Genomic DNA, 112,312 nt, shown 5'->3' on the forward strand with positions numbered 1-112,312 from the left:
TGCCTGGACGTCACGGACAACAACTCCGCCAACGGCACCCGGATACAGATCTGGAGCTGCGGCGGCGGCGCCAACCAGAAGTGGAACGCGCCGGCCGCCGCGCAGGCCGGCGAACAGTGCTGGGCCACGCACTACGGCCCGCAGCCTCCCGGAGCCCTGACGGCCAGCGGCGAGGTCTTCGACAACAACGCCGACACCGCCGCGACGTCGCTCAGCCGCCAGCCGCAGCTGCCCTTCGGAAGCAGGGTCCAGGTGACCAACGTCGCGAACGGCGCGTCACTCGTGGTCCGTATCAACGACCGCGGCACGTTCACGCAGACTCCGCAGGAGCCCAAGTGCCTCGACCTGACCGACGGCGCCTTCAGCCGGCTGGGCGGAAGCCTCAACCCCGACGCGGGACACATCGTCGTCACTCAGACCGTCCTCAACTGACGCACACCCCGCCCCTGAAGAGGAGCTGCCTGTCCATGTACACCTCTCACCGCCCCAGACGGCCGGTTCCCGGACACATCCGGTTCGTCCGCCTCATAGCCGCCGCCATCGCCGCGTCGTTCGCCGTACTGCTCACCGTCACACCGGCACAGGCCGCGGACGGACAGATCACCGGCCTCGCCGGCAAATGCGTCGATGTGGCAGGCGCGAGCAGCGCAAACGGCACCGCCGTACAGCTCTACGACTGCAACGGCACGAATGCCCAGCTCTGGTCCAACCCGGGGGACGGCACCCTGCGGGCGCTCGGCAAGTGTCTGGACGTCGTCGACCGCGGCACCGCCGACGGCGCGGCGGTCCAGCTGTGGGACTGCAGCGGAGGCGCCAACCAGCAGTGGGTGGTCACCGCCGCCCACGACATCGTGAACCCGGCCGCGAACAAGTGCCTGGACGTCCGTGACAACAACTCCGCCAACGGGACCCGGCTGCAGATCTGGAGCTGCAGCGGCGGCGCGAACCAGAAGTGGAACGCGCCGGCAGGCGGGTCCGGCGGGACCACGCCTTCCGGATTCGTCGTCACGGAGGCCCAGTTCAACCAGATGTTCCCGAACCGGAACCCCTTCTACACCTACAGCGGTCTCACCGCGGCCCTGAGCGCCTACCCCGGCTTCGCGAACACCGGCAGCGACACCGTGAAGAAGCAGGAAGCCGCAGCCTTTCTGGCCAACGTCAGCCATGAGACCGGCGGCCTGGTGTACGTCGTCGAGCAGAACACCGCCAACTACCCTACGTACTGCGACTGGAGCCAGCCGTACGGCTGCCCGGCGGGGCAGGCCGCGTACTACGGACGGGGCCCGCTTCAGCTGTCCTGGAACTTCAACTACAAGGCCGCCGGTGACTCGCTCGGCATCGACCTGCTCGACAACCCCTGGCTGGTCGAGAACGATGCCTCGGTCGCCTGGAAGACCGGCCTGTGGTACTGGAACACCCAGTCCGGTCCGGGCACCATGACTCCGCACAACGCCATGGTCAACGGCGCGGGCTTCGGGCAGACCATTCGCTCGATCAACGGCTCCCTGGAGTGCGACGGCAAGAACCCGGCCCAGGTGCAGAGCCGCGTCGACGCCTACCAGAGGTTCACCCAGATTCTCGGCGTCAGTCCCGGCGGCAACCTCTACTGCTGACGCGTCCCGGCGATCTCCGCCGTGTGGGCCGAGACGCGTGGCGCCCGGCCGGTGTCCGTCGGCGGCGGAGCTGCCGGGGGTGACCAGGCCCGTCTCGTGGGCGACCACGACGGCCTGGGCGCGGTCCGGCGGGGATCAGCTCCGCGTCCGCGCCGGCCATGACGCTGCCGGCGGTCGCCACGATGGCTGTGTTCCACACGGTCGTGCTGAGCGCCCGGAGCGGCGGCGCGTGCCCAGGCCCTGTCGTCGGACCCACGTCGTCCGCCCGCCAAGGCTCGCGAGGCCGGCGGGAGTTCGACGATGGGGCCTGGGAGGCTGGAGTCGATCGGTCTCACGCCACGGCGGGTCGCGGTGTCGCCGGTGGTGTCCATGGCCGGGCTCGGTGTGGTCGGCGGGGTGCTGGGGCCACCACTGGGTGTCGCCGCATACCGGGTGGTGAGCCCGCTGACCGAGCACAGCGCCCGTCCGGCCTTCCCGGGCAGTCCGGCCCCCGCACACGGGGTGACGGCGACGCGGCGTCGGACGGGGTGTGCGTGAGGCCCTTGACGGCCCGGCGGGTGCCCGCGCCGGCGACTGCCCGTCGCCGACCGCCCCGAGAAGACCTCTCGGCCGTCACCCGCCCGGGAAACGCCCTCGGCTCCACCCGATCGGGCGGTAAGGGTGACGACCGATGTCCCGCACTCGCCGTCTAGGATCCGTCCCCGTGGCACAGGTCCCGGATGAGTTGGTCAGACTGGAACGCATCGCCGAGGAAGAGCGCGCGAAGCTCGCGGGCCTCACCGGTGACGAGTACGACGCTCAACTGCGCCGCTGGCGCACTGCGTCCGAGGCCGTACAGGCTGCCCTCACCGAGCACGCCGCAGCGACCGGGGCCGACCCGCACGAGATCGAACAGGCCGTGAAGAGGGCCGTACAGCATTCCCAGGAGGACCCGGCGATCGAGTAGCGGGGCGGGACCCGGCGGCGGTGGGCCCCGGCCGGGCTCGACCGGTTTCCCTTTCTTCACACCTTGACTTAACGCCAGGGATATTGCTTGGATCCCCATCGGTGCGTCGGGAGGGGTCCGGTGGGGAGGCTGCCGCAACGTCAGGACCTGGCCCGCCCACGCGCGTTGGGACCAGATCGACGACGGCCGCCCCGGCTTCGGGGCGGATGTACAAGCGGGTGACGTCAGCGCGCGCCCGGCGCGATTCGGAAACCCCCCGGCGGCTTCCGACCCCCACGGCACCTCCGCCGCCCGTACCGCCCCGGCGCGACAGCCCGCCGCAGTGCCAGTCCCCCTATCCCACAGACGTCAGGAGAAGCAGTGGGACGTTCTCTCACCGCGATCACCGCCGTCGCGGTCACCACACTGACCGCGCTGCTCGGCACGGGCCCGGTCGCACACGCGGACCGCGCCGGGAGCCGGTCGACCGGGGACGGCCCGGTCGTGTCCGGCACGTACTCCACCGGAGCGACACAGGCCTGGCAGCCGCTGTCGAAGGCCTGGACGGGAGGTGACCCGGGCCGCTCCGTGGATGCCACGGTAACCGTCGATGCCGGCGCGACGCGGCAGAGGTACACCGGCATCGGCTTCTCCCTGGACGAGACGAGCGTGTCCAATCTGTGGAAGCTCACTCCTGCCGAGCGTGAGCGGGCCGTCCGCCTGCTGGTGGACCCCAGGCACGGCGCCGGCCTGGACCGCTTCCGGCTCACGATCGGCAGCCCGGACGTGATCGAGCACCTGCCGTTCTGGTCGGAGGACGACCTGCCGGCCGGTGTCACCGAGGACTTCGGCCTGAAGTACTTCTCCGTCCAGCGGGACATCGACCTGCACATCATCGACACGATCAAGCTCATCCAGCGCTACAACCCGAAGGCCACCTTCTTCGCCTCCGCGTGGAGCGCACCCGCGTGGATGAAGACGAACGACCGCTTCACCGGCGAGGTCGCGCTCAAGCCCGGGAGCACCACGGACTACTACCAGGTCGGCAAGTTGCGCGACGACTGCATCGACGCGTTCGCCCGCTACTACGTCAAGTTCGTCCAGGCGTACGCCCGACACGGCATTCGCGTCGACGCCCTGACGCTGCTGAACGAGCCGGGCATGGACGTGGTCTACCCGGCCATGGACATCAGCATCGCGCAGCAGCAGAAGCTGGCGCTGGCGATCAAGCGGGAGTTCCGGGCCGCCCGCCTGAACTCCCAGCTGTACGTGCACGACTTCAACTTCTGGGACTGGAAGGACCCCAACAGCACGGCGACGAAGAACTACTACCGCATCTTCGAGGACGCGCCCGACGGTTCGGTCAGCGGCAGGCAGGTGCGCGACGCCGCCGACGCCATCGCCTTCCACCCCTACTGGGGGGACCCGCAGGTGATGCGCGAGGCGTACGAGCAGACGGGCAAGCCGGTCCAGCTCACGGAGACGAGCGACCTCTCGCCCTCGACGATCCTGGACAACTTCCGCCTCGACGCCGGCTCCTACATCCTGTGGGCCCAGACAACGGACCAGGACGGCGGGACGCTGCACTGGACGCCCTCGCGGGACAACAACATCGACTGGGACAAGGTCGGCGCCACCACCAAGTGGCCGGACCGGCTCGTCACGGTGAACACGGTCACGAAGGACTTCACCGTCCGCGACGAGCTGTACAAGATCGGGCAGTTCTCCAAGTACCTGTCCCCCGGTGACGTGCGCCTCGAGTCCAGCGCCGCACAGAACGGTGTCAGCAACGTGGTCTACCGCTCCGGCACCGGCACGTACGTCGCCGTCCTCGGCAACAGCGCCACCACCGACAGAACGGTGCGCATCGACGGCGCGGGACGGTCGTTCGCCGTGACGGTTCCGGCGGGCTCCTTCGCCACCTACCGGTGGAAGAGCCACGCTCCGGCGGGCTCCGCCACCCAGGCCCCCTGAACCGACGCCGAGAGAGGTCATGGCGCGCCCAGGTCGTCCGCCTGGGCGCGCAGGGTGAACGGGACGGCACGCCCCCGGCGTTGCGGCCGGCGGACGAACACCGTGCGCAGGACCGGCGGCTGCCGGCGGGACCGTTTCCACACCGTCGCCGGTCATGTCCCCACCCCTCGCCGAACCGCACTGACCGGAACCGAACGCGCCCCGGAATTCGGCGCGTTGCGCCACCCCGACCGACGAGCACCCCCGACCCGGCGGCGCGGACCGGCCGACGCCTCGCCTTCCCCTCCCTACCTGTCGACTCCCGTGCCCGAGTAGGGTGATCACGTACTGGTCTGATCCGTTCATCGGTGCCATGGAGTCGCTATGACAACCGCCTCACAGCCATCTCGCCCGATCGACACAGGCAAAGCGCATCCTGCGCGCGTCTACGACTGGCTGCTCGGCGGCAAGGACAACTACCCGGTCGATGAGGCGGTGGGCACACAACTGCCGCGGGAGGCGAGGGACGCGGCCCGCCAGAACCGTCAGTTCATGCACCGAGCGGCCGCCTGGCTCGCCGGGCAGGGCATCGACCAGTTCCTGGACATCGGGACGGGCATTCCGACCGAGCCCAATCTGCACCAGATCGTTCAGGGCATCCGGCCGACCGCGAAGGTCGTCTACACCGACAACGACCCGATCGTCCTCCGGCACGCGGAGGCGCTGCTGGTCAGCCACCCCGACGGAGTGACCGACTACATCGAGGCCGATGTGCGGGAGCCGGAGGGCATCGTCCGGCACGCCCGGCGGATCCTGGACTTCGACCGCCCGATCGCCCTGTCGCTCATAGCGCTGATGCATTTCATCACCGATGAGCAGGGTGCCCACGACATCGTCCGCAACCTGGTGGCCACATTGCCGTCGGGCAGTTACCTGGTGTTGTCCCACGCCGCTTCCGATCTGTATCCGGAGCTCGCCGCCCAGGTCACCGCCGAGTACGCCAGGGCCGGCATCCCCCTCGCCTTCCGGACCCGGGCGGGGGTGGAGCGGTTCTTCGACGCCATGGAGCTCGTACCGCCCGGCCTGGTGACGGCGACGGAGTGGGTCACCGCTCCCGCGACCTCGGTCCCGGAGGGCAGCGGTGTCTACGCGGGAGTCGCCCGCGTCTCCTGAGCGTCCCTCACCGAGGTGACGAGGCAGGCCGAACCCGTGCGCCGGATCGCGGCCGTGGCATCCGCCGCTGGCGAAGTCGCCCCGGTCACCGTCGAACCGCACCCACCGAAGGCGCTTCGGGAAGCCCGCGGGCCCGGTCTCCCCGGAGTGGTGTGGGGCATGCTCGACCTCCGCGCTTCGTCGCTCGACCGGGCGCCGGCGGGCACCCGAGCGCATCGGCGCCCGGCCGTTGCAGCGACCCCGTCCTCTGGTCAGCGCTCACGGCGTCCGGGGCGGCCGCCCCCGGCGCGCTCGGGACGGGTCCCGGACGGCAGGTCCGCGGTGGGCGCGCCGGGGCCGTGCCGACGCGTCCGCACGGCGACGGCGGTGAGCAGCGCGAGCACGACCGCGGTGAACCACGTCGTCGCATCGGTAAGGCTCATGGCACGGCTGGCGGCGCCGAGACCGACGGGCAACAGGGCCAGGCCGAGATAGGAGGCGAGGAACAGGCCCGCGAGCGACTCACCGCGCCGGTCCGGAGCGGCCGCGGCGGCGACATGTCCGACGGCGGACTTGAACAGCACCCCGGCCCCGGCCCCGGCGACGATCCCGGCGAGCAGGAACACCTCGAGGTTGGCGAGGTGCACGGCGACGGCGAGGACGGCCATGCCCACGGCCTGGGCCAGCAGCCCGATGTACCAGCGCGTACGGGCGCCGAGCCGTCCGGTGCCCGTCTGGGCCGCCGCGGCGGCCGCGAACACGGCGAACACGACCAGCCCGGCCAGCGCACGGGACGGGTGGTGCAGCGTCCCGCCGACGAAGCCGGGCACCACGGAGGTGAACAGGCCGAACACGGCCATGGAAGTGAATCCTGCAGCGGCGGCGGCGAGGTACCCGCGGTCTCCCTCGGCTGCCCTGACCCGCTGGGGACGGTAGGCCGGCCTGACCACCGGCTTGCGGACGGTCTCGGGGGTCAGCGCGACGGCCGCCACGCCGGTGAGCAGCAGGACGACGAAGACCGCGTACGGCAGCCGGAGCGGCGCACCCAGGTACTGAGCCAGAACGCCCGCGATGATGGGGCCGAGGCCCAGGCCGCCGATGTTGGCCGCGGTCGAGACGATCTCGAACCGCCGCGTCGACCCCGCCGGCCGGTGAGCGCCGTGCAGCTCCTGCAGATACGCGGTGGCGGTCGCCGTCAGCATGCCGACGCCGAGGCCGGTGACCAGCCGGGCGGCGAGCAGCACCGGCAGCGACGACGCGGAGAGGAACAGCGCGGCGGCGAGCAGTTCCAGGGCCAGCGCCGAGACCATGACCTTCCTGCGTCCCAGCCAGTCCGAGACGTGTCCGGCGAGCAGCAGACTGATCAGCACGCCGATGGCGTAGACGGCGAACACCACCGTGATCGTGAACGTGGAGAACCCGTCATGGGTCTGGTACAGCGGATACAACGGTGTGGGCACGGTGGAGAACGCCATGGCCGTCAGGAACACCGCGGCGATCGTCCAGAACCCGGCGTCGTACCGGCTCGCCGTGCGCGGCCGCGCACGGGCCTCGGGCGCTCCTGCGGATATGCGGGCGACAAGCGGTTCCAGGGCCGACGTCGGTGGCATCGGAGCACCCCAATCCTGTGGACGGTGGATTCCGTCGGCGGTGGATCTTGACCAGCCGCTCATCCATCACCACTCGTGCCAACGAACGGGAAGAGGCATTGTTTCCCGTTCGAGCAGGATTATCCCAGATGTCGGTTATCTGCGAAGGAGATACTCCTGGCCTCCGCGCGCTGCTCGCCGGATCGTTCTTCCGTTCCGGCGCCGCGGGTCACCAGCAGGACGTACGTGATGGTGTCCTGTCATCCCACCGGAACTCCGTCCGGCAGGCCCAGTGCGGCCGAGACCTGGCGCCAGATGGCCCTGAGGGCCGTGTCCAGGGTGACCGTCGGGTCGCGGAGCATCAGCCGGATGCCGTAGCCGTCACTCAGGGACAGGATCAGCGTGCTCAGGTCGTCCACGTCGGCCGGCCCGAACTCGCCGGACGCGATGCCGCGCCGTACCGCGTCGGCCACCCAGGCGTGCAGCTGCGCGTAGAGGTCCACGGCGAAGGCCCGGGTCGTCTCGTCGCGCAGTGCCCGGGCCCACAGCTCCTGCCACAGCCGCCAGTCCTGGTGCAGTTCGGGGTCGGTCGGCAGCAGGCTGCGCAGGATGCGGGCGAGGACGACCGCGGCCGGGGCGGTGTCCGCGTCGCGCTCGACGTCCAGGGCCGTGTGCGCGAAGGAGTGGGTCATCGCCTCGGTGAACAGCTTCTCGCGCGTGTCGAAGTGGTAGTGCAGGAGTGCCGTCGACACCCCGGCCCGCTCGGCGATCATGCGCATGCGGATCTTCTCGAAGCCGATGTCGGCGATCACTTCGCACGCTGCGGTAAGGATGCGCTCGCGTGTGTCTGCCGTGCGCACCTTGGTGGTCACGCTGCCGCTCCCCTCGTTCGTTGGCCCTGCGCCGTGGCCATCTTCCCTCACCTGTCCCTCACCGGCCTGCTGGACTACACGCAGGTCAAGCACGTCATGCTGTGACACGGGCCCGGCCGCGCACGGGAGTCGATCGACGAGCCGTTCTCCGGCTCGGCGGGATGTCCGCGCCAAGGCCCCGGTGATCACCGGGCGACCGGACGACACGTCAGGTCGAGGCCAGCAGGAAGTCCTCCCCGCTCGACGGGCGAAGGCCGTCGGCCCGGTCCGCGAAGTAGCGCTCGGTGAGCGAAGTCCCCGGCACGTGCCGGACGTCCCGGAAGCCGGCTTCGCGTGCCAGTGCCAGCGTCTCCTGCGGGGTGTAGAAGCTGATGAACGGCGTTCCGGACGCCTGCGCGCCGTCCTTGCTCGCCCGGAGGCCGGGGCGGTCCGCGTCGTCGACGAGTGCGGTCGGCAGCAGGAACGTCATGGCCAGCGTGGAACCGGCCGCAAGCCCGGCGATCCGGCGCAGGGCGGCAGCGGTGGCGTCCTTGGTGAGGTACATGGTGACGCCGGTGGAGACGACGACCGCCGGGCGACCGGGATCGAAGCCCGCCACGGACAACTGCTCCGACCAGGACGCGCCGCCCTCGAAGTCGACCGGCACGAGGTGCAGCCAGTCGGGGATGCCGTAGCCGAGTCGGACCAGGCGGTGGCGTTTCCAGGCCTGGGTGCCGGGCTGGTCGACCTCGAAGACCCGCAGCCGGGAGGCGAGCTCCGGCCTGCGCTGGGCGAAGGTGTCCAGACCGGCTCCCAGGATGACGTACTGGGTCACGCCCCGGTCGGCCTGTTCGGCGACCAGCTCCTCGATGAAACGAGCGCGGGCGACGATGGCCGCCCGGAATCCCCTGGTCGCCTGTGGGTCCATGTCCGGGCGGTCGCGCCAGTCTTCGCCGGGAGCCGCCAGCTGCAGGCCGATCTCGTCCTCGATCACATGCGGGGGCGGGTCGACCCGGAGGTGCAGCGCCCGCCAGAGGGCGGTCCGCACAGCGGTGTTGTCCGGCGCCTCGGGCTGCTCGTACGCCATGGTGGGCCCCTTCGTCGCGGTCAGTGCTTGGCGGGGGCCTGAAGGCTCCACAGACGCCCGTCGGGATCGCGGACGGTCATCTCCTTGGTGCCGTAATGCGTGTCCTCGAACGGCGTCACCACCTCGACGACGGGATCCGCACGGAACGCGTCCGCGTCCGGCACCTTCAGCACGATGCGTGTCTCGGGCTCCTGGTTTTCGGGGACCTCGGCGATGAACACAGAGGGTCCGTCGCCGTTGCGGAGCTGACCGGAGTCGTGGTCCGTCGCGAACTCCAGCTCGTAGCCCAGCGCCTGGAAGAACCTCGCCGCCTTGCCCCAGTTGTGCGTCGTCAGGAACACGGCCTCGATTCCCTCGGTCGTCATGTCAGGCCTCCTTCTCAGGCGATTGCCGGGTGGTCCCATGGGCGTCGTCCAGATAAGCGCGCAGCGCTTCGGCGGTCAGCGCCGACAACGACATTCCCGACTCGATGGCGCGGTACTTGACCTGCCTGATCAGCCCGATCGGCAGGTACACGTTGAACTGCTTGACTTCCTCATCACCCACGGGGTGATGCTAGCATCCTAGCAAGCTAACGCGGCACCGTCCCGCCTGGTGCGGTTCGGAGTTGTGGAGCACCTCAGCCGGCGAAGACCCTGCCCTGCTTCACGAGGTAGTGCGCCGGCTCGGAGCAGCCGATGGACGGCGTGATCTGCAGGCTCACGGTCACCGGCGCGGGCTCCGTGCTCGCGGTCGAGAACTGGCAGACGGCACCGCTGCCGGTCAGCGGATACCACAACCATCCGTCGACACCACCCACCGTGACCCGGTCGGACTCCTTCCAGGCACCGCCGCTGTGCGTGTAGACCTGCATCCGCACGGAGGCGGCGTACTGGTCCTCCGTAGACCGCAGCGCAGTCAGCGTGATCTTGTAGTCACCTCCCAGGACGGAGGAGGCGATCAGCCTCGTCCGCGGTGCCGCGGTGCCGGCGTTGGACGCCCCGGCGCCCGCCGCCCCGAGGGCGGCGGCCATGAGGAGCGTGCACGCGGCGGTCGCGACACCGCGTGTGTACGTGCGGACAAGATTCACGTGTTCCCCCATTGGCACAAGCTGGATCAAACGGCCAGATCGGTTCGTTCGGTGATAAAGACCAGCCACTCGGCCTCAGGGTTGTACGGGAGGTCAGGCGTGGAAGCGGGACAGACTCTGCAGTACGGCGGCCGGCTTCGTGCCGCCCTCCACCGCGATCGTGCCGTCGACGGTGATCTGGACACCGCCCGGCACGCCCTCCGCCGAGGTGAGCCGGGCGACGAGCCGGATGCGGGATCCGGCCTCCGCCGGCGCGGGGGCAACGCACCTTGTTCAGGCCGTAGTTGACCTTGGCGGTCACACCCTGCACGTCCAGCAGTTCAGTTGCGCGATCGGCGCACCGAAGGGGCCCTGGGGGATGGGCGAGGGGGAGGTTCTCGATCCCGGCGGTAGGTGTTCTCGCCGCCGGAGATGATCACGTCCTTCCTCCGGTCGACTATGCACACGTAACCCCAGTAGCCCGAGATGACATGCGGTCCGCGCACCACGACCTCGCCCGACTCGCCGACCTCGACCGGGGGTGAGGTCGGGCCGTGCGGCCCGTACGTCGCTGAAGAAGTGCGGTACGCCCGCGGCGCCCGCCTTGTCGGCGGCGCGCTCCCTGTCCAGGAACGACGCGCCGGGCGCGGCCTCGGTCATGCCGTAGCGCTGGAGGAAGGTGGGCCCGCGCTGCCGGTGGGCGGTACGGGCGATCCGCCGTAGGTGAGGAGGCGGAGCGAGGGCAGGTCGGCGCAGGTATCGGCGGCGAAGCGGGCGATGCGGCCAGGGACGCGGCTCGCCAAGGGGCGCGTCCCTCGCGTTGCCGAACCGGGCGAACCACACACGGCGACGCGTACGCCGGCGACGAGCTTGTCCCGCGGGCTGAGAACGCATCAGCCCTTGCCCCTCAGGCCCGGTTGCGCCCACTCGAGACGGAGGAACCCGGCCCACAGCCAGCGGGTCAGGTCGGGTCCATGGGCAGACCGGAGACGGTCGCACAGAGCGCCGGAGATGGCTCAACAGCTACTTGTGGGCCACCCCGTACGGCTGACAGCCTCCCGGTGCGCCACTGCGGCAACTGTGTGTCAGCACAATGTGACACCACGCAGCTGGCAGGAACGGCAGATGTGATGGCAAGGACCCGACGGATCATCACCACCGCGATCGCCGCCGCAACCATGCTGATCGCCGCGCCGACAGCCACCGCGGCAACGCCCCACGGAAAGCAGCCAGTCAAGGCTGCGGCCGACACCTGCGGCACCAGCGTCAATCCCAACACGTACATCCCGAGCAGGCGCCGCCACAACGGCCCCTCCGCGAAGATCGGCGGCGCCAAGATCCAGGTGCGTTACGGCAACAAGAAGGCCGGAGCGCCCTATTACGTGTGGGCCTCCATCACCAGCGCGAGGAAGGACGACACGATCCACCTCCAGTGGGACATCGACTACGGGTCGTGGATGGACTTCGGGACCTGCTCGGCAACCGTGCACTCCGGCAGCGCGCAGAACACCCGGGCCGTCAAGTACCGGCACGGCAACGGCTGGCACCTCGAAGCCCAGGCCTGGGGCCGGCATGCGGGCCGCAAGGGCTCCACCGCCTACTGGCCCTGACGAAGCGACGGTCCACGGGGCAACAGCCTCGGCACGGACGACGACACCGGCCGCCGGCGCGCCCACGGCCACGAGGCCGATCCCGAGGAGGGTCGCCCCGGCGTTCGCCAGGACGTCGGCCGTGGTCGGCGCCGTACTGTTCGCGGTGATCGCAGGCGAGCGGATGGCGCCCGCGGTCTGAAGCCCGATGGTCACGACCGCAGCACCGGGAACGCGCCGGCGCCGGCCAGGTGCCGGTGACGTTCCCATGGCCGTCGGTCGTCCCGGTCGCACGCCCGACGCGCGGCCCGGACGGCTGCCGGGCAGTTGCCACTCCCAGATGTCTGTGACGCCGGACAGTCGTCGACGCGGTCTCCCTCGGGCCGAGAGGCCGATGTCGGGCAGGCGACGACCGTGCGGGAAGCGATCCGCCGGCTGGTCACCGCCCGCCGGCTCCGGGAGGAGTACGACGGGGCGGCGCTGACGGTGGGAACAACGCGGCACGGAAGCCGCCCCGCCCTACCGCAGCTCACTCCGTCGGGGCGATGAACGCAGTCGATGCCGGGCGAAACCCTCTTCCTGGCGGCCCGCCACGCCGTCGAGCGTCTCAGCGGGCCTGGCGTCTCCCTCCTCGAGGAGTGGGGCAATCCCGGCCCTTTTTCCTGTGCATCACCTGTCTCTTCCCTGTGTAGCGTGCAATTGTGCACCGGGCAATGCGCAGCACTTCCCGGATTGAAGACCAGGCAAGCCCAGTAAAGGATTCCCCCGGTTCTGACAAGAATTTCCTTGAAACGCGCTGCTGCTGCACGGCAGGCCGAGGCGGTACCGAAGAATGCAGGCCATGGCTACGACAGTTCTCGGTCCGACCGTCTCCCCCCGCGCCGATCGACGCGCTCCCTGGAGATCGCCGGCGGACCAGCCGCGATATGTGCGCCCGACGCTGCTGGTCATCACCGTGCTCGCGGCCGTGCTTTACACATGGGGTATCGAGCACAGCCAATACCACACGTTTTACGCGGCTGCCGCACGCAGCATGACGGAAAGCTGGAAGGCATTCTTCTACGGCTCTTTCGACCCCGGGAACTCCATCACTCTGGACAAGTTGCCGGGATTCCTCTGGCCACAGGCACTTTCCGCCCGGGTCTTCGGGTTTCACCCCTGGGCGCTCGTCCTTCCGCAGGTGCTCGAGGGAGTGGCGAGCCTCCTGGTCCTGCACCGCGTGGTGCGTCGCTGGGCCGGTGCCAACGCGGCCCTCGTCGCCGACGCGGCGTTTCTCGTGACGCCGGTGACCGTGGGGCTCTTCCGCACCGCCGTCGAGGACCCCGCCTTCACGCTGTGCGTGCTGCTGGCGGCCGAGGCCACCCAGCGTGCCGCCGTGAGCGGCCGGCTGCGCCCCCTGGCGGTCGCCGCGGTCTGGGTCGGCGTCGGCTTCCAGGCCAAGATGCTGGAGGCGTGGGCGGTGCTGCCCGCGCTCGCCCTGGTCCACCTGATCTCGGCACCGATCACGCTGCGGAAGCGGCTTGCGCACCTCGCCCTGTCCGCCGTGGTGATGACCGCAGTCTCCGCTTCCTGGATGCTCGCCGTGACTCTGGTCCCTGCCAAGGACCGGCCGTATGTAGATGGCACCACCAACAACTCCGCGTTCAGCATGGTGGTCGGCTACAACTTCCTGAACCGCTTCTCCTCGCTCGGGATCAGCGCGGCCTCCACCGGCAGCGTGAGCGCCACACAGGTGGGCGGATTCGGCCGGAACAGCAAGGCGTCACCGTCGGTGGGCGGAGGCGGCGACGCCGTCGGCCACCGGGCCGGGCTGCCCCGTCACAGCGGGACGAGCGGGGCCCAGGGCCTGCGGTACGCCGGGGGCCGCACGTCCGGCCGGTCCGCAGGAGCCCTGGCCGACAGGGTGGGCCGGTATGGCGCCGCCGGCGGCTGGGGTGGCGGCCAGAGCGGCTGGTCGAAGATGTTCGGCACGTCGCTGGCCTCGCAGACCGGCTGGCTGTACCCCATGGGTGCCCTCGCGGGCGTCTGCGGTCTGCTCTGGCGCCGCGGCAAGCCGCGCACCGACCGGCTGCGTGCCGGATTCGTCCTGTGGAGCACCTGGCTCACCACGTACTTCCTGGTCTTCAGCGCCGGCAGCGTCGGCGGCCACACGTACTACATGGGCGTGATCGCCGTCCCCCTCGCGGCGCTCACCGGTGGCGGCGTCACTCTGCTGTGGCGCGCGTACCGGGCCGGTGGCCCCCGCATGTGGGCCCTGCCCGGCGCGGTGGCGGCGACGACGGCGTGGAGCGCGTACGTCGCCGGCCGGTTCCCGTCGTTCCTGCCGTGGCTGGCACCCGTCGTGGCGCTGCTCGGGCTCACCGCCGTCGTCCTGCTGGTGCTGGGCCGGCCCGGTCGTACCGCGTCCCGTGGCAGGCTCGCCCTGGCCGGCCTCGCCGCGTCTCTCGTGGCGGTGCTCATCGCGCCGAGCTCATGGGCGGCGCAGGTGCTCAGTCCCTCGTACCGGGACTCCGGCATGGGCGCGGTCGGTCCGTCCGGCATGCGTCCCGGCCATGGCACGCCGACGCCGGCGGGCGGTCGTACCCGGCAGGGGTTCGGGGCAGGCGGCACGCAGCACGGCGCAGCGGCCGGAGCGCTCGGGACGCGCGGCTTCGGCGGTTCCGACATGGGCGGCCGGCTCACCTCCGACCAACGCAGGTTGCTCGCCTACACGTCCGCGCACCGCGGATCGGCGACGTACGTCTTCGCCACCACGAGCTGGAGCGGCGCGGCCCCCTACATCCTCGCCACCGGTGCCCATGTGCTGCCGCTCGGCGGCTTCAGCGGCAGGGTGCCCTTCCCGAGCACGGCGCGGTTCCGGCAACTGGTCGACTCCGGCGGACTGAAGTACGTGGTGCTGGGCGGAACGGGGCGCGGCGGGGGCGGTACGTCCGGCCGATCCGGCGGGGCGACCACGACGGCGCGCATCACCCAGTGGGTCGAGTCGTCGTGCCGTCACATCCCGGCCGGCGACTATGCGGCCACTTCCGGCACCACCGGTCGTAGCGGCGCGCAGGCCACCGGGCAGGCGCTGTACCAGTGCGGTCCGAGCCGGTGATCACGCGCCCGTCCGAGGCGCCGGATCGCCGGTGTCCCGCCGGGACCGCCGCTCCGCGGGTGCCCGGCCGGCGCGCACCCAACCGAGCAGCACCACCGAGCACACGGCCGCGAACGCACACCAGGTCGATACGAACTCCAGCCGCCACAGCGCCCAGCACACCGACGCGCCCACGGCGGCCAGAACGCCCAGACCGAGCAGGCGCCGGTCACCGGACAGCAGCAAGGACCCCACCGTGGCCAGCAGATACCCCGCCACGAGAAGAGGTACGGGCGACACGTGGACGACGTAGCCGACGGTACGACCGCGGATATCGGCCGTCACCGGTTCGGTGGCGAGAGCGTGGGCGAGCAGCGCCGCGGTCACCGCTCCGGCGGCGAGCGGGACGACCAGCCGCAACCGGGCATGGGGCGGGGCCGCACACAGCACTGCGACCGGGACCCACACCGCCAGCAGCGGCAGCGCGATCACGGCCCACGCGACGGTCGCGGGCCCGCTGCCCCCGCCCGAGTCCCACACCGACGACTCGACGATCTGGTGCGCCCCGAGCAGCAAGGGCAGTGCGGCGAGCGGCAGTTCCCGGATACGGCGCACCAGCGCCACACAGGCAGCACCCACCGCAGCGACACCGCTGCCTGCCACGAGATCGGCCGTCGCGCTCCAGCACATCACGCCGCCAAGGGGTCCACCGCGGTCCACACTCCGTCCTTCTGCCGGGGGCCTGTTGATGATTAGCTTGCCCCGGCCTTCACGCCACCACCCCGCCCGGCAGTCAGGAGGACTCAGCCACATGAGCAGCGGCTACACGTACGAGTACAAGGTCGTCACCTTCCGGGAGTCGCTGATCGGCGACGCGCTGGACAGCGACAAACTGGAGAAGGTGCTGAACAGGCACGCCGAGGACAGGTGGGCCCTCAAGGCCATCACCTCCGCCGACGTCAAGGGCCGCATAGGTCCCGGAGCCGTGGAGGGCCTGCTGCTCACCTTCGAGCGCCCGCGCCAGTGACGCTCGGGGAACCGCTTTCGTGACCTCGGCGGCCGCCGGCGGCCCGCGCCCGGGCCGCCGGTCCGAGGACACACCCGGGTCCATGTGAGACCGTGGTGTGAAGAAACCCGCCTGCGGATACGGCCGACACGATGGGGCCCAGACATCCTGCCGACACATACCGGGGCGACCCGTTCGGCATCACCTCTGCCGCCGTCGCCCTCGTGGACGTGCACGGTCTGATCCGGTGCTGGAGCCGGAGGGCGGAAGAACTCCTCGGGTACCCGGCGCACAGCGTGCTGGGGCAGCCCGCGGCGTCCGTCCTCACCATCGAGGACCTGCCGGCGTCCCCACTGTCCCCGGCGCAGCGGATCGGGGAGGGCTGGCAGGGACTGATCACCGCACGTCACTGTGACGGCCACCGGGTCGAGCTGGCCCTGCGGGTGTGTCCCCTGCACGCGGAGCAGGGCTCCGGCTGGCTCGCCGTGGCCTGCGAGGTCTCCGACTCGCGCCGGTGGGAACTCGACCAGGCGGTGGTGCGCGGCCTCCTGGAGGAATCACCGATCGGCATCGCCGTCCTCGACGGCGAGCTGCGCTTCCAGTGGGTGAACCAGGTGCTGGCCGCCATGGAGGGCCTGCCGGCCGACCTCGCGGCCCCCCGGACGGCCGTGTCCGCCGGACCGGAACAGGTGCCGTCGGCCATGGACTGGCAGGCGCGCCAGGCGCTGATATCGGGCCGGGTCACTCCGACCGTTGAACACGTACCGCCCCCGCACGGCATGTCCCGCCGGAGCCCGCAGGACCACCTCAGGCTCCGCTCGTCGTTCCCGCTGCGGGACGTCGACGGCAAGACGCTCGGGGTGTGTCACACCGCCGTCGACTTCACCGCCAAGGACCGCGCCCGCGAGCGGCTCGCCCTGATCAACGAGGCGGCGCAGCGCATAGGCACCACCCTGGACCTCGACCGCACGGTGCGGGAACTGGCCGAGGTCCTGGTGCCCCGGCTCGCCGACTTCGTGGCGATCGACCTCTTCCAGGGCGTCGTCGCGGCCGCGGACCTCACCCCCGGACCGGTCACCGGCGGCACGCTCCAGCGGGCGGTGCACCTGTCCGTCCGGGAGGAGGTGCCGGAGGCGATCATTCCCGTCGGCGAGCCCGCGAGGTACCCGGCCAAGTCCCCGCAACGCCGTTGCCTGACGACGGGCCGGCCCATCCTCGATCCTGTACTGGACCGTACGACCTGGTGGCTGGGCGACGATCCGCAGCGCCTTGCCAAGATCATCAGCCTCGGTGTGCACACCCACCTGGTGGTGCCGCTGCGGGCGCGGGGCGCGACCATGGGGGTGGTCACGCTGCTGCGGTGGGAGAACCCCAGCCCGTTCGACGAGGACGACCTGCTGCTCGTGGAGGAGCTGGTGGCACGGGCCGCGATGTGCGTGGACAACGCCCGGCGGTTCGTCCGCGAGCACAACGCGGCCCTCGCCCTCCAGACCAGTCTCCTTCCCCCCGATCTGCCCGAGCACCGCGCGGTCGAGGTCGCCTATCGCTATCTGCCGACCGACGCCGAGGCCGGCGTGGGCGGCGACTGGTTCGACGTCATCCCGCTGTCCGGCGCCCGCGTCGCCCTCGTCGTGGGGGACGTCGTCGGGCACGGCATTCACGCCGCGGCCAGCATGGGCCGGCTGCGGGCCGCCGTACAGACACTCGCCGACATGGACCTGCCGCCCGACGAGCTTCTCACCCATGTCGACGATCTCGTGCTGCGCCTGGCGGACGAGGCGGAAGCGGCCGCGGACGGACCGGTGGTGATCGGCGCGAGCTGCGTCTACGCGGTCTACGACCCGATCTCGCGGAGACTCAACGTGGCACGCGCCGGACACCCCACTCCCGCCATCGCCCACCTCAGCGAGCCGGTCGAACTGCCCGACATCCCCGCCGGCCCCCCGTTGGGACTGGGCGGTCTGCCTTTCGAGTCGGCCGAGATCGAACTGGAGGAGGGCAGCGTCGTCGCCCTCTACACCGACGGCCTGATCGAGGCCTCGGACCGCGATGTCGACGTCGGCTTCGAGCGGCTCTGTTTCGCCCTGGCCCACCCGGACCGGCCGCTGGAGGAGATCTGCGACACGATGGTCCGTATCCTCCTGCCGGACCATCCGCACGACGACGTCGCCTTCCTGATCGCCCGGACGCGTGCGCTCGCTCCCGACTGCGTGGCCTCCTGGGAGGTGCCCGCCGATCCCCGGGCGGTGCACAAGGCGCGTGACAACGCCGTCCGGCAGTTGGCCGCGTGGGGTCTGGAGGACGTCGCCTTCACCACCGAGCTGATCGTGAGCGAACTGATCACCAACGCCATCACGCATGCAGGCGGGCCGATCAGCCTGCGCCTGATCCACGAGCGGACCCTCATCTGCGAGGTGTCGGACGCCAGCAACACCTCGCCCCATCTGCGCCGTGCCCGCAGCACCGACGAGGGAGGCCGCGGTCTCTTCCTGGTGGCGCAGGTCGCCCAGCGCTGGGGCACTCGGTACACCGCCATGGGGAAGACCATCTGGGCGGAGCAGCCGCTGCCGAGCGGCGTTCGGACCGATTCGCGAAACCGCCCCTAGTCTGTCCGCGCCAAGCGCGCGGCCGCCTGTTCGAGCCCCGCCCGTGCACGCGTACGGAGAGGCTCTCCGCCCGCATCACGCGCGTCCCCGCGGGAACCCGCTTTGCCCATGCGGCTCATCCAGGGCCCGTTCCGCCCGAAGCCGTTGCGGGTCGGGCGTGCCGCCGCGGAGAAATTCCTCACCCGGCTCGGCCCGGATCCAAGGTCAGTGGACTGTCCACGCTCACCGACGACGTCATGCCTCCTGCGTGCTGTCCACCGGAGAGCGGTTCGCGGGCCTGCAGGACGTCGTCGGCGTCGGCAGCGGCGACCCCGTCCGCATGACGCACCCGGTCGAAGGCCTGCTCTTCGACGAGGGCTGAACCGCACGACGAGCCGGCCCTGTCGGCAAGGCCGGCTGCCCGCAGCCCGATGTCGCGGCGCCTGCCGGCGGCGTCGTGGGAAAGGCGCGGCGGCTCTCCGCGGCACAGCTGCCGTCCTGTGACGGCTCGGCCGGTCTCGCTTCTCTGTCCGGCCGACCGCTCCCTCGCGTGCCGCCGGTAATTCCCTGGCGGGGTGGCGGCGCATTGCGGAGACTCGACGCATGGTTGACATGGGGTCGTTCCGGGAGGCGGTCACCGCATGGGCAGCCGGCGGTCCCGGCGACCAGGCGCGCGAGCTGGCGGCCCGGCTGCCCGTGCGGGCGGCCGTCCTGCTCGAAGGGCCCAGCGACGTCGCAGCGGTCGGTGCGCTGGCCGCCCGCCTCGGCCGGAACCTGGCGGCCGAAGGAGTCTGTGTCCTGCCGATGGGCGGTGCGATGAGCGTAGGGCGCTTCGCCCGCCTCCTCGGGCCGCCCGGCCTGGGCCTCCGCCTCACAGGACTGTGCGACGAAGCGGAACGCGGCTACTACGCCCGCGGCTTTGCGCGAGCCGGCGCCGCACAGCAGGAGTTCTTCGTCTGCGCGGCGGATCTGGAGGACGAACTCATCCGCGCGCTGGGCGTGACCCAGGTGGAGGAACTCGTCCGTGCCGAGGGCGATCTGCGCTCGCTGCAGACCTTCCTGCGCCAGCCCGCCCAGCAGGGCCGCACCGCGCAGGAGCAGGTGCGGCGCTTCCTCGGCACGAAGAAGGGGCGCAAGATCCACTACGGCCGCGTCCTCGTCGAGGCCCTCGATCCCGACCGCGTTCCCGCCCCGCTCGACAGCCTGCTCGCCGGCCTCTGAACAGGAGCGACGTCGGCCTCGGCCGGGGTGCGGCACGTTCCGGCAGGAGGCGAGCGGCCCCGTGGGGCGCGAACGGCACGCGGTGCCGGCCCGCCCTCCAGGCTGTCGGTCAGGGCTTCGGGTCCTGGTCGAGCTGGCGCTGCAGGCTGCTGGTGAGGTGTTCCGCCATGGCTTCCGCGGCACGGTCGGGCTTGCGGCGCAGAACCGCCCGTACGACCCGTTCGTGCTCCGCCAGCGTCGGGTCGTCGGCGCTCAGCACGCTTCTGAGTCGAAAGACGTGCAGATGGGAGTGGAGTCGCTCCACCGCGTCGGCGAGCAGCGGGCGTTGCGACGCCGCGGCGATCGCGTCATGGAAGCGCTGGTCGAGAGCCGCGAAGTCGCGGTAGTCCGCATAGCGCCCCGTCGGCCCCGGGTGGGTCTGCATCTCCTCCACGAGCCGTTCGATCGCGTCGAGTTGCTCCTCGGTGGCGTTGACGGCGGCCAGCGCGGCGGCTCTCGGCTCCAGGAGGAGCCGCATCTCGAAGAGCTCCTCGAGACCCTCGCGGGTCAGCAACTCGGTCGCCCGGTATCCGGAGAGCGACCTTTTCACCACGAGGCCGTCGGACTCCAGCCTGGCCAGCGCCTCTCGGACCGGCGTGGGCGAGACACCGAGAGCACGCGACAGCGCCTCGATCCCCACGCGTGCGCCGGGGGCGATCTCATGGTCCATGACCATGGCCTTGATCTGTTCGTACACGCTGTCCGACAGGGCCTGGCGACCGGGCCCGGCGGACTGGCTTCTTCCCTCGGACTCCGCGGCCTTGGCGGGGGAACTGTCCTGCGGTGGCATCCGCTCTCCTGCTCCTGTCGCTCCGGGACCGTCGGGACGAGATCAGTTTACCGAGGTGAGGGCGTTGCCGGACGCCGTGTCGGCCGCCCGGCGCGGGCGTCGGCGACGTCAGCGCACGCGGAGCCGGTAGACGCCCACGGCCGTGCCGCCGAAGACGGCGTTCCGTTCGTCGGTGCCGAGCCCGGCCGTCAGAGCACGTGCCGCATCGAGGACCTCCGCGTAGTCGGCGGCGAGCGTGCACACGGGCCAGTCGGAGCCGTACATCACCCGGTCCGCGCCGAAGGCATCGAGGACGGTCTCGGCGTACGGACGCAGGTCCTCGACAGTCCAGTCGTGCCAGTCGGCCTCCGTGACGAGGCCGGACAGCTTGCAGCAGGTGTTGGGTTCGGCCGCCAGGTCCCGTAGGTGCGAAGCCCACGGCTGCAGCGCGCCCGCCGCGATCCCGGGTTTGCCGATGTGGTCCAGCACGAACCTGAGGCCCGGCAGGCGGCGGGCCGCGGCGGTCGCAGCGGGCAGTTGGTGCGGGAGGACGACGAGGTCGTAGGCGAGTTGGGCGTCAGCCACCGCGGACAGGCCCCGCAGGACGTCCTCTCGCGTCAACCAGCGCGGGTCTGGTTCCGACTGCACCTGGTGCCGGATGCCCACCAGCCGGTCCCCACCGGGCAGTTCACGCAGCCGGGCCAGGCTGTCGGCGACATCGGGAGCCGTCAGGTCGGTCCATCCGACCACCCCGGCGACCAGCGGTCCGGAGGCCGCCTGCGCCAGCATCTCGGGGGTCTCCTCCGCAACCGTCACGGTCTGCACCATCACGGTCGCGTCGACTCCCGCGTGCTCGGCCGGCGGACGCAGGTCCGACAGCGCGAATCTCCTGCGCAGGGGGGCGAGTTCGGGTCCGGTGATCCATTCCTGGTCCCGGACCGTCAGGTCCCACACATGGTGGTGGGCATCGACGAGCGGCGTCGCGCTCATGCGGTTTCCTCCTCTGTCGAAACAGCCGGCGAACAGGACAGTCCGCGCCGCTCAGCACCTTCGTCGCCGCCGGCGTGCCGGCCCCGTGGACATGGCGCGGCACACCCTCCGTCCGGTCCTAGGCCATGAGGAACACCTGCTCCATCGAGGCCCACCACTCCCCAGGTGCCGCATCCTCCAGCGGCTGCCGGCAGGGGGCGGTGAGCCGCCACCAGGCCTGCGTCGCCTCGTCGGCGGCCATGCGGGCCGGGTCCCCGGCCAGATCGTCACCGTGGTACTCGAAGTACCCGAACAGCTGGTCGCCGAGCAGGTGGATCGAGTAGTTCCTGATGTGACAGTCCCGCAGCGTGTCGAGCACCGGCCGGGGCACGGCGCGGTGCAGCTCGCGGTACTTCTCCACCTGCTCCGGGCGGATCCGGACCACCTGCGCCACGCGCTTCATCCGGCGTCCTCCTCCGCGGTCACCGCCGAGAGCGCGCGGTCGTGGATGATGCGGATGATCCGGCCGCTCATGCGCTCGTAGTCGCGGTCGTTGTCGACCTCGCCACGGATGCGGTGGTCGGCCATGACGAGGACGCGGTCCGCCAGCGTGATCATCTCGGTGAGGTCGCTGCTGATCAGCAGGATCGGCAGGCCCTCGCGGGCGAGTTCCCAAAGAAGTTCGTGGAACGCGTGTTTGGTGCGCACGTCGACGCCCACGGTGGGCTCGTCGACGATCAGCAGCCGGGTGTCGGCCGCGAGCCATTTCGCCAGGCTCAGTTTCTGCTGGTTGCCTCCGGACAGTTCCCCGGCGTTCTGGTCGAGTCCCGAGACCCGGATGCCGAGGCGTTCGACCAGGTCCCGCGCCACGTTCCGCTCCTCGGCGGCAGAGATGAACCCGAGGGCCCTGGCCAGCCTCCTCCACACGGTGACCGTGATGTTCCGGTGGATGGGCTGCTCGAGGAAGACGCCCTCTTCCTTGCGGTTCTCGGTCAGGTAGCCGATGCCGAACGCGTGTAGCGCCTGGCGCGGGGAGGCGATCCGGGCCGGCTCGCCGTGCACCGTGATCTCGCCGCCGGTGATCCGGTCGAGGCCCAGCACGGCCTTGACGAGTTCGCTGCGCCCGGCGCCGACGAGGCCGTAGAGACCGACGATCTCACCGGGCCGCACCTCCAGGGAGACATCCTGGTGGCCGTCGGCGGTGGAGACGCCGTCGAGCGCGAGGACCGGTGCGGCCGTCCGGTCCGGGGTGCGGGGCCGCATCTCGGTCGCCGTGTGCGCGCGGCCCACCATCAGGTTCACGATGTCGTCGTGCGTGTGGTCGGCGAGCGGTGCGGACTCCAGCACGGACCTGCCGTCGCGCAGCACGGTGACGGTGTCGCAGATGGAGAAGACCTCTTCCAGCTTGTGGCTCACGAAGACGACGCAGGTGTCCCGGGCGGTCAGGCGCCGGACGACGTCGAAGAGGCGCTCGGCCTCCCGCGGGGACAACGAGGCTGTCGGCTCGTCGAGGAGCAGCACCTCGCTCTCGGTGTACAGCGCCTTCGCGATCTCCACCAACTGCTGCTGAGCCACGGACAGTTCGCGGACGGGGCGGCGCGGGTCGAGGTCGAGTCCCAGCTCCGCCAGACAGCGCAGGGCGGGCGCGTTCATGGCTTCCCGGTCGACGAGGCCGCGGCGCGAGGGCGGGTTCTGCAGCGTGATGTTCTCCGCCACCGAGAAGTCCGGAATGAGGTTGCGTTCCTGGTGGACGACGCCGATGCCGGCCCGGGCGGCCTCCAGCGGCGAGCGCAGGTGGATCTCCTCGCCGCGCCGGCTGAGCCGGCCGCCGTCGGGCGTGTGGACGCCGGTGAGGACCTTGATCAGGGTGGACTTTCCCGCACCGTTCTCGCCCAGCAACGCGTGCACGGATCCGGCCGTCAGGCGCAGGCCCACGCCGTCCAGGGCCCGTACGCCGGGGAAGACCTTGACGATCCCCCGGCCTCGGAGAAGGGCGTCGCTCATCGCGCACCTCCGGCGTTCGGCAGGGCGGCGTCGGCCGTCTGCACTCGGCCCGCCGGTGCCGGTGGGGTACGTCCCACGGCCTTGCCCTTCTTCTCCAGACGCCTCTGGTGGATGTGGCCGCCGACCACCGTGCCGAGCACGACCAGGCCGATGAGGAAGTTCACCCAGCTCGGGTCGAGCGAGAACTGGGCGCGCGCGGCGTCGATGAGCCGCATGACGAACGCCGCCAGCACCGTTCCGAACACCGCGACGGATCCGCCGTTGAGCGAGACGCCTCCGATGATGGGAGCGGCGAAGCTCGGCAGCAGCCAGTCCCCGCCGACGCTGCTGTTGACGCCGGGCAGCGAAGCCGTCGCGGTCGCGGCCGCGATGCCGACCAGGAGACCTGACAGGGTGTGGGCGATGACGATCTGCCGGTCGGTGGAGATGCCGGACAACCGCGCGGCCAGGGGGTTGCCGCCCGCCGCGAGCAGCCGGCGGCCGGCGGCCACCCGGTACATGAACGCGGCCAGCAGGGCCGCCGCCGCGAGCGCGGCCAGGAACACCATCGGGAGGTTCAGCGGAGCTGCCCGGCCGATGTCCTTCAGCGTCGGCGAGTAGGCGTCGACGGTGCGCGTGCCGACCAGCCGGTACTGGGCTCCCAGCAGGATGGTCATCGTCCCGAGCGTGACGATGAAGCCGTTGATCCGGGTCGCGACGATGAACACACCCGTCGCCAGACCGATCAGTGCCGCCGCAAGGACGCCCGCCACGACGGCGATCGGTGCCGGGACGCCGTCGTCGGCCATGAGAACACCCATCAGACAGGCAGTGAAGCCACCCATGGCCCCGACCGCGAGGTTGAGCTGTCCGACGCACAGAGCGGCCATCTGGGCCAGCCCGATGAGGATGGGGGTGGCCAGGTACTGCAGGAAGGTCCGTACCGACGGTCCCTGGAAGAACTCACCGGACGACGCGGCTCCCAGGGCGAGGTATCCGGCCACTGTCACGCACAGCAGCGTCATGGTCGTGGAGCGGGAGAAGCGGCGCAGGGCCGCGCGGGGGCGGGCTCCGCGATCGTGGACGATGATCATGTGGAGCGCACCACCTTGCGGTAGGACACGACGGTGCGCGCCCGGTCGGCCGACAGGGCCAGCAGGAGGACACAGCCGAGGTAGATGTTCAGGCTCTCCAGGCCGACGCCGAGCAGGTCCAGGCCCTTGCGGATGACGCCGACAAGGGAGGTGCCCAGGAGGGTGCCGAGCACGGAGACGACGCCTCCGGTGAGGAGGGTGCCGCCGAGAACCGCGCCCAGGAACGAGGGCAGCATGAAGTCGTCGCCGATCGAGGCGCGGAAGGTGCCGGTGCTGACGCCGGCCATGAAGCCGGCGAGCGCGGCGAGCAACCCGGAGAGGGTGTGCGCGAGGATGACGCGGCGGCCCGTGGGGATGCCCGACAACTCCGCTGCGGCGGGGTTGGCGCCGGTCAGCAGCAGTTCCCGGCCCATCCGGGTGCACGTGTACAGGAATCCCAGGCCGGCCAGCGCCAGGACCGTGAACTGGGCCATCTGCGGAACGGCCGGGGATCCGCAGACCCGGCCGACGCAGATGTCGGCGAGCGAGGTGGAGCGCAGGTCCAGGAGCCCGCTCGGCTGTGTGGTGAAGGCCGCGTTCTCGGTGAGCCCCGAGTAGAGCAGGGAGACCAGGCCCAGCAGGGCGAAGTCCATGGCCAGGGTGACCACGAAGGAGCTCACGCCGGTGCGGGAGGTGATCCAGCCCGTGAGTGCGCCGACGGCGGCTCCGGCCAACAGGCAGAGCAGCAGCCCGAGTTGGAGGGACAGCCCGAGTCGGTCGTAGCCGAAGCCCGCGAAGAGGGCGCCGAAGGTGGCCATCCTGCCGACGGCGAGGTTCATGTGTCCCACGGAGAGGACCACCATCTGGGCGAGGGCCACCACGGTCAGCGTGGAGATGTCCCGCAACAGCGGGAAGAGCACCAGCCGCTGGTCGAGGAACGCGGGCCGCAGGACGCCGAACAGCGCCGCGAGCGCAACGGTGAGGACGAGGAGGCCGAACCGCTGGTTCACCCAGAACGGCAGCCGCCGCTCTGCCCCCGGCGCGGGGGCCGGCCCGTCGGCCCGGCTGTCGTGCTCCGGTGTCATCACGGGTGTCCTCATGCCACCCTCCTGTCGTCGATGGCGTCCATGTCCCAGTCGATGCCGATGCCCGGCGCGTCCGGCGCCACCGCCAGTCCGTCACGGACCGTCAGTTCGCCGCGGGTCACCGCTCTCAGCTGCGGGATGTACTCGACGAACATGCCGTTGGGCACCGCGGCGGCCAGGCTGACGTGCAGCTCCATCAGGAAGTGCGGGCAGACCATGACGTTGTGGCTCTCCGCCGTGTGCGCGACCTTCAGCCACGGGGTGATGCCGCCGATGCGTGCGGCGTCGACCTGGACGACGGAGGCCGCGCCCGACTCCAGGTACGCCCGGAACTGCATGACGGAGTAAAGGGATTCGCCCACGGCGACGGGAATCCTGGTCGCGGCCGCCAGGCGGGTGTGCCCGCTGACGTCGTCGGCCGGCAGAGGCTCCTCCAGCCAGTACGGCCCGTGGGGTTCGAGGGCGGCGGCGAGGTGGAGGGCCGAGGCAACGGTCTGCGACTGGTTGGCGTCGGTCATGATGTGCATCGACGGACCGACTGCCGCACGGACGGCACGCAGCCGCTCGGCGTCCTCGGCCACGTGCGGCTTGCCCACCTTGATCTTGACGCCCGCCCATCCGGCCTTCTGCGCTTCGAGCGCCGAACGGACCAGGTCGTCGGTGCTCAGGTGCAGCCAGCCGCCTTCGGTGTCGTAGAGCGGGACTTCCTGGCGGTGGCCGCCCGCCAGCCGCCACAGCGGTTCGCCGGCGCGCTTGCACCGCAGGTCCCACAGGGCGGTGTCCACGGCGGCGAGGGCCAGGGAGGTGATGGCTCCGGTGGTGGTGGCCCGCGTCGCCGCGAACAGCCGCTGCCACAGCGCTTCGACGTTACGGGCGTCCGTTCCGACGAGGAGGGGCAGCAGGTGTTCCCGCAGCAGGGCCAGCACGGACGAGCCGCCGGTGCCGATCGTGTAGGCGTAGCCGGTGCCCCGTAGTCCGTCGCCGGTGGTGATCTCGACGAGGATCGTCTCCTGCTTGACGAAGGCCTGCACGGCGTCCGTGCGGTCCTTCTCCACCGCGAGGTCGGCGAGCAGCGCCGTGGCGGTCGTGATTCGGGTCATCGTGCGGGGTCCGCTCTCGATAGCGCTGTCGGTGGTCACGTGCACGTCAGGTACTCGTCGGCGAACTGTTTCTTGAGCTGCTCGGTCTTCGACTTCCTGGCCGCGTCGTAGGTGCCGACGTTCGCCTTGGTGACCACGAAGGAGCCGGAGTCGATGATCTGGCCCGGGTGGCGCATGGTGCACTGCTTGGTCTGCAGCAGGGCCAGCGCCCAGATTCCGACGTCGGCCTGTCCCACGGGGTTCTGCACGACGGTGGCGGCGACCGAGCCGTCCTTGATCGCGGCGAGGATCTCGGCGTCGTCGTCGATGGCCACGACCTTGGCCCTGGATCCGGAGCTCTTGACCGCGTCGGCCGCGGCGACGGCTGGGTTGTAGGCGGTGGTGACGATGCCCTGGATCTGGTTGCCCTTGGCCGCGAGCAGGTCGGAGACGGCCTTCTGCGCGGTCTGCAGATCCTTGTCGACATCGGTGATGGTCTGCAGCAGCTTCACCCTGCCGCCGGACTCCTTCACCGCCTGGGCCACACCCTTGATGCGCAGCTGCGTGTTGGCGTCCACGTTGTTCCCGGTGAGGTGGACGAGCGTGCCCCTGCCGCCCATTGCGGCGATCGCGGCCTTGGCCGCCTTGTAGGCGGCGACCTGCACGTCCGTGGACAGGCAGAAGTCGGCCTTGTCGGTACCGCCTGCCGGGCAGGAGGCGAGCGAAGCCACGGCGAATCCTTGCGACTTGAGATCCGCGAAGGTGGTGTTGATGTCGGTGGGCGATACCCCGAAGATGCCGAACGCGTTGTATCCACGGGCCGCGAGCGTGGAGACCAGGTTGTCCTGCTTCTGCTGGTCCCACTCGGAGGTCTCGTCGAAGGTGACGTCACCGAGGCCGTACTGCTTCTTCGCCGCGGCGCCCGCCGCCTTCCAGGGCTGGAAGTACGGATGGGCGCCACCGGGCACGAGGGCCACCTTGGTGCCCGAACCGTCGGCCAGTTCGGCGGTTCCCGTACCGGACCTGTCGGACGCGGGGGCCTGGGCCCGGGCGCCCGACGACGCGTCCGACGTCTTGATGGTGCAGGCCGCCGAGCCCGCCATGAGCAGGGCGGCGACGACAACTCCTGGCAGAACGGAACGGGTCGGGGGACGCATCTCCACCACTCCCCAAAATCAAATAGGAAATTGATAGGGCGATGTTCAGCCAGGCACTGGCCGCCGTCAACCCCCTGAACCACACGGTCTATGTCGATCAGGCTGAGACCGCAGCTCACAGGCCAGAGTTGAGGCGCGGTCCAGTCGATGACAAAGCGCGTGGATCCGGCCACAGCGGCCGCTCGTTGGGTACGATCAACCCACACCAGGCCACAGATCGTATAGGAAATTCCAGTACAGTTGCCTGATCCCCCCTCAGACCGCCGACACCCGCGCCAAGCGGCCTCGCACACAGCATGCCGTCAGCCACGCCTGCGTTCCATGGGCAACTTGCCGCTTCTGCCCTCTGTTTCACAGGTCCGGTGAGCTCAACTCATGCTCCAGGTAAGGGCTGTGCTTTATTCATTGACAGCGAAAAAGAACCTCTCTAAGTTTCCGGCCATGCGCTCGGCCCCCTCGCACGAGGCGGCCCCGGCGATGACGCCGGCCGCTTCCCAGGTCTTCACCACACTGCTGTCCCGCGGTCCGCTCACCCGGGCCGAGGTGGGACGGCGGACCAGCCTGTCTCCGGCAGCCGTCACCAAGGCGGTGCGCCCGCTGATGGAACTCGGCTATCTGGTCGAGGGCCTGGACGAAGGGGCACGGCCCGCGGTGGGCCGTCCGGCCAGTCTGGTGTCGGTCGACGGGGGAAGGGCGCTGTTCATCGGCATCAAGGTGACGGCCGACGAGATCATCGCCGTACTCGCCGACCTGTGCTGCCGTATCCGGATCTCCCGGCACGTACGGCTCACGGGCCGTGAGCCGGAGGCAGTGCTCCCCGCCGTCACCGCGCTGGTCCAGGAGTTGCTCACGGAAGCCGACGGATTCGGTGTGCAGGTACGCGGGCTGGGCATCGCGATCTCGGGCGACGTGGACCGCGGGGAGGGCGTGGTCCGTTACTCGCCCTTCCTGGAGTGGCGGGACGTACCGCTCGCCGAGATCGCGGAGACCGCCACCGGGCTGCCGGTCACGGTCGACAACGACGTGCGGGCGCTCACGGTGGCCGAGCACTGGTTCGGAGCCGGCGTCGGCCTCTCGGACTTCGCTCTGGTGACCGTGGGCGCCGGCATCGGCTGTGGTCTGGTGGTGCACGGGCGGGTGGTGTCGGGCGCGCACGGCGTCGCCGGTGAGATCGGGCATGTGTCACTCGATCCGCTCGGCCCGCTCTGCCACTGCGGCAACCGGGGGTGCGTGGAGGCGATCGCGGCGGACCCCGCGATACTGCGCGCGGTGCGCGCGGCCACGGGCAGGGAGGTGACCGACGCGGCCGAGGCGCTGGACCTGGCCCACGGCGGCGACCCCGGTGTCAGAGAGGTCTACGCACGAGCCGGGGAGGCCATCGGCACGGCCATCGGCTTCCTGGTGAACCTCCTGGGTCCCGAGCGGGTGATCATCTCCGGGGAGGGCCTGGCCGCCTACGACCTGGTCGCCGAGGGCATCCGCGACGCGTTCGCCGCCTCCGCCTTCGGCACCGCTTCGCAGTGCGACGTGATCACCCGTCCCCTGCCCTTCGAGGAGTGGGCGCGCGGGGCCGCGGCCACCGCCATCCAGTCCTTCATGGGATCGGGCATGTAAGAGGAGTAGCGATGACGCTGCAGAGCCGCAGCCCACACAGCGCCGCGACAGCACGGCGCCGAACAGTGCGCCACGGGGTGCCCGGTGTCGGGCCGCCGCCCCCGTCCCACCCGCTTTCACCGCGCGCGGCGCTGAGGCGGCGTCCGGCCCCGACCCCGTGACCACCGCTCCGGCCCCGTCGCGGCGGGTGCCCTCATGACGGGGCCGGCACGCTCCTGATGTCCTGTGCGCCCCGGCGCCGGTTCATCAGCCGGCTCACCAACGGCCCGGGCCAGGGCTGGGCCGCCGCCGGCCCGACGCCATGACCGGTCGGCCGGCGGGCCTCCTCCCGTCCGGACCACGCCCATCCCGCACCGCACCAACGCCCGTCCCCCACCGGGTGCCAGCGCACGATCCCGCTCACCTCACCACTGGAGGCGACCCATGCGGTCATCCCCGTACAGAGCCCTGCGTGGAGCCCTCCCCGGCTTCCCGCGCCGCACCGTCAGAGCGATCCTGGTCCTGGCCGTCACGGCCGGATTCACCGCAGCGGTCCCGGCCGCCGCCACCCAGGCCATGGCCGTCTCCTCCAACTCGCAGGCCGCGACGCACACTTCGGCCGCGACGACGGCCGACGCCGGCTCCGAAGATGCGGCCAGGCCGTACATGGGCTGGTCCAGCTGGAGCATGCAGTCCTCCCAGTACCCGGGCCTGAACCCGGACGGCAACTACAGCTACCTCACCGAGGCGAACGTCCTGAAGCAGACGGACGCGCTCGCCGGCACGCTGAAGAAGTACGGCTACGACTACGTCAACATCGACGCCGGCTGGTGGATGGACCGCAACTGGACGTCCGAGTTCGACCAGTACGGCCGGCAGACGCCCGACCCGGTCCGCTTCCCCCACGGCATGAAGTCGGTCGCCGACCACATCCACGCCGAGGGCCTCAAGGCCGGCATCTACCTGCCCGTCGGCCTGGAGAAGGGGGCGTACGGCGACGGCAAGGTGCCGGTCTGGAACGCTCCGGGCTGCACCACGGCGGACATCGTCTATCCGGACCTGCGCACCACCAACGGCTGGGACAGCGCCTACAAGCTGGATTTCGACAACCCTTGCGCGCAGAAGTACATCGACTCCCAGGCGCAGATGCTGGCCGGCTGGGGATACGACTTCCTGAAGCTTGACGGCGTGGGCCCCGGCTCGTTCAAGTCCGGTGACAACTACGACAACGTGGCGGACGTCGCCGCCTGGCACCAGGCCATCGCCGACACGGGGCGGCCGATCCATCTGGAGCTGTCCTGGTCGCTCGACATCGGTCACGCCGCCGACTGGAAGAAGTACTCCAACGGCTGGCGCATCGACACCGACGTGGAGTGCTACTGCAACACCCTGGTCACCTGGGAGAACTCGGTCAACGACCGGTGGAACGACGCGCCCGCGTGGAGCCACAAGGCGGGCCCGGGCGGCTGGAACGACCTCGACGCGATCGACGTCGGCAACGGTGAGATGGACGGCCTCACCCAGGCCGAGCGGCAGAGCTACATGACCCTGTGGGCCATCAACAAGTCGCCGCTGTTCACCGGTGACGACCTCACCAAGCTGGACGGCTACGGCCTCTCCCTGCTGACCAACCAGGAGGTCATCGCCGTCGACCAGAACGACTCGTCCGTCGCACGTCCCGTCACTCCGATGGGCGACCAGCAGGTCTGGGGAGCAAGGAACTCCGACGGCAGCTACACCGTCGCCCTGTTCAACCTCGCCAACTCGTCGGCCTCCGTGACCGCCGACTGGGCGTCCTTCGGCTTCACCGGCGCGGCCTCCGTGCGCGACCTGTGGAACCACCGGAACCTCGGGACCTACAAGAACGAGATCACCGCGACGCTGCCCGCGCACGGCTCACGCCTGTTCACGGTCAGGCCCGGTGGCGCCCGGCCTGCGACGACCGGCTACGAGGCCGAGTCCGCCGGCAACACCCTGACCGGCAACGCCTCCGTCGTCTCGTGCGGCTCCTGCTCCGGCGGCAAGAAGGTCGGCAACCTCTACCTCGACAGCAAGCTGCAGTTCAACGACGTCACGGTGAAGAAGAACGGCATCTACACCGTCAACGTCGCCTATGTCAGCGGTGACCCCCGTTCGGTGACCGTCTACTCCAACAGCGGCAACGGCACCAGTCTGAAGTTCCCCTCCACGGGAGACTGGGGCACGGTCGACACGGTGAGCGTCCAGTTGGCCCTGAAGGCGGGCTCCAACACCATCACGTTCGACAGCGGCTGGGACTACTCACCCGACATCGACAGGATCGACGTGCCCAAGTCGTCCTGAACTCTCCTGCGGGGCCTTGGTCGTTGACACCACCGGGCCCCGCACCCGGGGTCCCCTCCCCCGCCCCGTACGGTCCCGCAGCGCCCGGGCGTGCCCACGCCCGGCGTGCCGCCCCCCTCACGCAACGCCCGACGGCCCCACCCCGTCGTTCCCGCATGCGCCGTTCCCCCCGGACATGGAGTGCACAACGTGGACACCCAGCACACCGAATCGCGCGACAACCACCCGAGCCGCAGGGGCTTCCTCGCTCTCGCCGCCACCGCCGGCGCGGCCGCCGCCCTCGGCGGGCTGCCCGCCTTCACCGCCTCGGCGGCCCCGCAGCGCCCGGCCTCCTCGCCCCTGCTGTCCGCGGCCGCCGCCGCGAAGAACCAGTTGTGGTGGCAGGCACCCGCCTCACCGGGCTCGATGATCCAGCAGGGTCTGCCGGTCGGCAACGGGCGACTCGGCGCGCTCGCGAGCAACGCCCCCTCCAGCGAACTGCTGACGATCAGCGACGCCACCCTGTGGACCGGAGGCCTCAACGACACACTGCAGAGCGACGGCCAGTTCCCCTACGGCCGCGACGACTTCGGGTCCCTGACCCTGCTGGCCGAGCTCACCGTCGACATCCCCGGGCACGACCTCGGCTCCATCGACAACTACCGTCGCACCCTCGACCTGGCGCAGGGCCTCGTCAGCGCCTCGTACGACCTCTCCGGCGTCACCTACCAGCGGCAGGTCTTCGCCAGCCGCCCCGACGACGTCATCGTCCTGTACTTCTCCCAACAGGGCGGCGGCACCTACACCGGGACCGTCTCCCTAGCCGGCACCCACGGCGAGTCCACCACCGCGAACGGCACGGAGCGGTGCGCCTCGTTCGGCGCCTCCTTCGGCAACGGGCTGAAGTACGGCGCCGCCGTCACGGCCTACAGCGGCACGGGCAGGGTCGCCGTCGACGGTACATCCATCTCGTTCCGCGGCTGCAAGGACCTCACCGTCGTGTTCAGCGGCGGCACCGACTACGCGCCCGACGCGGCCGCCGGATTCCGCGACCCTTCCGTGGATCCCGAGCGCCTGGCGCGAACCAAGGTCCTGAACGCGGCCCGCCACTCCGCGAGCACCCTGCTGCACACGCATGTCGCCGACTTCCGCCCCCTGTTCGAGCAACTGGACATCAACCTCGGTACGTCGTCCACCGCGCAGCGCAGGCTGGACACCTGGCAACGGGTACAGGCCCGCTACCGGGACAACGTCCCCGACCCCGAACTCGAGGCGGCCTACCTGCAGTTCGGCCGCTACCTGATGATCTCCGGGTCCCGGGGCAGCCTGCCGATGGGCCTTCAGGGACCGTGGCTGGACAGCAACGACCCGGACTGGATGGGCGACTACCACACCGACGTCAATGTCCAGATGAACTACTGGATGGCCGACCGCGCCGGCCTGTCCGAGTGCTTCGACGCCTTCGCGGACTACTGCCTCGAGCAGCTGTCCTCATGGACGGACGTCACCCGGCGGCTGTTCAACACCCCGACCAACAGGTACCGCAACTCCAGCGGGAAGGTCGCCGGCTGGGCCGTGGCCTTCTCCACCAATCCCTACGGCGGCAGCGGATGGTGGTGGCACCCGGGGGCCAACGCCTGGCTCTGCCAGAGCCTGTTCGAGCACTACGAGTTCACCCAGGACCGCGCCTACCTCGAAAAGATCTACCCCCTCCTCAAGGGCGCCGTGGAGTTCTGGGAGGCACGCCTCGTCACCACGACCGTCACCGACGCCTCCGGAGCCTCGCGCGAGGTCCTCATCGACGACAGTGACTGGTCCCCCGAGCAGGGTCCACAGGACGCCAAGGGCATCACGTACGCCCAGGAACTGGTGTGGAACCTCTTCGGCAACTACCACGCCGCCACGCAGACACTCGGCAGGGACTCCTCCTACGGCGCGACGGTCGACGGTCTGCGTCAGCGCCTGTACCTGCCCGTGGTCAGCCCGACGACCGGCTGGCTGGAGGAGTGGATGTCGCCCGACAACCTCGGCGAGACCACCCACCGGCACCTGTCCCCGCTCATCGGCCTCTTCCCCGGCGACCGTATCCGCCCGGACGACTCCACGCCGAAGGACATCCTCGCCGGCGCGACGGCCCTGCTGACCGCCCGCGGCATGAACAGCTACGGCTGGTCCAACGCCTGGCGCAGCCTGTGCTGGTCACGGCTGAAGAACGCGGAGAAGGCCTACCAGCTCGTCGTCAACAACCTGAAGCCGTCGGTCAACGGCAGCAACGGCACCGCGCCGAACCTGTTCGACATCATGGACATGGGGCAGGGCCGCGGCATCTTCCAGATCGACGCCAACTTCGGCACCCCCTCCGCGATCATCGAGATGCTGGTCTACTCCCGGCCGGGCCACCTTGAGCTGCTGCCCGCGCTGCCCGACGCATGGGCGGCGGCCGGATCCGTGTCCGGTGTCGGAGTCCGTGGCGGGTTCGTCGCCGACCTCCGGTGGAGGAACGGCAAGGTCGCACAGGTGACCTTGAAGAGCGTCGGCGGCCGTGACACGACCGTCGTGGCCGGTGGCACGTCGCGGAAGGTCAGCCTCGAGCCAGGTCAGTCCGTCACCCTGGGCAGCTTCGGCTGAGCTCGGATGACCGGTTCAAGTCACGCCCTGCAGAAGGGGATTCATGGTGCCCGCGGCGCACGCCGCGCAGCGCCGCGGACGACGACGAGAGTGGAGAGTGCGAGGATGTCCCCGGAACCAGGAAGCACGGCGGCGGGTCGCCGGCCGAGTCGCAGATCCTTGCTGGCCGTGCTCGGCGCGCTGACCGGCATGGCGTTGACGGTCGTTCCGTTGAGCACCGCGAGCGTGGCGAGCGCCGCCGCGTCGTCACCCCAGGGCAAGGGCACCCGGGTCAGTGCCTGGTCGCCCAGTATGACGACCGGTGGGCCGTCCTTCGACGACCAGACCATCCGGATGGTGGTGCACAGCAGCGTCGCGGGATCGGGCGCCCGCATCACCCTGTCCAACCGGTACAGCACCACCCCGCTCGAGGTCAGCGCTGTCGACGTGGCCGTGCAGGCGAGCGGCGGCGAGGCGACGCGGGGCACCACCCGCAACGTCACCTTCGGCGCCTCCCGCCACGTCACGATACCCGCCGGTGCGGAGGCGGTCAGCGACGTCATCCCGATCCCGGTCGGCGCCGGGGAGAACCTCCTCGTCAGCCTCTACGTGCCCGGCACGACGGGAATGTCGACCTGGCACTCCGACGCGTTCGACACCACGTACATCGCCTCCGGCAACCACACCGGTGACGACAGCGCCGCCGCGTTCGGCACCACGACGACCTCCTGGTACTACCTGGCGGGGCTCGACGTCGTCCCGTCCACCGCGAAGGGCACGGTGGTCGCCTTCGGGGACTCCATCACCGACGGCTACCACTCCTCGACCGGCACCTACACCCGGTGGCCGGACTTCCTCGGACGCCGGCTGGGCGCCGGGCCGGGTCCGCAGAGGCTGAGCGTCGTCGACGCCGGCATCGGCGGCAACCGGGTCCTCACCGACGTCCCCAACCTGTGGCAGGGGGTAAGCGCCCTCAAGCGTTTCGGGCACGACGCCCTCGGCCAGCCGGGCGTCAAGGACGTGATCCTCTTCGAAGGCATCAACGACATCGGCAACAACGCCGGCCCCGACGGCCGGCCACTGACCGCCCAGGACCTCGTCGACGGCTACCGCACCCTGATCGCCGAGGCACATGCCGCCCACGTCGGCGTCATCGGGGCGACCCTGATGCCCGACGAGGGCAACGGCTACTACTCGCCTGCCGCCGAGGCGGTCCGGCAGGACGTCAACCAGTGGATTCGCACCAGCGGCGCCTTCGACGGCGTCATCGACTTCGACCGGACCATGCGCGACCCCGCGAACCCGGCCGCGCTCGACCCGGCCTACGACTCGGGCGACCACATCCACCCCAACGACGACGGTATGAAGGCCATGGCCGACGCCATCGACCTGCGGCTCCTGCGCACCTGACACACGCCCGAGCCGGTTCTGCCAGCGCGAGGACTCCCTGTCCCCGGGAGCGAAGGAGTACGAAGCGGCCACTGCCGCGGTGCGGGGTTCCCCACCGCGGCAGTGGCCGACTCCTTGCGCCGGGTGGCGTCACCTGCGGTACGACACCCCCAGCTCGACGAGGTTGCGCCTGGTCACCCGGCCGCCGTAGCGCCCGTCGAGCAGGCTCGCGACGCATCCCAACAGCCCGTCCCTGGCGGTGTCCGGCAGAGCCCGGTGGCCGGAGAAGGTCCGCAGCAGCGCGAGATACTCCGACGTGGTGTAGGTCAGGTCCTGCTCGTAGCGGCGGAAGACCGTGGGCCCGAACCGGCCGCTGCGCGCGACCTCCTCCGCGTGGTCCGAGCCGTCGATGTCGGCGGCCGCGGGGGGCCGGAGCCCCGGCGGCGTCTCCGGGTCGAAACGCTCGTAACAGCGCTGGACCTCGACGAAGAACTCCTCGGTGCCGCCCCGTACATGCTGGGTGCGCACGACAGCGAGTGCCCCGCCCGGACGCAGCGCGTCGGCGGCCTTGGTCATCCGCACCGCCGGGTCGATCCAATGGAAGGCCGTCGCCGAGACGACCGCGTCGAACGGTTCCCCGGGCAGCGGCCAGCTCTCGAACTCCGCCGTCACCACGTCCACCGCCCCGGCCCCGGCGAGGTTGCGGCGGGCTACCGCGGCCATCCGCGCTCCCGCCTCGACGGCCGTGATCCGGCATCCCCGCCGGGCCAGAGGCACCGTCACCTGACCGGTCCCGCAGCCCACCTCCAGTACGCGGCTGCCGGAGTCGACGCCCGCGAGTTCCGCGAGGTCGTCGTACAGCTCGGGCGGATATCCCGGCCTCGCCCGGTCGTACAGCTCCGCGTCCTCGTCGAATGTCCGGCTCAGGCGTGTCCGACGAGAAGGGTGGGGACGGTCGTCGCGGGGGGCAGGAGCGGGGTTGTCGGGCATGCGGAGCAGGGTAGCGAGCGCCCTCACCGGCGAGGGAACGCTCTTTGGAGCCGGCGCCTGCCAAGGAGGAGGATTCTGGAGCGCCCGCTCGGCCTGGTGTTCGGCGGATGGGATCCGGACGGTCCAGGGGCCGTCCGGGCGGGCGTACACCGGGCACGGTCCGGGCAGCGTGACTTCGCCGGTCCAGGGGCCGACGTGGTTGGCGAGTTCGTCCACGGAGCACGACCCGTCGGGTGCGAAGGTGTCTGCCAGGAAGTATCCGCCGTCCGAGGACCGAGGGTCTCCCGAGTAGTGGAGGCGGGCCACGGTCGGGCCGCCCGAACAGCGCAGCACGTCGGAAGCGGACCGCTCGGCGTACCGGTCGAGGAACACGGCGTCGGCGATGCCCGTCACCTCGACCGTCCACGGCGCCTCGGCCTGGATCCGCAGTCCGCGCACCGGCAGCTCGTCGGCATTGGCCAGGGCACGGCAGGCGAACGGCCCGTCCGTGTGGATGATCTGGCTGTCCGTCATGGGTGATGCCGCGGCGGAAGCGTACGTATCCGGGCGGGGGCGGGTCCTCCCAGGGCGCGGCACGTCCGATTCACGTTCAGCCGGTGGGCGACGGGTCATCCGCCGGCGCGGACCGCGCGGGCCAGGGAGTGGCCGGGCGCGTCCTCGTAGCAGGCCAGGAGCCAGCCCGCCGTTTCCAGGGCGGGCCGGAGGTTCTCCTTTGCCAGCGGGTCGTCGGGGTCGACGGGGCGTCCGTGGCGGGCGGCGCGCTCGGCGCGGCCCGAGGGATGGAAGAGCAGCAGGACGCCACCGGGAGCGGTCACCCTGGCCCACTCGCGCAGTGCCGCCGCGGGGTCGGGCACATGGTTGATCAGGCCGGCGCTGAAGATCCCGTGCACGGCGCCGGACGCGAAAGGCAGCCGGCAGGCGTCGGCCAGCAGCAAGGAGCCGTCGGCAGCCCGGCCTTCGCGCACGGCGGCGCTGAGCATCGCGGGTGTGAGGTCGACGCCGAGGACGGTGCCCCCGTCGCCGACCTGGGCGCGCAGTGCGGGGAGTGCCCTCCCGGTGCCGCAGCCCAGGTCCAGGACGCGCCGGCCGGTGCCCAGCCCCATCCGCTGGGCCGCCGCCGCGTACCGGGGGCCGTCGACGGCGAAGCGCTCCTCCCAGGTGGCCGCCCGCCGGGTGAAGAACGCGCGGGTCGCGGTCTGCTCGGCCCGTTCGGCGACGAACGCGGCGAAGGACCGGAACACGGTGTCGCGGTGCCGGGCCAGGGCTGCTGTGCCGGCCTCCCAGTGGAACTGGAGCCCCCACGCCGAGCCGCCGACCCGGAACGCCTGCGCCGGCCGTCGGTCGCAGGACGCCAGCACCGTCGCCGTCGTCGGAAGGTCCATCGGGCCGCTGTGCCAGTGCCGCACCCGCAGTCGCTCGGGCAGTGCCGCGAACAGCGGGTCGGTGTGCGCGGCCGCGGTCAGGCGTACGTCGCCGCAGGCGGTCCCGGCGCCGGGACCGGGCCGGGCGGCGGGACCGGGCCGGGCGGCGACACCGCCGGCCGCGACCGCGAGCAACTGCGCACCCAGGCACACGCCGAGGACCGGCACCCCGGCCTCCAGGGCAGCCCGCAGCAGTGCCAGTTCGGTGCTGTGGCCGAGGAGTTCCTCGTGGGCGGTCGTCGGCCCGCCGGTCACGATCAGGGCCACCATGCCGTCCACGGTGTCCGGTACCCGGTCGCCCGCCCAGGTCCGGCAGACCCGGAGCGGCGGTCCGCCGGTTCCGAGTGCGGCGTCGACGACGTACGGCCCCTCGTGCGGTGCGTGCTCCACGATCTGGATCACCGGCCCCCCACCTCCCGCTCGACCGTACCCGGACGACAGGATCGGGCAAACGCAGATACGAGAACAGGCAGCAGGAACAGATTGTATCTGCGACACCTTTTCCCGGCTCGGCAACGCACATGCGTTATCGCGTCGATCGAGGTGCGTCCGGCCGCCGCGCAGCCCCTGGCAGCGGTCAGGAGTCGACCGGTCCGGCCCCCGCACGCGGCACCCGGGCCTCGCGTCCGTCGAGAGCGGCGAGCACCTCGGCGCAGACGGCCAGTGCCGTCTCCGCCGGGGTGCGGGCGCCCAGGTCGAGGCCGATGGGGCCGTGGACGCGCCCGAGATGTGCCTCGTCGAGGCCTGCCCGGGCGAGATCCGCGGCGCGGCGTGCCTGGGTGTGCCGTGAGCCCAGTGCGCCGACGTACGGGATGCCGGTCGTCAGTGCACTGGCCAGGACGGGTACGTCGACGTCCGGTTCATGGCTGAGGACGATCAGGCAGGCGGCGGCCGGACGTTCGGCGAGCAGGCGGACGGCGTCCTGGGCCGAGGACTCCACGGCGGCGTGCCAGCCGAGCAGGCGGGCCTGCGCGACGAGCAGACCGGCGAGTTCGCCGCCCCCGACGATGACGAGATGGGGCACGGCGGGGAACGTCTCGATGAGGACGAGTCCGTCGTCCGTGATTCGGCTGTCCCGGCCGGCCCGGCGGCGGGCGAGCAGCTCGCGAGCCTGTTCGACGGCCTGGGCGGGCCCGTCGCCGGGCTCCGCCGCGGGCGTCACCACGGCGCTGGCCACCCCCGTCCGCGCCTCGTTCAGCCGGGTGACCAGCGCGGCGTCGGTGCCGTCGGCCAGCAGTTCCCACCAACGGCAAGGCACGGTGCCCAGGGACTGCAGCAACACCTCGGCCTGGCCACCGCACGTCAGGCCCGCCCGCTTCACTTCGTCGCCGTGGACGGACACCTCGCGTACACACGCGGTGCGGCCCTCGGTCAGGGCAGCGGCCTGCTCCGCCAGGTACGCGTCGAACACGCCGCGGTACAGGGTGCCGTGGCAGTGACCGTCCTGGTCGATCAGGACCGCGTCACCTGGATGCCGGGGGCCGAAGCCCCGCTCGGTGAGGGGGCGAGCGAGGACGCCCGTGCGACCCTGAACCGCCCACTGCCGTGCCGTCTCTGCCAGTTCACGCATGATCGTGGCCTCCTCGCTCCGGGCGTCGGCACCGCGCCACCCACTGTGGTCGGCGGCGGCCACCGTGGCCGGAATTCTAGTGAGGCGCCCCCGCGGCCCGCCCGCGCGCGGCGTGGACCCCGTACGCGCCGTCGCGGTTCCCCGAAACCCGGGGTCCCGCGGCCCCGGCCTACCGCAAGGGGACACGCGCTCCGCGCCCAGCGGGCAGCGGGCGACCCGCCTCGCCGCCCAGGCACCCTGACTGGGGGGCGCGTCGCCGCCGGCACGGTCATCGCCGGCGCCGTGCCCTGGTGCCGGCCGTCGCTCTCCGCCGGGTCGGCGATCACAGGGGCGAACCCTTGACGTGTCCTCAGACGGCGACGGGGGCCTCCCAGCGGATCCGGTGGTCGTACTGCCAGGCCATCTTCTCGGGGCCGGCCAAGCGGGCGAACAACGGCAGGAGGGCGTCCCGGAACACCCGGCCGACCGGCCCGGCGGCCTTCCCGCTGTTGGTGCGCGCGGCCTGGGCGATCACTCGCTCGGCCCGGGAGCGGCGGGCCCGCTCGTAGGCGGCGAAGGCCTCCGGGTGCGGCAGGTCCCGCAGCGCGCGAGCGAGTTCGACGGCGCTCTCCGCGGCGAGTGACACACCCTGGCCGGAGCTCGGGGACGTGGCGTGGGCTGAGTCGCCGACCAGCACCATCCGGCCTCGATGCCAGTGCGGGACGTGCGGGAGGTCCTCCATGGGACCGGCGGTGATCAGGTCTTCGGACCGGGTGCGCCGCAGCAGGTCCAGGGCGGGGACCGAGTCACCGGCGAAGGCCTCTCCCAGCCGGCGCAGCCACTCCTCGTTCGAGGTCTGTCGCACCTGCTTCCATGTCAGGTAGGGGTGCGGCAGGTTGGCGAACCAGACCCCGGTGCCGTCGTCGAAGGACTGGTAGCCGAAGAAGGCCCGGCGGCCGAAGGCCATGTACATCCGGTCCCCGGTGGGGGGCAGTCCGGCGCCGTCGACTCGCGCGCCGAAGCCGAGCAGTCCCGAGTACCGCGGCTGGGGCGCCTGCGGGTCGATCAACCTGCGCACGGTCGAGCGCAGGCCGTCCGCGCCGATCAGGATGTCGGCCTCCTCGGTGGTGGTGCCGTCGGCGAAGACGGCCTGGATGCCGGTGGCGCTCTCCCGGACGTCGACCAGTTGGTGACCGTGGTGGATCGGGACCTCCTGGCTCAGGGCGAGGTCGTAGAGCCTGCGGTACAGGTCGGCGCGCCAGCTGAACTGCATGGGCTGGCGGATCTCGGTGATGGTCCGGCCGCGGTGGTTCTGCAGCACGATGGCGTTCATCGGAGCACCGACCCGGTCGAGCCCGACGAGGCCGAGGGCGGCCCGGCCGTTGGGGGCGACGCCGAGGGCTCCGCCGACGCCGTCGGCGGTCGTGGAGTGGGACTCGTGCACGGTGGCCTCGATCCCGGCGCGGCGCAGCGCGAGGGCTGCGACCGGGCCGGCGATGCCGCCGCCCACCACGATCGCGGTGCGGGTTCGGTTCATGTCAGCGGGTCCTCTCGGGGGTCGGGGCGGCTACGGCGTGCAGGCCGCCCCCGCGGGGGGTGCGTACATCGCGTTGGCGGGTCTCGGACCGGTGGCCGAGGGGTTTCACGGTGGCGTGGTCCGCATGGATGCGCTCGGCGGACTCGAGCGGAGTCGCTGTTGCCACCCCCGTGATAGTCGCAATGAAACTAGTCTCACGTCAACTAGTTCAGCTGAGATGAGCACCGGTAGGCTCTGGACATGCGCAGCTCCCCTCTCGGCCTCACCGTTCTCTCGCTGCTGCACCTGCAGCCGCTGCACCCGTACGGCATCCAGCGGCTGATCAAGCACTGGGGCAAGGACCAGGTCGTCAACGTCAGCCAGCGGGCGAGCCTGTACCGGGTCATCGACCGGCTGCTCGAGGCGGGACTGATCGCGGTGCGCGAGACGAGCCGGGACCAGCAGTACCCGGAGCGCACGGTCTACGAGGTGACCGACGCCGGCCGTGCGGCGACCCGTGAGTGGCTGCGGGAGATGCTGGTCGCGCCGCGGGCCGAGTACCCGGAGTTCCCGGCCGCCCTGTCCTTCACCATGATGCTGCTGCCCCAGGAGGTGGAGGCCGATCTCTCCGCACGCGCGGCTCATGTACGTGAATGGCTCGCCGAGTTGGCGGCTACGGCCGAGGCAGCCCGGCAGCCGGCCCTCCCGCGGGTCACCATGCTGGAGGACGAGTACCGCCGCGCCGTGCTGACCGCGGAGCTCGACTGGCTCGACGCGGTCACGTCCGACCTGCGCTCGGGCGCGCTCACCTGGGACTTCGAAACCCTGGCGGCTCTCGCCAGGGCCACGTCCTGACACCGGCCGGCCGGCGTCGGGCGTTCGTCGGGCCAGCGGCCGCCGCGCCCCTTGCCCGCATGGCGGCGAGGTAGCGCGCGCCGGCGAGGCGGCGCACGCGTGCGTCGGCGAGGGGCGGGGTGGTGGCGCGGCGGCGGGCCTCTCGGGGACGGCCTCGGCGTCGGTGCGCGGTCGCTCGACGGGCACTGCCGATGGACGTCAAGGGTGGTGGTGCTGCACGATGACGCACAGATGGCTGATCGGCATCACTCTGTCACTGACAGGCCGCCGCCCCGGCATCGGAACCGTCCGGCGGGGTGGCCTCCGGAAGGAAGTGGCCCGTTGTCCTCCTCCGCCTTCCGTACCGTCCCCGCCTCCGCCGACGTCGTGATCGTCGGTGGGGGCGTCATGGGTGTGAGCACCGCGCTGGGCAGCGGCAGCCTGCGCGCCTACCAGGACTTCCCCGGGCGGCCCGGCGCCGACATCCGGCTCGACACCGTCGGCTACCTCTTCCTGCTCGACAGCGAACAGCAGGCGAGCGACTTCGAGGCCGGCGTCAAGCTGCTGAACAGCCTCGGTGTGCCGAGCCGCATGATCGGCCCCGACCAGGCCCCGCGCCTGTGTGGCTATATCGGCACCGACGTTCTCGTGGCCGCCGCGTCTCCCCTGCCGACGGGCACGCCCGCCCCGCGCTGGTCGTCCAGGGCTACGCGCGGGCCGCGGCGCGGGCCTGCCGCGCTCCGTCGCGTCCGCGCCGGCCTCGTTCCGTGATCACGGCACGGTGCGAGCGGACGCACGTCCTGGGGAGCCGGGCGTTCTGCTGTCGGCCGAGTTGGTGGCGCCCCGGGCGGTGCGGCGGCAGGATCGTCGCATGCGGCCGATCTTCGTTCTCGTGCACAGTCCGTCCGTGGGCCCCTCCACCTGGCGTCCGGTGGCCGAACAGCTCACGGCCGAGGGACACCGGGTACGGGTGCCCTCCCTGCTGCGGGTCGGCGAAGGCGCTCCGCCGTTCTGGCCCCGCGTCGTCGACGCGGTCCGCGACGATCTCCGGCAGGTCCCGGGCGGAAGTCCCGTCGTGCTGGTGGTGCACAGCAACGCGGGCCTGTTCCTCCCGGTGGTTCGCGCGGCTCTCGATCACCCGGTGGCCGGCTCGGTCTTCGTGGACGCCGCGCTGCCGGCCCGGAAGGGGCCCACCCCCGTCGCCTCACCCGAAGTGCTGGAGTTCCTCCGCCCGATGGCCGTGTACGGCAGGCTGCCGCGCTGGACCGACTGGTGGGACGAGGCGGACGTCGCGCCCATGTTCCCCGGTCCGACGGTGCGCCGTACAGTCGTCGAGGAACAGCCCACCCTGCCCCTGTCCTACTACGAGCAGCACATCCCCGTCCCCGACGGCTGGGACGACCACCCTTGCTCCTACCTGCTGTTCGGGCCTCCGTACGACGCCCCGGCCGCCGAGGCACGCGCCCGCGGCTGGCGTGTGGGACACCTGCCGGGCGCGCACCTCCACCAGATCGTCGACCCCGCCGGCACGGCCCGCTGCCTCGTCGAGCTCACCGGCGCGGACTGATCCGCCGTCGGCGCTGGTCAGTTGGGATTGTCGCCGTTGGTGAGCGTCTCCCACGCCACGAAGAGGTTGTCGGTGCCGGCCGGGCGGTTGCGCTCGGTCAGCGTCTGGGTGTTGGTCATGGCGATGCCCAGGCGGTTGTGCAGGGCGTTGTAGCCGGTCTCGGTGACGGGCCCGAGCCCCAGCTTGAGGGATCCGCCGCACAACCAGCTCGGGACGGCGGCGCCCAGTTCGTACTTGGACTGGAAGCCGAGCGCCTGCCGCAGCCGCTCGCCGACGTCGGTGCCGTAGAGATCCTGCCCCTGGATCCGGCTGGTCTCGGCGACGTGCGAGATGGCGGAGATGCCGTACCCGGTGTGCGTGAAGTCGCGGCAGGTCTCCTGGGTCAGGCCGGTCACGAAGGTGGACTGGCCCTGCCAGTACGCGACGATCTTGTCCCGGGTGTTCAGGTTCTGGCTCGGTACGGTCCTCGGCAGGTCGCCGTCGGAGGACAGGTACACGTAGGCGGCCGTGCGGGTGCGGAAGCGTGCCATCGCCGAGTCGTAGGAGGCCTTGTCCTCGAGGAAGACGGAGATGCCGACGGCCGCCTCCATCATCGTCAGCTCCCAGTTCCCGTTGGAGTTGGAGCCGTTGATGACCTCGGGCAGGTAGACGTTGCGCAGGAGGGTGGCGAACCGGCCGGCGTCGGCCCACGTGCCGGTGTACGTGTACTTGATGAGTTCGGCGGCCTTGGCCCAGGAGGCTCCCGCCCAGGCGGTCTGCAGGGGCGCGTTGCTGTTGGTGTGGTCCGTGAGCGTGGCGGACCAGGCGTCCATCAGCTCGATCGCCTTTTTCGCGTACCGGTCGTCGCGGGTGATGTACCAGGCGAGCGCGTCGGTGTACGCCGCGATCGCGTCCTCCCGCTCGTCCGTGCAGCCGTAGTTGGGGCTGGAGTACGGGCCGCATTCGACGACGGCACGGGGTTTGGGGGTGCGGCTGAGACTTGCGTACTGACTCGCCATCATCTGGTCGTACGCGCTCTTCCAGGGCTCGGCGCCGGCGAGCACCTTGTTGCGCGCGAAGTCGAGTTCGGCACGCGAGACGGTGACACCCGGGTGGACGAAGGTGGCAGGAGCGGCCTGTGCCCGCTGGGCACCGGGCAGCGAGAGCAGCCCGGTGGCCAGCATGGCGGACGCCGCGGCGAACGCGAGAGCGGACCGTGGTGACTTGCGGCGACGTGGAGCGGGTCCCTGCATAAGGCACGTCCTCGTATGTGAACCGGATGCGACTCCTTGAACGGAGTGTGCTGACCGATGACCATAGGTACGGACCAACAGGTCGTCAAGTGGCCGGACTCCGCATCCTTTTGACGTGCAGTCAGAGATCACCGCCGCAGGTCATCCGCTTCACTTGAGGAACGTCGCGCACGAGGGTGGGCGCGCCTCCTCACTCACCGGCCGGCCCGTACGCGCTTCGCCGGAGCCCCGTCCACATGAGTGCGCGCCTATGTCGCCGGCGAGGCCCGAGGGAGGGCACGTGGATGCCTCAGCCACCTTCGGCGTCTACGACCACGCGGGCATGCTGCGCGGCCCGCTGGTCGGACCCGCCCTGCCGCAAGGGCGCGTACTCCGCAGGCCGTCGGCACGCGAGGAGCCCCTGACCTCTCAGGTCCGTCGCGCGCCGCCACTCGCCGCGGCCGATGCCCTCGGCACCGGGGGCCGCGGTCACTCGTGAGCTGTCCGTCGTCTCTCTACAGCACCGTCTCCAGCCCGGGCATCCCCCTGCGCATGGCCGGCACCGGCGCACCGGCCACGACCTGCGCGGCCTGTGCCGCAGCGGGCGCGGTACTCGTGCGGGCCGGACGCCGCAGTTCACCGCGGCCCCGGCCCGTCGTCAGGGCAGCACCTGGGCGGCTCGGCCCGCGGCCGGCCGCCCGGGGATCATGTCGCGTACACCCGCTGGACGAACTCCGCGAGCTGGTCGTCGGTGAGGTGCCGGGCGATGTCGGTCTCGCTGATCATTCCGACCATGCGCTTGTTCTCCACCACGGGCAGACGCTTGATCTGGTGGCTCTCCATCTCCTGCAGGGCGTCGGAGATGTCGGAAGCGGCGTCGATCCACCGCGGCGTGCCCTCGCACAGGTCACCGCAGGTCATCCGCGCGGGGTCGTGGCCCGAGGCGACGCACTTCACCACGATGTCGCGGTCGGTGATGATGCCGCACATCCGGTCGCCGTTGTCCGGGTCGCTCACGGGAAGCGCACCCACCCCGTGGTCCCGCATCATCTGGGCCGCGCGGTCCAGCGTCTCGTACCGGGGTATCCACTGGGCACCCGGGTGCATGATGTCCTTCGCGGTCGTCATCGCTCGTCCCTCCGTCTGGCTCGGTGCTGTCCCTCGCGTCATCGGCGCCGCCGTCGGCCGGGAGCGGCCGCCCGTGTCCGCGCGTTCTGCTCCCTCAGGTAGGTGATCAGATCGGTACGCAGATAGCGCCGGGCGGCCTCGGCCGCCTCCCGCACGTTGCGCTCGCCCATCAACACGCACAGTGTGTAGCCCGAGTCCTCCAGGGCGGCACGCGAGGCGAGGTCGGCCGGCGCCGCGACGACCGCGAGCTGACAGACCCGGTAACGTCGGAGCTGACGGGTCACTTCGGATTTGGCCGGTAGCAGCATGAGGCTGGTCACCATCCCAGGGCCCGGCAGACGCCGTTCCCGATGGTGAGCGACGATGCCGTGCGCGAACACATCCAATGCCCCTGGCAAGGCCTTCAGCGCCATCGTGCACGACGTGGATGGCGATGTCTTGTTGGGCTTTCAATCGTGGGCCGGTGAGGTTGATGACCGTGAAGTCCGAGTCGGTCGTGGTGCCCGCCGACGGCGCCACGCTCCCTGGTGATCTCGTGATGCCGGACTCCGCGCGGGCCGTGGTGCTCTTCGCGCACGGCAGCGGCAGCTCCCGGCACAGTCCGCGCAACCGCGCGGTGGCGGGTGCCCTGCGGGAGGCAGGGCTGGGCACCCTGCTGATCGATCTGCTCACCGAGGAGGAGGAACGCCAGGACGTCGTGACCGGCGAGCACCGCTTCGACATCGCGCTGCTGGGGCGCCGCCTGGTGGCGGCCATGGAGTGGCTCGGCGCCCGGCCCGGCACCCGTGGGCTGCCGGTCGTCCTCTTCGGTGCCAGCACGGGAGCCGCCGCCGCGCTCCGGGCCGCCGCCGAGCGACCCGACGGGGTGCTGACCGTCGTCTCCCGGGGCGGGCGACCCGATCTGGCGGGCGACGCGCTCCCCGCCGTACGCGCCCCGGTTCTGCTGGTCGTCGGAGGTCAGGACGAGGTGGTGCTGCGGCTCAACGAGGAGGCCGCTGGACGGCTCCGGGTACCCAACTCCCTCCGGGTGATCCCGGGAGCGACGCATCTCTTCGAGGAACCGGGCGCCCTGGAGCAGGTCGCCGACACGGTCCGGGAGTGGTGCGAACAGTGTCTGGGGGCGGCGTCGGCGCGGTGACGCCGCCGGTGGCGGCGCGGCTGCCCCGGGGTGAGAGGCGGGAGTGCCGGTTCGTCCCGGTCAGCTCGGGTGCGGTCCTGCCTGCCCGCGCATCCCGCCGACGGTGGTCGTGTCCTGTTGCCTGCGTCCCCAGGGAGCCCGCGGGCGGCGGTGCCGGTGGCGGTGGGTGGCGGCTGTGGTCATCATCGCCAGGCCCAGGCAGAAGAGGAGGGCCAGCGCGAGGCCGGAGCTGAACAGCGCCAGACCGTTCATGGTCGCGATGTCGTGGGAAAGAACGGAAACGGTGTACTCGGGCCCGCCGGACAGATTGCCGAGGATCGCCAGGGCGGTGAAGGCACCCGTGCCCGCGAGCAGGAGCAGTCCGAGGAACAGCATCTGAGTCATCTCCTCAGGAAACGTCTGCCGCTCGCACGGGTACCCGCGCCGCTGCGGACATACCACGCCTGCGCGCGGCGTGCCGCCCTCCGATCGGCCGGTTCACGGATGGGTCTCCGGTGCCGGGCCGGCGGCGGCTGTGTCGAGGCTCAGCATGCCGTCGGCATCGATGCCGATGCGGACGCCGCGGCTGATCCGGTCCAGTGTCGCGCGCAGCCAGGCGCGGTCCTCGTCCGCCGCGGGCTCCAGCCTCATCCGGCGCGCCCGCAGGGGGAACATCCGCAGGCCGGTGGGGCGCCCGGTGTCCGCCGCCACCGAGACGAGGTAGCCCAGCCGCAGGTCGTCGCGGTACTCCTCGTAGCCCGAGATGCCCTCGTAGTCGTCGATGAAGTCGCCGCAGCCGTAGAGGATCAGCCGGTCCCGGTACACCTCGACCGGCCGGGGGTGGTGCGAGGAGTGCCCGTGCACGATGTCGACGCCGCCGTCGACCAGGGCATGCGCGAAGTGCTTCTGGTCGCGGGGGACGAGGTACCCCCAGTTGGAGCCCCAGTGCACCGACACGACCGCGATGTCGCCCGGTCGCTTCACCCTCCGCACTCGCTCTGCGGCGTCCTCGGCGGCCGCCGACGACAACTCACGGACGTAGGCGACGCCGGACCGGTCGATGGTGGCGGCCCAGTCGGGTGGGATGCCGCTGGACTGCGCGCCGAGGGCGAACACCAGGATGCGGCAGGCGGGCCCGACGCGGACCAGCGCGGGCGCGTCGGCCTCGTCGGTGTCGCGGCCCGCGCCCACGGCCCGCAGTCCGGCACCGGTGAGTGAGTCCAGCGTCTCTTCCAGACCCGGCCGGCCGAAGTCCAGTACATGGTTGTTGGCCAGGACGCACACGTCGGGCCGGGCCACCGTCAGGGCCGGCATGTTGGCCGGGTGCATCCGGTAGTGGACGGCCTTGCCCGGCGCGAACGCGTCACTCTGTGTGACAGACGTCTCCAGATTCACGATCCTGGCATCCGGTACGGCGCCGTCCAGCACCCGCAGGGCCTCACCCCACGGCCAGGCCGGGTCGACCGGCGCGGGGATCGGCCCGTTCACCGCCTCGGCGAGTTCCACGTACGACCGTGCGTCCGTGACGTAGTCCTCGCGCAGTGTCGGACGGCCGGGATGCGGGAGGATCTGGTCCACTCCGCGCCCGAGCATCACGTCACCGCAGAGAAACAGCGTCACCGCGCCGCGCATACCCCCACCCTAGGCGGCCTCTCCGCGACCTGGCCCAGCCGAGGTGCCATGTGAACAGGTATGAGAACGGCAAAGGGCGCTGGCAGGTCAAGTCGCTCCCGTCACGGTGAACTTGTCCAGACACCTTTTCTCCATGGGGCGATCGAACGAAGTTCCCCCGGCCGTACCCGCAGGCACCCTAGAGTCGCCCTGTCATGTACGCGTCCCGACCGTCGATCGCGCGTCGGGGCCACCCCCCTCACCAGGAGAGCGCATGGTCTCGCGTCGTACAGCTGCCGCCCTCACCTCCACAGCGGCGGCCGTGCTCGTCGGCCTCAGCGGCTACGCGGCCCCGGCCGCGAGCGCGGGCACCGGTACCACCCTTTCGGTGTTCGCCTGGAACGTCGATCTCGGCACCCCGATCGTCGACACCACCCAGAACGAGAAGGCGGCCCAGCGCACCCCGGCCATCGAGTCGATCATCCGCAAGCACAACGCGGACGTGGTGGTGCTGGACGAGGACTTCAACAACACCTCGACCGCGGACATCACCAGCAAGCTCGCCGACCTCTATCCGTACCACACCCCCGTCGTCGGCCAGACCTGCTCCGGCGGCGGCTGGACCGGCATCAGCGGCGACTGCTCCAACTCATGGTTCGTCATCAACGGCGGCACGATGATCCTGTCGAAGTACCCCATCAACGCCCAGTACGCCCACGTCTTCAGCAACTCCACCTACGGCACCTGGGACTACCACGCCAACAAGGGCGCGGCACTGGTGCAGATCGACAAGGGCGGGGTGAAGGGCTGGGTCGTCGGCACGCACCTGCAGGCCGACGAGTCCGACACCTCCACCGACACGACCCAGGCCACCCGGCTCGCCCAGCTCAAGGAGATCCGCTCCTGGGTGGACGGCATCGCCGGTTCGAGCGGGCCGGTGCTGATCGGCGGAGACATGAACGTGGAGTACTACGGCGGCCAGTCGCGCGGGGACTACGCCCACGCCGAGACCGCGGTGAACGGTGTGCTCGGCACCCCGGCCACGAACGCGGACCAGACCCTGCGGACCATGGACTGCCCGGTCTCCGCCTGGTGTCAGTACATGTCCGGCGTCGAGTCCTTCCCGAAGGACTACCGGGACGACCTCGACTACATCGGCTATCTGAACGCGGTGGGCCGCCCGACGCCGGCCGCGGTGTCCGCCGTCAAGGTGGACTTCGACCCCCAGGCGGGCTGGACGACCGGCCAGGTCGACACCGACGCTCCGAGCGACCACTACCCCGTCGAGACGACGTTCCAGCTCAACTGACCACCGCGGGCGGCCCGGGAAGCGTCTCAGAAGCCGGGCGCTCCCGGTGCCTGCGGCGACGTCGGGGCGATCGGCCGGCTCGGCGCGGGGCTCCGGCGACCGGACGCCCTGCGGGTGACGTCCCGCGCCGGAAGCCTTCCGCCACTCAGGTACGCATTGATGGTGCGGTCGGCGCAGGAGCGCGGGCCCGTGGCGTACACGCCATGGCCCTCGCCGCCCTCGACGTACACCACGCGCGAGCCCTTCAGGGCGTGGTGCATGCCGAGGCCGCTGGTCAGGGGGCCTGGGAGTCCCACCGGTTCTGGCCGGTGAGCAGGTCCACGTCGTCGTGCACCGCGGTGACGGGCTCGGCCGCCTGTCCCAGAACGCGCAGGGCACGATGGTGCAGGCGAAGTCGCCGTACACGGGTACCTGGCCTTGTCCCTGATCGCGTCACGCCGGTACTGCTCGGGGTCGCGCGACCAGGCCGCCATGCCCGAACCGCCAAGCGGAAGGCGGACGTTCGGACGTAGATTGGACCGGGGACGATCCACGCCACGACCGAACAGACGGGACACGACTCCATGACCGACCCCGCGACGACGCCCGAAGCGGCGCTGCGCCAGAGTATCGACACGTCGGTGCCGCACTCCGCGCGCATCTGGAACTACTGGCTCGGCGGCAAGGACAACTATCCCGTCGACGAGGAGGCCGGTGACGCGTACACCGCCGTCTTCCCCGGCATCGTCACCATCGCCCGCAGCAGCCGCGCGTTCCTGCGCCGCACCATCACGTATCTGGTACGTGAGGCGGGCATCCGCCAGTTCCTCGACGTCGGCACCGGTCTGCCGACCGCCGACAACACGCACGAGGTCGCCCAGCGGCTCGCTCCCGAGGCGCGGATCGTCTACGTCGACAACGACCCGATGGTGCTGGCCCACGCCCGGGCTCTGCTGTACTCCTCCACCGAGGGCGCGACCGCCTACATCGACGCCGACGTGACCGACCCGGACCGGATCCTCGCGGTCGCCGGGAAGACGCTGGACCTCGGCCGTCCCACCGCGCTGATCCTCAGCAACATCCTGGGACACGTCGCCGACCACGAGCAGGCCAGCTCCATCGCCACGCGCCTCATGAACGCCCTGCCGTCCGGCAGTTACCTCTCCGTCAACGACGGGTCGCGCGGCATCGATCCCGTCTTCGAGCAGGCCCAGGACGCCTACAACACCAGCGGCGCGGTCCCCTACAATCTGCGCACGATCGACGAGATCACCGCCTTCTTCGACGGCTTGGAGCTGATCGAGCCCGGCGTCGTCCCGGTCACGCAGTGGCGTCCCGAGCCCGGTTCGCCCGCCCCCGAGGTCGTCGCCGAGCACGGCGGGCTCGCCCGCAAGCCGTAGCCATCGGCCGCCGCCCGCGAACTGCCGGGTCAGCGGCGGCCCTCGGGTTCCAAGAAGCACGCCGGCCTCCGCGAGCCCCTACGGGCTGACCCTGGGCATCCTCACCGCCGAGTACGGGCGCAGTCGATGGCCAGGCGCAGGCTCTCGGTGACCGCGTGCGGGATGTCGACGACCGGGAACAGGGTGTGCCGCACGGTGCGTTCGGCGTCGATGACGAGAATCAGGCGTTTGTGCCGCAGCCGGCCGGCGCCACGGAAGGCCGGCAGTCGCAAGGCGGCGGCCAGCCGGTGCTGGGCGTCGGAGAGGAGCTCGTACGGCACCTTCTCGGTTCGGGCGAACTTCTCCTGCTCGTAAGGGAGTTGGGTGCTGACGCCGCGCACGTCCACCCCCGCCCCCCGGAAGTCGGGCCAGGCGTCCCGGAACAGCCGGTTCTCCAGCGTGCAGCCGGCGGCACCGGGGATGGGCTCACCCCAGTCGACTCCCGCGCCGGGATACGTGAACAGCACGGTCGCGGCAGCGTCGGGCGCGACGACGGGGACGTCGGCGCCCTGGGTGCCCGGCAGTTCGAGGCCGTCGGGCAGTCGGGTGCCGGCCAGTGCGTGCACCCGGGCGTACTCGGCACCGTCCTGCGCGGCCGTCGCGGTGACGCTGCCGTCGCCCAGCACCCAGCGGTCGCCCCAGTCCTGCATGGCCACGAGGAGGGGCACCAGCGCGATCCCGGCGTCGGTGAGCAGATACTCGTAGCGCACCGGTCGCCGCTGATAGAGGCTGCGCCGCAGGACGCCCTGGGCGACGAGTCCGCCGAGCCGCTCGGTGAGGACCTTGCGGGACAGGCCGATCTCCGCGGCCAGCGCGTCGAAGCGGACGTGTCCGCGGGCCACTTCCCGCAGCACCAGCACGTTCCACCAGTCCCCCAGGACCAGAGCGGCCTGGGCGATGCCACACGTCTCGTCAGCGTTGTGCATCCTCATGCGCCCATAGTAGGTTCCTTTTCGGTACTCACTTTGTTTCCGGGTGAAACTTATCGCTCGCCGTCCGGCGGGCCCAGCGTGAGGAGATGCACGTGACCGCCATCAGCCGCGTCGTCGCACGGGAGATCATCGACAGCCGGGGCAACCCCACGGTCGAGGTCGACGTGGAGCTCCGGGACGGCTCGCTCGGCCGCGCCGCCGTCCCGTCCGGTGCCTCCACCGGGGCCCGCGAGGCGGTCGAACTGCGCGACGGCGACCCGACCCGCTTCCACGGCAAGGGCGTTCGGCGAGCCGTGGACGCCGTCAACGAGCGCATCGCGGACGCCGTGATCGGACTCGACGCGGAGGACCAGGCGACCGTCGACGCCACCATGGTCGAACTCGACGGTACGGCCGCCAAGTCACGGCTCGGCGCCAATGCCCTGCTGGGCGTCTCCCTGGCCACCGCCAAGGCTGCCGCGGCCGCGCACCGCCTGCCGCTGTACCGCTACGTCGGCGGAGTCGACGCCCGTGTGCTGCCGGTGCCGATGATGAACATCGTCAACGGCGGTGCCCACGCCGACAATCCGCTGGACTTCCAGGAGTTCATGATCGCCCCCATCGGCGCGGCCACCTTCGCCGAGGCCGTCCGCATGGGATCGGAGGTCTTCCACACCCTGCGCGGCTCCCTGCTTGCCGCCGGCCACAGCGTGAACGTCGGCGACGAGGGCGGCTTCGCGCCCGATCTGCGCACCGCCGACGAGGCCCTGGACTTCGTCGTACGCGCCGTCGAACAGACCGGCTACAAGCCCGGCACCGACATCACCGTCGTGATGGATCCGGCCAGCTCCGAGTTCTTCCGCGACGGCGTCTACGACTACACCGGCGAAGGCGTCCGGCGCACGGCGGCCGAGCACGCCGACTACCTCGCCGGCCTCGTCGACCGCTACCCGGTCGCCTCCATCGAGGACCCGATGGCCGAGGACGACCACGACGGCTGGCGCGAGCTGACCGCCCGGCTCGGCGACCGCTGTCAGCTCACCGGCGACGACGTCTTCTGCACCAACGAGACGCTGCTGCGCGCCGGCATCCGGGACGGCATCGCCAACTCGATCCTGGTGAAGGTCAACCAGATCGGCACCCTCACGGAGACCCTGGCCACCGTCGCCACCGCCCACCGGGCGGGCTACACGGTCGTCATGTCCCACCGCTCGGGCGAGACCGAGGACACCACCATCGCGGACCTGGCCGTCGCCACCGGCTGCGGCCAGATCAAGACCGGCTCCCTCTCCCGCGCCGACCGCACCGCCAAGTACAACCAACTCGTCCGCATCGAGGAGGAGCTGGGCGCCCAGGCCCGCTACGCGGGCCGGGAAGCTCTGGGGCTGCGCCGCTGACGTCTCCTGACGTGCGTCGAATACCGCTGTACGGCTCGTGCGCCGGGGCTCGTCGGCGGCCGGCCACCGTGCGTACACCCCCTTCCGTCCCCGGATCCGGCGCACACGACCCGATCGCCGGCTTGGGCGCCTGTGCGGGCGCGGGCGTGAGCGGGAGTCAGTCCGGGGCCGGTGGGATGTTCTGGTTGGCGTGGAACAGGTTGTCCGGGTCGTAGGCGCGCTTGACCGAGGCCAGGCGGTCGTAGTGACCGCGGTAGGTGGCCCGGACCCGCTCCTGGCTCTCCCCGTGGCCGATGTAGTTGACGTAGGAGCCGCCCATGGAGTGCGGGTGCAGGTCGGTCCAGTAGTCGACGCACCACTGCCGGATCAGCCCGGCGTTGGCGGGGTCGGGGTCGATGCCGGCGAACACGCCGGACCAGACGGCGTCCCGGTAGGCCCAGGCCGTGTCGTCGGCGCCCGCTTGGTGCGCCGCCCCGTCCACCGGGTACAGGTGCATGGTCGACAGGGCGGTCGGGATGTTCTCCGCGTACTTGTGGTGCACGTCGATCGCGGCGTCGGAGATGGTGTCGAAGAAGTCGCCGCGCCAGTACCACTGCAGTCCCGTGGGCATCAGCTCGTCGAACAGGGTCTGCAGGGCGGGGTAGGGCATGGGGGTGGTGAAGTGGAAGGCCGGTGGCGCCGGCTCGTTCACCACGGAGAGCACCTCCCCCAGGTGGTCGTCGGCGAGGTCGCCCGTGTAGCACCACACGATCCCGCACATCTTCCGTCCGTGGATCGGCTCGGGGAAGGGTGGGCCGGGCGGCACGACGAGTACGGCGAAGAACCCATTGAGCTCGTGCGGCGCGGCGGGCAGGAACTCCCGGTACCAGCGCAGCACTTCGGGTGTGCGGTCGGCCGGCCACACCGTCACCGCCACGCCGACGGTGGACGCGGGGTGCAGTCGGAAGGTGAACGATGCCACCACGCCGAAGTTGCCGCCCCCGCCGCGCAGCGCCCAGAACAGGTCCGGGTGACTGTCCGCGGATGCGGTGACATAGCTGCCGTCGGCGAGTACGACATCGGCCGACAGCAGGCTGTCGATCGTCAGACCGTACCTGCGGGAGAGGTGGCCGTGGCCACCACCCAGGGTGAGACCGCCGACGCCCGTGGTCGACACGATCCCGGCCGGTACGGCGCGCCCGACGGCGTGGGTCGCGTGGTCGACGTCCCCGAGCCGGCTGCCACCGCCCACCTGGACGGTGTCGGTCTCCGGATCCACCCTGGCCCAGCGCATCGGCGACAGGTCAAGGACGAGTCCGTCGTCGATCAGGCACAGGCCCGGGCCGCTGTGACCGCCGCCGCGCACCGCCAGCTCGGCTCCGGTGTCCCGCGCGAAGGAGATCGTGGCCTGCACGTCCGCCACGTCCACGCACTGCGCGAAGGCGGCCGGCCGGCGGTCGATCATGGCGTTGTAGATGCTGCGGGCCTCGTCGTAGCCGGGGTCCCGCGGTGTGATCACGGGTCCGCGCAGTGCCTCGCGCAGGCTCGCGACAGCCGCTTCACCGATGGTGTTCATGGCACGAGTCCGCCGTTCGTCCCTTGGTCGCCACGTAATAGGAGTTGAGCGGGTCTCCCTCCACGGACTGGATGTCGACACTCCCGAACCCGGCCTCGCTCAGCATCCGTACGGCCGTCTCCCGGCCCCACACCGTGCCCAGACCGGCTCCGCCCGTGCTGAGCGAGGTCGTCATGCAGTAGAAGACGGAGAAACCGTAGAGCGCGGGCCCCAGGGGATGGCCGATGTTCTGCTCCAGCCTGCTGGAAGCGGCGATGTCGCCCATGAGGAAGGTGCCTCCGGTGCGCAGGGCGCGGGCGATCGCCGCGAGGGTCTCGGCCGGCCGGGCCAGGTCGTGGATCACGTCGAACGCGGTGACGAGGTCGTACTCGCCCGTGATCTGTGTGGAGTCGGCGAGGGTGTAGCGCAGGTTGCGCACACCGGCGCGGGCCGCCTCGGCCCTGGCGGCCGCGATCCCGTCCGCCGACTGGTCCAGGCCCTGGAAGCGACTCGCGGAAAACGCCTGCGCCAGCACGAGGGGGGCGCGACCGTGTCCCGTTCCCACGTCGAGCACGTCGATGCCGGCACGCAGGCGCTCGGCAAGCCCGGGTACCAGCGGCACGATCACGTCCACCAGCGCCGTGTCGTAGACCCGGGCGGTCTCCTCGGCCCGCAGCGCCTGGAAGCGGGGATACGCCGAGTACGGCACACCCCCACCGTCCCGGAAGCACCGCACGACCTGCTGTTCGACCTCGCCCATGAGCGCGATGTAGGGCATCATGGCCGCCAGGTTGTCCGGGCCCCCGGCCCTGGTCAGCGACGCGGCGTGCTCCGGCGGCAGCACATAGGTGTCGCTCGCGGGGTCGTACTCGACGATTCCGCCGACGACCATCCCGCCCAGCCACTCCCGCACATACCGTTCGTCGAGGTCGGCCGCCTTGGCCAGCTCGGCGCTGGTCGACGGGGGCAGGCCGGCCAGGGCGTCGAACAGACCGCACTGATGGCCGACGCTCGTGAGCAGGGCAAGTACGGCCTTGTTGAGCACGTCGGTCATCTCGCCCGCGAACGCTTCCCGTCTCGCGGGATCCGGTGACGCCTGGCGCCCTTGGGAAACCGTCATGTCTCCTCCCTCACCGGTGGAATGCGCTGACCTTCACCGGGGACGGCGACACACTGCCGGCGAAGTCTCCCTGTTGTCAGGTTATGTCGGAATCCAGCCGCGGGGCTCGCGGACCGCGAACGGCTGCTGAAGGCGGGCGTGGCGGGGCACGGCCGAAAGGCCTACCCCGATCGCGTCCTTCCCCGGTGCGGCACGCCCGCCCGCCACACTGGACGGGCCGTGGCATCCGTGCGCCTACGAAGGGAAGCCCGCCCATGCACATCGACCTGACCGGACGTACCGCACTGGTCACCGGCTCCACGCAGGGCATCGGTGCGGCCATCGCCGTAGCCCTCGCCCGGGCCGGGGCACGCGTGGGCATCAACGGCCGCGACGAGCGGCGGGTGGCCGACAGCGTCGCGTCACTGGCCGGGGAGGCGCCCGGCGCCGAGCTGGTGCCGGTGGCCGCCGACGTCTCCGGTGACGAGGGTGCGGCCCGGGTGGCGGAGCTGTTGCCGCAGGTGGACATCCTCGTCAACAACCTGGGTGTCTTCGGCGCCGCCGACCCCTTCGAGATCACCGACGAGGAGTGGCGGCGCTATTTCGAGGTGAACGTCCTCAGCGCCGTACGGCTGACCCGCATGTATCTGCCGGGCATGACCGAGCGCGGCTGGGGGCGGGTGCAGAACGTGGCCAGCGACTCGGCCGTGGTCATCCCCGCGGAGATGATCCATTACGGGATGTCGAAGACCGCGCTGCTGGCGGTGAGCCGCGGCTTCGCCAAGAAGGCGGCAGGCACGGGGGTCACGGTGAACTCGGTCATCGCGGGACCCACGCACACCGGCGGCGTCGAGAAGTTCGTGTACGAGCTCGTCGACCGGGAGCTGCCCTGGGAGGAGGCCCAGCGCGCGTTCATGCGCACGTACCGGCCCCAGTCCCTGCTGCAGCGGCTCATCGAGCCGGAGGAGATCGCCCACATGGTGGTCTACCTCAGCTCCGAGCAGGCCTCCGCCACCACCGGCGGAGCCCTGCGTGTCGACGGCGGGTACATCGACTCGATCCTTCCCTGACCGCCTCCTCGCCGCGGCACGTCTTCAGGCCATATGCGCGCGGGAGCGCATGGGCCGCCGCGTAGGCTCCCCGGACATGCACGACGTCACCCCGCCCTGCCTGGCGGACGTGGTCGTCGACGGTCAGGCCGCAGCCGTCCGTGCCGCGCTGACGGTGACGCCGGCCGGGGCGGCGCCGCGTGAGGAGGCGCTGGATCCGCAGGGGTTCGACAGCACCGAGGCCGTGTTGCGGCAGGAGACCGACAGCGAACGAGCGGTCCGTCAAGCCGTTCGCGAGCAGGCTCCCCGGCTGTTCGAGCGGTGGGACGAGGAACTGCCGTCCGGCCGGAGAGCCCTCGCACGGCCACTGTGGTGTGGGCCTGTGCTCCGGCCGCTGACGACGAGGAGGCGATCGCGGGAAGCCCCTGGCGCGACCGTCGGCCATCCGGACTGCAACCCGACACCCAGGGTGATCCCGGGGCGCTTCTGCGGGCCAGGGGCTGAGCCTCCTGATCGATCCGGCACAGCGGGAGATCGGTCCTCTGGTCTTCCGCTGACCTGCGATCGGCCCGTCCGGGGCAGGCGGCCGGCCGCGTCGCCGTGCCGAAGGCCGCGTGGCCGGGACGCAACGGCGAGGACCCCTCGCAGGCGGTGCGGCCTGCCAGGGGTCCTCGCCGGGTCAGCGCGCCTCAGCCGTCGGACTCCGACGACGGGATGTAGGCACCCGGCACGTCGTTGGGTGCGTAGATCTTCTTCTCACCCGGGTACGGCGTCTTCCAGTTGTGCGTCTGGTACCACGTGAAGTGGTTCATCTGAGCGGGGTTGGCGAAGTCGGGTACGGCGTGGGAGCCGGTCAGGTGCTGCTTCGACTTCCACGCGTCCCATTCGGCGGCGAGCTTCTGCATGTCCGCCGGGACCTTCGCCGCCGGGACCGCCGCCGCCTTGGGGTCCTGCGGTGCCGGAGTGTCCACGCCGCAGGTGGGCGGGGTCTTCAGACCGTCGGTCAGCGAGGTCCGGTTCGGCACGGCCGTGAACGGCGTGTCGTCCGGGTGCGAGGAGAACGCCCCGCGCATCGGGGTGGCCGCGCTGTCCTTCTGGTTCATCGGGTGGATCCCGAGGATCTGCTCGATGGTGCGGATCATCGTGATCTGCGAGTAGTAGTGGTTGTCGACGGTGCCGTGCTGGGCCCAGGGGCTGATGACCTGGATCGGGGCACGGTGGCCGTCGACGTGGTCGAGACCGGCCTGGGAGTCGTCCTCGACGACGAAGATCGCCGAGTCCTTCCAGTACTTGCTGTGCGAGATCTCGTCCACCATCTTGCCGACCGCGAGGTCGTTGTCCGCGACCTGTGCCTGCGCGCTCGCCGGACCACCGGTGTGGTCGTTGGAGAGCCAGAACATGTTCAGGTTCGCCGGACCGTTCTTCTCGAAGTCCTGCTTCCAGATCTCGTACTTGTAGATGTCCGGGACGTCGAGGTCGAACATCGGGAAGCCGGGCGCCGACACCGCGTTCAGCGACGGGATCGCCGAGCCCGTCTGGATGGGGTAGGCGGTGGACTGGCCGGTCGCGTCCATGTTCTTGGCGTCGCAGTACAGGTTCTGCCAGGTCGCGCCGGCCGGCTTGCTCTCGATCGACTGGAACTCGCCGAAGTCCCGCACGGTCTTCCCGGCCGCCTGCGCACCGGTCCAGATGAAGCCGGACTTCTGGTGTCCGAGAACGTCGTTCTCGGTGTCGTAGCTGCGCGCGTACTCGCCGGCCGAGGACTCGGTGTACTCCGGGTCGTCGGCCTGCATCAGCCAGTTGTGACCTTCGGCGGAGTTCGTGCCGATGTCGTACGCGTTGTCGTACAGCCCGAACTGCTTGGCCAGGGCGTGCTGGTTCGGCGTGACGTTCTCGCCGAACTGCGTCACCGACGGGTCGCCGTTGCCCTCCGGCATGTCGCCGAAGACCTGGTCGTAGGTCCGGTTCTCCTTGACGATCAGGAAGACGTGCTTGATCGTCGACGGGTCTCCGAGCCGCGCCGGGACCGCGACCGGCCGGGCGTGGCTTCCGCCCCTGGCCTGCGTGACCGAGCCGGGGGTCCAGCCGTTCTGCTGGAAGACCTTGGCCGTCTCGGACCTGACGGTGCGGTCGTCCGGGAGCGTGAAGCGGGTCAGGCTCGACGTCGTGTCGTGGGTTCCGTGGCCGGCGCTGGTGGTGGGCCGACGGGCGTCGATACCACGGGTGTTGGAGACCAGCACCTGGTTGCCGACGGTCGTGATCTCCGCGGGGAAGTAGTCCGTGGGGAGCAGGCCCACGTAACTCACCGGCTCCAGCGGGCTCTTGTAGCGGTAGACGGCGACGGCGTTGGCTCGGCCGAGCGTCACCAGCAGACGGCCGTCGTCGGTGAGCGTCACGGCGTTGGGCTCATAGCCCACCGACGCCTCCGGCCACGGCTGGGTGTCGATGGTCTGTACGACCTTGTCCTTGCCGGTGTCGATGACCGACACGCTGTTGCCGGCCGTGTTGGTGACGAACAGGGCCTTGCCCTTGGCGTACAGGGCGGTCGGGTGCAGTCCGACATCGATGCTGGAGGGGGCCGCGGTCGGGTTCGCCAGGTCGATGACGCTCACCGTGCCGGTGGTGGAGGCGCCGGTCTTCGGGTCGGCCGGTACGTCGGTGCCGTAGGAGTTCATGGTCGTGTCGCCGGGCTTCGCCGGGCGGCCGCCCTCGTTGCTGACGTAGAGCTTGCCGCCGACCACGACCAGGTCGCGCGGCGCGTTGCCCACGGCCCAGCTCTGCTTGATGGCACCGGTCGCCGCGTCGATGGCGACCACCCGGTTCTGGCCGTTGACGGCGGAGTACACGGTGGAGCCGTCGGACGAGAAGACCGCCTGGCCGACCAGCGCGTGCTTGGCTCCGTCCGCCGGTATCTTGACCGACGTCGGGTTGGCGACGGTGCCGTCGGGGTTGACCGTGAACTTCGTGTAGCCGTCGGTCTGGCCCAGCCACAGCTGCGTGCCGTCGGGCGAGTAGGTGGGGCCTTCCTGGCCCACGGAGTTGCTGCTGAGGCGCGGGGTCGACGACGCGGCGGTGCCGACGACCTGTTGCACCTTCCAGTTCTTCACGTCGACGATGGTCAGCGCGCTTCCACCGTCGGTGACCGAGGCCGCGAGGTGGGTGCCGTCCGGGCTGACCGAGGACGACATGATCTTGCCGTTGTTGAGGACGAGGCGGTCGCCGTACGGGGCCAGGTACTGGTCGCTGGAGATGACCTGTCCGTGGTCGGTCACCTGGCCGACCTGGTCGGTGCCGAACTGCCGTGTCTGGGCGTAACCGATGCCGGCGGTGACGGCGAGTACGACTGCGGTGGCGCCGGCCGTGAGGGTGCTCCGGCGACCGATGCGTCTACCGGGCAGTTCCTTCTCGGCAGATCGGCGGTTGCGGGTTACCTGCATGGGGTCATCCCTTCGAGGAACGAAGAAGCTCGACGTTGCCGTCGAACTGCCAAAGTGGGTTCGGTGCGTCTCCGGTCGAAGTACGCACCAGGAAGTAGCCGTTCACTTCCTTCGGTCCGTCGCCGTCGGCCACGAACCGCCCGTCTGCGGTGATGTCGAGCTGGTAGATGGCCGTCCCCGTGGCCTGGATGCCGGGCAGATGCCAGGAGACGACACATCGCCAGTCGTTGCCGGGGCCCTCCGCGTCGTCCTTGACGCTGCCCTTGGTGCAGGCCGCCGTGGCCTTCAGCTGCGCTTCGGTGACGGCGGGCCGGTTGAGCTGTCTGGTCTGCATGCGGTACAGGTGGGCGAAAGCCGTGGCGACCGAGCGCTGGACCTTGGCCTGCTCGATCCCGGAGTCCGACGGGGCGGCCGTCACCGCCGCGACGACGCCGACCGTCACGGCGACCAGTCCGGCGAGCGGCAGCAGGCCGACGGTGACCGCGCGGCGCGCCGAGCCGTCATCGGTGAGGTTGGTGAAGTCACGCCGCAGGAAGAGCAGATAGGCCAGCGCGGTCGCGGTCACGGCCCACACCAGACTGACGACGATGCCGATCAGGAGCGGGCCGAGCTGAGCCGGGCTGGTGAACAGCCCGTTCCAGCAGATGAACGCCCAGCTGGGCAGGGAGACACGTACGGCGACGGGGAGCGGCAGCATCTGGGCGAGCTGCATCGCGAGCGCGACGACCGCCGGGAGCAGCAGCCCCATCGGGGACCGTCCCAGCACGACGGACCCGAGGAGGCCGATCCCTGCGAGGGCCAGGGTCGGGGCGAGGACGCAGGCCCAGGCGAGCAGCACCTTGCCGGCCGCGTCCCCCGGGGTCAGCAGATGCCCGTCGAGGCCGACCAGCGGCTGGTTGCCGACCGCCATGAGCCCGCCGGCCGTACTGGAGGCGGCCAGGCCGACCACGAGCAGCAGGATCACGGTGAGACTCGCCAGTGCCTTCGCGGCGAAGATCCGACGGGGCGAGCGGACGGCCACGAGGAGATGACGCCAGGTGCCGAGCCGGTCCTCGGAGGCGAACACGTCGCCGGCGACCACGGAGGTCAGCAGCGGAAGCGCCCAGGTGCCCGAGAAACCGAGGATCACCAGCGGTCCGGCCCAGCCCGTGGCGAGCATCCACCGGCCGAAGAGGGTGTCGGCGGGCAGTGTGCTCTGCTGGCTCACTCCGGCGACGAAGAGTCCGGGGACGATCCAGCAGGCAAGGACCAGCAGGCGGATCCGCCACTGCGAGACGAGCTTGACCACTTCGAAGCGGTAGCCCCGGGCAACCGAGGCGCGCCCGGCGGCTGCGGCGGCGGGCGAGGCGACGGGTGCGGTCGCGGTCATCGGTCGGCCTCCTGCCGCTCGGAGTCGGCCTGTTGCGGCAGGACTGCGGATTCCCGCCGCTCGCCGCCGTCGGACTTCAGCCGCTCCACGCCGGACACCTCGTGCTCTGCACCGGACTTCAGCCGCTCCACGCCGGACTTCCGCTGCTCCGCGGCCGGTTCCCGGCGCTCGATGCCCGGCCCCTCCCCCTCGGAGCCCGGCCTCTGCTCTTCGGTGAGAGCGAGGAACGCGGCCTCGAGCGGAGACACCACGGGAGCGAGTTCGCGCAACGCGATCCCCGAGCGGACGAGCCGCACGACCAGTTCGTCCACGGCCGGCACGAGTGCACGTACGACAAGCGCCTCGGCTCCGTGGCGGCCCGCCGCGTCGTCGATCACATGTGTCCCCGGAGTCTCGGCAGCCAGGCGGCGGGCGGCCTGCGGGTCGGAGGTGACCAGTCGGTAGTCGAGTTCGCGGTTCTCGGCGGCCAGCTTGCTCAGCGGGCCGGTGAAGACGATCCGCCCGGTGGCGAGGATGGTGACCTCTGAACACAGCGCCTCGAGGTCGTCCATGCGGTGACTCGACAGCACGACACCGGTTCCCTCCCTCGCGAGCCGCGTCAGGACCCCGTGCACGTGCTTCTTGCCGGCCGGGTCGAGGCCGTTGGACGGCTCGTCGAGCACGAGCAGCCGGGGCTTGGTGAGCAGGGCGGCCGCGAGGCCGAGCCGTTGCCGCATGCCCAGGGAGAAGCCGCGGGTCCGGTCGTCGGCGACATCGGTCAACCCGACCTCGCCGAGCACATCGTCGATCCCAGCCGTCCGCGCGTCCTGGCCGCGCAGGGCGGCCAGCGCGGCCAGATTCTGCCGGGCCGTGAGCGAGGGGTAGAGCCCCGGCCCGTCCACGAACCCGGCGACGCCGTCCGGTGCGGCGAATGTCCGGCCCACCGGTGTACCGAGGATCTCCAGTCGGCCGCCGTCGGCCACGGCCAGCCCGAGCAGCAGCCCGAGCAGCGTCGTCTTGCCGGCACCGTTCGGCCCGACCAAGCCGTGGATCTGTCCCTGCGCCACGTCCAGATCGATGCCGTCCAGTGCGACGACATCACCGAAACACTTGGTGATCCCGCGAGCCCTGATCGCGAGGAGTGAGTCCATGAGCCCCTTCTTTCGAAAGCCTCAAGGACCCTAGGGACGGCACACCACCCCCAGAGGAATCCCCAGTTGAACGCTCATGGAACGGCAGACAACAGGCGTCAGGGGCCCCGACAGCCGGGAGGGCCCGCGAGTGCGCCTCCGGGGGAGCAGGAACTGAGCATACGTCAGCAGACGGTGACGGCTCGTCAGAAAACTGCCCGCACCTTCCCCACCTCCACTCCCCCACCCAGCACCGGAGTGCGCCCGATACGGTCCACGACCGGCTCCGTGACCCCGGCCAGGCGCAACGCGCGGGCCAGGACCGGACCGAGGGCCCGGGCCCCGCCGTCGTCGATCTTGAGGGCCAGGGAACGGCCGTCGGGCAGGGCGACTGCCTGGACGGCTTCCGCGCCCACCTTGGACAGGACGCCCGGTATCTCCCTCATCAGCCAGGTGTCGTGACGCCGGGCGCCGGCCACATGGTCGGGGTGGGCGCGCATGGCGTCGGCGACGCGCCGTTCGGGCGTGCCGGGCTCGGCGAGGACGAAGGAGCGGAAGGCGCGCGCGAGGCCGGTCAGGCTGATCGCCATCAGTGGCGCTCCGCAGCCGTCCACGCCCACAGCGGCCACCGGCTCACCGGCCACCTCCTCCACGACCGTGCGGATGATGCGCTGGAGCGGATGCTCCGGGTCCCGGTAGGAGTCCAGCGGCCAGCCCCGCAGCGCGGCGGCGGCAAGCATCGCCGTGTGTTTGCCTGAGCAGTTCATGGCCACGCGGTCGCGCCGGCCACCCGCCGCCAGGTACGCCTCCTGCTCCTGCTGGTCCAGCGGGAGGGCGGGCGGGCACCGCAGATGGTCCGGGGTCAGCCCGTGCTCGTCGAGCATCGCCCGGACGAGCGCGCGATGGAAGGGCTCGCCGGAGTGGCTCGCGGCCGCCAGGGCCAGCCGCTCTCCCGCGAGGTCGAGGCCGGACCGCAACACGCCGGCCGCCTGCATCGGCTTGTTGGCCGACCGCGGGTAGACGGGGGAGGTCACATCGCCGATCGCCCACTCCACCGAGCCGTCCGCCGCGAGCAGCACGACGCTGCCCCGGTGCCGCCCTTCGACGAATCCGGAGCGGACGACCTCGGCGAGGACCGGGGCGCTCGGCGTGTCGGCGGTGGGTGCCATGACGGGCTGGGACATCGGCGGATCACCTTTCGGACGGGAATCGAGGATCGACCCGCCCGACCATAACTCTATTCATGTACATGAACATCACACATGTGGGTGTACGTGAAGCCCGCAGCCATGTCAAACTCGCTCAACGTCCCTGCCGCATTGCTTACTTGGAGGCCCGTCCATGAGCATTTCCCGGCGTACTGTGCTGGCCGCGGCCGCCGGCGCCACGGCAACCGCCACCTCACCCGCACAGGCTGCGCAGGGGGCCGGCGCCCCGGGCTCGGCCTCGGTCACACGTACGCTCAGCGCGGCGGCCGATTATGCGGTGGAGAAGCTGCGCGCCGTCGCGCCGCGGGTGAGCGCCTTTCCCGTCGGGACGAAGTTCGAGAAGTGGGTCTTCTCCCAGAACGGCGACTGGGTCGGAGGATTCTGGCCCGGGACGCTGTGGATGGCCCATCTCCACAGCGGAGACGAGATGTTCCGAACGCTGGCACTCGATTCCGCCCGGAAACTCGCTCCGCGTCAGCACGACACCAGCACTCACGATCTCGGCTTCCTCTTCTATCCGTCATGGGTCACCGCCTGGCGGCTGACAGGCGGTGACACCTGGCGCGCCGGCGCGATCCAGGCGGCCGAATCACTGATTCAGCGGTACAACCCGCGCGGCCATTTCATCCGGGCGTGGGGAGCATTGAACGACCCGAACAACGCCGGCCGGGTCATCATGGACACGATCATGAATCTCGATCTTCTGGCCTTTGCCGGCCGGCAGACGGGCGACGAGAAATACCTCCGCATCGCCGTGGAGCACGCCAGAACGGCCCAACGGGTCTTTCCCCGCGCTGACGGTTCCACGCCCCACGTCTTCGACTTCGACCCCGAGACGGGCGCGCCCGTCGGACCGAACACCGTCCAGGGCTACAGCCCGGACTCCTGCTGGTCCCGCGGACAGTCCTGGGGCATCTACGGGTTCACCACGATGTACCGCCGGACCGGAGACCGGCAGTTCCTGGCCACGGCACGCAAGCTCGCCGACTTCGCGGTGGGTGCGCTGAGCCCGGATCACGTTCCCGTGTGGGACTACCGCGCGCCGCAAGCGCCGCACGACGTCAAGGACGCGTCGGCGGGCGCGGTGATGGCATGCGGTCTGCTCGACCTGTCCGCCGCGACGGGCAGGCCCGACTACCGGCGTGTCGCCCTGCGGATCCTCACCGCGTTGTCGGAGACCTGCCTGACCGGGAAGTCCGCACGCGCCGAGGCGATAGTCGCCCGCTGCACCCGCAATCGACCGGCCGAGGACGGAATCGAGATCTCCCTGCCCTATGCGGACTACTACCTGCTGGAAGGCATTCTGCGGGTGCTCCGGCCGCGGGAGGTCGACCGGGCCATCGACCTGTCGTCGCTGTGAGGCCATGGGCCGGTGCCGTCCGTCCACGGCACTCGCCTACGGTGACGCCATGAGTGATGACTGGCGGAAGGACCGGGTCGGCGCCGCTGTGCGGGGTGAGAACCCGACGGTGCTACGGCGGCTGGATGCAAGCTTCGCGGCGATCGGCGACGTGCAGTTCCTTCCGGGCTACTCGGTGCTCCTGTCCGACGAGCCCGGTGTGCGGCGGCTGTCCGACCTGCCGAGGGCCAGGCGGCTGGCGTTCCTGTCCGACATGGACCGGCTCGGAGAGGCCGTGGAGCGGGCCTGCCGGCGCCTGGACCCCGCCTTCCGCCGGGTGAACCTGGAGATCCTCGGCAACACGGACGCGTTCCTGCACGCCCATGTCTGGCCCCGGTTCGAGTGGGAGGCGCCCGAGCTGGTGGGGAAGCCCGTATGGCTGTACCCGCCGGACCGGTGGAGGGACGCACGGTACGGGCTCGGTCCGCAGCACGACGCGCTACGGGAGGCGATCGGGAGCGAGCTGGACCGGTTGGGCTCCATGCCCTGACGACGGGCACGCCGATGCCGGGCGGAGGGCGCCCCGCATCGGCGCACGACCGCCGGCGGCTAGTCAGCGTGAGGGTCGCGGTGCCCTTGTGGCCGCCCGGGTCGAAGGCCGGCCGGCAGGAGTGGAACGGTTCCGGGTTGCGGACCAGCTGGACGCCGCCCTCGGCCTGCGTGACCACGCGTCGAACCGAAGGGGCAGGCTGGAGGCGGTCACCGTCCGCGGTGGCGGGCGCGGCCGGCGGCCGACATGAGGGCCGCGACCGTACCGGTGGGGGATCTCCCCGACCGTACCGGTGGGGGATCTCCGTCTCATCAACCTCCTCGGGCCGGAACGGGCGCCGGTACCGCTCCTCGGCTGTGTTACGTCCCTGTGACACCGAACGGACGGTTCCAAGATCGGGTCCTGGCAGGCTCGGTTTCGAACAGAGCGGCAGGCGGGCGTGGGGCCTTCGGCGACCAGCGCGACGGCGCGGCTCTGCAGTTGACTCACCGAACGACCTGACCCGTCGACCTTCCTGGGGGAATTCGCGTCATGACCACCCGTACCCGCACCATGGCGGCCGCCATCGCCGTGGCCGCAGCCGTCACCGGCTCCGCACTGCTCGGCGCCTCCGGCGCCGCCTCGGCCGCCACGAGCGCCTCCCACGGCACCCTGACCGTCAGCAACGGCACCAAGTACGTGCTGATCAACGGCCACAAGGTGAACTTCGGGGTGAACGTCCGGGACCTCGCCTGGTCCCCGAACGGTGCCAAGGCCGCCTTCGTCGACGGCTCCGGCAACCTGGACATCGCCAACCCCGACGGCAGTGGGCGTGTCGTCGTCGCCAAGAACCCGGGAAACCAGAACTGGTCCCACCCGACCTGGCAGGTGACCGCGAAGGACACCCGGTACAACATCCCCGCCAAGGACAACCTCATCTTCGCGGCGCGCGCGGGTGGTGTGTCCCGGCTGAAGTACATCTCCGCCAAGGCCGTCCACGGCACGCCCAAGACGCTGTCCCTGTACGGCGATCCCGGCCCGGGCGGTGCCCTGCCGCAGACCGGCAACGTCTGGCCGAACGCGGCCGGTCACTACGGCACCTCGGTCTACGCCAACGACCACACCGGTGCCGTCTACATCCGCGACGACTACCTGCGTCAGCAGGGCGGCAAGCTCACCCAGGGCTCGGAGCCGGCTCTGTCCCCGAACGAGGAGGAGGTCGTCTTCGTGCGCTCGGTCGCCGGCCACGACCACGTCCTCGTCGAGGACTTCATGCACGGCAACCACATCAAGGACCTCACCCCGCACGCCACCACCGACTACAGCGAGCCGGCCTGGTCCCCGGACGGCAAGACCCTCGCGGTGCGCACCCCGTCCGGGACGGTGACCCTGCCGGCCAACGGCACGGGCCACCCGACCAAGGTCACCTCGACGGTCGGCCTGGCGGCGTACCGCCCCTGACGCCGGCCGACCGGACGGGCCGGGCGCGACCGGGGCGCGGAGTGCGGGTCACTTCGCGGTCCGGTCGAGCTCGGCCCGCAGTTCGTCCATGTGCGCGTCGGCGGTGTCGTGCGGCAGGAACTCGACGACGTCGAGGAACCGGAAGAGCACCCGGCTGCCGGTGACGGCGTACTCGTACTCCGCGAACCCCACCACCGCGCCCAGGGCACCCCGGACGGCGCCCCGCACCACATGGGAGGTCATGTCGTCCGGCTCCGTCGCCGACATGCCGCGCCGTGCGTTGGGCCGGGCCAGATACGGGCACACCATGGAGGCGTACAGCATGCACGCACGGTGCCCGGGTCCTTCGAGGGTCGGCGCGAGGTTGCGGTAGGGCCGCCCCGCGGCCAGCGCCTCTCCGATCGCCGCGCTCTCCGCGGCTCCCACCACACGCCACACCGGCCCCTGCGGCATGCCCTGGTTGCACACCGAGCACAGACGCCTCCGCGCGCACGCGGCGCTGCGTTCGTAGTCGGTCAGCGCGAACTGGGGCTCCTCCCCTTCCCAGGGAGTGATCGCCGGCACGGGGTAGCCACGGGCGTCACGGGGCCGTGCCTCGACCGCCGCCGGCATGGGAACGCTCTCGAATCGCACAAGCCATGCCTACCAGCAGCAACGGCTTCCGGCCAAGGCCGGCAGAGCCGGCCCCCCGCGCAAGGCCCCCCTCCGGGGCGCTCGCGCAGCTTCGAGAACGGGTCCTTGACGGTCTTCTGCCGGCTCAGCAGCTCCTCCCGGTCGGCATACGGCTGTTGTTCATCGAGGACTACCGGCCACCCGCCCTGCAGCGCCGGTACGTCGAACGGTGCGCCGGCACCCTGGCGGGCCGGTCATCCGGACTGGCCCCCGGCGCGGATTCGCGCGGCCGCGAGCCGGTACGTGTCACCGCCGGGTCGCGGCGCACCGGACGTACGGCGGGCGGTACCGGGCGCTGTGCGCCGGAGCGGAGGGTGCGCTGTACGGGCCACGGGAACTCAGGGGCCCGTGCCCGCAGGGTGATTGACTGGCCGTATGGACCTCACGGATGACACGCCCTACGGGACCGGCGCCGTGGCGGCGAGTGGGGACGCTCCCCCGCTCGACCCCGAACTGGCGCTGGCGCTGGCGGCTTTGGGGGACGAGGACAGGGAACCGTTCACGCCGGAGAACCTCGCGGACCGGCAGGAGCGGGACGCCGCCGTCCGGCCCAGGCCGGCGGTGCGGGAGCTCCGGGCCGACGGCCGTTTCGAGGTGGCGGAGCTGCGCGTGCCGGGGCCGCCGGACGGGCCGGACGTCACGCTCGTGAGCGCGCGGCCCGCCGGGATCGCCGGGCCGCTGCCGCTGCTGTACTACCTGCACGGCGGCGGAATGATCACGGGCAACGCATGGTCGGTCCTACCGCGGCTCCTGCGCGAGTGGGCCGTCACCCTGGAACTGGCCGTGGTCTCCGTCGAGTACCGGCTGGCGCCCATGGCGCGATACCCCGCGGCGGTCGAGGACTGTTACGCCGGTCTCGTCTGGGTGGCCGAGCACGCGGCCGGGCTGGGCGTCGACGCCGGCCGTGTCGTCGTCGGGGGAAAGAGCGCCGGTGGCGGCCTCGCCGCGGCGCTCGCCCTCCTCACCCGCGACCGGGGCGGACCGGCACCGATCGGGCAACTGCTGCTGTGCCCGATGCTCGACGACCGCGACGACACCTTCTCCGGCCGCCAGATGGCCGGTACGGACACCTGGGACCGGACCTCCAACACGACCGCGTGGCAGGCGCTGCTCGGCGACCGGTACGGCGCCCAGGACCTGCCGCCCTACGCGGCTCCGGCACGTGCCACGGATCTGACCGGGCTGCCTCCTGCGTACATCGAGGTCGGCTCGGCCGAGACCCTGCGGGACGAGGCCGTGGCCTATGCCCAGGCCATCTGGCAGGCCGGGGGCCGGGCCGAACTGCACGTCTGGCCCGGCGCGTTCCACGGCTTCGACACCCTCGCACCACGGGCGGCCCTCAGCCGGGACGCCCGCGCCTCCCGCACCCACTGGCTTCGGCGCATTCTCACGCGGACGCGATGACCGAGTAGGTGACCAGCCCGTAGCCGAGGTGCGGGATCGCGTCCGCGGTCCAGTCGGCGGCCCACCAGGTGCGCGGATCGCTGATGTCGAGGCCCGCGATCGGCGCGTCGGTCAGTGTCATCGCCAGGCCTCCGGTCAGGACGGCACCCAGCCACGCGTGGGGGCGTACGCCCGCGCGGTGGAGAAGTGACACGATCGCGCCGGTCCCGACTCCGGCGGCGGCCGCCGTGGCCATGGCGAGCGCGGCGTCGGCGATCTCCAGCACGGCGGCGTGCCGGCGCAGGACGGCGGGCGGCAGGTCGGGCGCCGGTGCGGGGCCCGCGCCGGGGCCCACGGGCACGGTCGCCGGCCGAACGCGTGCGGCGGCCAGTTCCTCGTACGGCGTCCTGGGCGCCAGGCAGCTCGCTCGCCGTGGCCAGCCGTGCCCCGGCCCGCGGCACGGCGGTCACCTCCGTGCCCGGACGCCCGTCGGGCGGAGCGGGCAGCTGGGCCAGGCGGCTGAGGAGGGTGCGCGTGGCGAGACCGGTGTGCACGAGGGCGCGGTCCCGCACCCCGGGGCCGGCCGGTCGTTCGGCCTCCGGCACCGTCAGGGGCTGTAGCGACCGGCTCGCGTCCCAGGCCGCCCGGAGGTCCGGCTCTGTCAGCGCGTACGGCGGTGCGCCGAGCAGGGTGGCGAGTGGGCGGCGGCGGTGCGCGCGGCGTGGGCGGCGCGCTGCCGGTAGGACGGCGGGCTGGGCTCGGGGAAGACCAGTGCCTCGGCGGCGACGAAGAGGGCCAGGCCGGTGGTCGTGCCGATCAGGGTGCTCACCGAGCGTGCCCGGAGCGTACGGGGGAACGGCGGGAGGATGTAGAGGAGTTGCAGGCCCGGTGCCGCACCCGCCGGGCGTGGGCCGCCCACGGCGGCGAAGGCGAGCGCGAAGCCGACGGCCAGCATGCCGACGACGGCACTCCAGGTCCGCACCGACAGATATGTGCCGACGACGACCAGCAGCCAGCACACCGGCAGCAGGCGCAGCACGGTCGCGGCTCGCTGCCGTCCGGTGCCGGGGATCCTGGCGAGTCCGCCGAGTGCCACGGCGGAGAACAGGGCGTAGGTGGCCGTCACGGGGCGGTCGAGGCCGTACCGGAAAAGGTGGAAGCCGGCCGCAGCGACCAGCGTCACGCGCACTGCCCGTCGGCCCGTGACGGCGTAGTCCGCCGCGATCCGGCGGACCGGTACACGACCCACCCCTACAGAATCACCCACCGCCGACAGCCCGGCACGCCGCCGGGCAGGGGCGTCACCCCGGGACGAAGCGGATCGGCGTGGCCGCCGGGGCCTGAGCGGCCGCGGCAAGGGCGGCCTCGTCGACGACGGCGACGACCGGGTAGCCGCCGGTGGTCGGGTGGTCGTGCAGGAACACCACCGGACGTCCGTCCGGGGGCACCTGCACCGCGCCGAGCACCATGCCCTCGCTGGGCAGTTCGCCGGTCGACACGCGTTCCAGGGCGGGTCCTTCGGTGCGCAGGCCGATGCGGTTGCTGTGCTGCGAGACGCGGTACGTGGCCGAGGTGAGGGTGCGCAGTGCGGCGGGGGTGAACCAGTCGGCGCGGGGGCCGAACCGCAGCGGCAGGATCAGTTCGGTGGGCGGCGCCGGCCAGGGAGCGCTGTCGGGAAGCGCCGTCTGCCGTGCCGGGGCGCCTACCGGGAGGACGTCTCCGTCGTGCAGGGGCGACGGGCCGAGTCCGGAGAGCAGGTCCGTCGAACGGCTGCCGAGGACGGGATCGACGGCGATGCCGCCGGCGACGGCCACGTAGGAGCGGACCCCCGCGGTCACCCCACCCACGTTCAGTACGGCACCCGCGGGGACCCGTACGGGCACCCCCCAGGGCGCCGGGCGGCCGCCGACCGTCACCGGGCAGGGGGCGCCCCCGACCACGACGCTCACGCCGCGGTCGGGGCGCAGGGCGCAGCCGGTCAGCGTGGTCTCCAGCACCGCGGCGTCGGGACCGTTGCCGAGGAGCCGGTTGGCCAGTCCCATGGCGGGGGCGTCCAGGGCTCCGGAGCGGGGAACGCCCAGGTGGGCATGGCCGCGACGGCCGTGATCCTGGACCGTGGTGAGAGCTCCGGAGCGTACGACGGTGAGCTTGCCGGTCATGGCGCACCGCCCTCGGCCACGAAACGCACCCGCGTTCCCGGCGTCAGCAGGGCCGGTTCCTCGCGGGTGAGATCCCACAGCGGTGTCGGATCCGGCATGGTCCCGATCAGCTGCCAGCCGCCCGGGGTGGCGCGCGGATACACCGCGCTGTAAGGACCGGCGAGCGCGACCGCGCCGGCCGGAACCCGGGTGCGGGGCGTGTCGCGTCGCGGGACGTACAGCTCCTCGGGAAGCCCGGTCAGGTAACCGAAGCCGGGGGCGAAGCCGCAGAAGGCGACGCGGTAGGTGTACGAGGAGTGGCGGGCGGCGACCTCCTCGACGGGTACGTTCCACAGCGCGGCGACGCGGGCCAGGTCGGGGCCGTCGTAGCGGACGGCGATCCTCACGACTCCCCTGGTGTCGGTGGCGCGGGACGGCACGTCCCAATCGGCGATCCGGCGCGCCAGCTCCTCCGGGTGCGTCACTCCGTCCAGGAGCACGGTCCGCGCGCCCGGGACGATTTCCACCACGGGCGGCAGGGTGCCCGCGGCGCGCCGGCGCAGGAGTTCGGCGTGGAAGGCTCCGGTGTGCTCGGCGTCCGCCAGCTCGACGAGCACCGCGTGCCGTCCGGCGAGGCGCACCCGCGGAGACCGGCTCTCCGTCATGCGAACGCCCCGAGCTCGACTCCGGCCGCCTCCAGCGCCGCGCGCACCCGGGCCGCGATCCGGGCGGCGCCCGGGGTGTCGCCGTGGACACACAGGGAGCGGGCGCTCACCGCGACCGTCGTACCGTCCACGGCCTCGACCGCGCCTTCCAGCGCGAACGCCAGGGCGCGCCGCACCACCGCGTCCTCGTCGGTCACCAGGGCGTTGGTCTCGCGCCGCGGCACGAGGGTGCCCGCAGGGGTGTAGGCGCGGTCCGCGAAGGCCTCCGGTACGGCGGTGAGGCCCGCCTCCTCAGCAGCGGCCAGCAGCCGTGACCCCGGCAGGCCGAGCACCGACAGCGCCCCGCCCGCGAGTCTCACCCCCGCCACCACGGCCGCCGCCTGCTCGGCGTCGTGCACCGTGCGGTTGTAGAGCGCGCCGTGCGGCTTGACGTAGGCCACCTCGGACCCGGCGGCCTGGGCGAAGACCCGCAGCGCCCCGATCTGGTAGGCCGTCTCGGCCGCGAGTTCGCCGGAAGGAACGTCCATGGCGCGACGGCCGAAGCCCGCCAGGTCGCGGTAGGACACCTGCGCGCCGATCCGGACGCCGCGTTCGGCCGCGAGGTCGCAGACTCGACGCATCACCGAGGGGTCGCCCGCATGGAAGCCGCAGGCGACGTTGGCGCTGGTCACCAGGGAGAGCAGGGCGTCGTCGTCGGTCAGGGTCCAGCGGCCGAAGCCTTCACCGAGATCCGCATTGAGATCGATCACCCCTTCAACCTAAGGGATTGTTGAACGATCCGACAAGGTATGGATTTACCGACGACCCCCTTGTTCGATCGTTGAACGATCCCCTAGTGTCCGTGCAGCCCTCCCGGATCCGGACCCCCGGATCCGTGCCGCTCGGGCGTCCTGCCCGCTCACGCCTAAGGCCGCCGCATGATCGTTCTCCTCGGCGTCGTCGTGGTGATCCTCGGATTCGCCACACGCCGCAATCCCGTCCTCGTCGTGGGGGTCGCCGGTATCGTCACCGGGCTGCTCGGAATGTTGAGCCCGTGGGAGGTCCTCGCGGCCTTCGGCCGGTCCTTCGCCGACAGCCGCTCGGTCACCGTCTTCGTCATCGTCCTCCCCGTGATCGGCCTCCTGGAGCGCTATGGCCTGCGGGAGCAGGCCCGCAGGCTCATCGGCCGGCTCGCCGGCCTCAGCGCCGGCCGGTTCCTCACCGTCTATCTGCTGGCCCGTCAGGTGACGGCGGCGTTCGGCCTCAACAACATCGCCGGACCGGCACAGACGGTGCGCCCCCTCGTCGCCCCCATGGCCGAGGCCGCCGCCGAGCGTTCGACGGGCGCGCCACTGCCCGAGCGCCTGCGCGAGAAGGTGCGTTCCTACGCCGCGTCGGCCGACAACGTCGGCCTCTTCTTCGGCGAGGACTGCTTCATCGCCATCGGCTCGATCCTCTTGATCACCGGGTTCGTCAACTCGACCTACCACCAGAACCTGGAACCCACCCAACTGGCCCTGTGGGCGATCCCGGTCGCCGTCTGCGCCCTCCTCGTCCACGGCGCCCGCCTGCTGCTCCTGGACCGCCAACTGCAGCGGGACATGGCGCTCGCCGCCGCCGAACACGATCTGCCGCGTCCGAAGGAGACCAACAAGTGATCAAGGTCGAGTGGCTCTACTGGCTGGTGGGTTTCGTCTTCGTCGTCATGGCCGTGCAGATGGCCGCCGACCGCAGCAATCCCAAGCGGTGGACGTCCGCCGCGTTCTGGGGCCTGCTCGGGCTGGCCTTCCCCTACGGCACCGGTGTCGCCGACGCCACCGCGAAGAACGGCGGCTGGACCCTGCCCGCCCAACCGCTCGGTGTCGCCGTCCTGGCCCTGATCGTGCTCGCCGGGTTCAACTTCCTCGGCAAGGGTGTTCCGGTCACCGGCACCGCCGAGGAACGCGAGGCCGCCGCGGACCGGCTCGGCAGCAGGATCTTCATCCCCGCCCTGACGATCCCGGTCGTCGCGATCGTCTGTGCCTCCGTGCTCGACACGTCCGGGCTGTTCGAGACCGGCAAGGCCACCCTGCTCGGGCTCGGCGTCGGCTGTCTCGTCGCCTTCGTCGTCGGCATGCTGGTCACCGGCGAGCGGAAGCTGTCGGTGCCGCTCCACTCCGGGCGCTCCATGCTGGAGGCCATGGGGTCCGCCCTGCTGCTGCCCCAACTCCTCGCCGTACTGGGCTCGATCTTCGCGCTGGCCGGGGTCGGCACCCAGGTCGGCAAGATCGTGCACGACGTCCTGCCGGACAACTCGAAGTACCTCGCCGTCATCGCCTACTGCGTCGGGATGTTCCTGTTCACCGCGATCATGGGTAACGCGTTCGCCGCGTTCCCCGTGATGACCGCGGCGATCGGCTGGCCCGTCCTCATCGAGCAGATGCACGGCAATCCGCCTGCCGTCCTGGCGATCGGCATGCTGGCCGGCTTCTGCGGGACACTGTGCACCCCGATGGCCGCCAACTACAACATCGTCCCGGCCACCCTGCTCGAACTGAAGGACCAGTACGGCCCCATCAAGGCACAGATCCCCACGGCCCTCCCGCTCCTGGCGTGCTCCACCGCGATCATGGCCCTCTTCGCGTTCTGAACCACACCGCTCCCATCCCCCTCCCCGTGAAGGAAGTGCCATGACCCGCGTGCTGCTCACCGGCTTCGCCCCCTTCGGCGGTCAGCAGGTCAACCCGTCCTGGCAGGCCGCCTCCCGCGTGGCCGCCGAGCCGCCCGCCGGGCTCACGGTCACCGCCGCCGAACTCCCCTGTGTCTTCGGCAAGTCCATCGACACGCTCCGCGACGCCATCCGCTCCTCGCGCCCGGACCTGGTCGTGTGTCTGGGCCAGGCGGGCGGGCGTCCCGGCGTCACCGTCGAGCGCGTCGGCATCAACGTCGACGACGCGCGTATCCCCGACAACGCGGGCAACCAGCCCATCGACGAGCCCGTCGTCCCGGGCGGACCCGCCGCGTACTTCTCCACCCTCCCCGTGAAGGCCTGCGTCGCCGCCCTGCGCGCCGCCGGTGTCCCCGCCGCGGTCTCCACCACGGCCGGCACGTTCGTCTGCAACCACGTCGCGTACGGCCTCGGCCACCTCATCGCCACCGAATTCCCGCAGGTCCACGGCGGTTTCGTGCATGTGCCGTGGGCGCCGGAGCAGGTCACCGACGGCACCGCCCCGGCCCTGGAGCCCGCCACGGTCGCCCACGGACTGCGCGCCCTGCTGGTCGCCGCCGCCCGCCACACGGTGGAGAGCGACCTGAAGGTCACCGAGGGAACCACCCACTGATGCCGCTCACCGCGTACGCGGCCGACCGCGCCCGGCCCGCCCTCCGCCGGGGCGGACGTCCACTGAACGCCAGAGCCTGAAGATCACTGGTGATTTCCGGTTCTTGTGCATGCTCACGGCTGGCGTCTGGAGGAGGTGACGATGATTCTGGTGACTGGCGCGAGCGGGAACGTCGGAACGGTTCTCCTCTCTCGTCTCCATGCCGACGGCGTGGCCGCGCGGGCGGCTTACCGTGATCCGCGCACCACGGCTCAGGTGATCATGTCGGGCGGTCGGGCGGTGACGCTCGATCTTGCCGAGCCGGACACGATCGGTCCCGCCCTCGCCGGCATCGAGACCGTGTTCCTCCTCGGTGCGACGAGTCCTGCCCAGACGACGCACGAACTCAACCTGCTGGAAGCCGCCGGGCGGTCGGTGTCCGGGTGGTCAAGCTGTCGGACTGGCGGGCCGACGAAGGACTCTCACCGATCGCCCGGCTCCATCAGCCCGTCGAACAGGCCCTGGTCACGTCCGGTTTGTCCTGGACCATCCTGCCTCCCGACTTCTATCTGCAGAACTACCTGTGCCAGCCGTCCATCCGCGAGGCCGGAGAGTTCAGCCTCCCGCTGATCACCGCACCCATGAGCTTCGTCGACGTCGGCGACATCGCCCGTGTCGCGGCGCGGGTCCTGGCCACCGACGGCCACCACGGCCGCGTCTACGACCTCACCGGTCCGAAGGCACTGACCTACGCCGGAGCAGCCGAGGAGCAGTCCGACGTGCTGGGCAGGCCGGTGCGCTACGTGGGCCTGCAGGACGACGAAGCGCGCGCGGCCATGCTGAGTCGCGGCATGCCGGAGTTCCACGTCGACGCCTTGACAGGAGTTGCCCGCGCCTACCGCGACGGCGGCGCCGAGACCGTCACCTCGACCGTGGCCGACCTCACCGGCCGTGCACCGCTCGGTTTCACCGACTTCCTGCGCCGGAACCGCAACTCCTTCGAATGACCCCGGTGTTGCCACCCCGCGGCACCGCTCGGACGCCCCCGGACGCCCAAGCCCCTCACTGCCATCCCCGCAGCGGACAGCGAACCGGTGAGCCTAATCGGTCAGAGCTCTGGGCGGGCGGCGACCCGCTCCACGACCGGTCGCCACGACTCCAGCGGAGCCACTGCCAGACCCACCACCGTCCCCGCGTCGTCGGCCCGGCGCAGGGCGATCGCCGCCGCGAAGTCGGGGTCCGCCTCGAACGCCACCACCTCCGCCGCGGTCATGGGGCCGCCCTGACAGCCCAGCGTGCGGGAACTCTCCGCCGACAGCACCAGCTGTGCGTCGACGGCCGCCAGATAGCGTTTGGCCGGGATGTGCGCGGCGACCAGACGAGCGACCCGCGGCCCCAACAGGCCCTCGACCGCCGCCTCGGCGTGCCGGCCGTGGCCCGCTTCGTCGGCGGGCACCAGGTAGTGGCCGATGTCGTGGACCAGCCCGGCCACCTGAAGCTCCTCATCTCCCGGGTGGCTCATGGCGAGCAGGGCGGCGACCTGGAGGCCATGGTCCAGGATGTCCACCGGGTCACCGGACCGGTCCGGGGTGTCCCAGACGTCCGCGCAGTCGGCCAGCAGGGCCATGAGCGCGTCAACGGAGGGTATGCGGTCGTGCGTCATGGGGCCACGCTGCCGCGCCGAGGGGTACGGCGGATGACGGCAGCGTGTACGGTGATCGCGCTCCGGCGGCCCGGCGGGCGCGGAACGCGTCGCTCAGCCGCTCAGGCTGCTCCATCGTCACCTTCACCCGGCCGGCGACAAGGACCAGGCTCATGCGGGCCTGCACGAGCCGCCCCCGGCCGCGGGCGTCGGCGAGGACAGGCGGGTTGGTACCGAGCAGGTCCCGGGCCCTGTCCGTCGTCACGCGCACGCCAGCGGCCATCCTGAACGCCGCTGGGCCTCGACGCGGTCCAGCCAGGAGCTGTTGGTCGGGGCGCAAGGGAACTCGACGTCCTTGTGCCGACCTCCACGCGCGGCCCAGTGCCGCCCGGGACGAGGCCGGAGGTTCAGCGGGCCGAACTCACCAGGTCACCACCGAACCGCCACCGCCGGTCTGTCAGTACTCGGGCTAGTTCGGCGTCGTACTGATCGGTCGCCCACAGGGACCGTGACCGTCGACGGGCACCGCCCGCGGCGTCGATCGCCGGGGTCAGTCCGAACCGGTCCAGTTAACGGACCAGGCTCCGGCCCGCGCACTGCTCGCCCCGGGCGCCCGCCCCGAGGTGACCCACGCGTTCGACCCGGCCATGGGTCCCACAGTGACGGACCGGACGGCCACCGCCGCAACGGGGTCCGACGGCGCCGGGGACGGACAGCGCCGAGCGTCGTCAATGACGGTTTCCGCGGAGTGCCGTGGCCGCCGACGGGTGGCGCATCACGTGCTCGCGGTTTCCGGCCGGTAGACCGCGAGCGCCCAGATGACGAAGATGTCGATGGCCATCATGATCAGGGACCACACCGGCGCGTACGGCAGGAAGAGGAACTGCGACAGCAGGCTCAGGGAGGCCAGCACGATGCCGACCGCCCGTGCCCATGCGGCGCCGGAGAGGACGCCCCAGCCGACGAATGCGGCTATGACGCCGAGGACGAGCAGGATCCAGCCCCAGCCGGTGAGGTTGATCTTGTAGACGTAGTTGTCGACGCGGGCGTAGACGTCGTCCGCGGCGATCGCGGATACGCCCTGCAAGATGGCCAGGATGCCGTTCAGCATCAGCAGCACGCCGGCGAAGGTGGTGCCGCCGGTGGACCAGGGACTGTTCCGGGTGGGGGCCGGGCCGTAACTGCCGGAGGACGATTCCGAGTGGGGCTGTGCGGTCATGGCGGTGCTCCGTTCGTGTGTGGCAGCCGGCGTCCAGAACGCCGCCTGGCCTTTTCGACCCTGGCGCCGGACGGGTCCATGAGCCACAGGCGCTACGCCGATCGAGTGACGGCCGGCCACGCGGGCGAGGAGCAGCCTCTGGCACCGGTCGGTGCTGCCGGGCCGTCTCGTCCGGACCGTCAGGGCGGCACTTCGGTCGGCGCGTGTTCGCTAGCCGACGCCGGCGCCGCGAGGAACTCCACCACGGCCAGCAGGAACAGCAGGCACAGGGCGATGCCGACCACGACCCAGCCGGTGGGATAGGACCACAGCAAGTAGACCAGCAGCGCCACGGCCACCAGGATCCAGGTGATCCAGGCACGGTGACGGCGCACGAAGGGGCCGACCGGTCCGGTGCGCAGACCGGCGCTGTCGGCGGTGTCGCGCAGCGCTCCGATGCCGGAGCTCCACAGCCGGCGCACGAGTCCGGCGTGTCGACCCGGTCCGCTGAGCCAGGCGCCGAGGGCGATGACGATGCCGAGGGCCACGACCATGCGCACGGTCGTCAGCAGGAAGTGGGTCAGCGCGTCGTACACGGCGCCGGCCGCGCCCTGGGAGACGTCGGCGGGAAGCCGGTCGAGGTAGATCACGCGGAACACACGCAGTCCGATGCCGAGGACCCCGGTGGCGACGGCCACGCCGAGACAGCCCGCGACCAGCGCCCGGCGCCGCCGGACGGAGAGCAGCACGCCGGCGGCGACCAGCAGCACGGCGAGCACCGGCAGCCAGGTTCCGGCGAGCTGGAGCAGCCGCACGTACGTCTTGATCTTGCCGATCTGTTCCGATCTGAAGACGGTGAAGTCGGTGTGCACCGACGGGATGCGCCCGGCGAAGGTCATTCCGGCGTCGACGAGACGTTTCTTCACCCGTTCCACGATCGGGCCGAGGTCGAGGGTGACCGAATCGTTCTTCAGCTGGACGGCGCCGCCGCCACCGCCGGTGAGGGCTTTGTCGAGGGTGCTGTGGATCTGGCGGTTGGCCTCGATCCAGACCGTGGTGAAGACGTCCGACGCGGCGACCTGACGGGCCTTGTCGCGGACGAAGCCGCGTACGGCGCCCTCCAGGGAATCTCCCAGCTTGCCGCCCAGCGCCTTCCGCAGGCGGGGCCGGTCCTCGGGTACCAAGTCCGCCAGGCGTGCGGGGAGATCGATGCGGGTCATCAGCGCGTCGGTGGCCCGGTCGGCGACGGCGTTCTGCACATCGGGGTTCGAGGCGAGCGGGGCGACCGTGTCCACGTAGCGGTCGGTGTCTCCCACCTGGTCCGCCGCCCAGACGGCGACGACGGAGAGCGGGGCGAGCATGCATCCGACGACGATGAGCACCGCTGCCACCAGGGACGTCACCCGGTGCCGCGACGGCCGGCCCCGTTTGCTTTCGAGAGCTGCCACGCGTGCCCGCAGCGCCTCCATGTCCGACCGTTCCCGGTGGTCGTCCGCGCGTCCGCTGTCTTCCGTCACCGTGCCTCCCGGGCGATTCCGGCCCCTCTGTCTGCCAGCCGACCCGGCGCAGGGCGGTGGCGCGAGCACGGGTACGCCGTCCGGGTCACCGGTGCGGAGGCGGGCGCGCCCGGGAAGTCGGGGTGACGGCGCTGACGTCGGCGCTGTGCCCGCTGCCGCACATGGCTGCGGTGGACCACGTGAGGGCGGCGTTCCGGCAGCGGCGGCCGGCATCGCCCTGACCTGCCGTACGGCGTCGTGTCCGCCCGCCGCCCGGCTGCCGCATCCGGGGCGACGACGATGTGCCCGTCCGGCACCACGGCCGGCGGCGGATACGTGGTGCCGGTGCGCGCAGCACATCCTCGCCCCGGTCATCTGCCGCCCCGCCGGACGAGGCTCTCCCGGATCGCTCGGCCCGCCCCGCGCCGCTGCCCCCGCCACCGGCGGCATTCCCGCACCCGGTCGGCCTCCTGGTGATCCGGGGCGGTGAAGAGGGTGAGGGCCTCTTCCCGGGCGGTGCGGGCGTCCTCGTGGTCGCCGGTCGCGAGGTGGCTGTCGCAGATCGGGTGAGGGTCTCGGCCTGCCGGTGGGAGACACCGTGGTCGCGGTGGAGGGCCGGTGCGTGGCGACAGTCGAGGAGGGCGTACGGCCGGCGGCCCAGCTGGTGGTGGGCGAAGGCGATGCCGTCCCAGGTGGAGGCTTGGCCGTAGCGGTCGCCCCGTTCCAGGAGCATGGCCAGGGCTTCGAAGCGGTGCGCGAGGGTCTGCCGGTACGCGGACCGGGGAATTCCTCCGGGCCGCCGCCGTGCAGGACCGCGCCCACGGCGGTGGTGGTCTCGACGGGGTTGCCGATCAGGTCGGCCGGCCGGTGGTGGCCCCTTCGGAGGCGGGGTGGTTGCACCGGGGAGCCGGCGAGGACAGGCCCAGTCAGGAGAGCCGCGCCCCGCGTACGGTGCCGTGCGGGAGGCATCAGCCGCGGCAAAGGTGAATGGGCGGGTCACGAGCCCGGGTTGTGCGCGGGCAGTACAGAAGGAGTGCGCTGTCCGCAGAGCCGGCCGCCGTGTGGGTGGCCGGCTTCGAGCGTGGGACGGTCAGCCCAGTTCGGTGTCCAGCCACCGTAGGACCTCGGGGGTCACGGGGTCGGTGATGTCGGCGAACTCCTCGTGCTTGTTCAGGAACTTGGCCACATACGGGCAGACGGGCACGATCCGCTTCCCGGACGCGCGCACGTCGGTGAGCGCCTCCTGGACCAGCCGGGAGGCCAGTCCCTGTCCGGCGAAGGCCTCGTCGACCTCGGTGTGGTAGAAGACGCGCTGCGCGCCGTGGTCGAGGTAGGCGGTCAGTCCGGCGCGCTCGCCGTCGACATGGATTTCGTACCGGTGCTTGGCGTCGTTCCGCTCGACGGTCGGAGCGGCGGAGGGCTGGCTCATCGGATGCCTTTCGGACGGGGCCGGTGACGCGTCGGACATATCAGTGGCGCGGTGGATTCCGGCGCGGTGTGATGATCGCGTTGGCCCGAGCGGGCGCGGGCAGACGCTCCCCCGGCTGCCCTTCGACGGCGCCGAAGCGATCGGAAGAGTTCTGCCAGTCGTCCCGGGCCTTGGCCATGTCTTCGTGGCTGCGTCCGACGAGATTCCACCACATATCGCACCTCATCATAGTTGCCGCAGGTCAGCGGCGTGCGGCGCGGCTGTCGGTCAGCAGACCGCCGGCATCAGTCGCGGGAGTTGATCGTCGTGGGCCAGGATACGTTGCCCCTGGGATGGGTCGTTCCCCAACGGGTGTGCGCATCCGCGGTCCCGGTGGTCCAAGTGCCCGCACCCTTGAAAGATCTGGTACCGGTCGGCGACGGGCAGGCGGGCGGAGGAGTCGGGTACGCGAGCCAGGGCAGTGCCGTAGAGCGTGGACTGGAGAAGCCCAAGGCCAGGGCGTCGACGCCGGACTGCGGCTGCCGTACGGCAAGGTTTGCGACCCTTGGAGATCGTCTCCGGCCTCCCTCGCGGCGGCCGTGATCGTGGCCGACTGGCGTCCGGAGTGCAGCCCTACGACGCCCCCGATTCGTCGTTCGTCCGGCCCTCCCGTGATCTGGGCGCGAAGGGTCCGGCAGCCGTGTGCCCCCCGGCGGGTGTCACTGTGGGTCCTGTGCCGAGCGCTGGGTGCGCAGGGCGTAGCGGACGGCGTCAGCGCGGGAGTGGAAGCCCGCCTTGGCGAACATGTTGTTGATGTGTGTCTTCACCGTGGCTTCGCTGATCACCAGCTGTGCCGCGATCTCCGGATTGCGCAGCCCCTCCCCGATCAGGGCGAGGATCTCGCGTTCGCGCGCAGTCAGGTTGAACCCCTCGTCCCGGGGCGGCGCGACGGGGGCGGGCCGTGCCGTGAGAGCGAGCAGGCGGCGTTGCACCTCGGGGGCGAGCACGGTCTGGCCCTGTGCGGCGGCGCGCACTGCGTGCAGGATGGTGGTGCGGTCGGCGTCCTTGGTGAGGTAGCCGCTCGCGCCGGCGTGCAGCGCGGCCAGGATGGACTCGTCGTCGTCGAAGGTGGTCAACACGAGGACGGTGGTGTGCGGTTCGGCCCCGTGGATCCGCCCGGTCGCCTCCACACCGCCCATGACCGGCATGTTGAGGTCCATGAGGAGCACGTCGGGGTGGTGCCGTTCGGCGGCCTCGACGGCTTCGGCGCCGTTGGTCGCGGTGGCCACGACGGTCACGTCCTCGGCGAGATCGAGCATGACGGCGAGCGCCTCGCGGACGGTCGTCTGGTCGTCGGCGACCACCAGGGTGATCGTGCGGTTCTCCGTCATCGGGACAGCTCCAGTTCCACGGTCCAGCCGCCCTCACGGGCCGGCCCGGCTTGCAGGGTGCCCCCCAGCAGGGCGGCGCGTTCGCGCATGCCCAAGAGACCGACCCCGGTGCCGCCGGCCAGATCGGTGTGTACGTCCGCGGCCGCGGGCCCGTTGTGCACGGTCAGGGTGACACGGTCGTCGGTGAAGGCCAGTCGCATGCTGCGCCGGGCGTGCGGCGCGTACTTGGCCGCGTTCGTCAGGGCCTCCTGCGCCGTCCGGACCATCGCGTGTGTCGCTTCCGCGCTGATTTCACCGACCTCGCCGGTGATCGTGAAGTCGACGGTGTTGTGTTCGGCGAGGTGGCGCAGGGCGTCCGGCAGCGGCAGGGTGCCCTCGCGCAGCGCGTGCACGGCGCGCCGGGTCTCGCTGATGCTGTCCACCGCGAGCGCACGGGCCCTGCGGACGGCCGCGGTGGCCTCGTCCTCGCGGCCGCTGTCGTGCAGCGCGTCGGCCATGTCCAGTTGCAGCGCGATACCGGACAGCGAGTGGCCGAGGACGTCGTGGATCTCGCGGGCGATGCGCCCTCGTTCGATCAGTGCGGCCTCGCGCGCTTCGGACTCCCTGGCGCGCCGGGCTTCCTCCGCCGCGCGCCGGGCACTGTGCAGGGCGTCGAGCCGGTCCCGATTGGATATGCCGATGTAGACGGGCAGACCGATGGTCAGGGTCACCCACCACGGCCACTGTGACGCGTGGGGCGCCAAGGTCTCCAGGAGCCAGGTCGCACCGGCCGCGACGAGCGCACCGGTCACGGCGACGCCGACAGCGGTCCTGCGCGAGGCGAGCTTCACGCCTGCGGCGCGTGCGGCGACGTAGGGGAAGAAGGCCGCGGCCGTCGTTTCGTGCGCGAGTGGCAACAGCAGCGAGCTGAGCAGCATGTACGCGGTCATCGTGGCGACCTGCTGCCGGTTGCTCAGCCGCGTCCACGGCGCCAGTGCGCCGACCGCTGTGATCGAGGCGAGGATGAACAGCGGCAGTGCGACCCCAGGGAACAGAATCCTGCTGCCGGGCCATTGCGCGACGGTGCCGGCGATCATGGCGAACACGAGGAACGGCTGGATGAGTTGCTCGTCCCGGAAGCGTTCGGACGGAGCTGATGGACGCTGGTCCGTCGTGGTCATGGGGCTGGGGATCCGATCTTCATCGGCGGTGGTCGCGGAGCTGCTCGGGGTGAGTGTTCCATTCGGGGGCGTGGCGGTGACCGCGGGGCTCGTCGTGATGGTGGGTGAGGTCCTGCCGGAGGCTGTCGAGGAAGGAGGGCACCTGGTGGGGGGCGCCGTTGCGGCCTTGGGTCCACATGACGCGGTGGTTGCGGCGCAGGGCGCGGTAGAGGATGACGAGTCCTTCGGCGACGATGCCCAGGCCGAGGGTGAACAGCAGACTGTTGGCGGCCACGCCCGCGTCCTTGGGGGCGAGAGCGTGCAGGGCGAGGTTGGCGCCGAGTTTGACGGCGATGTTGAGTACCCACAAAAGGACGGTGATGCCGGTGTAGCGGACGAAGGCGAGGCCGTGTCGCTGGGAGATGTGCACGCTGGCTCCGCGTAGTACGCCCAGGAGGATGCTGACCGCGGCGGTGCCGGCCAGGAAGACCAGCGACAAGGGGTCCTTGACCTGTTCGGATACGTCGTTCAGGCCGATCACGCTGAGCACGGCAGGCAGGACCAGCATCCGTCTGGCCTGTGCGGGCTCGCCCGTCATGCGCCGGACCAGCAGATAGCCGATCGCGGCCACTATCAGCACGATCTGCATGGGACCGCTCATCTTCACTGCCCTCCACTCGGCGTTGTGCGCGATGCCGGGAAAACTACGGCCGGCCTGTGTCGACGTCGTGCGGCGAGCGCTGTATCCCCGGGTGGAGATCTCTCTCCACCCGGGTGGAGACCGGCCCACCGAACCCGGCCGCACCCACACCACCCCGACCGCTGTCAAGAGCCGCGAGCGCAGGGGGGATCCCGCGGATAAGACGACCGAAAGCACGTTCGCCGTGAGTTCGGTGCCAGGGGCAGACGCGGAAGGCGCGGCGGCGGAAGGTGCCGGAGGGCCGTGATGCCCTGGCGGTGGGGGCGAGGAGGGCGTAGCCGATCCGGCTGCCCAACCGTCGTCGCGTCCGTACAGTGCCGGCCGGTGCCGCCGGCGCCGGCCCGGTCATCGGGTCGGCAACCGTCACATTCCTCCATGCCCGATGCCGGCGATCAGGGCGGTTCCGGCGGATACGCATGTCCACCCCGGCATGCTCAGGCATTCATTCCTCTCCACCAGGGCCGTGCCCTGCGGCCGTGGGTGGAGACGCATCTCCACCCGGATCTACGGCGGCCGCCGCATGACGATCACTGCTGCGAAACGTACCGTCGACATCAATCGAAAAGGGAATGCCCGAGATTGCCGACGAATCAATCCCGGCTCGGGAATGCGCTCGAAATGTTTCCCGTCACTCGACCACTCGACCACTTGGGAGTCGACATGCCGAAGATCTCGTCCGACCCGACCGCCGCCACCGACAACCGCTCCGCCGGAGCGCGATCCCACCCGGCCGCTCGTGGGATGGCCTCCATGCTGTTCTACGACATCGGTCTCTCGGTGATCGCCTACTTCGTCGCCGAACTGCTCGGGGCGGGCAGCTACGTGGCGCTGCTGGCCGGCACGGTCGCCTCCGGCCTGCGCGTGTGCTGGGTGGCGGCGCGGCAGCGGAGGGTCGATCCGTTCGCGGTGTTCCTGCTAGCCCTGTTCGGTGCGGGTCTCGCGCTGAGTTTCACCACCGGCGATCCCCGGTTCATCCTGGCCAAGGACGCGGCGATGTCCACCACCGCCGGCCTGGTCCTGGTCGTCAGCTGCATCATCGGGCGCCCGCTCGCCTACTACGCCGCCCTGCGCTTCGCCCACTCGGCCGGCGGCGCGCAGCACGAGGAGTTCCGGTCCACCGCGAAGTCCACTGCCCTGCAGGCCCGTTGGTTCCGCGTCTCCCTGGTGTGGGGGGTCTCGCTGCTGGTCGACGCGAGCCTGCGCATCGCGGCCGTCTATCTGCTGCCGATCGGGCTCGCCGCCAACGTCTCGCAGGTGCTCATGGTCGCCGTCTACACCCTGCTGTTCGTGTGGACCCTCGTCTCGGCGAGGAAGACGGAAGCCACGGCGCGGGCCCAGGCGCAGGTGTGACGGACTCGGTCACCAGCACGGAGAGAGGGGGGACCGCCATGCGTGTTCTCGTCGACCTGAACCGCTGTCAGAGCTACGGGCAGTGCGTGTACGCGGCGCCGGAGGTGTTCCGGTTCCGGGGCGCGGAGTCACTGGAGTACGAGCACGTACCGGACGCGGAATCCGACCGGGCCGTGGACCGGGCCGCGCGGGCCTGTCCGGTGCAGGCGATCACGCTCGGCCGGGCGACCGCGTCCGGCACCGCGGTCGAACCCGGCGGCGCCGGCATCGGGGAGGTGCGGTGATGGCCGCGTCCAACGGACGGATCGTCATCGTGGGCGCGTCGCTCGCCGGCCTGCGCACCGCGGAGTCGCTGCGGGCGGGCGGATTCACCGGGGAGCTCGTACTGATCGGCGACGAACCGCACGAACCCTACGATCGACCGCCGCTGTCCAAGACGGTGCTGCACTCCCTTCATCCACGGTCCTGCCTGGGGCCAGACCCGCCGGTGCCTCTCCGCAACGGGCAGGCCAAGGCCGAACGGCAACAGGCAGCAGCTGCCGAGTGATCGGGCGGGGTGGACGCAGTGCGGGCATGAGGCCACGTGATCATGGAGTTCTTTACGCTCAGTGATCACGAAGGACGGGCGTGCCCGCGCTGCCCTCTCGCCTGCTCGAACCCCTCTGGGACCAGTTCGCCGTGCTTCTGCCCATCCGGGGAGAGTTCGCCGTCGACCACCCGCTCGGCTGCCACCGGCACCGGATCGCCGACCGACGGTCTTCGAGCACGTCGTGCTCGCGCTGGTCCCACCACCGGCGTGCCGACCGGGTGACCGCGTCCGTGATCAAAGGAGCGTGGGGTCCGCGCCACCGTCGACGGTGATGGTGCTGCCGGTGATGTAGGTGGCGCGCTCGGAGGCGAGGAAGACTACGGCTGCCGCCACCTCGGCGGGTGACCCGAAGCGGCCCATCGGGATGGATTCCTCCGCCGCGGCGCGACGTTCTTCCTCGTCGGGGTAGTGGATCTCATTGATCTGGTGGGATTCGATGATTCCCACGGTCACGGTGTTGACAGTGATTCCTGCGCGCGCCTCCTCCCGGGCCACGAGTTTGGAGGCATTGAGGATGCCGTACTTCGCGATCGTTCCCATGTTCAGCTGCTGGGGCGCACGGTAGGCGGCTCCGGTGACGTTCACGATCCGCCCCCACCCGCGCTCGCGCATTCCGGGAAGGACCGCACGGATTGCCTCGACGTGACTGAGGAAGTTGAGCTGGCTGCTCGCCTGCCAGTCCTCGGTGGGGGTGTCGAGCGAGGCGGGCAGAGACCGGCCGGCGTTGTTGACCAGGATGTCGATCCCACCGAGCGTGGAGATGGCGGTCCGGGCGGCGTCACCCGCCTGTCCGGGCCGGCTGAAGTCCGCGAAATGCCATCCGCAGCGCACCCCGTACTTCTCTTCGACGTGCTGGGCGGTCCGCACCAGCCGGTCGGGGTCGCGAGCGGTGAGGAAGAGATCCGTCCCCTCCGCTGCGAGGGCTTCGACCACCCCTTGTCCGATCCCCTGTGTGGCGCCGCTGACGAGCGCACGTCGTCCGGCGAGTCCTAGATCCATGTCGTGGCCTTCCCGTCTGTCGGTAGGAGGGTGCGATCGGCATCGCGCCGCAGAATCGGCGGCGCGGGTCAGCAGACTCGGCCCGGTCGTCCGTCGCGAAGCGCAGCCGGACCTGTTCGGGGCCGCGGCGGGAGCCGGCTGCCGTGCGGTTCGCACGGCGGACCGGTCCAACGGTTCGTGACCGACCTTGCCGATTTACCGTCGCCCACCTGTACGAAGCCCGCATTCCTTGCTCCATCGGACCCGACTACAGAGCCGAAGCCCTGCCGCATCCCTCCAGCACGACGCTCGGGAGCCGCCCCAGCAGGTCAACTGGGTTGCCGCCGCGGTTTCAACGGCACCGTCGGAAGCTCGGGCGCCGGAAGCGGGTCACCGTCGTAACCCTTCACCGAACCGAACCGGTCCCCCGACATCCAGTCATCACGAGCCCGTACGACCTCTTCATGCGACCGGCAGATGAAATTCCACCACATGACGATCTCCTCCTCAAACGGGGTTCCGCCGAGCAGCACCGTGCGGGCGATGTCGTCCGACTCGTTCGCCACCGTCAACGCGTCGGCGCCGGGGGCGACATAACCCAACTGCGCGGGACCGACGAGCGTGTCGGCGAGCCGCACCTCCCCCCGGTCGACCAGCAGGCCGTGCTCGAAAGCGGGGTCCACGGCGAGCGTGAGCGTCGCGCGCGGCGGGAGGACGACCTCTGCACCGAGCAGGGGCGTGAAGGTGCGCACCGGGGAGACCCGGCCGGCGAGGGAGCCGAGGAAGACCCTGATCTCGGACCCGTCGATCAGCGTGGGCTCGGGCGCGTAGTGCTGGAAGTCCCGTTCGGTGTCGCGGTGTTCCTCCGGCAGCGCCACCCACAGTTGCACGCCGTGCAGGATGGTGGTCCGCGGGGTGGAGACCTCCGAGTGGGCGATGCCGTGCCCGCCCGTCATGAGGTTGAGCTCGCCGGGCCGCACGGAGGCATGGTTGCCCATGCTGTCCCGGTGCTCGATCTCCCCGGTGAACAGCCAGCTCACCGTCTGCAGCCCGGTGTGCGGGTGGGGAGCGACGTCCATGCCGCCCGTCGTCGAGACGTCGTCGGGGCCGTAGTGGTCGGCGAAGCACCAGGCACCGATCAGGGTCCGGGCCCGCTGCGGCAGGGTGCGGCGTACGTTCATCGCCCGGGGACCGCCGAGCGGCACCTCGCGCGGGGTCAGTACGTCGACCCGTGGCGTCTCCCCCGGCTGCCGGCCGTCCACCGCTCCCCCGCATCGCAGTTCCGTGGGTTTCGTTTCGACGTTGCTCACGTGGACCGCCTCCCGAAAAGATAGTTCTATATTCAACTAGGATGCCATGATCGTGGACCGTCGGCACGGGTTCGTCATCGCCGCAGCGCACGGGCCCGGCCGGATGCTCGTCGATTCCGGCCGACCTACGTGTTTTCACCCAAATCCATCCCGCGCGGTCTTCGTGGACCGTGGCGCCATCTCTCCCAGAGATGACGCCCATCCCGAACCATCGTCGCGAAGGGGGAAGCGGGGCGTCCGGCCCGGCGCTTTCCCCTTTGAGAGCGGCGCGGAAGCTGCTCGCTCGCCGCCAGGCGCTCCGCCGAGCCGGGCCGACCGGCTCGGCGCACCGAGGAAGGTCCCCGTGCCCCAGTCATCCGAACTCCGAACCACGCGTCAGCGGACGAACGCCGCCGAGCCCGCACACGGCGTGCCGGGCGGGCTGATCGCACTGCTGGCCGTCGCCTGCGGCATGACGGCCGCCAACCTGTACTACGCCCAGCCCCTGCTCTCCTCGCTGCACGACGTCTTTCACATCAGCACCGCCACCGCCGGCTGGCTGATCACGCTCACCCAGGTCGGCTATGTGATCGGCATGGTCTTCCTGGTGCCGCTCGGCGACCGGCTGGAGAAGCGCGGTCTCATCACGGCCCTGCTGGCCGTCACCACGGCCGCCCTGGTGACGGCCGGCCTCGCCACCAGCTTCCGCGTACTGCTGGTCGCGTCCCTGGTCAGCGGCGCCACCTCGGTCGTCGCCCAGATCCTGGTCCCGTTCGCCGCGAGCCTCGCCCCCGACCACGCCCGCGGCCGGATCGTGGGCCGGGTGATGAGCGGCCTGCTCACGGGGATCCTGCTGTCCCGCACCCTCAGCAGCCTGGTCTCCGAGGTCGCGGGCTGGCGCGTGGTCTACCTGGGTTCCGCCGTTCTGATGGCCGCCCTCGCCGTCACCCTGCGCAAGGCCCTGCCCCAGCACGCGCCCACCACGACCATCCCGTACCCGCGGGTGCTGCACTCCACCCTCCGGCTGGTCCGCACCCACCCCGCGCTGCTGCGCCGCGGCCTGTACCAGGCGGCCATGTTCGGTGCCTTCAGCGCCTTCTGGACCACCATCTCCTACGTCCTCACCGGCCCCGGGTTCCACTACTCCCCCATAGGCGTCGGGATCTTCGCCCTGGTCGGGGCCGCCGGCGCGGCCGTCGCCCCGATGGCCGGGCACTGGGCCGACCGCAAGCTGACCCGGCCCATGACCGGCGCCGCGTTCGTCCTCGCCGTGCTGGCCTTCGCCCTCGCCGGACTCGGCCGGCACCACATCGCCCTGATCGCCCTCGCCGCCGTCCTTCTCGACATGGCCGTCCAGGCCACCCTCATCCTCGGCCAGCACACCATCTACCAGCTCGACCCCCACGCCCGTGCCCGCCTCAACAGCGCCTTCATCGCCACGTTCTTCCTCGGCGGCGCCCTCGGCTCCCAGCTCGGCTCGCTGGTCTACAGCTCCGGCGGCTGGACGGCGGTGACGGCGCTCGGCGCGGCCCTGCCCGTCCTCGCGCTCCTGTACTGGCTCACCGAGCACCGCAGGGCCGGCCTGAGCCCCGCCCGGGACACCGCGTGAGGGTTCTCCTTCGGGCAACGGAACGTGCGCTCGTCGGCAACCCGCCACGCGGACCCGCCGTACGGCCGTCGGCGGAACGGACACGGCGGAGCCCGGCCCACGGGCCGAAACCGTTCAGAACGGCCACAGACGGGGGCGGCGTGAAAGACGCGTCTCCCGGTGCCGCGGAAGAAACGATCGTCGTCCGTACGGACATCGGGGTGGCCGTGGCCGACGAACCGCCGGTACGGCTCCCCGCCGAGCTCCGGTACGCGACCACCGAGCCGTACGCCGTGTGCCTGTCCGTGGGCGCCCCCTCCGCCCCGCCCGTCGACCGGGCTTCGCCCGCTCTCTCCGCCGCCGCCGTCACGGCGTTCCCGCGCCGGACGGGGGCGCTGGTACCGCCCGGCACCGAGCACGAACACATCGATCCGGACGGCGCCGTGGAGCGGCTCACGACGGGCAGCGAGTGACCTACACGCTCGGCGGAACCAGCGCATCGATCCTGCACGGCCTCTACAGGGGCACGTAGCCGAGATCACGTCGATCCCGCGCCCGCCGGACGGCGCCGAGGAGGTCCCGGCCATGCTCTCGCGGCTGCTGGAGGCCCACGAGACCAGCCTGGTGGACGCCCATGACGCGGCCGCCCGCACCGGGGAGCAGCAGGCATGGTTCCCGGCGGAGCGTCTCGTCGAGGCCCTCCCGGTCCGCGCCTGAGACAGGCGGGCACCCGAGGCCGTACCCGAGCAGGGCCACCGGAGCGACGGCCGGCCACGTCCGCCGCTGTCCGGGCCGGCGACCGGCCGCCCTCCACTGCCCGTCCGCTTACGATGCAGCGAAGATCGCTGCCCGTCGGGCGGGCGCTGGGTCACCGGGAGCGGATGATGGACCTGCGGCAGATGGAAGTCGTCGCCGCCGTGGCGGACGCGGGCGGGTTCACGGCGGCGGCGAGGCGTCTGCACGTGGTCCAGTCCGCCGTCTCCGGCACGGTCCGCGCCCTCGAACGCGAGCTGGGCACCCCGCTGTTCAGCCGGAACACCCACGGGGTGGCGCTCACCCCGGCCGGGGAGGCGTTCGTACCGGCGGCCCGGGCGGCCCTGCGCGCCGCCGAGCTGGCGCGCGAGGCGGTCGACGCGGCCAAGGGAGAGCTCCGCGGCCGGGTGACCGTAGGCATCATGCAGGGCGTCTGGGCGGGACTGCACCAGGCCCTGGCCGCGCTGCGGTCGGAGCATCCGGGTGTGGTGGTCCGGCTGCGCCAGGCGGCGGTGACCGACATCCGGCAGGCCCTGCGCGAGGGCACGGTGGACCTGGCGGTGGTGGCGCTGGACCGCCAGCAGCAGCGCGGGCTCGCGACCCGGCTGCTGTCCCGGGAGGAGATGGTCCTGGTGACCTCCCCCCGGCGGGACCTCGCCTCCGACGCCACCGAGGGCGCCGTCGAACCGGACGTGGTCGCGCAGTTGCCCCTGGTGGACTTCACCCCGGGCTGGGCCATCCGTCACTCCGTCGACCGGGCCTTCCGCGCCGCCGGTGTCGAGCGCACCACCACCTTCGAGGTGAACGACATCATGGCCGCGTCCGAACTGGTCCGCAACGACCTGGGCGTCTGCGTCATGCCCCCGTCCATCGCGGGCCGCTTCCCCGACCTGACCACCTACCGGTTCACCCGGCACGCGCCGACCTGGAAGGTCATGGTGGTACGACCGCCCGGGGAACCGCCCGCCGCGGTCGCGGCGCTGCTGCGGCACATCACCTGACGCCGTACGGGTCGCCGTGACGCATTCCTGTCCCCGCGGCCGACCCGCTGACCCGTTGCGGCGTCCGTCCACAAGGACCACGAGGACACAAAGAAAGGAAGGCTTCCATGCTCGATGAGCCGATCTTGGTACTTGCGGCAACCGGCGGTCAGGGCAGCGCCGTGACCGACGCCCTGCTGGCCCGCGGGGCCCGGGTCCGCGCCCTGGTGCGCGACCCGGCGCGGGACTCGGCCAGGGAACTGGCCGAGCGAGGTGTCGAGGTGGTCGCGGGGTCCTTGAGCGATCGGGATTCACTCGCCGCCGCGATGAGCGGTGTCGCGGGGGTCTTCGCGTTCACCACCCCCTTCGAGGCCGGCCTGGACGCGGAGGTGGAACAGGGACGGGCCGTCCTGGCCGCCGCCGGCACGGCGCGCGTGCCGCATCTCGTGTTCAGCTCGGTCGCCGGGGCCGACCAGCACAGCGGCGTACCGCACTTCGACAGCAAGGCACGCATCGAAGCCGAACTGGCCTCCGGCGATGTGCCCCACACGATTCTGGGGCCGACGTACTTCTTCGACAACGCGCTGGGCGGAGCGGAGCGCATCCTCAGCGGTGTTCTGGACCTGCCGCTGCCGCCCGAGCGGCCGTTGCAGCAGCTGGCCCGTCCCGACCTCGGCGCGTTCGCGGCGGAGGTGCTGCTCCGTCCCGGTCCGTACGTCGGACAGCGCATCGAACTGGCCGGCGACGCGCCCACTCCCGCGCAGATGGCGGCCGCCCTCGGCGCGGCACTGGGCCGGGAGGTCCGCCCTGGTCAGGTGCCTCTCACCGCGATCTCCAACCCGGACATGCGTGCCATGTGGACGTTCCTCAACGGGCCGGGGTACCGCGTCGACATCCCCGCCCTGCATGCCGCGCATCCGGAGATCCGCTGGACCACGTTCGCCGACTGGGCGCACAGTACGTTCACGCCGACCCGCTGAGGCCGCCGTGCTCCGGGCCCGCCGGCGCCGGGCAGGCCATCGGCCCGGAGCGACGAACGGCCGTCCTCGTGGAGCAGGGGCGCGCGTACCGGTGCAAGGCCTGGTCACGACGTTCGGCGCCGTGGACGTGGCCGTTGTGGCACGAGGCGAGCGCCGGCACGATCCGAACGTCCCCGCTGGGGCCGATGCAGGCCGTCACGGTGGGCAGTGAGCCCCTGCGGGTCCCGCGCACCCGCCGGCTCATCGCGGGGAGCGGCAACGCCGGCTTCCCGGTCCGAGGCATGTCCCCCGCCGAGTGGCGCGGCCGTGCCGAGGCCGTCAGCGAGTGGTGTGGAGCAACGAGGTGAGCGTCCTGGTGAAAGCGGCACCCGAATGCTCGGCGTGTTCGCGGATCCGCGCGGCGACGGCGTGGGCTCCGCCGCCTTCCACGAGGTCTACGACGCGGTCGGCGCGGCGCGCGTGGCCCTCCCGGGTGTCGGGGAGGGTGGTCAGGTAGAAGTCCGCGGCGTCGTACGCCATGTGGAAGACGTGCTTCTTCACGTCGCTGAGCGTCAGGTAGTCGTCGTCGGTCGTCGGAACCGGTTCGGGGGCGCCGACGCACAGGACCGGGGTGCCCGCGCCCCACGCGTTGACACACAGGTGGTAGGTGTCGGTGATGACCAGCCGATAGCGGGGCAGGACGTGCAGGAGGTCGCCGACGGTGCGGTCACCCGGGCGGGTCGGGATGTGGCCGACTTCGGCAGGGACGTCCCGGTCGAACCAGGGCAGCCACTCGAGCGGGGCTCCCAGACGGTCGGAGAGGCCCTGGCAGAAGCCGGGCAGCCAGGTCGGGACCCGGGTACGGGCGCCGAGGAACACGCCGATCGCGCCGCCGTCGGGGACGTCCTGGGACCACGAGGTGGTCGGCAGGTGGTCGAGGTCGCCCGGGCGGGACAGGAGTGCCGCGTCCGAACCGAAGTACTCGGTCGTACGGTCTCCGCGAAGGTGCGCGATCTTGGCAGCGGACAGCGGGTCGCGCATCCAGACTCGGTGGCTCCGCGTCATGAGGCGGGAGAAGAGCGGACCGTATTCCTTGTCCTCGTAGTCGGACTGCGTGTTGTGCAGAATCGTTCCCCCGTAGCTGAGGGTCCGCGCGAGCATCTCGTCCGGCTGGTCCGCGAGCAGCAGGGTGCGGTTCAGCAGGGCCCGGGCGGCGGCGCGGTCCTCGGCGATGCCGAAGTCGAGCAGGCGGTTCGTCGCGTCCTGGGCAAGGTAGTGGCGCGTGTGCAGGAAGTCGCCCCAGAAGACGACCGCGTCATGGTCGCGCAGCGCGTCGAGGTGCTCGGTCAGGGCATGGAAGCGGAACGGGAGATCGGCGTCCCGCGCTCCCGCGCGCAGTGGCACGGTCTCCGGGGGATGCAGGGTGAACCAGGTCGTGTCGATCTCGGTGCCCGTACGCCGTCGCAGGGACTCGAATGCCAGGTCGACGGTCAGCATTCCTGTGTTGCGGTACCCGATGTTGGGCGCGGTGATGACGGCGACGCGTGCCATGTGTTTCGTTTCCCCTTAGCCGTTGCCGGCGCCTAGCGGTGTTTCGCGGTCGACCGCCAACGTACACATCGGCGCCGGTCCGGCGGCGGGCCACCCCCGACGACATCAGCCGTGCGCACGCTCCGCCGCGCCCCGTTCCACGCAGAACTCGTTTCCCTCGGGGTCGTGCAGCGTCACCCATCCGCTTCCGTCCGGCCTGCGGTGGTCCCCCTGAAGCGTGGCACCGAGCGAGAGCAGGCGCTCGACCTCCTCGTCCCTGGTTCGGTCCTGCGGCTGGAGGTCCAGATGCACGCGGTTCTTCACCGCCTTGCGGTCGTCGACCCTGACGAACAGCAAGGCGGCCGAAGCGGACGTGACCGACGCTTCCGGATCTCCGGCAAGGTCGTCATCGGCGAGCGAGCCGTCCAGCGCCCGGGCCCAGAAGCCCGCGAGGGCATAGGGATCGGCGCAGTCGATGGTGACGTGACGGATCAGGGAACCCATGCCTCAACCCGATCACGAATGCCGGCCCGCCGTCCAGCACAATGCCCGCCCGCCGTCCGGAGGTCGTCGTCCGTCGCGCCACGGTGTACCGGCCGCGCGGGCCCGGAACGCGAGTCCGGTGTCCGGTGTGCGGCGAGCTGTCGTCCTCGCGAGGGTGGACGCCCGAGGCACCGTCTGCGTCAGGGTACTCGCGGCGCCTTGCGCACGGCGCGCCGAGGACGGATCCCCCGAACCCCATCACACTCAGCGCCACCATGAGCGCCGGACGCGCCCATGCCATCGCCTCGCGGTCCAGGGCCGTCCCACGGCGTCACCGTTGGCCGCCGCACGCCGGGAGACCGCGCGGGAACTGTTGTGGAAAACCCTGGCCTCGTACCGGAGAGCGACCTCGGCGACCTCCGTCAACCGCATCGCCGCGGCGTCCTCCCTCGCCGGCGGGCACGTTCTCCGACCTGCCGCCAGGCCCCTCACGCCGTCTGCCGGCCCGAGAGGGTCGGCAGGTCCGGCCGCAGGACGGCACGGCGACCGTGCAGTTCCCCCTTCTCCATCCGGGCGTGCACCTCGGCCGTCGCGCTGAGCGGGAACATCTCGATGCTCCGTGGCCGCAGAGCGTCCCGGCCGAACAGGTCGTTGATGTACGCGGCGGCTTCGGCGAGTTCGCCGGATGTCGCGTGGGAGATCACGAACCCCACCACGGAGCGGTCGTTCATGTACAGCGCCCCGGCGGGCAGCACGGGGCGGGTCCGGGCGCCGGCGAGCAGCACCACGCGCCCCCGGTGGGCGAGCAGGTCCACCGTCGTCTCCAGGTCGTTGACGCCCGCGGTGTCCAGGTACAGGTCGACTCCCCGCGGCGCCGCCCCACGGATCTTCTCGGTCAGTTCGGGATCCCGGTAGTCGAACACGTCGGCCGCGCCCAACTCCGCGCAGTACCGCGTGTCCCGCGAGCCGGCCGTGGCGAGGACACGGGCGCCGGCCCGCACCGCCATGGTCACGAGCGCGCTGCCGACATTGCCCGCGGCACCGGCGACCAGCACGGTCTCGCCCACGTGGAACCGGCCGTGGACGAACAGAGCCAGATAGGCGGTCGCCGCCGGATGGACCACGGCCACCGCAGCGTACGGATCGACTCCCGCGGGCAGGTGGTACAGCCGGTCGGCCGCCACCACGGCCTGCTCCGCTGCCGCGCCCTGTCTTCCGCCGTGTCCGAGACTGTTGCACCACGCCCGGTCCCCGGCACGGAAGCCCGTGACGCCGGGGCCCACCTCGGCGACGGTGCCGACCAGGTCACGGCTCACCACGAAGGGGAAGTCCGTCGGTGTGGGGAAGCGACCTGACCGGACGAACGTGTCCACCGGATTCACCGTCGTGGCCAGGACGTTCACCAGTACGTCGGTGGGGCCGGGCCGGGGCGCGGGGATCTCGCCGTACCGGATGGCGTCCGCCGCACCCAGTTCCTCAATGTACGCAGCACGCATGGGATCGATGGTTCCACTTCGTCGCCCGAAGCGGTCACCAGCGCACCGCGGTGAAGTCGACGGGCCGGGGCCGCAGTTCGCGGGTGCGTGCAGCCAGCCGTCGCAGTCGGCGGGCCATGTCCTCCGCGGGCAGGTGCCGCCGGTCGCCGTGGCCCGGCAGCAGCCACTCGAAGCGCAGCCGGCCGACGGTACGGCCCAGGGAGGCGGCCAGCTCACCGATGGAGAACCAGGTGACGCTCTCGGCCACCTCGATGTCGGCCGTGGTGCGCGACCAGTAGAAGCTGTCGCCGCTGAAGCAGTACCGCTCGTCGGCGAGGAAGAGCACGCTGCCCCGGGTGTGGCCGGGCAGCGGGTGGGCGGTCACCCCTTCGGCGATGTCCACCGGGTCGGTGCCCCGCAGCACCCGGTCGGCGTCGGGGGCGGCATCGAGGTCACCCTCGTGGATCCACAGCCGGGCGCCGAAGCGGTCGGCGTAGCGGCGGCCGTGTGCGGCGTGGTCGCGGTGGGTGAGCAGGACGTCGGTGATGGGGCCCGGCTTCTCGTAGCGGGCAGCCAGGGAAGTGCTCCAGCGCGGGGTGTCCACCATCATGGCGGTGCCGTCGGGGCGGCGTAACAGATAGGAGTTGGCCCCCGCGGTGTGCGCGGAGTTGTGTCCGCACAGGTACACGGTGTCGTCCAGGGCCATCGGGAAGGGGTCGAGTGCCGCGTCCAGCCGCCCGCCCGGAGGACGGACCGACCGGGTGGGGCAGGCGTGCGCGGCGGCGTGCAGCTGCCGCGCCTCGTCCGGGTCGCGCGGCTGGCGCAGGACGGCCGAGCGGCCGTCGACCTCAGCGATGAGGCCGGGCGCCAGCTGCCGTGCGACATCGCAGTTCGTGCACCGCTCGTCCACGAACCAGCCGCGCCGGAACCGTTCGTCGCTCATGATCCGTTCCTCTCCGTCCCGTGTCCGTCCACCCGACGTCGCGCTCTCCAGGGGTATCCGCGCGGTGTGGAGAAAGGAAGGGGGCCTGGATCTTGTACCTGCGGCAAAGCGCTGCTCTGCACATGACCGGCGGGGAGGACGACTCCGAGCTGATGCGCGCGTGGTCCGCGGTGTCCATGTCGAAACGGCCCCCGGCACCCACTTGAAGCACCGCTTCGTGAAGTGACCCGGTCGAAGCGGAAGGGGCCCGTTCTGTCGGCGCCGATGGAGGTCCGCACGCCGGCAGAACGGGACTTCGCCGAAGGTTCAGCGCCTCGGCTCCACGCCCTCCACGCCGAGTGTCCAGGCCCCGTAGGCCGCTCCGGCGGTCTCGAAGGAGAAGATCACGTGCGAGGCGGCGGTGTTGACGTCCCGCCAGAACCGCTGGACGGGGTCGGACTCGAAGTGGCCGGAGGTCCCGGTGCCCCGGAAGAGCCGTTCCACGGCGGCCACGGACAGTTCGACCGCCAGCGCGAAGTCCCGTGGCCCGCGGACCGCCGCCTCGCCCTCCTTGGTCGCCTCGACCCCATCGGCGACGCGTGCGGCACGGTGCACGAGGAGTTCGGCGGCGTCCACCTCGGCGGCCGAACGCGCCAGGTCGATCTGCACCGACGGCTTCTCGCGCAGCGGGGCACCGCGGCGGTCGGCCCGACGCATGTTCTGCTCGGCCGCGGCCCGCACCGCACCCCGCGCGGCGCCCACCACAGGGACGGCCAGCGGCAGCGCGTTCACGGCATTCACCGGGACCGTGTGGCAGCGGGCCTCGGAGGCCGACGCCCGCCCCGCGTTGATGTCCAACCTCGACAGGGTCAGATGCTCGGGCACGAACACGTCGTCCAGGACCATGGTGTCGCTGCCGGTCCCGCGCATGCCCAGCGTGAACCAGGTGTCCTTCACGGTGATGTCCGCCTGCGGCACCGCGAAGAACCGCACCTCGCCCCGGCCGTCGGGGCCCACCTTTCCGGGTACGGCGGAGCAGGCGAAGACCCAGTCGGCGAAACGAACCCCGCTGATGTACTTCCACTCACCGCTCAGCCGCCAGCCACCGGAGACGGGCTCCGCTCTCCCGGCCGGCATCAGCGCGCCCGCCATCAGGGCGTCCGGCCCGTCGCGCCAGAGCACGGCCTGCCCCTCCGGGGGCAGGTACGCGCCGTACCGGGCCGCGTACGCGGACAGCGAGGCGGCCCAGGCGGCCGAGGCGCAGCCCTCGCCGACCAGGGCCACCGCCGAAGTCATGTCCACGAAACGGCCTTCCGTACCGCCGAAGGCGGCGGGGACGAAGTGCCGGGCGAAGCCGGCCTCCCGCACGGCCTCGACCACTTCGGGGGCAAGCCGCCGGGCGGCCTCCGTCTCGTCGCTGCACCGCGCCGCGATCTGCGCCACGCGCGGAGCAGCGGCGACGACCTCCGCCACGCCCGGCCTCTCGGCAAGGATCGTCGCTGTGCTGTCGCTGAGCATATGTTCGCCACCTCCATTGGGATGACGGCAGTCTCTCCGGCCGCGCCCACGGCGGGCGGCACCCGAGCCGGGACCGGCCCGTCAATCACCCGACCGGCTTCACCCCCCGCGGACGGTCCGCGCCGGCCCGGTCTCCGAGTCACTGCGGCGGAGACCGGCCACCCGCGCGACGCCGGCCCGGTGTCTCCGGCACCGCTGCCCCCGACGGTCGACGGCCCGCGCGCCCGTCGCCCTTCGTACATGGGCGGCCGCGGGGCGTTCGCCCACGTCAAAGGGGTGGGGAACCCGTTTCGCGGGGCCCCCGAGGGGCATACACGTGGTGGTGGTCCGTCGGATGGCCTGCGAGCACAGTGGGAGGCCGCCGTGCAGTTGGAGGAGTTCCTGGCTCAGGTCCGCGATCGCGGGGAGTACCGCAGCCGGGAGGAGACCGAGCAGGTGTGTGCGGCGGTGCTGTGGGTGCTCGCCACCCGGATCGCCCCGGAAGAGGCCGACGACCTGGCGGCGCGGTTGCCCGCCCCGCTGGACGAGGCCCTGCGCCTGGAGCGCGGGCGTCCCGAGGCGTTCGACTGCGACGAGTTCCTCCGGCGGGTGTCCGTGCAGACCGGCGCCCGGCCGCGCACCGCGGAGTGGGACGCGGACGCCGTCCTGTGCACGGTCGCCGACGCGGTTCCCGACGGGGAGCTCGACGATCTCCTGTCGCGGCTGCCGGCCCGCTACGCCGAGTTCTTCGGCAGGCTGAGTCCGGGCTGAGCCCGCGAGAGCGCGCTCCGGCGCGGCGACCGACCGGGTCGCGTCGCCGGTGCCGCGCCGTACTGCCCGGTCAGTCGTCCTTCTGTGTCGCCTCCCCGGTCTCCCGCATCGCGCCCAGGCGGGCGTCGCACCACTGCCTGGCCGTCTCGGCGACCTGCTCCAGAGCGCCGGGTTCGGCGAACAGGTGGGTCGCCCCCGGCACGACGGAGAGGGTGTGCGGGGCCCGCAAGCGCCGGGCCGCTGCCTCGTTCAGCTCCTTCACCTGCTCGTCCTGGCCGCCGACGACGAGCAGGACCGGGACCCGCACGTGCTCCAAGGCGTCTCCCGCCAGATCGGGTCGGCCGCCGCGCGACACCACGGTCAGTACCCGGCCCGGCCGCTCGGCCGCGGCCATCAGCGCCGCGGCGGCGCCCGTGCTGGCGCCGAACAGGACGACCGGGAGGCCACGGGTGTCGGGCTGGGTGTCCAGCCAGTCGATCGCGGCGACGAGCCGCCGGCCCAGGAGCGGAATGTCGAAGCGGTGCTCGGAGGTCAACGCGTCGTGCCGCTCCTCCCGTTCGCTGAGCAGGTCCATCAGCAGCGTCCCGAACCCGGCGGTGCGCAGCTCGGCGGCCACCATCCGGTTGCGCGAACTGTGCCGGGAGCTGCCGCTGCCGTGGGCGAAGAGCACCACGGCCCGCGCCGCGGTCGGGACGACGAGGTCACCGGGGAGCGTGGCATCGGTGGTGGGCACCAGAACCAAGTCGGAGATCATCGGCATCAGCTTCTTCCCCTGTCGGCCGATCAAGCGGATCGTGACGACCCGGATGTCCCCCCACCATTGTGCGTTCCGCCCGGTGGCAGCCGCATCCCGCGGTGACCGTGGCGGGTTCGGCCGTGGTGGCGTACGACGAGGGGGCGGGGTGAGCACCACCTCGCGCGGGTGTGTCCTGCGCCCGCCTGCCCCTCGGCTGGGTCTCCGGCGAGGATCCGCACCTGGTCGCCGGGGCCGTGGCGGCGCATGGGGGCGACAGCCGCGGCGCCGGTCGGTCGTGGCGGCACCGTTGCGGTGCGTACGACGTCCGGGCCTGTGTTCACGATCCGGCGGCCGTCGGCGGGTGCCCACGGTGACGTCGTGTTCGACGACACCGTTCGACGTCGTCTGTGCGGTGAACTGTGGGGAACGCATGGGGTGTTGCCTCTCGGGGTGCCCTGTGGGGGGCTACCGGCGACGCCTACAGCAGCCGCCCGACCATGACGACGAGAGGGAGCACCCATGTACTTCCTGTCACACGGCCGACGAGGCGTGGATGCCCAGTCCGTCGTGGGAGCGCGTGCCTGGGGGACTCCCACTTTGCGCTGCCGCGCATGGGTGGAAGCCTGGGAAAGGCACCCCCACCGATTGCGAGAAGGAAACCGATGGAGTTCGTCAAGCCGCGGCCCACCACCAAGGGTCCGGACGACTGGTTCACCGGTGACGTGTGGTTCGACGTCATCTGCGCCGGACAGGAGCCGTCCCGGATGCGCGCCAACATGGTGCGCTTCTCCCCCGGTGCCCGCACCGCCTGGCACCGGCACGCCGTCGGCCAGACCCTGCACGTGGTGGAGGGCATCGCCCTGATCGGCACCCGTGACGGCACCGTGTTCGAGGCCCACCCCGGGGAGACCGTGTCCTGCCCGCCCGGCGAGGAGCACTGGCACGGTGCGACGCCGGACCGGTTCATGCAGCACCTGGCCCTGTGGGAGGGCACCGGTGACGACCGCCCCGAGACCAGCTGGGCGGAGAAGGTCACCGACGAGCAGTACGGCGGACCCCGCACCCGCGGCCACTGACCGGCAACGTGCTCTTGCCGACCGCCGCGGGTACGGAGCGGCTCAGCCGCCCTCGACCAGCGCGCGCTGAGCTCGTGCAGGTCCCGTGCTCCGGCCACGGCCCGCTCGACGACCGGCGCGGCCACCTCACCGAGTTCTGCGACGGCGCCGCTGAACAGCCGCATGTCGGTCAGTTCCAGCGGCTGCAGATGGTGGACGTTCCCGCTGGTGATGGACGTTCCGATCGCCTGCAGGGCGAAACTGGCCGCCGGTCCCGAGCGCAGCACGTCCAGGAGCGGCCCGAGGGGCAGGTCGAGGCTCCGCCGGCCAGCCGCAGCGCGTCGAGGGCGCTCTTGTGGTTCATCTTCATCAGCGTTGTTGCACAGCTTGCCGTACTGGCCGGAACCGGTCGGACCGACGTGGATGAGGGTCTTCGAGGAGGTGTCGAAGACGGGCTTCAGGCGCGTCGTCGTCGCCGTGTCGCCGCCGGCGATCGTGGTGAGCTGCCGGGCCAGTGCCACCGTGTGCCCGCCGCTGACCGGGGCGTCCACGACTGCGACGCCGTAGGGCTCCGCCAGGCGTGCCAGGTCACGCGCGGCCTGCGGCAGGCCGGTGCCATGGTTGACCACCACGGCTCCCGGCCGCATGTGCTCCAGCCGGCCTCCGCCATGGCGACCTCGGTGGTGTCGGAGTCCTCCCGCAGACACAGCGCGACGACGTCGCTCACCGCGGCGAGCCCGGCCAGGGTGGCATGCGCGGTGTGGGCGAAGCCGTCCAGCGCCGTCAGTGACCCCGGGCGACGGGCCCAGGCGTGCAGCCGGTATCCGGGCCCTGGAGACGGCCGTCGCCGCCGACCTGCGCACCGCCGCCGAGCGGTACCCGGCGGACCGCGGGCTGCGCGAGCTGATCGCGGAACTGCGGGAGCGCAGCGAGCGGTTCGCCGAACTGTGGGACAGCGGCGCGGTGGGCTTCCACGAGGCCGCCCGCAAGACCGTCCGCCACCCGCGCGTCGGGCCGGTGACGCTCGACTGCGAGGTGCTCTCCGCCGCCGGGAGCGATCCGCGGATCATGGTGTACACCGCCGAGCCCGGAGGGGAGGACGCCGAGCGGCTGGCGCTGCTGATGGTGCCGGGAACCCAGGAGATCCAGGCCGCTCCGTGAGGACGGGGCCGAGCGTGACATGCCTGTGACGGCATGGTGGCATGTGGGCATGGAACTGCGGGAGCTGCGGGCGTTCGTGGCGGTGGTGGAGGAGGGCGGGCTGTCCGCCGCGGCACGGCGGCTGCACGTGAGCCAGCCGGCGCTGTCCCAGACGATCGGCGGACTCGAACGCCAACTGGGGGTGAAACTGCTGGTGCGCGCCAGCACCGGAGTGCGGGCCACCGATGCGGGCACGGCCCTGCTGACGGAGGCGCGCGCGGTGCTCGCCCGGCACGATCAGGCCGTGCGGGTGATGGCCCGGTACACCGGCCCGGGTGGCGGGGCACTGCGGATCGGGATCCCGCTCGAACTGCCCACCGGGCTGCTCGATCCTGCGCTGGCCGAGCTGGCCGAGGCTCACCCGGACACCCGGGTGCAGGCCCGGCACCTGTCCACGGCCGAGCAGGTGGCGGCGCTGCAGACCGGTGAACTGGATGTCGGCCTGCTGCGGGAGCGTCCGTCGGGCCCGGAGTTCGACGCGCTGCTCGTCGTACGCGAGAAGCTGGGTGTCCTGCTGGCCGCAGAGCGGGCCGCGGAACTCGCCGGTCCCGACGGCATCGCCCTCGACGCGCTCGGGGGCCTGCAGTGGGTCGGCTTTCCGCGCTCCGGCAGCCCCGCCTGGTACGACGAGCTGACCGCGATCCTGCGGGGTCACGGCCTGGACCTGGGCCCGGAGGCTCCCGAGGGGCAGGCCCTGATCGCGGACGTGAAGCTGGCGGCCGTCGCGTCCGGGCAGGCCTTCACGCTGGCCCCGCCCGCCTGGCAGCAGCCGCTGCCCGACCACGTGACCTGGTCACCGCTGGCCGGGCATCCCCTCGTGCGGCGCACCTGGGCGGTCTGGCCGGCCGACTCCCGCCGCCGTGACCTCGGCCGCTTCATCGCCGCGCTGGACCGTACGGTGAGCCGCTGATCCGGCGCCGCCGCGGCAGGCCGCACGGCGGTCTGCCGCAGTCCGTGCCAGGCGCGTCGCATACCGGCCGAGGCGCGTCGCATACCGGGCCAGGCGCGTCGCATACCGGGCCGGTGAGGGCCGCCGGGCCCTGGACGCGGCCGGCGGCCCGCTGCCGGTGTGGTGTGCCTCAGACGGCCGTACGGCCGCCGTCGACGGGCAGGATGGCGCCCTGCACGAAGCTCGCCGCGTCACCGGCCAGGTAGGCGATCGCCTCGGCGATCTCCTGGACCTCGGCGGGCCGGCCGGTCGGCGCCTGGGCGGCGAGGGCGTCGAGGTCCTCGCCCATGCCGGCCGTGCCCTCCGTGCGGGTGGGACCCGGCTCCACGGCGTTGACCCGCACCCCGTGCGGACCGAACTCCGCGGCCCAGGCCTTGGTCAGCAGGTTCACCGCCGCCTTGCTGGAGCCGTACAGCGCCATGCCCGCGACGCCGTACTCGGCGACCATGGTGCTGACGTTGACGATCGCACCCTGTCCGCGCGCGGCCATCCCCGGGGCAAGCTGCGCCACCAGGTGGAACGGCGCCTTGACGTTCAGGTCGTAGACGGCGTCCACGTCGCCGGGCGACGTCTGCGCCGTCGGGCCGAACGGGAAGACACCCGCGTTGTTGACCAGGATGTCCACGCGGCCGCCACCCCGCTCGGTCGCCTGCTCGGCCAGCTGCCGGGCCGCGGCCGCGTCCCGCAGGTCGGCGGCGAGGAAGTCCGCCTTGCCGCCCCGCGTCCGGATGCCGGCCACGACGGCATCGCCGCGGGAGACGTCGCGTCCCGCGACCAGCACGTGCGCGCCGCGCTCGGCGAGCAGCGTCGCGGTCGCTGCGCCGATGCCGCTGGTCGCTCCGGTCACCAGGGCCACGCGCCCGGTCAGATCGAAAGAACCCATGAGGGCCGTCCTTGGTATCGAGAAGTCAGGGTCGAACGGGAGGTGCGGTGGTCCGCTTTCCGTCGCCCGGTCACCTCGTCCGTGAGGTGACGGGAGTCCAAAGCGCCCGCGCCTTCCGGGGATTCCGGACCGGCCATAGGCGGTACCTATGCCGGCCATCAGCTCGCGGCCCACCCGGGCGATCGCACCGTCGCCGGCGGCGTCGGCCGGCCGACGCCGCCGGTCAGGTGTGCGCGCCGGCCAAAGGCGGTGCTTATGGCCGCTGTTGGTGAGCCGCATGGCCAGGGACGAGAAACCGCGAAGATCTCGCGCTTCCATGGAGCCCGGTCGACAGCCCTCAGGTCCTCATGGAGTTCCCATGTCACGAATGTCGCGGCCCCGGCCCGGCCGAGGTGCCTTACCGGATGCCCGGGGCCCGTCCGCGGGCGGCTGGCGACGGCCAACACGCCGTACGAGAATGGCGAGTGCTGCCTGTCCGCTCGCCCCCGCAGGGGCGCACCTCTCCATGGTCGGCGCAGTGGAAGCGCTGCCGCAACACCGACTGCCTCGACCTCCGGCGGGCATCGTGGGGCCCGGCCCGGCCGGCCCGGTGCCGATCGCCGTCGAGCGATGCCACGAACAGCTCATCAGCCCCGGGAACGGCTCATCAGCAGCACCGATCGTCATGCGAGGATCCCATGAGCGAACCGCACGGAAGCAAGGAAACCGCCGCCTACGACGTGATCGTGCTCGGTGCGGGCCCGGTCGGGCAGAACGTCGCCGACCGCGCCCGCGCCGCCGGCCTCTCCGTGGCCGTCGTGGAACGAGAACTCGTCGGCGGTGAGTGCTCCTACTGGGCCTGTGTCCCGAGCAAGGCTCTGCTGCGGCCGGTGATCGCGGTCGCCGACGCCCGCCGGGTGGACGGGGCCCGCCAGGCCGTCACCGGCCGGCTCGACACCGACGGCGTCTTCGCACGCCGCAACCGCAATGTCACGGACTGGGACGACAACGGCCAGGCCCTCTGGGTCAAGTCCATCGGCGCCGATCTGTTCCGCGGGCACGGCCGGCTCGACGGACCCCGCCGGGTCACCGTCACCCGGGACGACGGCTCCCGGCAGACACTGACCGCCCGGCACGCGGTGGCCGTCGCCACGGGCAGCCGGCCGGTGCTGCCCGAGATCCCCGGCATCGACGAGGCCCGGCCCTGGACCAACCGGCAGGGCACGGACTCCAGCACCGTGCCCACCCGGCTCGCGGTCGTCGGTGGCGGTGGAGTCGGCGTCGAGATGGCCACCCTCTGGCAGGGCCTCGGCTCCCGGGTCACCCTGCTCGCCCGCCACCGCCTGCTGCCCCGGATGGAGTCCTTCGCCGGAGACCTCGTAGCCCAGGGCCTGGCCGAGGCGGGCGTGGATGTGCGGATCGGTGTGCAGGTGACCGCCCTGCGCCGCCCCGACCCCGCCGGCCCCGTCACGCTCACCCTCGACGACGGCAGCGACCTGGAGGCCGACGAGGTGCTGTTCGCCACCGGCCGCACGCCCGCCACCGACGACATCGGGCTTGACACGGTCGGCCTCACGCCGGGCTCCTGGCTGGACATCGACACCACCTGCCTGGTCAAGGGCGTCGACGGCGAGTGGCTGTACGCCCTCGGCGACGTCAACCACCGAGCCCTCCTGACACACCAGGGCAAGTACCAGGCCCGAACGGCGGGCGACGCCATCGGTGCCCGCGCGGCGGGCCGCCCACTGGACGACGCCGCGTGGGGGGACCACGCCACCACCGCCGACCAGCACGCCGTACCCCAGGTCTTCTTCACCGATCCCGAGGCGGCTTCCGTGGGACTGAGCGCCCAGCAGGCGGCCGCCGCGGGCCACCAGGTCCGGACCGTCGACCTCGACTTCGGCGCGGCCAAGGGCGCCAAGCTGTACGCCGACGGCTACCGGGGCCATGCCCGTCTCGTCGTCGACCCGGACCGGGAGGTGCTCCTCGGAGTCACCTTCGTCGGCCCCGGGGTCAGTGAGCTCCTGCACTCGGCGACTATCGCGGTCGCGGGCGAGGTCCCGCTCAAGCGGCTCAGGCACGCGATCGCCTGCTTCCCCACCGTCAGCGAGATCTGGCTGTTCCTGCTCGCCGCGTACCAACGGGACCGTGAGACGGGGTGAGCGGTGAACGGAGGCGCACGCCGGCCCGCCGCCCCATGCCGGCCGGCGCCGTCGCGCCCTGACCCTGTCGCATGATCCGCGCTCCAGCACCGCCCTACGCCTGCGACCACGGCTTCTCCGGCACCCTGACCTGGGAGCCCGACGCCCTGGTCGAGGCCGTCGAGGCGGTGGTCCGGCGCGGCTGGAGGGTCGGCACCCACGCCTACGGCGACCGTGCCGTGCGCATCCTCCTCGACGTGTACGAGCGGGTGCTGCGCAACCATCCCGGCCTGCCCGCGGGCACCCTCGTCATGGAACACGGCGGCCTGGCCGGCCCCGAGCAGCAGGCCCGTGCCGTCGCGCTGGGCATTCCCGTCACCATCCAGCAGCCGCTGCTGCACGACACCGCCGACGTCGAGCGGGAGTTCTGGGGAGCGGAACGCGTCGCCGCGCTGTTCCCCGCCCGGGGGTGGCTCGACCGGGGCGCGCTCGTCGCCGCCGGCTCCGACTTCCCCGTGGGCCGGTTCGGCGCCATGCGCTCCGTGTGGGGCATGACCACCCGGCAGACCGTCATCGGTGTCCAGGGCTCCGAGCACTCGATCAGCTACGACGAGGCCGTCGCCCTCCACACCACCCGCGCCGCGCGCCTGTTCGGCGAGGAACACCTGCGCGGCACCCTCACCCCGGGCCGCCTCGCCGACCTCACCGTCTGGGACCAGGACCCCGCGCGCTGCCCCGGCGACGAGCTCCGCGACCTGAACCCCACCCACACGGTCGTCGGTAGGGCCCTCGTCCACGGCCCCGAGCCCACCGGCTGACCGGCCGGTGCGGGACGGGCGCCGGCCCACGTCGACGGCAGCCCGCCCGGCGCCGTACGAGGCGCGCGTCCCCCGCGTGGTCATCGGCCGTCCCGCACCGGTGTGGATCACCACGGATGCGTTCCGGATTGCGCTCGCGTTCCCGGCCGCTCATGGTCAAAGAGTGAGCATGTCCTCCGCGCTGCGGCGGTCCGACAGCCCCCGCGAGACCGGACGCGGTCGGGTGGAGGGCCCCCCGGGCGTTCTCCTGGCCCTCGCCGTCTTCGCGGCCGTCCGTCTCACCGGGGTCGTCCTGGTGGTGCTCGTCGACCTGTGCGCCGGCCGCCCGTTCGGCAAGAGTCTCACCCATGCGTGGGACTCGGTCTGGTACCTGCACATCGCCCAGCACGGCTACGGGTCCCGGCTGCGCATCTCCGGATCCGGCGCGGTCCAGACCGACTGGGCGTTCTTTCCGCTGTATCCGGGACTCATCCGTACCGTGAGCCGCTTACTCGACGTGACCGCGGGCGAGGCCGGACTGCTCGTCTCCTGGAGTTCGGCGGTGCTCGCCGCGTACGGCATCTACGCGATCGGTCACCACCTCTACGACCGCACGGTCGCCACCGCTCTCGTCGCCCTGTGGGCCGTACTGCCGCAATCCGTCGTCCTGACCCTGGCCTACACCGAGCCGCTGTTCACCGCGTGCGCCGCCTGGTCGCTGTACGCCGTGCTGCGGCACCGCTGGCTCGCCGCGGGCTCGCTGGCGATGCTGGCCGGGCTCGCACGGCCGAACGGCATCGCGGCGGCCGTGGCCGTCGCCGGCACCGCCGTGCACGACGTCGTACGGCGCCGCATCCGCGTCACCCCCGCGCTCCTGGTAGGGACCCTCCTCGCTCCGCTGGGCTGGGTGGGCTATGTGCTGTGGGTGGGAGAGCAGACCGGTGATGTGCTGCACGGCTACCTGCATGTGCAGAGCGCCTGGGACTCGCGTCTGGATCTCACGGTCGGTCCCCTGCGGTTCCTGCGGTCGATGCCGTTGCAGGGCAGCGCGGTGCCCTACCCGGTGGCCCTGGCCACCGTGGTGGCGGCCATCGTGTCGTTCTGCCTGCTGTGCCTGGACCGTGTCCCGCTGCCGCTGGTGGTCTTCGCGAGTGTCCTGCTGCTGTTGGTGGTCGCGGTGTCCGGCCCCTTCTCCTCCAAACCCCGTTTCCTCCTTCCGGCCTTTCCCCTGCTCATCCCGCCGGCTCGCGCCCTCGCCCGCGCATGGCGCGCCGGCCCGCCGCCGCGCGCCCGTCTGCTGTGCGGCGGGCTCACCGCCCTGTCCCTGCTCTACGGCGCCTATCTGGCGGCCCTCTCCGGTCAGGCCCTGTGAGACACCGTGAGCGTGCCGCCGTTGTCGTCGGACCGTTTCGATCACTCGAACGGGCATGAGCCGAAGGTGCTGTCATCCCGGCGGCCGGCCCTGGCTCGGGTGCCGGGCGGGGGTCGCGTACGGCACGTAGCGCCATGGCGGGATCTGTGGGACACACGTCGGGATCGCCATGGCCGCTGCCGGCCGGGACGACGATCCTGGAATCAGCCCCTCAGCCGGGCCGCAAGATCACCGACCCCGACAAGCGCAGAGGCGAGTTCCATGACCAGCACCGGAGCAACCGAGGCACACCTGCCCGACACGACGCTCATCCGCGAGGCGACCGAGCTCGTCCGGGACCTGACGAGCGATCTGATCTATCACCACTCACGCCGGGTCTTCTTCTTCGGCAGCATCCAGGGGCACCGGCGCGGCCTCCGGTTCGATCCCGAACTCCTCTACGTCGGCGCGATGTTCCACGACCTCGGCCTCAACGAGGAGTTCCACGGCAGCGGACGCCGTTTCGAGGTGGACGGCGCCGACGAGGCCAGGAAGTTCCTGCAGGCCCACGACGTGCCGGCCGACGGGATCCGGCGCGTGTGGACGGCGATCGCCCTGCACACCACCCCGGGCATCCCGGAGTTCATGGAACCGGAGGTCGCCCTGGTCACGGCGGGTGTCGAGTACGACGTCCTGGGCATCGGCTACGACAGGATCAGCGACGAGGACCGCGCCGCGATCGTCTCCCTGCACCCGCGCCCCGACTTCAAGCGGCAGATCCTCGCCGCCTTCACCGAGGGCATCCGTCCCAAGCCCGAGACCACCTTCGGCAACGTCAAGGCGGATGTGCTCGAACGCTTCGTTCCCGGATTCGAGCGCGGCAACTTCGTGGACACGATCCTGAGCTCCCCGTGGCAGGAATGACCCCCACCCGCACACCGGGCCGGCGCGTCGTCGCCGTCCTCGCCTTCGACGACGTCCAACTGCTGGACGTCACCGGACCGGCCGAGGTCCTCACCACGGCCAACTCCTTCGGCGCCCACTACGACGTACGCATCGTCTCCGCCACGGGCGAGGACGTGCGCACCTCCTCGGGCGTCCGGCTCGGCGTCGAGGGAACCGCCGCCGACCTGCCGCGAAGCCTCGACACGCTGATCGTCCCGGGCCGCCGCGACTGGCGGCGCGCGGTCGCCGACACCGAACTGGTCGCGCTCGCCGAGGTGCTGTCGACACGCGCCCGGCGGACGGCCTCGGTGTGCGCGGGCGCCTTCGTGCTCGCCGCGGCCGGGTTGCTGGACGGCCGCCGCGCCGCGACCCACTGGGAACTCGCCGCAGACCTGGTCGCGGCCTTCCCAGGGGTCGATGTCCAGGCCGACCGCCTCTTCGTGCGCGACGGTCCCGTCGTGACGTCGGCGGGCGTGACCGCCGGCATCGACCTCGCCCTCTTCCTGGTGGAGGAGGACCACGGCCCCGACACGGCTCGCGGAGCGGCCAGGCAGCTCGTCGTGTTCATGGCCCGGCCGGGCGGCCAGTCGCAGTTCAGCGCCCGGCTCACGGCCAAGCGGGCCGACGACTCGGCCGTACGACACGTCATGGACGCCGTGACGAGCGACCCCGCGGCCGACCACGACCTGGACTCCCTCGCCCGGCGGGCCGGCCTGAGCGCCCGGCACCTCGGCCGCCTGTTCCGCAGTCAGACCGGGATGACACCGGGCCAGTACGTCGAGGCCGTCCGCACGGAGGCCGCCCAGGCTCTCCTGGAGAGCGGCGGACACAGCGTCGAGGAGGTCGCACGACTGGCCGGGTTCGGCTCGTCCGAGACCCTCCGCCGGGTCTTCCAGCACCGCCTCGGCATCACCCCGACGACCTACCGCGCCCGCTTCCGCAGCACGGTCACGGCACCTCCGGGGTCGTGACCAGGACGGTGAACGGTTCCTCCCCGCCGTTCACCGTGAGGGGCGGGGAGGACCGGAGCTAGCCGTTGACGTCCAGGGCCGTCCCGTACAGGCGGTCCACCCGCAGCCGGATCACGACCCTGCGCTCGGCGACCTGCCGCGCGAGGAAGGCGTCCTCGTCCTCTGGCCTGGCGGCCGGCGGGATCATCGCGAGCAGTTCGCGTCCGACCGCGTCACCGGGCACCGCCGTGACCTCGGAGACCTCGGCGGACCCCTCGGCGACGGCGAACGACCAGACGTCGCCGCCCTGCACATGCAGCGCGGCCCGCGGATCGCGCCGCACATGCTTCGCCTTCACGCGGTCGGCCGTGGTGGACAGCCGCACGACGCGGGCCTCGGGGTCCCACACGTAGAGCATGGTGGTCAGGTGCGGGTGACCGCTCCGCTTCACCGTGGCGAGGGTGCCGAACCGCTGCTTGGCGAGCAGGTCCGAGAGGGCTTCGTGGGACAGCGGCCGGGGTGCAGGTCCTTGAGTCATGCCGTGATCAACTCCGCCCGGCCGGACGGTATTCCAGTCGCCTGTCCGCCAACTGGCCCTGGAGCGGACGGACAGCAGGGCACTGCGGGTGCCGGTGAAGGTGCCGTCGGGCGAACGGAAGAAGGCGCGGTGGCCGGGTCAGGGACATCGTCCAGAGCTGGTACTCGGGTTTGCCGGTGTCGCAGGGCGACCTCGATGTGGTCGGCTTCGACGACATCGAGGCCTCCCGCTTCAGCGTGCCCAGCCTGACCACCGTCGCCCCCCGGCAAAGAGGAGATCGCCAGGGTCGCCGTACCACTGCTGCCGAAGGGAGACGAGAGGACGTCGACCGCCCACGGGCCGCGTGTCGTGGTGTCGATCCGGCCGGCGGGGGCGGGCTCGGTCCCCCGGACGATACGGGTGAGGGCCACGCCCTCCGCCGGCGTCCGCGTCGTGCGCGTCGTGCGCGTCTCCGCCAGGCCGGAGTCGCCGAGCGGGAGCGCGGCCCCGGTGGCGGTCGCCCGGCCTGCGGGCGGCCCGAGCAGCAGGACGAGGCGGCCACCATGAGCGTCGCCGCGCGGGTCAATCCCTGTCCGTGCGAGGTGAATGCCATGCACGCGAGCGTGCTCTTCGCGTCGGACGGCTACCCGTGCGGCGGTTGATGCGCAGGCCCCGGCTCGCTC

The 112,312-nt window shown here is 71.5% G+C and carries 103 protein-coding genes and 12 pseudogenes; 54 read left to right on the forward strand and 61 right to left on the reverse strand.

Features of this window, described 5'->3' with window-relative positions; genetic code table 11:
- From AB0L59_RS22275 to AB0L59_RS22300, 6 genes are all read left to right on the forward strand, one after another.
- Positions 1-432 (forward strand): RlpA-like double-psi beta-barrel domain-containing protein (locus AB0L59_RS22275; RefSeq protein ID WP_365586309.1); only part of this gene is annotated, 432 nt, incomplete at its 5' end.
- Positions 433-467: 35 nt separating this feature from the next.
- Positions 468-1,613: a glycoside hydrolase family 19 protein gene (locus AB0L59_RS22280; protein WP_365586312.1), complete on the forward strand. Its 1,146-nt coding sequence runs from the start codon at positions 468-470 to the stop codon at positions 1,611-1,613.
- 300 nt (positions 1,614-1,913) lie between these two features.
- On the forward strand, positions 1,914-2,150 hold the full coding sequence (locus tag AB0L59_RS22285; protein WP_365586315.1) for a hypothetical protein: 237 nt from the start codon (positions 1,914-1,916) through the stop codon (positions 2,148-2,150).
- Positions 2,151-2,316: 166 nt separating this feature from the next.
- A complete protein-coding gene (locus AB0L59_RS22290; RefSeq protein WP_365586318.1) occupies positions 2,317-2,559 on the forward strand; it encodes a hypothetical protein in 243 nt (80 codons plus the stop codon).
- Positions 2,560-2,919: 360 nt separating this feature from the next.
- Positions 2,920-4,512, forward strand: coding sequence for a glycoside hydrolase family 30 beta sandwich domain-containing protein (locus tag AB0L59_RS22295; protein WP_365586321.1), 1,593 nt, complete (start codon positions 2,920-2,922; stop codon positions 4,510-4,512).
- A 363-nt stretch (positions 4,513-4,875) separates the two neighbouring features.
- Positions 4,876-5,664: an SAM-dependent methyltransferase gene (locus AB0L59_RS22300; RefSeq protein ID WP_365586322.1), complete on the forward strand. Its 789-nt coding sequence runs from the start codon at positions 4,876-4,878 to the stop codon at positions 5,662-5,664.
- 251 nt (positions 5,665-5,915) lie between these two features.
- On the opposite strand, the gene AB0L59_RS22305 is transcribed toward AB0L59_RS22300, so the two are convergent.
- The 8 genes and pseudogenes from AB0L59_RS22305 to AB0L59_RS22340 all read right to left on the reverse strand — a co-directional run.
- Complete coding sequence (locus tag AB0L59_RS22305; protein WP_365586324.1) at positions 5,916-7,253, reverse strand: MFS transporter; 1,338 nt, start codon at positions 7,251-7,253, stop codon at positions 5,916-5,918.
- 239 nt (positions 7,254-7,492) lie between these two features.
- A complete protein-coding gene (locus tag AB0L59_RS22310; RefSeq protein WP_365586325.1) occupies positions 7,493-8,104 on the reverse strand; it encodes a TetR/AcrR family transcriptional regulator in 612 nt (203 codons plus the stop codon).
- Positions 8,105-8,312: 208 nt separating this feature from the next.
- Positions 8,313-9,170: a class I SAM-dependent methyltransferase gene (locus tag AB0L59_RS22315; RefSeq protein ID WP_365586328.1), complete on the reverse strand. Its 858-nt coding sequence runs from the start codon at positions 9,168-9,170 to the stop codon at positions 8,313-8,315.
- A gap of 20 nt (positions 9,171-9,190) precedes the next feature.
- The gene (locus AB0L59_RS22320; RefSeq protein WP_365586331.1) at positions 9,191-9,535 is read right to left on the reverse strand and encodes a VOC family protein; all 345 of its coding nucleotides are present in this window, start codon (positions 9,533-9,535) and stop codon (positions 9,191-9,193) included.
- A 1-nt stretch (position 9,536) separates the two neighbouring features.
- A complete protein-coding gene (locus tag AB0L59_RS22325; protein ID WP_365586334.1) occupies positions 9,537-9,716 on the reverse strand; it encodes a CopG family transcriptional regulator in 180 nt (59 codons plus the stop codon).
- Between the two features lie 73 nt (positions 9,717-9,789).
- Positions 9,790-10,251 (reverse strand): hypothetical protein, encoded by a 462-nt coding sequence (locus tag AB0L59_RS22330; RefSeq protein WP_365586336.1) that lies wholly within the window; start codon positions 10,249-10,251, stop codon positions 9,790-9,792.
- 81 nt (positions 10,252-10,332) lie between these two features.
- Positions 10,333-10,564 (reverse strand): annotated as a pseudogene (locus AB0L59_RS22335) (MaoC family dehydratase); the annotation flags it as partial.
- A gap of 9 nt (positions 10,565-10,573) precedes the next feature.
- Positions 10,574-10,970, reverse strand: a pseudogene (locus AB0L59_RS22340) (AMP-binding protein); the annotation flags it as partial.
- A gap of 378 nt (positions 10,971-11,348) precedes the next feature.
- Between AB0L59_RS22340 and AB0L59_RS22345 the strand changes: the two are divergent.
- The 3 genes from AB0L59_RS22345 (at position 11,349) to AB0L59_RS22355 (ending at position 14,904) form a co-directional block, all read left to right on the forward strand.
- Entirely contained in the window at positions 11,349-11,828 is a 480-nt protein-coding gene (locus tag AB0L59_RS22345; protein WP_365586339.1) for a hypothetical protein, read from the forward strand.
- Between the two features lie 306 nt (positions 11,829-12,134).
- Positions 12,135-12,356: an ABATE domain-containing protein gene (locus tag AB0L59_RS22350; protein ID WP_365586342.1), complete on the forward strand. Its 222-nt coding sequence runs from the start codon at positions 12,135-12,137 to the stop codon at positions 12,354-12,356.
- A gap of 484 nt (positions 12,357-12,840) precedes the next feature.
- The gene (locus AB0L59_RS22355) at positions 12,841-14,904 is read left to right on the forward strand and encodes a glycosyltransferase family 39 protein (RefSeq protein WP_365586345.1); all 2,064 of its coding nucleotides are present in this window, start codon (positions 12,841-12,843) and stop codon (positions 14,902-14,904) included.
- Here the strand turns inward: AB0L59_RS22355 and AB0L59_RS22360 are convergent, their stop codons facing one another.
- Positions 14,905-15,573 (reverse strand): DUF6629 family protein, encoded by a 669-nt coding sequence (locus AB0L59_RS22360; RefSeq protein ID WP_365586832.1) that lies wholly within the window; start codon positions 15,571-15,573, stop codon positions 14,905-14,907. It lies immediately after the preceding gene.
- 121 nt (positions 15,574-15,694) lie between these two features.
- Between AB0L59_RS22360 and AB0L59_RS22365 the strand changes: the two genes are divergently transcribed.
- The 3 genes from AB0L59_RS22365 to AB0L59_RS22375 all read left to right on the forward strand — a co-directional run bounded on the left by AB0L59_RS22365 (position 15,695) and on the right by AB0L59_RS22375 (position 19,695).
- Positions 15,695-15,910: a DUF4177 domain-containing protein gene (locus AB0L59_RS22365; protein WP_365586348.1), complete on the forward strand. Its 216-nt coding sequence runs from the start codon at positions 15,695-15,697 to the stop codon at positions 15,908-15,910.
- A gap of 131 nt (positions 15,911-16,041) precedes the next feature.
- A complete protein-coding gene (locus tag AB0L59_RS22370) occupies positions 16,042-18,495 on the forward strand; it encodes a SpoIIE family protein phosphatase (RefSeq protein ID WP_365586351.1) in 2,454 nt (817 codons plus the stop codon).
- Between the two features lie 582 nt (positions 18,496-19,077).
- A complete protein-coding gene (locus AB0L59_RS22375) occupies positions 19,078-19,695 on the forward strand; it encodes a TOPRIM nucleotidyl transferase/hydrolase domain-containing protein (protein WP_365586354.1) in 618 nt (205 codons plus the stop codon).
- A gap of 109 nt (positions 19,696-19,804) precedes the next feature.
- Here the strand turns inward: AB0L59_RS22375 and AB0L59_RS22380 are convergent, their stop codons facing one another.
- The 8 genes from AB0L59_RS22380 to AB0L59_RS22415 form a co-directional block, all read right to left on the reverse strand.
- Complete coding sequence (locus tag AB0L59_RS22380) at positions 19,805-20,524, reverse strand: GntR family transcriptional regulator (RefSeq protein ID WP_365586357.1); 720 nt, start codon at positions 20,522-20,524, stop codon at positions 19,805-19,807.
- Positions 20,525-20,632: 108 nt separating this feature from the next.
- Positions 20,633-21,493: an amidohydrolase family protein gene (locus AB0L59_RS22385; protein ID WP_365586359.1), complete on the reverse strand. Its 861-nt coding sequence runs from the start codon at positions 21,491-21,493 to the stop codon at positions 20,633-20,635.
- A 118-nt stretch (positions 21,494-21,611) separates the two neighbouring features.
- The gene (locus AB0L59_RS22390) at positions 21,612-21,935 is read right to left on the reverse strand and encodes an L-rhamnose mutarotase (RefSeq protein ID WP_365586360.1); all 324 of its coding nucleotides are present in this window, start codon (positions 21,933-21,935) and stop codon (positions 21,612-21,614) included.
- On the reverse strand, positions 21,932-23,476 hold the full coding sequence (locus AB0L59_RS22395; RefSeq protein ID WP_365586363.1) for a sugar ABC transporter ATP-binding protein: 1,545 nt from the start codon (positions 23,474-23,476) through the stop codon (positions 21,932-21,934). The genes AB0L59_RS22390 and AB0L59_RS22395 overlap by 4 nt, the downstream gene beginning before the upstream one ends.
- The gene (locus AB0L59_RS22400; protein ID WP_365586366.1) at positions 23,473-24,549 is read right to left on the reverse strand and encodes an ABC transporter permease; all 1,077 of its coding nucleotides are present in this window, start codon (positions 24,547-24,549) and stop codon (positions 23,473-23,475) included. The genes AB0L59_RS22395 and AB0L59_RS22400 overlap by 4 nt, the downstream gene beginning before the upstream one ends.
- The gene (locus tag AB0L59_RS22405) at positions 24,546-25,628 is read right to left on the reverse strand and encodes an ABC transporter permease (protein ID WP_365586369.1); all 1,083 of its coding nucleotides are present in this window, start codon (positions 25,626-25,628) and stop codon (positions 24,546-24,548) included. Before AB0L59_RS22405 ends, AB0L59_RS22400 begins: the two co-directional genes overlap by 4 nt.
- Positions 25,625-26,713: a mandelate racemase/muconate lactonizing enzyme family protein gene (locus tag AB0L59_RS22410; protein ID WP_365586371.1), complete on the reverse strand. Its 1,089-nt coding sequence runs from the start codon at positions 26,711-26,713 to the stop codon at positions 25,625-25,627. The genes AB0L59_RS22405 and AB0L59_RS22410 overlap by 4 nt, the downstream gene beginning before the upstream one ends.
- A gap of 35 nt (positions 26,714-26,748) precedes the next feature.
- Positions 26,749-27,849: a substrate-binding domain-containing protein gene (locus tag AB0L59_RS22415; RefSeq protein ID WP_365586374.1), complete on the reverse strand. Its 1,101-nt coding sequence runs from the start codon at positions 27,847-27,849 to the stop codon at positions 26,749-26,751.
- Positions 27,850-28,290: 441 nt separating this feature from the next.
- Between AB0L59_RS22415 and AB0L59_RS22420 the strand changes: the two genes are divergently transcribed.
- The 4 genes from AB0L59_RS22420 to AB0L59_RS22435 all read left to right on the forward strand — a co-directional run bounded on the left by AB0L59_RS22420 (position 28,291) and on the right by AB0L59_RS22435 (position 35,760).
- Positions 28,291-29,463, forward strand: a complete 1,173-nt coding sequence (locus tag AB0L59_RS22420; RefSeq protein WP_365586376.1) for an ROK family transcriptional regulator — start codon at positions 28,291-28,293, stop codon at positions 29,461-29,463.
- A gap of 423 nt (positions 29,464-29,886) precedes the next feature.
- Positions 29,887-31,764: a CBM35 domain-containing protein gene (locus AB0L59_RS22425; protein ID WP_365586378.1), complete on the forward strand. Its 1,878-nt coding sequence runs from the start codon at positions 29,887-29,889 to the stop codon at positions 31,762-31,764.
- Between the two features lie 189 nt (positions 31,765-31,953).
- The gene (locus AB0L59_RS22430; protein WP_365586380.1) at positions 31,954-34,371 is read left to right on the forward strand and encodes a glycoside hydrolase N-terminal domain-containing protein; all 2,418 of its coding nucleotides are present in this window, start codon (positions 31,954-31,956) and stop codon (positions 34,369-34,371) included.
- A 210-nt stretch (positions 34,372-34,581) separates the two neighbouring features.
- Positions 34,582-35,760, forward strand: coding sequence for an SGNH/GDSL hydrolase family protein (locus AB0L59_RS22435; RefSeq protein WP_365586381.1), 1,179 nt, complete (start codon positions 34,582-34,584; stop codon positions 35,758-35,760).
- 129 nt (positions 35,761-35,889) lie between these two features.
- Here the strand turns inward: AB0L59_RS22435 and AB0L59_RS22440 are convergent, their stop codons facing one another.
- The 4 genes from AB0L59_RS22440 to AB0L59_RS22455 all read right to left on the reverse strand — a co-directional run bounded on the left by AB0L59_RS22440 (position 35,890) and on the right by AB0L59_RS22455 (position 41,236).
- Positions 35,890-36,729 carry a class I SAM-dependent methyltransferase gene (locus AB0L59_RS22440; protein ID WP_365586834.1) on the reverse strand — a complete coding sequence of 280 codons (840 nt, stop codon included), beginning with the start codon at positions 36,727-36,729 and terminating at the stop codon, positions 35,890-35,892.
- Positions 36,730-37,337: 608 nt separating this feature from the next.
- The gene (locus tag AB0L59_RS22445; protein ID WP_365586384.1) at positions 37,338-38,552 is read right to left on the reverse strand and encodes a methyltransferase domain-containing protein; all 1,215 of its coding nucleotides are present in this window, start codon (positions 38,550-38,552) and stop codon (positions 37,338-37,340) included.
- Positions 38,553-38,727: 175 nt separating this feature from the next.
- Positions 38,728-39,720 (reverse strand): XdhC family protein, encoded by a 993-nt coding sequence (locus AB0L59_RS22450; protein WP_365586387.1) that lies wholly within the window; start codon positions 39,718-39,720, stop codon positions 38,728-38,730.
- Between the two features lie 349 nt (positions 39,721-40,069).
- The gene (locus AB0L59_RS22455; RefSeq protein ID WP_365586388.1) at positions 40,070-41,236 is read right to left on the reverse strand and encodes an NAD(P)/FAD-dependent oxidoreductase; all 1,167 of its coding nucleotides are present in this window, start codon (positions 41,234-41,236) and stop codon (positions 40,070-40,072) included.
- Between the two features lie 240 nt (positions 41,237-41,476).
- On the opposite strand from AB0L59_RS22455, the gene AB0L59_RS22460 reads away from it, so the two are divergent.
- The 3 genes and pseudogenes from AB0L59_RS22460 to AB0L59_RS22470 all read left to right on the forward strand — a co-directional run bounded on the left by AB0L59_RS22460 (position 41,477) and on the right by AB0L59_RS22470 (position 43,616).
- Positions 41,477-42,070, forward strand: coding sequence for a PadR family transcriptional regulator (locus tag AB0L59_RS22460; protein WP_365586390.1), 594 nt, complete (start codon positions 41,477-41,479; stop codon positions 42,068-42,070).
- 321 nt (positions 42,071-42,391) lie between these two features.
- Positions 42,392-42,780, forward strand: a pseudogene (locus AB0L59_RS22465) (FAD-dependent oxidoreductase); the annotation flags it as partial.
- Positions 42,781-42,920: 140 nt separating this feature from the next.
- Positions 42,921-43,616 carry an alpha/beta hydrolase gene (locus AB0L59_RS22470; RefSeq protein WP_365586393.1) on the forward strand — a complete coding sequence of 232 codons (696 nt, stop codon included), beginning with the start codon at positions 42,921-42,923 and terminating at the stop codon, positions 43,614-43,616.
- 17 nt (positions 43,617-43,633) lie between these two features.
- On the opposite strand, the gene AB0L59_RS22475 is transcribed toward AB0L59_RS22470, so the two are convergent.
- The gene (locus AB0L59_RS22475; RefSeq protein ID WP_365586837.1) at positions 43,634-44,779 is read right to left on the reverse strand and encodes an alginate lyase family protein; all 1,146 of its coding nucleotides are present in this window, start codon (positions 44,777-44,779) and stop codon (positions 43,634-43,636) included.
- Positions 44,780-45,128: 349 nt separating this feature from the next.
- Between AB0L59_RS22475 and AB0L59_RS22480 the strand changes: the two genes are divergently transcribed.
- On the forward strand, positions 45,129-45,326 hold the full coding sequence (locus tag AB0L59_RS22480) for a hypothetical protein (RefSeq protein ID WP_365586396.1): 198 nt from the start codon (positions 45,129-45,131) through the stop codon (positions 45,324-45,326).
- A gap of 206 nt (positions 45,327-45,532) precedes the next feature.
- Here the strand turns inward: AB0L59_RS22480 and AB0L59_RS22485 are convergent, their stop codons facing one another.
- Both AB0L59_RS22485 and AB0L59_RS22490 read right to left on the reverse strand, forming a co-directional pair.
- Positions 45,533-45,955, reverse strand: a complete 423-nt coding sequence (locus tag AB0L59_RS22485; protein WP_365586399.1) for a CBS domain-containing protein — start codon at positions 45,953-45,955, stop codon at positions 45,533-45,535.
- 38 nt (positions 45,956-45,993) lie between these two features.
- Positions 45,994-46,263, reverse strand: a complete 270-nt coding sequence (locus tag AB0L59_RS22490) for a DUF5133 domain-containing protein (protein ID WP_365586839.1) — start codon at positions 46,261-46,263, stop codon at positions 45,994-45,996.
- A gap of 170 nt (positions 46,264-46,433) precedes the next feature.
- Here AB0L59_RS22490 and AB0L59_RS22495 point away from each other — a divergent pair, with 170 nt between their 5' ends.
- On the forward strand, positions 46,434-47,093 hold the full coding sequence (locus AB0L59_RS22495; RefSeq protein ID WP_365586842.1) for a dienelactone hydrolase family protein: 660 nt from the start codon (positions 46,434-46,436) through the stop codon (positions 47,091-47,093).
- Positions 47,094-47,153: 60 nt separating this feature from the next.
- Here the strand turns inward: AB0L59_RS22495 and AB0L59_RS22500 are convergent, their stop codons facing one another.
- The gene (locus AB0L59_RS22500) at positions 47,154-47,468 is read right to left on the reverse strand and encodes a hypothetical protein (RefSeq protein ID WP_365586844.1); all 315 of its coding nucleotides are present in this window, start codon (positions 47,466-47,468) and stop codon (positions 47,154-47,156) included.
- 102 nt (positions 47,469-47,570) lie between these two features.
- A complete protein-coding gene (locus AB0L59_RS22505) occupies positions 47,571-48,704 on the reverse strand; it encodes a CapA family protein (protein WP_365586401.1) in 1,134 nt (377 codons plus the stop codon).
- A gap of 253 nt (positions 48,705-48,957) precedes the next feature.
- Between AB0L59_RS22505 and AB0L59_RS22510 the strand changes: the two genes are divergently transcribed.
- Positions 48,958-49,992, forward strand: coding sequence for a sphingomyelin phosphodiesterase (locus AB0L59_RS22510; RefSeq protein ID WP_365586404.1), 1,035 nt, complete (start codon positions 48,958-48,960; stop codon positions 49,990-49,992).
- Between the two features lie 26 nt (positions 49,993-50,018).
- On the opposite strand, the pseudogene AB0L59_RS22515 reads toward AB0L59_RS22510, so the two are convergent.
- Positions 50,019-50,459 (reverse strand): annotated as a pseudogene (locus tag AB0L59_RS22515) (alpha/beta hydrolase); the annotation flags it as partial.
- Positions 50,460-50,555: 96 nt separating this feature from the next.
- On the opposite strand from AB0L59_RS22515, the gene AB0L59_RS22520 reads away from it, so the two are divergent.
- Positions 50,556-51,371 carry an SAM-dependent methyltransferase gene (locus AB0L59_RS22520; protein ID WP_365586406.1) on the forward strand — a complete coding sequence of 272 codons (816 nt, stop codon included), beginning with the start codon at positions 50,556-50,558 and terminating at the stop codon, positions 51,369-51,371.
- A 101-nt stretch (positions 51,372-51,472) separates the two neighbouring features.
- Here the strand turns inward: AB0L59_RS22520 and AB0L59_RS22525 are convergent, their stop codons facing one another.
- Positions 51,473-52,342, reverse strand: a complete 870-nt coding sequence (locus tag AB0L59_RS22525; protein WP_365586407.1) for a winged helix-turn-helix transcriptional regulator — start codon at positions 52,340-52,342, stop codon at positions 51,473-51,475.
- Between the two features lie 92 nt (positions 52,343-52,434).
- Between AB0L59_RS22525 and eno the strand changes: the two genes are divergently transcribed.
- Positions 52,435-53,718, forward strand: coding sequence for a phosphopyruvate hydratase (gene eno, locus AB0L59_RS22530; protein ID WP_365586409.1), 1,284 nt, complete (start codon positions 52,435-52,437; stop codon positions 53,716-53,718).
- Positions 53,719-53,875: 157 nt separating this feature from the next.
- On the opposite strand, the gene AB0L59_RS22535 is transcribed toward eno, so the two are convergent.
- Entirely contained in the window at positions 53,876-55,273 is a 1,398-nt protein-coding gene (locus AB0L59_RS22535) for an FAD-binding oxidoreductase (RefSeq protein ID WP_365586412.1), read from the reverse strand.
- Positions 55,257-56,372 carry a class I SAM-dependent methyltransferase gene (locus tag AB0L59_RS22540; RefSeq protein WP_365586414.1) on the reverse strand — a complete coding sequence of 372 codons (1,116 nt, stop codon included), beginning with the start codon at positions 56,370-56,372 and terminating at the stop codon, positions 55,257-55,259. The genes AB0L59_RS22535 and AB0L59_RS22540 overlap by 17 nt, the downstream gene beginning before the upstream one ends.
- Before the next feature lie 254 nt (positions 56,373-56,626).
- On the opposite strand from AB0L59_RS22540, the gene AB0L59_RS22545 reads away from it, so the two are divergent.
- On the forward strand, positions 56,627-57,421 hold the full coding sequence (locus AB0L59_RS22545) for an SDR family oxidoreductase (RefSeq protein ID WP_365586417.1): 795 nt from the start codon (positions 56,627-56,629) through the stop codon (positions 57,419-57,421).
- Between the two features lie 668 nt (positions 57,422-58,089).
- On the opposite strand, the gene AB0L59_RS22550 is transcribed toward AB0L59_RS22545, so the two are convergent.
- The 4 genes and pseudogenes from AB0L59_RS22550 to AB0L59_RS22565 form a co-directional block, all read right to left on the reverse strand.
- A complete protein-coding gene (locus AB0L59_RS22550; RefSeq protein WP_365586419.1) occupies positions 58,090-60,837 on the reverse strand; it encodes a bifunctional YncE family protein/alkaline phosphatase family protein in 2,748 nt (915 codons plus the stop codon).
- A 4-nt stretch (positions 60,838-60,841) separates the two neighbouring features.
- Positions 60,842-62,206 (reverse strand): ABC transporter permease, encoded by a 1,365-nt coding sequence (locus tag AB0L59_RS22555; RefSeq protein ID WP_365586422.1) that lies wholly within the window; start codon positions 62,204-62,206, stop codon positions 60,842-60,844.
- 203 nt (positions 62,207-62,409) lie between these two features.
- A pseudogene (locus tag AB0L59_RS22560) lies at positions 62,410-63,336 on the reverse strand (ABC transporter ATP-binding protein); the annotation flags it as partial.
- A 185-nt stretch (positions 63,337-63,521) separates the two neighbouring features.
- Positions 63,522-64,499, reverse strand: a complete 978-nt coding sequence (locus tag AB0L59_RS22565) for an asparaginase (protein WP_365586425.1) — start codon at positions 64,497-64,499, stop codon at positions 63,522-63,524.
- A 157-nt stretch (positions 64,500-64,656) separates the two neighbouring features.
- On the opposite strand from AB0L59_RS22565, the gene AB0L59_RS22570 reads away from it, so the two are divergent.
- From AB0L59_RS22570 to AB0L59_RS22580, 3 genes are all read left to right on the forward strand, one after another.
- On the forward strand, positions 64,657-65,883 hold the full coding sequence (locus AB0L59_RS22570) for a glucuronyl hydrolase (protein ID WP_365586426.1): 1,227 nt from the start codon (positions 64,657-64,659) through the stop codon (positions 65,881-65,883).
- Between the two features lie 49 nt (positions 65,884-65,932).
- Positions 65,933-66,412, forward strand: coding sequence for a diadenosine tetraphosphate hydrolase (locus AB0L59_RS22575; protein ID WP_365586429.1), 480 nt, complete (start codon positions 65,933-65,935; stop codon positions 66,410-66,412).
- Positions 66,413-66,943: 531 nt separating this feature from the next.
- On the forward strand, positions 66,944-67,852 hold the full coding sequence (locus tag AB0L59_RS22580; RefSeq protein ID WP_365586432.1) for a hypothetical protein: 909 nt from the start codon (positions 66,944-66,946) through the stop codon (positions 67,850-67,852).
- Between the two features lie 48 nt (positions 67,853-67,900).
- Here AB0L59_RS22580 and AB0L59_RS22585 read toward each other — a convergent pair whose 3' ends face one another.
- Positions 67,901-68,485 carry a hypothetical protein gene (locus tag AB0L59_RS22585; protein WP_365586435.1) on the reverse strand — a complete coding sequence of 195 codons (585 nt, stop codon included), beginning with the start codon at positions 68,483-68,485 and terminating at the stop codon, positions 67,901-67,903.
- 71 nt (positions 68,486-68,556) lie between these two features.
- Between AB0L59_RS22585 and AB0L59_RS22590 the strand changes: the two are divergent.
- A pseudogene (locus AB0L59_RS22590) lies at positions 68,557-68,779 on the forward strand (dipeptidase); the annotation flags it as partial.
- 120 nt (positions 68,780-68,899) lie between these two features.
- Positions 68,900-69,928 (forward strand): alpha/beta hydrolase, encoded by a 1,029-nt coding sequence (locus AB0L59_RS22595; protein WP_365586438.1) that lies wholly within the window; start codon positions 68,900-68,902, stop codon positions 69,926-69,928.
- On the opposite strand, the gene AB0L59_RS22600 is transcribed toward AB0L59_RS22595, so the two are convergent.
- The 5 genes from AB0L59_RS22600 to AB0L59_RS22620 form a co-directional block, all read right to left on the reverse strand.
- On the reverse strand, positions 69,912-70,268 hold the full coding sequence (locus tag AB0L59_RS22600; RefSeq protein WP_365586439.1) for a hypothetical protein: 357 nt from the start codon (positions 70,266-70,268) through the stop codon (positions 69,912-69,914). The two genes, AB0L59_RS22595 and AB0L59_RS22600, sit on opposite strands and share 17 nt — an antisense overlap.
- A 300-nt stretch (positions 70,269-70,568) precedes the next feature.
- Entirely contained in the window at positions 70,569-71,156 is a 588-nt protein-coding gene (locus AB0L59_RS22605) for a hypothetical protein (RefSeq protein ID WP_365586441.1), read from the reverse strand.
- 52 nt (positions 71,157-71,208) lie between these two features.
- On the reverse strand, positions 71,209-72,066 hold the full coding sequence (locus AB0L59_RS22610) for a biotin-dependent carboxyltransferase family protein (RefSeq protein WP_365586443.1): 858 nt from the start codon (positions 72,064-72,066) through the stop codon (positions 71,209-71,211).
- Positions 72,063-72,710, reverse strand: coding sequence for an allophanate hydrolase subunit 1 (locus tag AB0L59_RS22615; protein ID WP_365586445.1), 648 nt, complete (start codon positions 72,708-72,710; stop codon positions 72,063-72,065). The genes AB0L59_RS22610 and AB0L59_RS22615 overlap by 4 nt, the downstream gene beginning before the upstream one ends.
- Entirely contained in the window at positions 72,707-73,459 is a 753-nt protein-coding gene (locus AB0L59_RS22620; RefSeq protein WP_365586448.1) for a 5-oxoprolinase subunit PxpA, read from the reverse strand. The genes AB0L59_RS22615 and AB0L59_RS22620 overlap by 4 nt, the downstream gene beginning before the upstream one ends.
- Positions 73,460-73,627: 168 nt before the next feature.
- Here AB0L59_RS22620 and AB0L59_RS22625 point away from each other — a divergent pair, with 168 nt between their 5' ends.
- The 5 genes and pseudogenes from AB0L59_RS22625 to AB0L59_RS22645 all read left to right on the forward strand — a co-directional run bounded on the left by AB0L59_RS22625 (position 73,628) and on the right by AB0L59_RS22645 (position 76,995).
- Complete coding sequence (locus AB0L59_RS22625; protein ID WP_365586450.1) at positions 73,628-74,347, forward strand: DUF969 domain-containing protein; 720 nt, start codon at positions 73,628-73,630, stop codon at positions 74,345-74,347.
- A complete protein-coding gene (locus tag AB0L59_RS22630; protein WP_365586452.1) occupies positions 74,344-75,318 on the forward strand; it encodes a DUF979 domain-containing protein in 975 nt (324 codons plus the stop codon). Before AB0L59_RS22625 ends, AB0L59_RS22630 begins: the two co-directional genes overlap by 4 nt.
- A 40-nt stretch (positions 75,319-75,358) precedes the next feature.
- Entirely contained in the window at positions 75,359-76,009 is a 651-nt protein-coding gene (pcp, locus tag AB0L59_RS22635) for a pyroglutamyl-peptidase I (protein WP_365586455.1), read from the forward strand.
- Positions 76,010-76,150: 141 nt separating this feature from the next.
- Positions 76,151-76,357 (forward strand): annotated as a pseudogene (locus tag AB0L59_RS22640) (NAD(P)H-binding protein); the annotation flags it as partial.
- Between the two features lie 74 nt (positions 76,358-76,431).
- Positions 76,432-76,995: a hypothetical protein gene (locus tag AB0L59_RS22645; RefSeq protein WP_365586872.1), complete on the forward strand. Its 564-nt coding sequence runs from the start codon at positions 76,432-76,434 to the stop codon at positions 76,993-76,995.
- 101 nt (positions 76,996-77,096) lie between these two features.
- On the opposite strand, the gene AB0L59_RS22650 is transcribed toward AB0L59_RS22645, so the two are convergent.
- From AB0L59_RS22650 to AB0L59_RS22695, 10 genes and pseudogenes are all read right to left on the reverse strand, one after another.
- Complete coding sequence (locus AB0L59_RS22650) at positions 77,097-77,651, reverse strand: HD domain-containing protein (protein ID WP_365586458.1); 555 nt, start codon at positions 77,649-77,651, stop codon at positions 77,097-77,099.
- Positions 77,623-77,901: a hypothetical protein gene (locus AB0L59_RS22655; protein WP_365586461.1), complete on the reverse strand. Its 279-nt coding sequence runs from the start codon at positions 77,899-77,901 to the stop codon at positions 77,623-77,625. The genes AB0L59_RS22650 and AB0L59_RS22655 overlap by 29 nt, the downstream gene beginning before the upstream one ends.
- 504 nt (positions 77,902-78,405) lie before the next feature.
- Positions 78,406-78,849 (reverse strand): hypothetical protein, encoded by a 444-nt coding sequence (locus tag AB0L59_RS22660; protein ID WP_365586463.1) that lies wholly within the window; start codon positions 78,847-78,849, stop codon positions 78,406-78,408.
- Between the two features lie 179 nt (positions 78,850-79,028).
- Positions 79,029-80,297 (reverse strand): hypothetical protein, encoded by a 1,269-nt coding sequence (locus AB0L59_RS22665; RefSeq protein WP_365586847.1) that lies wholly within the window; start codon positions 80,295-80,297, stop codon positions 79,029-79,031.
- A gap of 1,117 nt (positions 80,298-81,414) precedes the next feature.
- Complete coding sequence (locus AB0L59_RS22670) at positions 81,415-81,753, reverse strand: GNAT family N-acetyltransferase (RefSeq protein WP_365586466.1); 339 nt, start codon at positions 81,751-81,753, stop codon at positions 81,415-81,417.
- A 40-nt stretch (positions 81,754-81,793) separates the two neighbouring features.
- A pseudogene (locus AB0L59_RS22675) lies at positions 81,794-81,967 on the reverse strand (pirin family protein); the annotation flags it as partial.
- A gap of 484 nt (positions 81,968-82,451) precedes the next feature.
- A complete protein-coding gene (locus AB0L59_RS22680; protein ID WP_365586469.1) occupies positions 82,452-83,123 on the reverse strand; it encodes a response regulator transcription factor in 672 nt (223 codons plus the stop codon).
- Positions 83,120-84,283: a histidine kinase gene (locus tag AB0L59_RS22685; protein ID WP_365586471.1), complete on the reverse strand. Its 1,164-nt coding sequence runs from the start codon at positions 84,281-84,283 to the stop codon at positions 83,120-83,122. Before AB0L59_RS22685 ends, AB0L59_RS22680 begins: the two co-directional genes overlap by 4 nt.
- A 19-nt stretch (positions 84,284-84,302) precedes the next feature.
- Positions 84,303-84,923 (reverse strand): DUF1453 domain-containing protein, encoded by a 621-nt coding sequence (locus AB0L59_RS22690; RefSeq protein WP_365586474.1) that lies wholly within the window; start codon positions 84,921-84,923, stop codon positions 84,303-84,305.
- Between the two features lie 43 nt (positions 84,924-84,966).
- A complete protein-coding gene (locus AB0L59_RS22695; RefSeq protein WP_365586476.1) occupies positions 84,967-85,404 on the reverse strand; it encodes a DUF6009 family protein in 438 nt (145 codons plus the stop codon).
- A 218-nt stretch (positions 85,405-85,622) separates the two neighbouring features.
- On the opposite strand from AB0L59_RS22695, the gene AB0L59_RS22700 reads away from it, so the two are divergent.
- From AB0L59_RS22700 to AB0L59_RS22715, 4 genes and pseudogenes are all read left to right on the forward strand, one after another.
- A complete protein-coding gene (locus tag AB0L59_RS22700) occupies positions 85,623-86,312 on the forward strand; it encodes a VC0807 family protein (protein ID WP_365586479.1) in 690 nt (229 codons plus the stop codon).
- Between the two features lie 38 nt (positions 86,313-86,350).
- The gene (locus AB0L59_RS22705; RefSeq protein WP_365586482.1) at positions 86,351-86,596 is read left to right on the forward strand and encodes a ferredoxin; all 246 of its coding nucleotides are present in this window, start codon (positions 86,351-86,353) and stop codon (positions 86,594-86,596) included.
- Positions 86,596-86,859: an FAD-dependent oxidoreductase gene (locus AB0L59_RS22710; RefSeq protein WP_365586484.1), complete on the forward strand. Its 264-nt coding sequence runs from the start codon at positions 86,596-86,598 to the stop codon at positions 86,857-86,859. Before AB0L59_RS22705 ends, AB0L59_RS22710 begins: the two co-directional genes overlap by 1 nt.
- A gap of 80 nt (positions 86,860-86,939) precedes the next feature.
- Positions 86,940-87,065: pseudogene (locus AB0L59_RS22715) on the forward strand (IS5/IS1182 family transposase); the annotation flags it as partial.
- 70 nt (positions 87,066-87,135) lie between these two features.
- Here the strand turns inward: AB0L59_RS22715 and AB0L59_RS22720 are convergent.
- A complete protein-coding gene (locus tag AB0L59_RS22720; protein ID WP_365586486.1) occupies positions 87,136-87,900 on the reverse strand; it encodes an SDR family oxidoreductase in 765 nt (254 codons plus the stop codon).
- A 308-nt stretch (positions 87,901-88,208) separates the two neighbouring features.
- Positions 88,209-89,189 carry a pirin family protein gene (locus AB0L59_RS22725; RefSeq protein ID WP_365586489.1) on the reverse strand — a complete coding sequence of 327 codons (981 nt, stop codon included), beginning with the start codon at positions 89,187-89,189 and terminating at the stop codon, positions 88,209-88,211.
- Positions 89,190-89,532: 343 nt separating this feature from the next.
- Between AB0L59_RS22725 and AB0L59_RS22730 the strand changes: the two genes are divergently transcribed.
- From AB0L59_RS22730 to AB0L59_RS22750, 5 genes and pseudogenes are all read left to right on the forward strand, one after another.
- On the forward strand, positions 89,533-90,777 hold the full coding sequence (locus tag AB0L59_RS22730) for an MFS transporter (RefSeq protein ID WP_365586492.1): 1,245 nt from the start codon (positions 89,533-89,535) through the stop codon (positions 90,775-90,777).
- Between the two features lie 140 nt (positions 90,778-90,917).
- Positions 90,918-91,229 (forward strand): hypothetical protein, encoded by a 312-nt coding sequence (locus AB0L59_RS22735; protein WP_365586495.1) that lies wholly within the window; start codon positions 90,918-90,920, stop codon positions 91,227-91,229.
- Positions 91,230-91,281: 52 nt separating this feature from the next.
- Positions 91,282-91,473 (forward strand): annotated as a pseudogene (locus tag AB0L59_RS22740) (DNA starvation/stationary phase protection protein); the annotation flags it as partial.
- Between the two features lie 113 nt (positions 91,474-91,586).
- Positions 91,587-92,510 (forward strand): LysR family transcriptional regulator, encoded by a 924-nt coding sequence (locus AB0L59_RS22745; protein WP_365586497.1) that lies wholly within the window; start codon positions 91,587-91,589, stop codon positions 92,508-92,510.
- A gap of 107 nt (positions 92,511-92,617) precedes the next feature.
- Positions 92,618-93,469 carry an NmrA/HSCARG family protein gene (locus tag AB0L59_RS22750; RefSeq protein ID WP_365586500.1) on the forward strand — a complete coding sequence of 284 codons (852 nt, stop codon included), beginning with the start codon at positions 92,618-92,620 and terminating at the stop codon, positions 93,467-93,469.
- 318 nt (positions 93,470-93,787) lie between these two features.
- Here the strand turns inward: AB0L59_RS22750 and AB0L59_RS22755 are convergent, their stop codons facing one another.
- The 5 genes from AB0L59_RS22755 to AB0L59_RS22775 form a co-directional block, all read right to left on the reverse strand.
- A complete protein-coding gene (locus AB0L59_RS22755; RefSeq protein WP_365586502.1) occupies positions 93,788-94,999 on the reverse strand; it encodes a hypothetical protein in 1,212 nt (403 codons plus the stop codon).
- A gap of 105 nt (positions 95,000-95,104) precedes the next feature.
- Entirely contained in the window at positions 95,105-95,482 is a 378-nt protein-coding gene (locus AB0L59_RS22760) for a VOC family protein (protein WP_365586504.1), read from the reverse strand.
- Positions 95,483-95,949: 467 nt separating this feature from the next.
- Positions 95,950-96,957 (reverse strand): NADPH:quinone reductase, encoded by a 1,008-nt coding sequence (locus tag AB0L59_RS22765; protein WP_365586506.1) that lies wholly within the window; start codon positions 96,955-96,957, stop codon positions 95,950-95,952.
- 34 nt (positions 96,958-96,991) lie between these two features.
- Positions 96,992-97,879, reverse strand: a complete 888-nt coding sequence (locus tag AB0L59_RS22770) for an MBL fold metallo-hydrolase (RefSeq protein ID WP_365586508.1) — start codon at positions 97,877-97,879, stop codon at positions 96,992-96,994.
- A 306-nt stretch (positions 97,880-98,185) separates the two neighbouring features.
- Positions 98,186-99,376: an acyl-CoA dehydrogenase family protein gene (locus AB0L59_RS22775; protein ID WP_365586510.1), complete on the reverse strand. Its 1,191-nt coding sequence runs from the start codon at positions 99,374-99,376 to the stop codon at positions 98,186-98,188.
- 363 nt (positions 99,377-99,739) lie between these two features.
- On the opposite strand from AB0L59_RS22775, the gene AB0L59_RS22780 reads away from it, so the two are divergent.
- Positions 99,740-100,126 (forward strand): DUF2267 domain-containing protein, encoded by a 387-nt coding sequence (locus tag AB0L59_RS22780; RefSeq protein WP_365586511.1) that lies wholly within the window; start codon positions 99,740-99,742, stop codon positions 100,124-100,126.
- A gap of 70 nt (positions 100,127-100,196) precedes the next feature.
- On the opposite strand, the gene AB0L59_RS22785 is transcribed toward AB0L59_RS22780, so the two are convergent.
- The gene (locus tag AB0L59_RS22785; protein ID WP_365586513.1) at positions 100,197-100,880 is read right to left on the reverse strand and encodes an alpha/beta family hydrolase; all 684 of its coding nucleotides are present in this window, start codon (positions 100,878-100,880) and stop codon (positions 100,197-100,199) included.
- A 644-nt stretch (positions 100,881-101,524) separates the two neighbouring features.
- Here AB0L59_RS22785 and AB0L59_RS22790 point away from each other — a divergent pair.
- The gene (locus tag AB0L59_RS22790) at positions 101,525-101,938 is read left to right on the forward strand and encodes a cupin domain-containing protein (protein WP_365586516.1); all 414 of its coding nucleotides are present in this window, start codon (positions 101,525-101,527) and stop codon (positions 101,936-101,938) included.
- Positions 101,939-102,342: 404 nt separating this feature from the next.
- Here the strand turns inward: AB0L59_RS22790 and AB0L59_RS22795 are convergent.
- Positions 102,343-102,780 (reverse strand): annotated as a pseudogene (locus AB0L59_RS22795) (NAD(P)-binding domain-containing protein); the annotation flags it as partial.
- On the opposite strand from AB0L59_RS22795, the pseudogene AB0L59_RS22800 reads away from it, so the two are divergent.
- A pseudogene (locus tag AB0L59_RS22800) lies at positions 102,743-103,078 on the forward strand (transcriptional regulator); the annotation flags it as partial. The pseudogenes AB0L59_RS22795 and AB0L59_RS22800 sit on opposite strands and share 38 nt — an antisense overlap.
- Positions 103,079-103,097: 19 nt before the next feature.
- Positions 103,098-104,027 (forward strand): LysR family transcriptional regulator, encoded by a 930-nt coding sequence (locus tag AB0L59_RS22805; protein ID WP_365586519.1) that lies wholly within the window; start codon positions 103,098-103,100, stop codon positions 104,025-104,027.
- Between the two features lie 169 nt (positions 104,028-104,196).
- On the opposite strand, the gene AB0L59_RS22810 is transcribed toward AB0L59_RS22805, so the two are convergent.
- Complete coding sequence (locus AB0L59_RS22810) at positions 104,197-104,949, reverse strand: SDR family oxidoreductase (protein WP_365586522.1); 753 nt, start codon at positions 104,947-104,949, stop codon at positions 104,197-104,199.
- 677 nt (positions 104,950-105,626) lie between these two features.
- Here AB0L59_RS22810 and AB0L59_RS22815 point away from each other — a divergent pair.
- From AB0L59_RS22815 to AB0L59_RS22835, 5 genes are all read left to right on the forward strand, one after another.
- Complete coding sequence (locus AB0L59_RS22815) at positions 105,627-107,090, forward strand: NAD(P)/FAD-dependent oxidoreductase (RefSeq protein ID WP_365586524.1); 1,464 nt, start codon at positions 105,627-105,629, stop codon at positions 107,088-107,090.
- Between the two features lie 71 nt (positions 107,091-107,161).
- Complete coding sequence (locus tag AB0L59_RS22820; protein ID WP_365586526.1) at positions 107,162-107,887, forward strand: amidohydrolase family protein; 726 nt, start codon at positions 107,162-107,164, stop codon at positions 107,885-107,887.
- Positions 107,888-108,056: 169 nt separating this feature from the next.
- Positions 108,057-109,238, forward strand: a complete 1,182-nt coding sequence (locus AB0L59_RS22825) for a mannosyltransferase family protein (protein ID WP_365586849.1) — start codon at positions 108,057-108,059, stop codon at positions 109,236-109,238.
- Between the two features lie 261 nt (positions 109,239-109,499).
- A complete protein-coding gene (locus tag AB0L59_RS22830; RefSeq protein ID WP_365586529.1) occupies positions 109,500-110,141 on the forward strand; it encodes an HD domain-containing protein in 642 nt (213 codons plus the stop codon).
- Positions 110,138-111,133: a GlxA family transcriptional regulator gene (locus AB0L59_RS22835; RefSeq protein WP_365586531.1), complete on the forward strand. Its 996-nt coding sequence runs from the start codon at positions 110,138-110,140 to the stop codon at positions 111,131-111,133. Before AB0L59_RS22830 ends, AB0L59_RS22835 begins: the two co-directional genes overlap by 4 nt.
- 58 nt (positions 111,134-111,191) lie before the next feature.
- Here the strand turns inward: AB0L59_RS22835 and AB0L59_RS22840 are convergent, their stop codons facing one another.
- Complete coding sequence (locus tag AB0L59_RS22840) at positions 111,192-111,650, reverse strand: PPOX class F420-dependent oxidoreductase (RefSeq protein WP_365586532.1); 459 nt, start codon at positions 111,648-111,650, stop codon at positions 111,192-111,194.
- Positions 111,651-111,826: 176 nt separating this feature from the next.
- On the opposite strand from AB0L59_RS22840, the gene AB0L59_RS22845 reads away from it, so the two are divergent.
- Positions 111,827-112,291 carry a hypothetical protein gene (locus AB0L59_RS22845; RefSeq protein WP_365586534.1) on the forward strand — a complete coding sequence of 155 codons (465 nt, stop codon included), beginning with the start codon at positions 111,827-111,829 and terminating at the stop codon, positions 112,289-112,291.
- Positions 112,292-112,312: the final 21 nt, after the last annotated feature.

Source organism: Streptomyces sp. NPDC052109, assembly GCF_040680195.1.
Lineage (GTDB): Bacteria > Actinomycetota > Actinomycetes > Streptomycetales > Streptomycetaceae > Streptomyces.

Coding starts and splice junctions, on each gene's coding strand:
- AB0L59_RS22665 (WP_365586847.1), bottom strand. CDS start 80,297: ATGGAGGCGCTGCGGGCACGCGTGGCAGCTCTCGAAAGCAAACGGGGC.
- AB0L59_RS22505 (WP_365586401.1), bottom strand. CDS start 48,704: ATGCGCGGCGCGGTGACGCTGTTTCTCTGCGGTGACGTGATGCTCGGG.
- AB0L59_RS22615 (WP_365586445.1), bottom strand. CDS start 72,710: ATGACGGAGAGCCGGTCTCCGCGGGTGCGCCTCGCCGGACGGCACGCG.
- AB0L59_RS22475 (WP_365586837.1), bottom strand. CDS start 44,779: ATGCTGGCCACCGGGCTGCTCTCGCTGCCCGGTGCCCAGCGGGCACAG.
- AB0L59_RS22810 (WP_365586522.1), bottom strand. CDS start 104,949: ATGGGTTCTTTCGATCTGACCGGGCGCGTGGCCCTGGTGACCGGAGCG.
- AB0L59_RS22765 (WP_365586506.1), bottom strand. CDS start 96,957: ATGCGTGCTGCGTACATTGAGGAACTGGGTGCGGCGGACGCCATCCGG.
- AB0L59_RS22650 (WP_365586458.1), bottom strand. CDS start 77,651: ATGACGCACGACCGCATACCCTCCGTTGACGCGCTCATGGCCCTGCTG.
- AB0L59_RS22680 (WP_365586469.1), bottom strand. CDS start 83,123: ATGACGGAGAACCGCACGATCACCCTGGTGGTCGCCGACGACCAGACG.
- AB0L59_RS22690 (WP_365586474.1), bottom strand. CDS start 84,923: ATGAGCGGTCCCATGCAGATCGTGCTGATAGTGGCCGCGATCGGCTAT.
- AB0L59_RS22580 (WP_365586432.1), top strand. CDS start 66,944: ATGACCACCCGTACCCGCACCATGGCGGCCGCCATCGCCGTGGCCGCA.
- AB0L59_RS22840 (WP_365586532.1), bottom strand. CDS start 111,650: ATGACTCAAGGACCTGCACCCCGGCCGCTGTCCCACGAAGCCCTCTCG.
- AB0L59_RS22625 (WP_365586450.1), top strand. CDS start 73,628: ATGATCGTTCTCCTCGGCGTCGTCGTGGTGATCCTCGGATTCGCCACA.
- AB0L59_RS22610 (WP_365586443.1), bottom strand. CDS start 72,066: ATGACCGGCAAGCTCACCGTCGTACGCTCCGGAGCTCTCACCACGGTC.
- AB0L59_RS22575 (WP_365586429.1), top strand. CDS start 65,933: ATGAGTGATGACTGGCGGAAGGACCGGGTCGGCGCCGCTGTGCGGGGT.
- AB0L59_RS22365 (WP_365586348.1), top strand. CDS start 15,695: ATGAGCAGCGGCTACACGTACGAGTACAAGGTCGTCACCTTCCGGGAG.
- AB0L59_RS22720 (WP_365586486.1), bottom strand. CDS start 87,900: ATGGATCTAGGACTCGCCGGACGACGTGCGCTCGTCAGCGGCGCCACA.
- AB0L59_RS22835 (WP_365586531.1), top strand. CDS start 110,138: ATGACCCCCACCCGCACACCGGGCCGGCGCGTCGTCGCCGTCCTCGCC.
- AB0L59_RS22520 (WP_365586406.1), top strand. CDS start 50,556: ATGACCGACCCCGCGACGACGCCCGAAGCGGCGCTGCGCCAGAGTATC.
- AB0L59_RS22280 (WP_365586312.1), top strand. CDS start 468: ATGTACACCTCTCACCGCCCCAGACGGCCGGTTCCCGGACACATCCGG.
- AB0L59_RS22455 (WP_365586388.1), bottom strand. CDS start 41,236: ATGAACCGAACCCGCACCGCGATCGTGGTGGGCGGCGGCATCGCCGGC.
- pcp (WP_365586455.1), top strand. CDS start 75,359: ATGACCCGCGTGCTGCTCACCGGCTTCGCCCCCTTCGGCGGTCAGCAG.
- AB0L59_RS22820 (WP_365586526.1), top strand. CDS start 107,162: ATGATCCGCGCTCCAGCACCGCCCTACGCCTGCGACCACGGCTTCTCC.
- AB0L59_RS22470 (WP_365586393.1), top strand. CDS start 42,921: ATGCGGCCGATCTTCGTTCTCGTGCACAGTCCGTCCGTGGGCCCCTCC.
- AB0L59_RS22410 (WP_365586371.1), bottom strand. CDS start 26,713: ATGACCCGAATCACGACCGCCACGGCGCTGCTCGCCGACCTCGCGGTG.
- AB0L59_RS22460 (WP_365586390.1), top strand. CDS start 41,477: ATGCGCAGCTCCCCTCTCGGCCTCACCGTTCTCTCGCTGCTGCACCTG.
- AB0L59_RS22320 (WP_365586331.1), bottom strand. CDS start 9,535: ATGACGACCGAGGGAATCGAGGCCGTGTTCCTGACGACGCACAACTGG.
- AB0L59_RS22330 (WP_365586336.1), bottom strand. CDS start 10,251: ATGGGGGAACACGTGAATCTTGTCCGCACGTACACACGCGGTGTCGCG.
- AB0L59_RS22830 (WP_365586529.1), top strand. CDS start 109,500: ATGACCAGCACCGGAGCAACCGAGGCACACCTGCCCGACACGACGCTC.
- AB0L59_RS22490 (WP_365586839.1), bottom strand. CDS start 46,263: ATGCTGCTACCGGCCAAATCCGAAGTGACCCGTCAGCTCCGACGTTAC.
- AB0L59_RS22370 (WP_365586351.1), top strand. CDS start 16,042: ATGGGGCCCAGACATCCTGCCGACACATACCGGGGCGACCCGTTCGGC.
- AB0L59_RS22750 (WP_365586500.1), top strand. CDS start 92,618: ATGCTCGATGAGCCGATCTTGGTACTTGCGGCAACCGGCGGTCAGGGC.
- AB0L59_RS22540 (WP_365586414.1), bottom strand. CDS start 56,372: ATGACGGTTTCCCAAGGGCGCCAGGCGTCACCGGATCCCGCGAGACGG.
- AB0L59_RS22400 (WP_365586366.1), bottom strand. CDS start 24,549: ATGATCATCGTCCACGATCGCGGAGCCCGCCCCCGCGCGGCCCTGCGC.
- AB0L59_RS22705 (WP_365586482.1), top strand. CDS start 86,351: ATGCGTGTTCTCGTCGACCTGAACCGCTGTCAGAGCTACGGGCAGTGC.
- AB0L59_RS22660 (WP_365586463.1), bottom strand. CDS start 78,849: ATGACCGCACAGCCCCACTCGGAATCGTCCTCCGGCAGTTACGGCCCG.
- AB0L59_RS22710 (WP_365586484.1), top strand. CDS start 86,596: ATGGCCGCGTCCAACGGACGGATCGTCATCGTGGGCGCGTCGCTCGCC.
- AB0L59_RS22500 (WP_365586844.1), bottom strand. CDS start 47,468: ATGCTGTTCCTCGGACTGCTCCTGCTCGCGGGCACGGGTGCCTTCACC.
- AB0L59_RS22760 (WP_365586504.1), bottom strand. CDS start 95,482: ATGGGTTCCCTGATCCGTCACGTCACCATCGACTGCGCCGATCCCTAT.
- AB0L59_RS22545 (WP_365586417.1), top strand. CDS start 56,627: ATGCACATCGACCTGACCGGACGTACCGCACTGGTCACCGGCTCCACG.
- AB0L59_RS22385 (WP_365586359.1), bottom strand. CDS start 21,493: ATGAGCGCGACGCCGCTCGTCGATGCCCACCACCATGTGTGGGACCTG.
- AB0L59_RS22825 (WP_365586849.1), top strand. CDS start 108,057: ATGTCCTCCGCGCTGCGGCGGTCCGACAGCCCCCGCGAGACCGGACGC.
- AB0L59_RS22380 (WP_365586357.1), bottom strand. CDS start 20,524: ATGCCACCGCAGGACAGTTCCCCCGCCAAGGCCGCGGAGTCCGAGGGA.
- AB0L59_RS22420 (WP_365586376.1), top strand. CDS start 28,291: ATGCGCTCGGCCCCCTCGCACGAGGCGGCCCCGGCGATGACGCCGGCC.
- AB0L59_RS22770 (WP_365586508.1), bottom strand. CDS start 97,879: ATGAGCGACGAACGGTTCCGGCGCGGCTGGTTCGTGGACGAGCGGTGC.
- AB0L59_RS22565 (WP_365586425.1), bottom strand. CDS start 64,499: ATGTCCCAGCCCGTCATGGCACCCACCGCCGACACGCCGAGCGCCCCG.
- AB0L59_RS22570 (WP_365586426.1), top strand. CDS start 64,657: ATGAGCATTTCCCGGCGTACTGTGCTGGCCGCGGCCGCCGGCGCCACG.
- AB0L59_RS22440 (WP_365586834.1), bottom strand. CDS start 36,729: ATGCCCGACAACCCCGCTCCTGCCCCCCGCGACGACCGTCCCCACCCT.
- AB0L59_RS22510 (WP_365586404.1), top strand. CDS start 48,958: ATGGTCTCGCGTCGTACAGCTGCCGCCCTCACCTCCACAGCGGCGGCC.
- AB0L59_RS22300 (WP_365586322.1), top strand. CDS start 4,876: ATGACAACCGCCTCACAGCCATCTCGCCCGATCGACACAGGCAAAGCG.
- AB0L59_RS22805 (WP_365586519.1), top strand. CDS start 103,098: ATGCCTGTGACGGCATGGTGGCATGTGGGCATGGAACTGCGGGAGCTG.
- AB0L59_RS22390 (WP_365586360.1), bottom strand. CDS start 21,935: ATGAAGCGCGTGGCGCAGGTGGTCCGGATCCGCCCGGAGCAGGTGGAG.
- AB0L59_RS22395 (WP_365586363.1), bottom strand. CDS start 23,476: ATGAGCGACGCCCTTCTCCGAGGCCGGGGGATCGTCAAGGTCTTCCCC.
- AB0L59_RS22305 (WP_365586324.1), bottom strand. CDS start 7,253: ATGCCACCGACGTCGGCCCTGGAACCGCTTGTCGCCCGCATATCCGCA.
- AB0L59_RS22695 (WP_365586476.1), bottom strand. CDS start 85,404: ATGCCTGAGCATGCCGGGGTGGACATGCGTATCCGCCGGAACCGCCCT.
- AB0L59_RS22360 (WP_365586832.1), bottom strand. CDS start 15,573: ATGTGCTGGAGCGCGACGGCCGATCTCGTGGCAGGCAGCGGTGTCGCT.
- AB0L59_RS22555 (WP_365586422.1), bottom strand. CDS start 62,206: ATGACCGCGACCGCACCCGTCGCCTCGCCCGCCGCCGCAGCCGCCGGG.
- AB0L59_RS22595 (WP_365586438.1), top strand. CDS start 68,900: ATGGACCTCACGGATGACACGCCCTACGGGACCGGCGCCGTGGCGGCG.
- AB0L59_RS22525 (WP_365586407.1), bottom strand. CDS start 52,342: ATGAGGATGCACAACGCTGACGAGACGTGTGGCATCGCCCAGGCCGCT.
- AB0L59_RS22755 (WP_365586502.1), bottom strand. CDS start 94,999: ATGGCACGCGTCGCCGTCATCACCGCGCCCAACATCGGGTACCGCAAC.
- AB0L59_RS22815 (WP_365586524.1), top strand. CDS start 105,627: ATGAGCGAACCGCACGGAAGCAAGGAAACCGCCGCCTACGACGTGATC.
- AB0L59_RS22745 (WP_365586497.1), top strand. CDS start 91,587: ATGCAGCGAAGATCGCTGCCCGTCGGGCGGGCGCTGGGTCACCGGGAG.
- AB0L59_RS22415 (WP_365586374.1), bottom strand. CDS start 27,849: ATGCGTCCCCCGACCCGTTCCGTTCTGCCAGGAGTTGTCGTCGCCGCC.
- AB0L59_RS22405 (WP_365586369.1), bottom strand. CDS start 25,628: ATGAGGACACCCGTGATGACACCGGAGCACGACAGCCGGGCCGACGGG.
- AB0L59_RS22700 (WP_365586479.1), top strand. CDS start 85,623: ATGCCGAAGATCTCGTCCGACCCGACCGCCGCCACCGACAACCGCTCC.
- AB0L59_RS22670 (WP_365586466.1), bottom strand. CDS start 81,753: ATGAGCCAGCCCTCCGCCGCTCCGACCGTCGAGCGGAACGACGCCAAG.
- AB0L59_RS22485 (WP_365586399.1), bottom strand. CDS start 45,955: ATGACGACCGCGAAGGACATCATGCACCCGGGTGCCCAGTGGATACCC.
- AB0L59_RS22785 (WP_365586513.1), bottom strand. CDS start 100,880: ATGATCTCCGACTTGGTTCTGGTGCCCACCACCGATGCCACGCTCCCC.
- AB0L59_RS22425 (WP_365586378.1), top strand. CDS start 29,887: ATGCGGTCATCCCCGTACAGAGCCCTGCGTGGAGCCCTCCCCGGCTTC.
- AB0L59_RS22775 (WP_365586510.1), bottom strand. CDS start 99,376: ATGCTCAGCGACAGCACAGCGACGATCCTTGCCGAGAGGCCGGGCGTG.
- AB0L59_RS22790 (WP_365586516.1), top strand. CDS start 101,525: ATGGAGTTCGTCAAGCCGCGGCCCACCACCAAGGGTCCGGACGACTGG.
- AB0L59_RS22535 (WP_365586412.1), bottom strand. CDS start 55,273: ATGAACACCATCGGTGAAGCGGCTGTCGCGAGCCTGCGCGAGGCACTG.
- AB0L59_RS22685 (WP_365586471.1), bottom strand. CDS start 84,283: ATGACCACGACGGACCAGCGTCCATCAGCTCCGTCCGAACGCTTCCGG.
- AB0L59_RS22450 (WP_365586387.1), bottom strand. CDS start 39,720: ATGCGTGAACTGGCAGAGACGGCACGGCAGTGGGCGGTTCAGGGTCGC.
- AB0L59_RS22550 (WP_365586419.1), bottom strand. CDS start 60,837: ATGCAGGTAACCCGCAACCGCCGATCTGCCGAGAAGGAACTGCCCGGT.
- AB0L59_RS22285 (WP_365586315.1), top strand. CDS start 1,914: ATGGGGCCTGGGAGGCTGGAGTCGATCGGTCTCACGCCACGGCGGGTC.
- AB0L59_RS22355 (WP_365586345.1), top strand. CDS start 12,841: ATGACGGAAAGCTGGAAGGCATTCTTCTACGGCTCTTTCGACCCCGGG.
- AB0L59_RS22375 (WP_365586354.1), top strand. CDS start 19,078: ATGGTTGACATGGGGTCGTTCCGGGAGGCGGTCACCGCATGGGCAGCC.
- AB0L59_RS22345 (WP_365586339.1), top strand. CDS start 11,349: ATGGCAAGGACCCGACGGATCATCACCACCGCGATCGCCGCCGCAACC.
- AB0L59_RS22315 (WP_365586328.1), bottom strand. CDS start 9,170: ATGGCGTACGAGCAGCCCGAGGCGCCGGACAACACCGCTGTGCGGACC.